This is a genomic window from Luteibacter sp. dw_328, from assembly GCF_018449605.1.
GTDB lineage: Bacteria > Pseudomonadota > Gammaproteobacteria > Xanthomonadales > Rhodanobacteraceae > Luteibacter.
Window position 1 is genome coordinate 171959 of sequence record NZ_JAAVUW010000008.1, and the last position, 110267, is coordinate 282225.

The 110267-nt window shown below is 65.0% G+C and carries 115 protein-coding genes, 1 tRNA gene and 1 riboswitch (2 of these 117 running past the window's edge); of the genes, 47 read left to right on the forward strand and 69 right to left on the reverse strand.

Annotated features, from left to right (window positions below):
* On the reverse strand, nucleotides 1-430 hold the 5' portion of the coding sequence (locus tag HB634_RS19115) for a MarR family transcriptional regulator (RefSeq protein WP_063571745.1). The gene continues 32 nt to the left of window position 1, outside the view; the window shows 430 of its 462 coding nt (coding positions 1-430); its start codon is at nucleotides 428-430; its stop codon lies off the left edge, out of view.
* Between the two features lie 75 nt (nucleotides 431-505).
* Here HB634_RS19115 and HB634_RS19120 point away from each other — a divergent pair, with 75 nt between their 5' ends.
* Nucleotides 506-1012, forward strand: a complete 507-nt coding sequence (locus HB634_RS19120; RefSeq protein ID WP_063571744.1) for an O-acetyl-ADP-ribose deacetylase — start codon at nucleotides 506-508, stop codon at nucleotides 1010-1012.
* A 6-nt stretch (nucleotides 1013-1018) separates the two neighbouring features.
* Here HB634_RS19120 and HB634_RS19125 read toward each other — a convergent pair whose 3' ends face one another.
* From HB634_RS19125 to HB634_RS19175, 11 genes are all read right to left on the reverse strand, one after another.
* Nucleotides 1019-2701, reverse strand: a complete 1683-nt coding sequence (locus HB634_RS19125) for a BatD family protein (protein WP_213949745.1) — start codon at nucleotides 2699-2701, stop codon at nucleotides 1019-1021.
* A gap of 2 nt (nucleotides 2702-2703) precedes the next feature.
* On the reverse strand, nucleotides 2704-4596 hold the full coding sequence (locus tag HB634_RS19130; protein ID WP_213949746.1) for a tetratricopeptide repeat protein: 1893 nt from the start codon (nucleotides 4594-4596) through the stop codon (nucleotides 2704-2706).
* Entirely contained in the window at nucleotides 4593-5579 is a 987-nt protein-coding gene (locus HB634_RS19135) for a VWA domain-containing protein (protein ID WP_063571741.1), read from the reverse strand. The genes HB634_RS19130 and HB634_RS19135 overlap by 4 nt, the downstream gene beginning before the upstream one ends.
* Entirely contained in the window at nucleotides 5566-6048 is a 483-nt protein-coding gene (locus tag HB634_RS19140; protein ID WP_213949747.1) for a DUF4381 domain-containing protein, read from the reverse strand. The genes HB634_RS19135 and HB634_RS19140 overlap by 14 nt, the downstream gene beginning before the upstream one ends.
* Complete coding sequence (locus tag HB634_RS19145; protein ID WP_213949748.1) at nucleotides 6048-6968, reverse strand: DUF58 domain-containing protein; 921 nt, start codon at nucleotides 6966-6968, stop codon at nucleotides 6048-6050. The genes HB634_RS19140 and HB634_RS19145 overlap by 1 nt, the downstream gene beginning before the upstream one ends.
* Nucleotides 6965-7957, reverse strand: a complete 993-nt coding sequence (locus HB634_RS19150) for a MoxR family ATPase (RefSeq protein ID WP_063571738.1) — start codon at nucleotides 7955-7957, stop codon at nucleotides 6965-6967. The genes HB634_RS19145 and HB634_RS19150 overlap by 4 nt, the downstream gene beginning before the upstream one ends.
* A gap of 113 nt (nucleotides 7958-8070) precedes the next feature.
* A complete protein-coding gene (locus tag HB634_RS19155; RefSeq protein ID WP_213949749.1) occupies nucleotides 8071-10299 on the reverse strand; it encodes a type IV pilus secretin PilQ in 2229 nt (742 codons plus the stop codon).
* 19 nt (nucleotides 10300-10318) lie between these two features.
* Nucleotides 10319-10846 carry a pilus assembly protein PilP gene (locus HB634_RS19160; RefSeq protein WP_063573072.1) on the reverse strand — a complete coding sequence of 176 codons (528 nt, stop codon included), beginning with the start codon at nucleotides 10844-10846 and terminating at the stop codon, nucleotides 10319-10321.
* A complete protein-coding gene (gene pilO / locus HB634_RS19165) occupies nucleotides 10846-11493 on the reverse strand; it encodes a type 4a pilus biogenesis protein PilO (RefSeq protein ID WP_213949750.1) in 648 nt (215 codons plus the stop codon). The genes HB634_RS19160 and pilO overlap by 1 nt, the downstream gene beginning before the upstream one ends.
* Nucleotides 11490-12254, reverse strand: a complete 765-nt coding sequence (locus tag HB634_RS19170) for a PilN domain-containing protein (protein ID WP_213949751.1) — start codon at nucleotides 12252-12254, stop codon at nucleotides 11490-11492. Before HB634_RS19170 ends, pilO begins: the two co-directional genes overlap by 4 nt.
* A complete protein-coding gene (locus HB634_RS19175) occupies nucleotides 12254-13312 on the reverse strand; it encodes a pilus assembly protein PilM (protein WP_063573069.1) in 1059 nt (352 codons plus the stop codon). Before HB634_RS19175 ends, HB634_RS19170 begins: the two co-directional genes overlap by 1 nt.
* 237 nt (nucleotides 13313-13549) lie before the next feature.
* Here HB634_RS19175 and HB634_RS19180 point away from each other — a divergent pair, with 237 nt between their 5' ends.
* Nucleotides 13550-16126: a penicillin-binding protein 1A gene (locus HB634_RS19180; protein WP_213949752.1), complete on the forward strand. Its 2577-nt coding sequence runs from the start codon at nucleotides 13550-13552 to the stop codon at nucleotides 16124-16126.
* A gap of 31 nt (nucleotides 16127-16157) precedes the next feature.
* Nucleotides 16158-16829: a hypothetical protein gene (locus HB634_RS19185; protein ID WP_063573800.1), complete on the forward strand. Its 672-nt coding sequence runs from the start codon at nucleotides 16158-16160 to the stop codon at nucleotides 16827-16829.
* 844 nt (nucleotides 16830-17673) lie between these two features.
* On the opposite strand, the gene HB634_RS19190 is transcribed toward HB634_RS19185, so the two are convergent.
* The 4 genes from HB634_RS19190 to glnE all read right to left on the reverse strand — a co-directional run bounded on the left by HB634_RS19190 (nucleotide 17674) and on the right by glnE (nucleotide 23483).
* The gene (locus tag HB634_RS19190; RefSeq protein ID WP_063570990.1) at nucleotides 17674-18969 is read right to left on the reverse strand and encodes a citrate synthase; all 1296 of its coding nucleotides are present in this window, start codon (nucleotides 18967-18969) and stop codon (nucleotides 17674-17676) included.
* Nucleotides 18970-19237: 268 nt separating this feature from the next.
* A complete protein-coding gene (locus HB634_RS19195; protein WP_046966218.1) occupies nucleotides 19238-19483 on the reverse strand; it encodes a type B 50S ribosomal protein L31 in 246 nt (81 codons plus the stop codon).
* A gap of 128 nt (nucleotides 19484-19611) precedes the next feature.
* Nucleotides 19612-20544: a nucleoside hydrolase gene (locus HB634_RS19200; RefSeq protein ID WP_063570989.1), complete on the reverse strand. Its 933-nt coding sequence runs from the start codon at nucleotides 20542-20544 to the stop codon at nucleotides 19612-19614.
* Nucleotides 20545-20594: 50 nt separating this feature from the next.
* Nucleotides 20595-23483, reverse strand: coding sequence for a bifunctional [glutamate--ammonia ligase]-adenylyl-L-tyrosine phosphorylase/[glutamate--ammonia-ligase] adenylyltransferase (gene glnE, locus HB634_RS19205; RefSeq protein ID WP_213949753.1), 2889 nt, complete (start codon nucleotides 23481-23483; stop codon nucleotides 20595-20597).
* Nucleotides 23484-23618: 135 nt separating this feature from the next.
* On the opposite strand from glnE, the gene HB634_RS19210 reads away from it, so the two are divergent.
* Nucleotides 23619-25511 (forward strand): LTA synthase family protein, encoded by a 1893-nt coding sequence (locus HB634_RS19210; RefSeq protein WP_213949754.1) that lies wholly within the window; start codon nucleotides 23619-23621, stop codon nucleotides 25509-25511.
* A 32-nt stretch (nucleotides 25512-25543) separates the two neighbouring features.
* Here the strand turns inward: HB634_RS19210 and HB634_RS19215 are convergent, their stop codons facing one another.
* The 3 genes from HB634_RS19215 to HB634_RS19225 all read right to left on the reverse strand — a co-directional run bounded on the left by HB634_RS19215 (nucleotide 25544) and on the right by HB634_RS19225 (nucleotide 28615).
* Complete coding sequence (locus HB634_RS19215; protein WP_213949755.1) at nucleotides 25544-26434, reverse strand: hypothetical protein; 891 nt, start codon at nucleotides 26432-26434, stop codon at nucleotides 25544-25546.
* Between the two features lie 180 nt (nucleotides 26435-26614).
* On the reverse strand, nucleotides 26615-28261 hold the full coding sequence (groL, locus tag HB634_RS19220; protein WP_063570985.1) for a chaperonin GroEL: 1647 nt from the start codon (nucleotides 28259-28261) through the stop codon (nucleotides 26615-26617).
* Nucleotides 28262-28321: 60 nt separating this feature from the next.
* Nucleotides 28322-28615 (reverse strand): co-chaperone GroES, encoded by a 294-nt coding sequence (locus HB634_RS19225; RefSeq protein WP_046968171.1) that lies wholly within the window; start codon nucleotides 28613-28615, stop codon nucleotides 28322-28324.
* Between the two features lie 194 nt (nucleotides 28616-28809).
* Here HB634_RS19225 and cutA point away from each other — a divergent pair, with 194 nt between their 5' ends.
* The 7 genes from cutA to accC all read left to right on the forward strand — a co-directional run bounded on the left by cutA (nucleotide 28810) and on the right by accC (nucleotide 35194).
* The gene (gene cutA, locus HB634_RS19230) at nucleotides 28810-29139 is read left to right on the forward strand and encodes a divalent-cation tolerance protein CutA (protein ID WP_213949756.1); all 330 of its coding nucleotides are present in this window, start codon (nucleotides 28810-28812) and stop codon (nucleotides 29137-29139) included.
* A 72-nt stretch (nucleotides 29140-29211) separates the two neighbouring features.
* On the forward strand, nucleotides 29212-31473 hold the full coding sequence (locus HB634_RS19235; RefSeq protein ID WP_213949757.1) for a protein-disulfide reductase DsbD: 2262 nt from the start codon (nucleotides 29212-29214) through the stop codon (nucleotides 31471-31473).
* On the forward strand, nucleotides 31470-32009 hold the full coding sequence (locus HB634_RS19240; protein ID WP_213949758.1) for a TlpA disulfide reductase family protein: 540 nt from the start codon (nucleotides 31470-31472) through the stop codon (nucleotides 32007-32009). Before HB634_RS19235 ends, HB634_RS19240 begins: the two co-directional genes overlap by 4 nt.
* Before the next feature lie 11 nt (nucleotides 32010-32020).
* Nucleotides 32021-32575, forward strand: a complete 555-nt coding sequence (locus tag HB634_RS19245) for a DUF1415 domain-containing protein (RefSeq protein ID WP_213949759.1) — start codon at nucleotides 32021-32023, stop codon at nucleotides 32573-32575.
* A 303-nt stretch (nucleotides 32576-32878) separates the two neighbouring features.
* Nucleotides 32879-33328, forward strand: coding sequence for a type II 3-dehydroquinate dehydratase (aroQ, locus tag HB634_RS19250; protein ID WP_213949760.1), 450 nt, complete (start codon nucleotides 32879-32881; stop codon nucleotides 33326-33328).
* Nucleotides 33329-33356: 28 nt separating this feature from the next.
* Nucleotides 33357-33818, forward strand: coding sequence for an acetyl-CoA carboxylase biotin carboxyl carrier protein (gene accB / locus HB634_RS19255; protein ID WP_063573857.1), 462 nt, complete (start codon nucleotides 33357-33359; stop codon nucleotides 33816-33818).
* An 11-nt stretch (nucleotides 33819-33829) separates the two neighbouring features.
* On the forward strand, nucleotides 33830-35194 hold the full coding sequence (gene accC, locus HB634_RS19260) for an acetyl-CoA carboxylase biotin carboxylase subunit (RefSeq protein WP_213949761.1): 1365 nt from the start codon (nucleotides 33830-33832) through the stop codon (nucleotides 35192-35194).
* Between the two features lie 639 nt (nucleotides 35195-35833).
* Here accC and prmA read toward each other — a convergent pair.
* The gene (prmA, locus tag HB634_RS19265) at nucleotides 35834-36733 is read right to left on the reverse strand and encodes a 50S ribosomal protein L11 methyltransferase (RefSeq protein WP_213949762.1); all 900 of its coding nucleotides are present in this window, start codon (nucleotides 36731-36733) and stop codon (nucleotides 35834-35836) included.
* Between the two features lie 62 nt (nucleotides 36734-36795).
* On the opposite strand from prmA, the gene HB634_RS19270 reads away from it, so the two are divergent.
* The 3 genes from HB634_RS19270 to purH all read left to right on the forward strand — a co-directional run bounded on the left by HB634_RS19270 (nucleotide 36796) and on the right by purH (nucleotide 39687).
* Complete coding sequence (locus HB634_RS19270) at nucleotides 36796-37599, forward strand: zinc-ribbon and DUF3426 domain-containing protein (protein WP_213949763.1); 804 nt, start codon at nucleotides 36796-36798, stop codon at nucleotides 37597-37599.
* A gap of 223 nt (nucleotides 37600-37822) precedes the next feature.
* Complete coding sequence (locus HB634_RS19275) at nucleotides 37823-38056, forward strand: helix-turn-helix domain-containing protein (protein ID WP_052767339.1); 234 nt, start codon at nucleotides 37823-37825, stop codon at nucleotides 38054-38056.
* Nucleotides 38057-38097: 41 nt separating this feature from the next.
* Nucleotides 38098-39687, forward strand: coding sequence for a bifunctional phosphoribosylaminoimidazolecarboxamide formyltransferase/IMP cyclohydrolase (gene purH / locus HB634_RS19280; RefSeq protein WP_213949764.1), 1590 nt, complete (start codon nucleotides 38098-38100; stop codon nucleotides 39685-39687).
* A 78-nt stretch (nucleotides 39688-39765) separates the two neighbouring features.
* Here purH and HB634_RS19285 read toward each other — a convergent pair whose 3' ends face one another.
* Nucleotides 39766-40767 (reverse strand): bile acid:sodium symporter, encoded by a 1002-nt coding sequence (locus HB634_RS19285; protein ID WP_213949852.1) that lies wholly within the window; start codon nucleotides 40765-40767, stop codon nucleotides 39766-39768.
* 101 nt (nucleotides 40768-40868) lie between these two features.
* On the opposite strand from HB634_RS19285, the gene HB634_RS19290 reads away from it, so the two are divergent.
* Together HB634_RS19290 and HB634_RS19295 are read left to right on the forward strand one after the other, a co-directional pair.
* A complete protein-coding gene (locus HB634_RS19290; protein WP_231874026.1) occupies nucleotides 40869-41747 on the forward strand; it encodes a LysR family transcriptional regulator in 879 nt (292 codons plus the stop codon).
* Nucleotides 41748-41791: 44 nt separating this feature from the next.
* Complete coding sequence (locus tag HB634_RS19295; protein ID WP_063573688.1) at nucleotides 41792-42490, forward strand: glutathione S-transferase; 699 nt, start codon at nucleotides 41792-41794, stop codon at nucleotides 42488-42490.
* Between the two features lie 7 nt (nucleotides 42491-42497).
* Here the strand turns inward: HB634_RS19295 and HB634_RS19300 are convergent, their stop codons facing one another.
* On the reverse strand, nucleotides 42498-43028 hold the full coding sequence (locus tag HB634_RS19300; RefSeq protein ID WP_063573687.1) for a DUF2782 domain-containing protein: 531 nt from the start codon (nucleotides 43026-43028) through the stop codon (nucleotides 42498-42500).
* A 95-nt stretch (nucleotides 43029-43123) separates the two neighbouring features.
* Between HB634_RS19300 and polA the strand changes: the two genes are divergently transcribed.
* The 5 genes from polA (at nucleotide 43124) to HB634_RS19325 (ending at nucleotide 51965) form a co-directional block, all read left to right on the forward strand.
* On the forward strand, nucleotides 43124-45868 hold the full coding sequence (gene polA, locus HB634_RS19305; protein WP_213949765.1) for a DNA polymerase I: 2745 nt from the start codon (nucleotides 43124-43126) through the stop codon (nucleotides 45866-45868).
* 362 nt (nucleotides 45869-46230) lie between these two features.
* Nucleotides 46231-46449, forward strand: coding sequence for a hypothetical protein (locus HB634_RS19310; protein WP_213949766.1), 219 nt, complete (start codon nucleotides 46231-46233; stop codon nucleotides 46447-46449).
* Nucleotides 46450-46472: 23 nt separating this feature from the next.
* Nucleotides 46473-48689, forward strand: a complete 2217-nt coding sequence (uvrD, locus tag HB634_RS19315) for a DNA helicase II (protein ID WP_213949767.1) — start codon at nucleotides 46473-46475, stop codon at nucleotides 48687-48689.
* Between the two features lie 91 nt (nucleotides 48690-48780).
* Nucleotides 48781-50496, forward strand: coding sequence for a molecular chaperone HscC (locus HB634_RS19320; RefSeq protein WP_063570997.1), 1716 nt, complete (start codon nucleotides 48781-48783; stop codon nucleotides 50494-50496).
* 11 nt (nucleotides 50497-50507) lie between these two features.
* Complete coding sequence (locus HB634_RS19325) at nucleotides 50508-51965, forward strand: hypothetical protein (RefSeq protein WP_213949768.1); 1458 nt, start codon at nucleotides 50508-50510, stop codon at nucleotides 51963-51965.
* 1 nt (nucleotide 51966) lies between these two features.
* Here the strand turns inward: HB634_RS19325 and HB634_RS19330 are convergent, their stop codons facing one another.
* Genes HB634_RS19330 through HB634_RS19340 form a run of 3 tightly spaced genes read right to left on the reverse strand, consistent with a single transcriptional unit; the run spans nucleotide 51967 to nucleotide 55188 of the window.
* On the reverse strand, nucleotides 51967-53220 hold the full coding sequence (locus tag HB634_RS19330) for a heme biosynthesis HemY N-terminal domain-containing protein (protein ID WP_063570995.1): 1254 nt from the start codon (nucleotides 53218-53220) through the stop codon (nucleotides 51967-51969).
* Nucleotides 53217-54371 carry a uroporphyrinogen-III C-methyltransferase gene (locus tag HB634_RS19335; protein WP_213949769.1) on the reverse strand — a complete coding sequence of 385 codons (1155 nt, stop codon included), beginning with the start codon at nucleotides 54369-54371 and terminating at the stop codon, nucleotides 53217-53219. The genes HB634_RS19330 and HB634_RS19335 overlap by 4 nt, the downstream gene beginning before the upstream one ends.
* 46 nt (nucleotides 54372-54417) lie before the next feature.
* On the reverse strand, nucleotides 54418-55188 hold the full coding sequence (locus HB634_RS19340; RefSeq protein WP_063570994.1) for a uroporphyrinogen-III synthase: 771 nt from the start codon (nucleotides 55186-55188) through the stop codon (nucleotides 54418-54420).
* 122 nt (nucleotides 55189-55310) lie between these two features.
* On the opposite strand from HB634_RS19340, the gene HB634_RS19345 reads away from it, so the two are divergent.
* From HB634_RS19345 to HB634_RS19355, 3 genes are read left to right on the forward strand one after another with little or no spacing between them, the layout of a single operon-like run.
* Complete coding sequence (locus HB634_RS19345) at nucleotides 55311-55775, forward strand: YiiD C-terminal domain-containing protein (protein WP_063570993.1); 465 nt, start codon at nucleotides 55311-55313, stop codon at nucleotides 55773-55775.
* Between the two features lie 29 nt (nucleotides 55776-55804).
* Nucleotides 55805-56218, forward strand: a complete 414-nt coding sequence (locus HB634_RS19350; RefSeq protein WP_063571001.1) for a hypothetical protein — start codon at nucleotides 55805-55807, stop codon at nucleotides 56216-56218.
* Nucleotides 56219-56266: 48 nt separating this feature from the next.
* Nucleotides 56267-56713, forward strand: coding sequence for a rhodanese-like domain-containing protein (locus tag HB634_RS19355; RefSeq protein WP_063570992.1), 447 nt, complete (start codon nucleotides 56267-56269; stop codon nucleotides 56711-56713).
* 264 nt (nucleotides 56714-56977) lie between these two features.
* Here the strand turns inward: HB634_RS19355 and HB634_RS19360 are convergent, their stop codons facing one another.
* Nucleotides 56978-58066 (reverse strand): 2Fe-2S iron-sulfur cluster-binding protein, encoded by a 1089-nt coding sequence (locus tag HB634_RS19360; RefSeq protein WP_213949770.1) that lies wholly within the window; start codon nucleotides 58064-58066, stop codon nucleotides 56978-56980.
* 16 nt (nucleotides 58067-58082) lie between these two features.
* Here HB634_RS19360 and HB634_RS19365 point away from each other — a divergent pair, with 16 nt between their 5' ends.
* The 6 genes from HB634_RS19365 to HB634_RS19390 all read left to right on the forward strand — a co-directional run bounded on the left by HB634_RS19365 (nucleotide 58083) and on the right by HB634_RS19390 (nucleotide 63240).
* The gene (locus tag HB634_RS19365) at nucleotides 58083-58535 is read left to right on the forward strand and encodes a hotdog fold thioesterase (RefSeq protein WP_213949771.1); all 453 of its coding nucleotides are present in this window, start codon (nucleotides 58083-58085) and stop codon (nucleotides 58533-58535) included.
* Complete coding sequence (locus tag HB634_RS19370) at nucleotides 58532-59476, forward strand: serine/threonine protein kinase (protein WP_063574082.1); 945 nt, start codon at nucleotides 58532-58534, stop codon at nucleotides 59474-59476. The genes HB634_RS19365 and HB634_RS19370 overlap by 4 nt, the downstream gene beginning before the upstream one ends.
* Before the next feature lie 14 nt (nucleotides 59477-59490).
* The gene (locus HB634_RS19375; protein ID WP_063574083.1) at nucleotides 59491-59934 is read left to right on the forward strand and encodes a hypothetical protein; all 444 of its coding nucleotides are present in this window, start codon (nucleotides 59491-59493) and stop codon (nucleotides 59932-59934) included.
* Between the two features lie 19 nt (nucleotides 59935-59953).
* Nucleotides 59954-61123 carry a class I SAM-dependent rRNA methyltransferase gene (locus HB634_RS19380; RefSeq protein WP_063574230.1) on the forward strand — a complete coding sequence of 390 codons (1170 nt, stop codon included), beginning with the start codon at nucleotides 59954-59956 and terminating at the stop codon, nucleotides 61121-61123.
* Nucleotides 61124-61171: 48 nt separating this feature from the next.
* The gene (locus HB634_RS19385; RefSeq protein WP_213949773.1) at nucleotides 61172-62254 is read left to right on the forward strand and encodes a DNA topoisomerase IB; all 1083 of its coding nucleotides are present in this window, start codon (nucleotides 61172-61174) and stop codon (nucleotides 62252-62254) included.
* Nucleotides 62255-62319: 65 nt separating this feature from the next.
* A complete protein-coding gene (locus HB634_RS19390) occupies nucleotides 62320-63240 on the forward strand; it encodes a hypothetical protein (protein ID WP_213949774.1) in 921 nt (306 codons plus the stop codon).
* Between the two features lie 113 nt (nucleotides 63241-63353).
* Here the strand turns inward: HB634_RS19390 and HB634_RS19395 are convergent, their stop codons facing one another.
* Nucleotides 63354-64409: an aldo/keto reductase gene (locus HB634_RS19395; RefSeq protein ID WP_213949775.1), complete on the reverse strand. Its 1056-nt coding sequence runs from the start codon at nucleotides 64407-64409 to the stop codon at nucleotides 63354-63356.
* Between the two features lie 105 nt (nucleotides 64410-64514).
* Here HB634_RS19395 and HB634_RS19400 point away from each other — a divergent pair, with 105 nt between their 5' ends.
* Nucleotides 64515-65429: a LysR family transcriptional regulator gene (locus HB634_RS19400; RefSeq protein WP_063571860.1), complete on the forward strand. Its 915-nt coding sequence runs from the start codon at nucleotides 64515-64517 to the stop codon at nucleotides 65427-65429.
* On the opposite strand, the gene HB634_RS19405 is transcribed toward HB634_RS19400, so the two are convergent.
* On the reverse strand, nucleotides 65426-65929 hold the full coding sequence (locus tag HB634_RS19405; protein WP_213949776.1) for a cupin domain-containing protein: 504 nt from the start codon (nucleotides 65927-65929) through the stop codon (nucleotides 65426-65428). The two genes, HB634_RS19400 and HB634_RS19405, sit on opposite strands and share 4 nt — an antisense overlap.
* A 111-nt stretch (nucleotides 65930-66040) precedes the next feature.
* On the opposite strand from HB634_RS19405, the gene pssA reads away from it, so the two are divergent.
* Nucleotides 66041-66661 (forward strand): CDP-diacylglycerol--serine O-phosphatidyltransferase, encoded by a 621-nt coding sequence (pssA, locus tag HB634_RS19410; RefSeq protein WP_063571861.1) that lies wholly within the window; start codon nucleotides 66041-66043, stop codon nucleotides 66659-66661.
* A gap of 14 nt (nucleotides 66662-66675) precedes the next feature.
* On the opposite strand, the gene pnuC is transcribed toward pssA, so the two are convergent.
* The 11 genes from pnuC to HB634_RS19465 form a co-directional block, all read right to left on the reverse strand.
* Entirely contained in the window at nucleotides 66676-67257 is a 582-nt protein-coding gene (gene pnuC / locus HB634_RS19415; RefSeq protein ID WP_063571862.1) for a nicotinamide riboside transporter PnuC, read from the reverse strand.
* A complete protein-coding gene (locus HB634_RS19420) occupies nucleotides 67247-69424 on the reverse strand; it encodes a TonB-dependent siderophore receptor (protein ID WP_213949777.1) in 2178 nt (725 codons plus the stop codon). The genes pnuC and HB634_RS19420 overlap by 11 nt, the downstream gene beginning before the upstream one ends.
* Nucleotides 69425-69478: 54 nt before the next feature.
* Nucleotides 69479-69574, reverse strand: a riboswitch (TPP riboswitch).
* An 18-nt stretch (nucleotides 69575-69592) separates the two neighbouring features.
* Nucleotides 69593-70729 carry a phosphotransferase gene (locus HB634_RS19425; protein WP_213949778.1) on the reverse strand — a complete coding sequence of 379 codons (1137 nt, stop codon included), beginning with the start codon at nucleotides 70727-70729 and terminating at the stop codon, nucleotides 69593-69595.
* Nucleotides 70730-70751: 22 nt separating this feature from the next.
* Complete coding sequence (locus tag HB634_RS19430) at nucleotides 70752-71426, reverse strand: hypothetical protein (protein WP_213949779.1); 675 nt, start codon at nucleotides 71424-71426, stop codon at nucleotides 70752-70754.
* Nucleotides 71427-71661: 235 nt separating this feature from the next.
* Nucleotides 71662-72399, reverse strand: a complete 738-nt coding sequence (locus HB634_RS19435) for a DNA-binding domain-containing protein (protein ID WP_213949780.1) — start codon at nucleotides 72397-72399, stop codon at nucleotides 71662-71664.
* Nucleotides 72396-73238 carry a DUF692 domain-containing protein gene (locus HB634_RS19440; protein WP_213949781.1) on the reverse strand — a complete coding sequence of 281 codons (843 nt, stop codon included), beginning with the start codon at nucleotides 73236-73238 and terminating at the stop codon, nucleotides 72396-72398. Before HB634_RS19440 ends, HB634_RS19435 begins: the two co-directional genes overlap by 4 nt.
* A 48-nt stretch (nucleotides 73239-73286) precedes the next feature.
* Nucleotides 73287-73556 carry a hypothetical protein gene (locus tag HB634_RS19445; protein ID WP_213949782.1) on the reverse strand — a complete coding sequence of 90 codons (270 nt, stop codon included), beginning with the start codon at nucleotides 73554-73556 and terminating at the stop codon, nucleotides 73287-73289.
* A 90-nt stretch (nucleotides 73557-73646) separates the two neighbouring features.
* Nucleotides 73647-74117 (reverse strand): DoxX family protein, encoded by a 471-nt coding sequence (locus HB634_RS19450; protein WP_063573333.1) that lies wholly within the window; start codon nucleotides 74115-74117, stop codon nucleotides 73647-73649.
* A 10-nt stretch (nucleotides 74118-74127) separates the two neighbouring features.
* Nucleotides 74128-74856, reverse strand: a complete 729-nt coding sequence (locus HB634_RS19455; protein WP_213949783.1) for a DNA-binding domain-containing protein — start codon at nucleotides 74854-74856, stop codon at nucleotides 74128-74130.
* Nucleotides 74853-75686 carry a DUF692 domain-containing protein gene (locus HB634_RS19460; RefSeq protein WP_213949784.1) on the reverse strand — a complete coding sequence of 278 codons (834 nt, stop codon included), beginning with the start codon at nucleotides 75684-75686 and terminating at the stop codon, nucleotides 74853-74855. The genes HB634_RS19455 and HB634_RS19460 overlap by 4 nt, the downstream gene beginning before the upstream one ends.
* 8 nt (nucleotides 75687-75694) lie before the next feature.
* A complete protein-coding gene (locus tag HB634_RS19465) occupies nucleotides 75695-75976 on the reverse strand; it encodes a DUF2282 domain-containing protein (RefSeq protein WP_213949785.1) in 282 nt (93 codons plus the stop codon).
* A 153-nt stretch (nucleotides 75977-76129) separates the two neighbouring features.
* Here HB634_RS19465 and HB634_RS19470 point away from each other — a divergent pair, with 153 nt between their 5' ends.
* The 4 genes from HB634_RS19470 (at nucleotide 76130) to HB634_RS19485 (ending at nucleotide 79176) form a co-directional block, all read left to right on the forward strand.
* The gene (locus HB634_RS19470) at nucleotides 76130-76798 is read left to right on the forward strand and encodes a sigma-70 family RNA polymerase sigma factor (RefSeq protein ID WP_213949786.1); all 669 of its coding nucleotides are present in this window, start codon (nucleotides 76130-76132) and stop codon (nucleotides 76796-76798) included.
* Complete coding sequence (locus HB634_RS19475) at nucleotides 76795-77436, forward strand: DUF1109 domain-containing protein (RefSeq protein ID WP_213949787.1); 642 nt, start codon at nucleotides 76795-76797, stop codon at nucleotides 77434-77436. The genes HB634_RS19470 and HB634_RS19475 overlap by 4 nt, the downstream gene beginning before the upstream one ends.
* A 33-nt stretch (nucleotides 77437-77469) precedes the next feature.
* On the forward strand, nucleotides 77470-78081 hold the full coding sequence (locus HB634_RS19480) for a hypothetical protein (RefSeq protein WP_213949788.1): 612 nt from the start codon (nucleotides 77470-77472) through the stop codon (nucleotides 78079-78081).
* A 153-nt stretch (nucleotides 78082-78234) separates the two neighbouring features.
* On the forward strand, nucleotides 78235-79176 hold the full coding sequence (locus HB634_RS19485; protein WP_213949789.1) for an MASE1 domain-containing protein: 942 nt from the start codon (nucleotides 78235-78237) through the stop codon (nucleotides 79174-79176).
* A gap of 42 nt (nucleotides 79177-79218) precedes the next feature.
* On the opposite strand, the gene HB634_RS19490 is transcribed toward HB634_RS19485, so the two are convergent.
* From HB634_RS19490 to HB634_RS19540, 11 genes are all read right to left on the reverse strand, one after another.
* Complete coding sequence (locus tag HB634_RS19490) at nucleotides 79219-79668, reverse strand: hypothetical protein (RefSeq protein WP_082879323.1); 450 nt, start codon at nucleotides 79666-79668, stop codon at nucleotides 79219-79221.
* A gap of 152 nt (nucleotides 79669-79820) precedes the next feature.
* A complete protein-coding gene (locus tag HB634_RS19495) occupies nucleotides 79821-80132 on the reverse strand; it encodes a hypothetical protein (RefSeq protein WP_213949790.1) in 312 nt (103 codons plus the stop codon).
* Nucleotides 80129-80452: a hypothetical protein gene (locus HB634_RS19500; protein WP_213949791.1), complete on the reverse strand. Its 324-nt coding sequence runs from the start codon at nucleotides 80450-80452 to the stop codon at nucleotides 80129-80131. The genes HB634_RS19495 and HB634_RS19500 overlap by 4 nt, the downstream gene beginning before the upstream one ends.
* Nucleotides 80453-80456: 4 nt before the next feature.
* Nucleotides 80457-80870 carry a hypothetical protein gene (locus HB634_RS19505; RefSeq protein WP_213949792.1) on the reverse strand — a complete coding sequence of 138 codons (414 nt, stop codon included), beginning with the start codon at nucleotides 80868-80870 and terminating at the stop codon, nucleotides 80457-80459.
* A 12-nt stretch (nucleotides 80871-80882) separates the two neighbouring features.
* The gene (locus HB634_RS19510; RefSeq protein ID WP_213949793.1) at nucleotides 80883-81071 is read right to left on the reverse strand and encodes a hypothetical protein; all 189 of its coding nucleotides are present in this window, start codon (nucleotides 81069-81071) and stop codon (nucleotides 80883-80885) included.
* Entirely contained in the window at nucleotides 81068-81382 is a 315-nt protein-coding gene (locus HB634_RS19515; RefSeq protein ID WP_213949794.1) for a hypothetical protein, read from the reverse strand. Before HB634_RS19515 ends, HB634_RS19510 begins: the two co-directional genes overlap by 4 nt.
* A gap of 9 nt (nucleotides 81383-81391) precedes the next feature.
* On the reverse strand, nucleotides 81392-81652 hold the full coding sequence (locus HB634_RS19520; protein ID WP_063572702.1) for a hypothetical protein: 261 nt from the start codon (nucleotides 81650-81652) through the stop codon (nucleotides 81392-81394).
* A gap of 62 nt (nucleotides 81653-81714) precedes the next feature.
* Nucleotides 81715-82329: a DUF2589 domain-containing protein gene (locus tag HB634_RS19525; protein WP_063572703.1), complete on the reverse strand. Its 615-nt coding sequence runs from the start codon at nucleotides 82327-82329 to the stop codon at nucleotides 81715-81717.
* A 69-nt stretch (nucleotides 82330-82398) separates the two neighbouring features.
* A complete protein-coding gene (locus HB634_RS19530; RefSeq protein WP_082879166.1) occupies nucleotides 82399-82929 on the reverse strand; it encodes a DUF2589 domain-containing protein in 531 nt (176 codons plus the stop codon).
* A gap of 15 nt (nucleotides 82930-82944) precedes the next feature.
* Nucleotides 82945-83487 (reverse strand): glycosyl hydrolase 108 family protein, encoded by a 543-nt coding sequence (locus HB634_RS19535; protein ID WP_213949795.1) that lies wholly within the window; start codon nucleotides 83485-83487, stop codon nucleotides 82945-82947.
* Between the two features lie 118 nt (nucleotides 83488-83605).
* A complete protein-coding gene (locus HB634_RS19540) occupies nucleotides 83606-84337 on the reverse strand; it encodes a response regulator transcription factor (RefSeq protein ID WP_082879167.1) in 732 nt (243 codons plus the stop codon).
* Nucleotides 84338-84483: 146 nt separating this feature from the next.
* On the opposite strand from HB634_RS19540, the gene HB634_RS19545 reads away from it, so the two are divergent.
* Nucleotides 84484-85884 (forward strand): winged helix-turn-helix domain-containing protein, encoded by a 1401-nt coding sequence (locus HB634_RS19545; protein ID WP_213949796.1) that lies wholly within the window; start codon nucleotides 84484-84486, stop codon nucleotides 85882-85884.
* A 787-nt stretch (nucleotides 85885-86671) separates the two neighbouring features.
* Here HB634_RS19545 and HB634_RS19550 read toward each other — a convergent pair.
* The 3 genes from HB634_RS19550 to rplM form a co-directional block, all read right to left on the reverse strand.
* Nucleotides 86672-86745, reverse strand: a tRNA-Gln gene (locus tag HB634_RS19550).
* 57 nt (nucleotides 86746-86802) lie between these two features.
* Nucleotides 86803-87195, reverse strand: coding sequence for a 30S ribosomal protein S9 (rpsI, locus tag HB634_RS19555; RefSeq protein ID WP_036138010.1), 393 nt, complete (start codon nucleotides 87193-87195; stop codon nucleotides 86803-86805).
* A 9-nt stretch (nucleotides 87196-87204) separates the two neighbouring features.
* A complete protein-coding gene (gene rplM, locus HB634_RS19560) occupies nucleotides 87205-87633 on the reverse strand; it encodes a 50S ribosomal protein L13 (protein WP_063571418.1) in 429 nt (142 codons plus the stop codon).
* A 264-nt stretch (nucleotides 87634-87897) separates the two neighbouring features.
* Here rplM and coq7 point away from each other — a divergent pair, with 264 nt between their 5' ends.
* Nucleotides 87898-88539, forward strand: coding sequence for a 2-polyprenyl-3-methyl-6-methoxy-1,4-benzoquinone monooxygenase (gene coq7 / locus HB634_RS19565; protein WP_213949797.1), 642 nt, complete (start codon nucleotides 87898-87900; stop codon nucleotides 88537-88539).
* Nucleotides 88540-88555: 16 nt separating this feature from the next.
* Here the strand turns inward: coq7 and HB634_RS19570 are convergent, their stop codons facing one another.
* Entirely contained in the window at nucleotides 88556-89434 is an 879-nt protein-coding gene (locus tag HB634_RS19570) for an aldo/keto reductase family oxidoreductase (protein WP_213949798.1), read from the reverse strand.
* A 136-nt stretch (nucleotides 89435-89570) separates the two neighbouring features.
* Between HB634_RS19570 and HB634_RS19575 the strand changes: the two genes are divergently transcribed.
* On the forward strand, nucleotides 89571-90455 hold the full coding sequence (locus tag HB634_RS19575) for a LysR family transcriptional regulator (RefSeq protein ID WP_197478238.1): 885 nt from the start codon (nucleotides 89571-89573) through the stop codon (nucleotides 90453-90455).
* Nucleotides 90456-90483: 28 nt separating this feature from the next.
* Here the strand turns inward: HB634_RS19575 and speD are convergent, their stop codons facing one another.
* Nucleotides 90484-91269: an adenosylmethionine decarboxylase gene (gene speD, locus HB634_RS19580; RefSeq protein WP_036109987.1), complete on the reverse strand. Its 786-nt coding sequence runs from the start codon at nucleotides 91267-91269 to the stop codon at nucleotides 90484-90486.
* 338 nt (nucleotides 91270-91607) lie between these two features.
* Here speD and crp point away from each other — a divergent pair, with 338 nt between their 5' ends.
* Nucleotides 91608-92303: a cAMP-activated global transcriptional regulator CRP gene (crp, locus tag HB634_RS19585; RefSeq protein WP_046966863.1), complete on the forward strand. Its 696-nt coding sequence runs from the start codon at nucleotides 91608-91610 to the stop codon at nucleotides 92301-92303.
* A gap of 4 nt (nucleotides 92304-92307) precedes the next feature.
* Here the strand turns inward: crp and HB634_RS19590 are convergent, their stop codons facing one another.
* From HB634_RS19590 to HB634_RS19620, 7 genes are all read right to left on the reverse strand, one after another.
* Entirely contained in the window at nucleotides 92308-93258 is a 951-nt protein-coding gene (locus HB634_RS19590; protein WP_213949799.1) for a helix-turn-helix domain-containing GNAT family N-acetyltransferase, read from the reverse strand.
* Between the two features lie 79 nt (nucleotides 93259-93337).
* Entirely contained in the window at nucleotides 93338-94045 is a 708-nt protein-coding gene (locus HB634_RS19595; RefSeq protein ID WP_213949800.1) for a haloacid dehalogenase-like hydrolase, read from the reverse strand.
* 7 nt (nucleotides 94046-94052) lie between these two features.
* A complete protein-coding gene (gene trpC / locus HB634_RS19600) occupies nucleotides 94053-94898 on the reverse strand; it encodes an indole-3-glycerol phosphate synthase TrpC (protein WP_213949801.1) in 846 nt (281 codons plus the stop codon).
* Nucleotides 94899-94944: 46 nt separating this feature from the next.
* Nucleotides 94945-95976, reverse strand: coding sequence for an anthranilate phosphoribosyltransferase (trpD, locus tag HB634_RS19605; protein ID WP_063571411.1), 1032 nt, complete (start codon nucleotides 95974-95976; stop codon nucleotides 94945-94947).
* A 17-nt stretch (nucleotides 95977-95993) separates the two neighbouring features.
* A complete protein-coding gene (locus HB634_RS19610) occupies nucleotides 95994-96590 on the reverse strand; it encodes an aminodeoxychorismate/anthranilate synthase component II (RefSeq protein ID WP_213949853.1) in 597 nt (198 codons plus the stop codon).
* Nucleotides 96591-96670: 80 nt separating this feature from the next.
* Complete coding sequence (locus HB634_RS19615; protein WP_213949802.1) at nucleotides 96671-97168, reverse strand: type II toxin-antitoxin system YhaV family toxin; 498 nt, start codon at nucleotides 97166-97168, stop codon at nucleotides 96671-96673.
* Complete coding sequence (locus HB634_RS19620) at nucleotides 97168-97485, reverse strand: type II toxin-antitoxin system PrlF family antitoxin (protein WP_063573029.1); 318 nt, start codon at nucleotides 97483-97485, stop codon at nucleotides 97168-97170. The genes HB634_RS19615 and HB634_RS19620 overlap by 1 nt, the downstream gene beginning before the upstream one ends.
* Before the next feature lie 107 nt (nucleotides 97486-97592).
* Between HB634_RS19620 and HB634_RS19625 the strand changes: the two genes are divergently transcribed.
* A complete protein-coding gene (locus tag HB634_RS19625; RefSeq protein ID WP_213949803.1) occupies nucleotides 97593-98321 on the forward strand; it encodes a hypothetical protein in 729 nt (242 codons plus the stop codon).
* A gap of 73 nt (nucleotides 98322-98394) precedes the next feature.
* Here HB634_RS19625 and HB634_RS19630 read toward each other — a convergent pair whose 3' ends face one another.
* From HB634_RS19630 to HB634_RS19640, 3 genes are read right to left on the reverse strand one after another with little or no spacing between them, the layout of a single operon-like run.
* Nucleotides 98395-98946, reverse strand: coding sequence for an isochorismatase family protein (locus tag HB634_RS19630; RefSeq protein ID WP_213949804.1), 552 nt, complete (start codon nucleotides 98944-98946; stop codon nucleotides 98395-98397).
* Nucleotides 98947-98956: 10 nt separating this feature from the next.
* The gene (locus tag HB634_RS19635; protein ID WP_213949805.1) at nucleotides 98957-100369 is read right to left on the reverse strand and encodes an MFS transporter; all 1413 of its coding nucleotides are present in this window, start codon (nucleotides 100367-100369) and stop codon (nucleotides 98957-98959) included.
* Nucleotides 100366-100827: a MarR family transcriptional regulator gene (locus tag HB634_RS19640; RefSeq protein ID WP_213949806.1), complete on the reverse strand. Its 462-nt coding sequence runs from the start codon at nucleotides 100825-100827 to the stop codon at nucleotides 100366-100368. Before HB634_RS19640 ends, HB634_RS19635 begins: the two co-directional genes overlap by 4 nt.
* A gap of 764 nt (nucleotides 100828-101591) precedes the next feature.
* Here HB634_RS19640 and HB634_RS19645 point away from each other — a divergent pair.
* The 4 genes from HB634_RS19645 to HB634_RS19660 all read left to right on the forward strand — a co-directional run bounded on the left by HB634_RS19645 (nucleotide 101592) and on the right by HB634_RS19660 (nucleotide 104464).
* Nucleotides 101592-101963: a response regulator transcription factor gene (locus HB634_RS19645; protein ID WP_063570595.1), complete on the forward strand. Its 372-nt coding sequence runs from the start codon at nucleotides 101592-101594 to the stop codon at nucleotides 101961-101963.
* Nucleotides 101964-102359: 396 nt separating this feature from the next.
* Entirely contained in the window at nucleotides 102360-103031 is a 672-nt protein-coding gene (locus HB634_RS19650) for a hypothetical protein (RefSeq protein WP_213949807.1), read from the forward strand.
* A gap of 78 nt (nucleotides 103032-103109) precedes the next feature.
* Nucleotides 103110-103496, forward strand: coding sequence for a VOC family protein (locus HB634_RS19655; protein WP_213949808.1), 387 nt, complete (start codon nucleotides 103110-103112; stop codon nucleotides 103494-103496).
* 14 nt (nucleotides 103497-103510) lie between these two features.
* A complete protein-coding gene (locus HB634_RS19660) occupies nucleotides 103511-104464 on the forward strand; it encodes a D-2-hydroxyacid dehydrogenase family protein (RefSeq protein WP_213949809.1) in 954 nt (317 codons plus the stop codon).
* Here the strand turns inward: HB634_RS19660 and HB634_RS19665 are convergent.
* The gene (locus HB634_RS19665) at nucleotides 104454-105296 is read right to left on the reverse strand and encodes a DUF2884 family protein (protein ID WP_213949810.1); all 843 of its coding nucleotides are present in this window, start codon (nucleotides 105294-105296) and stop codon (nucleotides 104454-104456) included. The genes HB634_RS19660 and HB634_RS19665 overlap by 11 nt on opposite strands.
* 121 nt (nucleotides 105297-105417) lie before the next feature.
* Nucleotides 105418-106056: a response regulator gene (locus tag HB634_RS19670; RefSeq protein WP_063573091.1), complete on the reverse strand. Its 639-nt coding sequence runs from the start codon at nucleotides 106054-106056 to the stop codon at nucleotides 105418-105420.
* A 183-nt stretch (nucleotides 106057-106239) separates the two neighbouring features.
* Here HB634_RS19670 and HB634_RS19675 point away from each other — a divergent pair, with 183 nt between their 5' ends.
* A complete protein-coding gene (locus HB634_RS19675; protein ID WP_213949811.1) occupies nucleotides 106240-109068 on the forward strand; it encodes an ATP-binding protein in 2829 nt (942 codons plus the stop codon).
* A gap of 115 nt (nucleotides 109069-109183) precedes the next feature.
* Nucleotides 109184-109405, forward strand: coding sequence for a hypothetical protein (locus HB634_RS19680; RefSeq protein ID WP_063574142.1), 222 nt, complete (start codon nucleotides 109184-109186; stop codon nucleotides 109403-109405).
* Nucleotides 109406-109425: 20 nt separating this feature from the next.
* Here the strand turns inward: HB634_RS19680 and HB634_RS19685 are convergent, their stop codons facing one another.
* Both HB634_RS19685 and HB634_RS19690 read right to left on the reverse strand, forming a co-directional pair.
* On the reverse strand, nucleotides 109426-109860 hold the full coding sequence (locus tag HB634_RS19685; protein ID WP_063574141.1) for a PA2169 family four-helix-bundle protein: 435 nt from the start codon (nucleotides 109858-109860) through the stop codon (nucleotides 109426-109428).
* 66 nt (nucleotides 109861-109926) lie between these two features.
* A protein-coding gene (locus tag HB634_RS19690) for a DUF2884 family protein (RefSeq protein ID WP_213949812.1) crosses the window boundary here: on the reverse strand, nucleotides 109927-110267 show its 3' portion. The gene runs 415 nt beyond the window's last position; only the last 341 of its 756 coding nucleotides appear in the window; its start codon lies beyond the right edge, outside the window; it ends in the stop codon at nucleotides 109927-109929.

Below are 110267 nucleotides of genomic sequence, written 5' to 3' on the forward strand. Positions count from 1 at the left end.
GGAGGTTCTCTTTCATGCGGTCCAGGACCGCAAGCATCATGGTCAGGTCATCGGGAGAGATGCCGGCCGTGGCGTCGCGGCGAAGGCCACGGGCGATATCTTCCATGCCATCGATGACACCACGCGCCTGCTCGGTGTCGTGAAGACGCCAGGCGCGCCGGTCCTTCGGGTCGGCGCGTCGTTCCACGAAGCCGGCGGCCTGCAGGCGGTCGATGACGCGTCCCACCGCGATCGGCTCCATGTCCAGCTGTTCAGCCAGTTCGTTCTGCCGCATGCCGGGGCGCCGGTGAAGGGCTTTGAGGGCACGCCACTGGGCGCGAGTCAGGCCGAAACGCACGGCTCTGCGGTCGAAGTGCTTGCGAAAGAGCAAGGTAACGTCATTCAGCAGGTAGCCGAACGAGATGTCTTCAACTTTGAGCTGATCGGCCATAACCTGGAGCATGCTGCGAAAGGGAGTACATCCATCGTAGCCAATTGCGGCGCCACCGTCACAGAAGGAGGCGAGATGGCTTTGGAGCTGATCGAGACGGATATCACGCGGCTGGCGGTCGACGCCATCGTCAACGCCGCCAACGAGTCCCTGCTGGGCGGCGGCGGGGTGGACGGGGCCATCCACCGGGCCGCAGGACCGGCCCTGCTGGCCGCTTGCCGGGCGCTCCCGGAAGTAGCCCCCGGTGTGCGCTGCCCAACCGGGGAGGCCCGTCTCACGGCAGGCTTCGCCCTCCCCGCCCACTTCATCATCCATACGGTGGGACCCGTGTGGCAGGGCGGTGGCCGGGACGAGGCCGACCGACTGGCCGCCTGCTATAGGAATGTTCTCAAAATGGCAGAGACGCATGGCATCGCGTCCATCGCGTTTCCCGCGATCAGCGCAGGGGTCTACGGCTACCCGGCCGATGCCGCCGCGCGCATCGCGGTCGATACGCTGCGCGCGGCGCCATGGCGTCCTGGACGCGTGGTGTTATGCACGTTCGGGCCGTCGATGACGCAGGCGTACGAGCGACTGCTCTGATCGAAACTACCGGGGATACAGGGGCGGAAGGCCCGACGGCTCCTTCCCATCCGGCAGGGTCGACCAGTCGAATCCCCGTGTGAACGCTGCCTTCAGCACGACGGGGTCGACCGCTCCACCGGCGAAGCGCGCGCGCTGGAGCATGACGATCGCGGCCCGCTGATCCTCTCCGGCCAGCGCCTCCGACAAAGCACCTGTGCTGCGAAGGGACGGCCGTACCGCCTGTGCCCAGGCCAGCAGCAGAGCGTCCAACGTCCCGGCATCAACGGACGTCGAGAAAAGAAACGCATCGCGTGCCGGTCGTTCGCGAACAGGACCGTGGGACACGGGCGCCGCGGCGTTTGCCGCTGCCGTCGCCGGCCCACGGCGCCGACCGAAAAACAGCCACGCCGCGACCGTAGCCAACCACAGCAGCACCGCCGCCAGGAACAGCCAGCGCCAAGGCGTGGAAGAAGCTGACGGCGCCAGTGAGGTAGCGGCAGAGGTCGAAGCGACCGCGGACGGCTGCGCGACGGATGCGCCCGAGACGGGTGGCGGTGTCGCGCCCGCGCCGGATGCCACCTCGATATCGTGGGCGGGCACCGTGGCGACTTCCGGCTTGTCGGTCACCACGTTCCACCAGTGCAACGTGGTTTCGGGAATGTGCAGCGTTCCGCTGCGCGTCGGCACGACGGCGAAACCCTGCTGGCGACGACCGGTTATCCATGCCCCGTTGCTGCCACCACCCGTGACGGCTTTGTCCGGATAGACGTCCGCGCCGTCGATCCTGGGCAGCGAGAGCGCGGGCAACGCTTCGAAAGGCATGCCGACGGCGTCGAGCCGCATCGTCAACGTGATCGGCTGGCCGACGCGCCCCTTGCCATCGGCCGGCAGGCCTTCGAGGGAGAGCCTGAGCTCGCGCGCCGGAATCCAGGCGGCGTCCGGTGCCGACGCCGGACGATCGCGAACCGTCACACGCAGCCGCTCGGCCACGGCGCTGACCGGCGCGCCGGCACCGAAGAACGAGCCCCCATCGGATGGATCGATCGCCGTTCCCTGGAAAGTCGGTGGCTGGATATCCAGGCTGCCTGCGCGCTGCGGGAAAATGGCGTAGTGACGTTCGAGGACATTGAATCGCCGACCGCCACGCATAGCCTGGTAGTTCGCGTCCTGTCCCACGCGACGGACCTCGGCACCTTCCGCCGCAGGATCGCCGAGTTGACCGTCAGCGAGGTTCACCGCGAGATAAAGACGCAGCGTGTAGTCGATCTGTTGCCCGACATAGGCCTGCGTCGGCTCGGCCTTGCCTTCGAGCACGACCGGACGATCGGCCGCGGGTGCACTCGTGTTCGATGACGTCGCGACATCGAGCGGTACCGGCTGGGTGCGTTGACCGCCGACGACGAGGGCCGGGATCGTGACATGCCCCTCGCGCCGCGGACTCAACGAAACGCCAAGAATGGTGTGGGCTTCGCGACGTCCGTTGACGATGCTGAGGGAGTGGTTGGTCGACGTGCCCAGGATCACGAAGTCGTTCTGTAGCGGCGACAGGTCCGGTTCGTCCACGGACTCATCGCCAATCTCGATATTCAACGTCACCGTCTCGCCGACGCCCACGCTGCTGCGATCGAGCGAAGCAACCGGCGGCGCGGATTGCGCCATGGCCATCGAGGGAATCGCTAGCGCAAGGACCAGCAACAGGTAACGCATCGTCACTCCTCCGGCTCGGCGCCGTGACGACGCTGGTATTCGAGCATGAATTTTCTTCGCAGCAGGCCACCGGGATCGTCGGGGACGCGCATCAGCGCGCGGCGCACGTCGGCCGGCAGCTTCGACGAGGCGTCTTCGGCGGAGAGCTCGCCGAGGTCGTGTCCCTTGTCATCGGCCGGCTTGCCTTTCTTGCCGGCAAGCGCCGCATCCATCTGCTGTTTCAACGCGGCCTGGGCCTGTGCAGCCTGCTGGCGCTCGGCAGCGGACTTGGCTTCCGCGTCGCCCTGGGGCGCCTGGGATTTGCCTGGCTCCTTGCCCTTGTCGCCACCTTCGCCTTCGCCGGTCTTGTCCTGCGAACCCTGCTGTTTCTGCTGTCCGTCCTTGCCATCGGCGCCGGGCTGCTGACTTTGCTGCCCCTGCTGACCCTGTTCGCCCTGCTGGTCCTTGCCCTGATCGCCCGATTGGCCCTGCTTCTTGTCTTGCGGGCTTTTTCCGCTCTGCCCTTCGTCTTTCTTGTCCTGCTTCTGCTTCTGCTTCTGCTTCTGCAGAAAATCCGCAACCGCCTTGCGATTCGCCGCAGCATCCGCGTTGCCTGGATTCACTTTCAGGGCACGGTCGTACGCGGCAAGCGCATCGTCGTAGCGCTCTTGTTTGGCCAACGCGTTACCGAGATTGTATTGAGAATCGCTATCGGCACGCTGGGCAAGGGCGGCTTCTGATCCCGCGTAATCACCGGCCCGATAGGCAGCTGCGCCGAGCAGGCCCTTGCTCGTCGCCAGCGACTGCGCGCGCTTCGCATCGCCATCGGCCAGCGCCTTCGCCGCCTGCTGGTCGCGCGTACGGAATGCGTTCGTGACGCCGTCGGCGCGCGCGGGCGCCAGGGGCATCAACATCAAGGCCAGCACGAGCAACCATCCACGCCGGAATGCCAGGGCGACGATCGGCAGAAGCGGAATGAGCAACCACGGCCCCCGATCCTGCCATAGGCCCGACGTGGCGCCTTCGACGGCCTTGCCCTCGCCATCGCCATGCAGCGCCGATGCGAGCGAGGCCACGTCGGACTGGTCGTCGGTGGTGACGACATAACGGCCACCGCCGGCGACAGCCACAGCGGACAGTGACGCGTCGTTACGGGCCGCCATGACGATCGCGCCTTGCTCGTCCTTGAGAAAGCCGCCGTCATCACCGGGAACCGGTCCGCCACGCGGGGTGCCAAGACCGAGAACGGACACGGTGTTCCCGGCGGCACGTGCGCGGCTGGCAGCCCCCGCGGCCGAGGCGTCGGCGTGATCGGTCACCAGGACGATCGAACCGCCGCGAATACCGGCGTGACGAATCAGCTCGGTAGCCATGTCGATCGCCTTGCCCGGATCGTCACCGGCCACGGGCATCGTGTCGGGTGCCAGCGCGGTGAGCAGGTCGTCCACGCTATGAGCGTCGGTCGTTAGAGGAGCCACCGTGAACGCTTCACCGGTATAGGCAACCAGCGCGTTCATCCCGTCACGATTCGCGGCATAGAGTTCACGCACCTTGTAGCGCGCACGACTGAGCCGGTCGGGCACGACATCGTGCGAGAGCATGTGTTGCGACATCGAGACGACCACGACCTGTGCGGCACGCTCGGCGAAAAGCGGCTGCGACTGGCGATCCCAGGCGGGGCCGGCCAGGGCGAGAACGGCGAGGATGGCGGCGGCGATAAAGGCGACCACGGGAGCGCGTGACGCACCGGGTTTACCGTCGAGCAGATGCGGCAACAAGAGCGGATCCGCGAGGCGCGTTAGCATGCGCACTGCCGCCGACCGCCTGCCGACAAGCCACGCGAGCACGGGCACCGAAAGCAGTAGCCAGAGCCAGCGTGGCTCGATGAAATGCAGATGGCCGAGCCACTCGGTCATGCGAAGGCCCTCCGCCCGAGATAGCGCGGCAACGCGCCGATGGCGAATAGCACGAGCGAGGCCAGCAACGGCCAGCGGAACAGTTCGTAGCGCGGCCTGAGGGCGGCGCCTTGCTGAGGTACGGGCTCCAGCGCATCGATCGCGCGATAAGCCTGGGCGAGTTCGGCGCTGTCCGTCGCGCGGAAGAATCGCCCGCCCGTCTGGTTGGCGATATCGGTAAGCATGGACACGTCGAGATCGGCCGAAGGGTTTACCTCGCGACTCCCAAAGAAATCCGGAACGCGCATGGACGTCGCGCCGATACCGATCGTATAGACGCGAACCCCGGCAGCCTTGGCGGCGCGCGCCGCCTCACGCGGCGAAATGGATCCCGCATTGTTTACGCCATCGGTGAGCAGTACGACCACGCGCGCCTGTTCGGGCATGTCGGCGAGGCGCTTCACGGCGACAGCCAGGGCATCGCCGATGGCCGTCTCCCGACCGGGCAAGCCGACCACCGCACCGTGCAACTGCGCGCGGACCGCATCCAGATCGTAAGTGAGCGGTGTGACAAGGTAGGCCTGCGAACCGAACAGGATGAGGCCCAGCTCATCACCCGCGCGCCGATCGATGAAGTCGCCGGCGATCGCCTCGACGGCGGCAAAGCGCGTGACGTTGCGGCCAGCCAGCTCCATGTCGTCGAGCGACATGCTGCCGGAGAGATCGACCGCGAGCATGGTCGCGCGTCCGCTGCGCCGCTGTGGCTCCGGCGGTCCGAGCCACTGCGGTCTGGCCGCGGCGGTGACGAGGCAAAGCCAGGCAAGCGCCAGCAACAAGGTTGCCGAGAACGGCGCCCGGGTCACGGATGCCGCCACGAGCGACAGGCCCGGCTGCGGCAGGTTCATGGCCTGCGCGGGTTTCAAGGGGCGCAACACATGACGCAACAGCCACGGTAACGGCAGGGCAGCGAACAGCCACGGCCATGCGAACTCAGGAAGCGACATGCGGCAACCTCCGTCGCAGGGCGACGCGCACCCAGGCTTCGACATCGAGCGCTGTCGACGGCACGTCGAGCGCTGCCTCGGGACGGTAGATGGCGTCTTCAATCCGCGCCAGGCGCGTGACGTCCTGTCGGGGTGCCATGGCGGCGAGGGCATCGCGCCACGCCACGCCTTTCAGCACCACGCTGCGGGGGTCGTTCGTGCGGGCGACGCGACGCAGAAGCTGGCTTGCAACGGTGGCGAACGCGGCGACATTACCGTCTTGCGCGCAACGCGCGGTGGCGTCGCGAAGGTCGGCCAGCGCGGCATCGACACGACGGTTCCACGCCGCACGACGACGAAGGAACACTATGACAGCGACCGTCGCCGCGACGAGCAGGGCGAACAGGACCCACCACCCGGGGGCCAGCGGCCACCACATGGATACCTGTGGCACGTGGATGTCGCGCAGTTCGGGGCCCGGGGTCGGCATCAACGTGCCCTTCCCGAACCGAGTAGCGCGACCACGGCATCGAGCGGATCGGCCGTGGTGTCGATCGTGCGCGCCCGCACGCTGAGTCCATCGGCAAGCACGGATAGTCGCCGCACGCCTTCACCGAGCGTGCGCGCGAAATCCGCGCGCTGGCGCTCACCCTCAAGGACGATGTCGTAGTGAATGCCGCCGTGCGCAAGCGGGTAGCGACCTGCCGGCGGCGGGGCGAGCTCCAGCGCATCGGCGACAGTGAGCACGGACACCTCCGCCTTGCCAACCAGCCCGAGCATCCGTCCGCGCGCGGCATCGTCCACGGCGAAACCGTCACTGACGATCAGCACACGCGATGCGCCGTGCATGAGACGGCCCGCACGTTGCAGGGCCGACGAAAGGGTTTCGTCCGCGCCGGGCGGCAACGCGTCCCATGCGGCGATCGCACCCACGACGGCAAGTGCCCCGCGAGCCCCGCCAAGGGGACGAAGCAGGCGGCGTTGACCACCGAACGCAAGCACACCGACGCGATCGCCGCCGCGCACGGCATACCACGCGGCCATCGCCGCGGCGCGTGCCGCCTGCACGGATTTGAATCGCGTACGGGTGCCGAAGCGCATGCTCGCATTGCTGTCGAGAAGGATCAGGAGACGACCTTCACGCTCTTCCTCGAAGAGCTTGGTATGCGCGACACCGCTACGTGCGGTCAGTCGCCAGTCCATGCGCCGTACGTCGTCACCGGCCTGGTAAACGCGAGACTCGGCGTAATCCATGCCCCGGCCGTGTAGCCGGCCGGGCCGCTGGCCGCTGCGCTGCACCCTCGACACGACAGGGGGCGTCGGCGCACGTGCCACGCGTGCACGTAGTGCGATCAGTTCGGGCAGCGACACGTGGACGCGCCCCTCCGGAATGGGGACGACGGCACTCACGGCAGCGGCACGAGATCCAGCAGGCGATCGATCACCGAATCGATGCGTACGCCTTCCGCCTCGGCCTCATAGCTGGGCAACACACGGTGACGGAGCACTTCGTGCGCAATGACATGGATGTCTTCCGGGATGACGTAATCGCGACCGGCAAGCCAGGCATGCGCGCGGGCGCAGCGATCTAGGGCGATGGTGGCGCGCGGGCTGGCACCCCAGGCGATCCAGCGCGCGAGCTCCGGGCCATATTTCGCAGCGTTGCGGGTGGCGACCACGAGCTGGGTGATATACAGCTCGAGCGGCGCGGCCATGTGTACGGCAAGCACGGCGTCGCGCCCGGCGAACACGTCAGCCGGACGCAGCATGTGAGCGGGAGGCGGCACCGGGTGCATGGCTTCGCGTGCCTGGTCGCGCGCCAGGCGAAGGATCGCCAGTTCGGCATCGGCGTCGGGATAGCCAATGGTGACGTGCATCAGGAAGCGATCGAGCTGGGCCTCCGGCAGGGCGAAGGTTCCTTCCTGCTCGATGGGGTTCTGGGTCGCCATGACCATGAACAGATCGGGCAGCGGCCAGGTGCGTCGGCCAATGGTGATCTGTCGCTCCGCCATGGCCTCGAGCAGGGCTGACTGCACCTTGGCCGGCGCGCGATTGATCTCGTCCGCCAGAACGATGTTGTGGAACAGCGGCCCCCGCTCGAACTCGAAGGTGCCGGTCTGCGGACGGAAGATATCGGTGCCGGTGAGGTCGGCGGGCAGCAGGTCGGGGGTGAACTGGATACGGTGGAAATCCGCCTCCACGCGGGTGGCAAGGGCCTTGATCGCCGTGGTTTTGGCCAGCCCGGGCGCACCTTCGACGAGCAGGTGCCCGTCCGCCAGCAGGGCGATCAGCAGGCATTCGACCAGGTGCGGCTGACCGATGATGCCGCGGGACAACTCCTCACGCAGGCGGACGAACGCTTCCTGGAGAGGCGTCGTGGCAATCGGCAGCTCGGACATCGGGGGCTCTCGTGCGGGTAGAGGGACGATGAGACCACAGCCGGCCGGAGAAGTTTAGGGGCGAAAAAAAAGGGGCGGCCCTGAGGCCGCCCCTTTTTTTCACTGCAGCCAGGTTATTGCAACGAATCGGAAAGGATTCGCGGTGTAACGAAGATCAGCAGTTCGGCCTTGTTGTTTTGACGGTTCGTGTTGCGGAAGAGGACGCCCAGACCCGGAATATCGCCCAGGCCCGGCACCTTGTTCGTCGTATTGGACTTGGTGATCTCGTAGATACCGCCAAGGACCACCGTCTGACCGTTGTCGACCAGCACCGAGGTGTTGATCTCGCGGGTATCGATCGAGGGCACGAAGCCACCGCCCGGCGACGGGGTCTGGCTGGCCAGCGCGTCCTTCTTGACGTTGATCTTCAGATACACGCGGCTGTCGGCCGTGATCGTCGGGGTGACGCGGAGTTCGAGCACGGCGTCCTTGAACTGGACCGTCGCGTTCTGCGCACCGCCGCCCGAGCTCGAGGCCTGGTAGGTCACGTAGCCGATCTGGGTACCCTGCTTGATCACCGCTTCCTGCTGGTTGGCGGTAATGACACGCGGGCTGGAGATCACTTCGCTACGGCCTTCGGTCTGCGCCGCCGAGAGTTCCAGGTCAACCGCATAGTTCGCCCCGAGGATGCCCAGGCCGATGCTGCCAGCCGGGTTCGAGACGGGCAGGTTGACGTTGTAACCACCCGGGAAGGTAAGCGTGTTGTCCGTCTGCGTACCGTTGTTCAGGTTGTGGACGTTGGTCAGCAGACCCGGCGTACCAAGCTGCGTGCCGGTACCGCTGCTCAGGTCCGGTGTCGTGCCGATGACCTGGCCGCCCGGGTTCGTCTTGAACGCCTGCACGCCCCAGCGAACACCGAGCTGACGGGTGAACTGGTCGGTGGCGACGACGATGCGCGACTCAATGAGCACCTGCTGCACGGGACGGTCGAGCGTCCCGATCAGTTCACGCAGGTCACGAATCTTGTCCGGCGTGTCGTTGATCAGCAGGGTGTTGGTACGGTCGTCGAACGAAACGCTGCCGCGGGTCGAGAGGAAGCCTCGCGAACCACCCGATGACGAACCGCCACCACCCGAGCTCTGCATGCTTCCCGAGGTCAGGAGCTTGGCGATGTCTTCCGCCTTGCCGTAGCTGATCGGGATGTAGTCGGAGATCAGCTCCGCCGATTCCTCGGCCTTCTGGCGCGCATCGGCGAGGCTCTGCTCGTAGTTGGCGAGTTCGGCCTGCGGGGCGATCCAGATGACGTTGCCGCTACGACGCTTGTCCAGGCCCTTGGCACGCAGGATCACGTCCAGTGCCTGGTCCCACGGCGTATTGACCAGGCGCAGGGTGACACTGCCACCGACGCTGTCGGACGCGACCAGGTTGAGCTTGGCTTCGTCGGCGATCAGCTGGAGGGCCGAGCGCACCGGAATATCCTGGAAGTTGAACGTCAGTCGCGAGCCCGAATAGGTCGGTTCCTGACCCTTGGCGGCCTTGCCCGTCAGCGCGGCAGTCTTCTTTGCAGCGACTTCGATCACATACTCGGTGCCGCTCTGGTAGGCGGACGTCTCGATTTCACCCTTGGTACGGATGTCGAGGCGGGCGCCGCCCGGGGAGGCCTTGGAGTCGATCGACTGGACCGGCGTGGCGAAGTCGAGCACGTCCAGACGCTGGGCGAGCTTTGCCGGCAGGCTGGAACCCGCCAGGCTGACGATCACGTGATCGCCTTCGCGGTGCATTTCCGGCGTCGTCGCGGTGCTGCCGAGGGTCACGATGACGCGACCTTCGCCATTCGGACCGCGCCGGAAGTCGATGTTCGACACCGGGATACCCGCACTCGAGGGGAGTGCCTTGGTCGGGTCGGACACGATGGCCGTGGTCGTCGTCGCGCCGGTCGGACCGTTGTTCACGGTGACGATGAGGTTCTTGCCCTCGGCGCGCGTGCGGTAGGCCGATTCGCGGAACAGCTCGATGGTGACGCGAGTGCGCCCACCGGCGGCGACCACCGAGACACCCGCCGTGGAGCCCTTGGCGATGTCGATGTGACGACTGCTGAACGCGTTGGTCGTGTCAGGCAGATCGATGGCGATGCGTGGCGGATTGTTGGTCGTGAAGACCTTCGGATCCGGCGCATTTTCAGAGAACGCGAGGGTCAGTTCGATGCGCCCCCCGGGCTGTGCATCGTAGCTGACATTCTGCAGGGCGTTGGCCGCCGATGCGGTGCCTGCGAACACGCCGGTGAAAGCAAGCGTGGCGCCGAGCACCCAGCGGCGCGCGCGCTGGCGCGCGCTACCCGGCAGATGATGGAAGTTGGTCGTCATGTGCGTCATCCCCGAGTTCTTATTTTTCGCCGACCGCGATGCTTGCCGGACGCTCCATCCAACCGCCCTGGCCGTTAGGCACCAGTTCGACCAGATCGATCCGATCCTCCCCGACGGCCGTCACGCGACCGTAGGCCTGCCCCATGTATTCATTGCGGTGGATGCGATGGATCACCCCACCCGGATCTTTTACGAGAGCTTCGAGACTGGAACCAGCACCCACCGTGCCAACCATCTTCAGGGTGTCGAGCGAGAACATCTCGAGCGGCTCCTTGGGACGGTTCTCATCCGGCCGCGGCCCCGAAGACACGTTCGTGTCCATTTCAGCCGTGCTCGGGCTGAACGGGTCGCGAGCGCCCTGGTCCTGGTAAGCGAACGTCTCGAACGTGCGAATCACCGGAAGAACCGGAATCGGCTCCCCCTTCTTGTGCTTTTCGGCGTCGACCCACTCGCGCAGGTCCGACGTTCCTTTCGTGCAGCCAGCCAGGGCGAGGGCCGCGAAAAGCATGGAAGCGGCAGGCCGCAGCTTGATGGACATAGCGTTCATCACTTGGCCCCCTTGATCGGAGTCGCCGGGGCCGTGGTCTCGTCGTCTTCCAGGTAGCGATAGGTTTTCACCGTACCCTGGAGAACCAGCTGACCGGAGTTGGCGCTGTTCTTATCGCCGGGCTTCGGCGACAAGGACACGTCGTGCAGCGTCAGGATGACGACGCGAGGCAACGACGCCACGCCACTGATGAACGTACCGAACTGGTGGTACGTGCCGACCATGCGCAGCGTGATCGGTTTCTCGGCGTAGAAGTCTTTCGGTGTCTCCGGACCCGGCTGGAACAGCTCCGTCTCGATGCCGGCGGCGAGCGCCGTCTGCGAGATGTCGATGAGCAGCTCGGGCATTTCCGTACGGCTGGGCAGCTGGCGCAGCAGGGTGCGCAGCATGTCCTGCATTTCGGTCAGCTGCTGCTCGAGGGCTTCCAGGTTGGCGGACTTGGCCTGTTTCTGGGAGAACTCGACCTTGAGCGACTCTTCCTTGGCCTCTGCCGAAGCGAGGTCATCCTGCTGCGTGCTGATCTCGAAGTACCAGCCGGCGAGCACGACGACCACGAACAGCAGGCCGGTGAAGAACAGCTTGATCGACTTCGGCCAGCCGCCGACGTTATGGCGATCGAGGTTACGCAGATCGTCAAAGAACTTCATGGCTTGGCTCCTGCCGTGGTGGCGGAAGCCGGACGCGGTGCAACGGCCGGAGTGGCGGCCGGGGCCGCGGCGGCGGTCGTCGAAGCGGGAGCGGTGGCGGGCTTGCCGACCACGGCATTCGCCCCGTTGACCAGTGCCGCCGGAACCGTCGCGACGGACGAAGCCGACGCCGGAGCCGCGCTGCTGGACGGGCCTGCCGGCGCGCCATCCGGCGTATCGCCCGGATGATTCAGGCGAACGTCGAGCCCGAACACGTAAGGCATCCGCGAGGCGTCGTGCGTGTTTTCGGTCTTGCGCAGGTCCGCATGGCCCATCCACGGCGACGCTTCGATGTTGCGCATGTACTCGGCCACGCTGGAGTTGGACTGCGAGACGCCGTCGAGGCTCATCGAGTCACCCGACTGCTTCATGCCTGCCAGGCGTGCGCTCGACGGGATGGTCTTCACCAGTTCGTCGAACAGGTGGACCATCTGCGACCGGTTCGCCTGCAGCTGCTCGATGATCTGCTTGCGCTGGAGCAGGCCCGCACGGACCTTTTCGAGGTCCTTGATCTTGGCGATGCGGTCGTCGAGCTGCTTGATCTCGCCCTGCAGGTACGTATTGCGCTCGGCCTGGTTGTCGATGCGGGCGTCCATCCAGAAGGACCACGCGATCAACACCACGAGAGCGGCGCCAAACGCCATGCCGAGCTGGATGTAGAACTCGCGTTCGCGGAGTTTGCGCCGCTCGGCGCGCCAGGGAAGCAGGTTGATATGTGCCATCAGTCGAAGCTCCTCATGGCGAGGCCGACGGCAATCATCAGCGCGGGCGCATCCTGGGCCAGGGTCTGGGCCTGGACACGGCTGGAAAGCGCCATCCGGGCCAGCGGGTTGGCGACGACGCAGGGCACGCTCAGCTGCTGCTCGAGAAGTTCCGTGATCCCTTCGATGGACGCGCAGCCACCGGCCAGGACAACCTGGTCGACGCGGCTGTACTCGCTACCGGCGAAGAAGAACTGGAGCAGACGGCTCACCTGCTGGACCAGCGATTCCTTGAACGGCTCCAGGGCTTCCATCTCGTAAGACTCGGGCAGGCCACCCTTGCGCTTGGCCCGACCCGCTTCCTCGTAGGAGAGACCGTAGCGACGCATGATCTCGTCGGTGAGCTGCTTGCCGCCGAAGACCTGCTCGCGGGAGTAGATCGTCCGCTGGTTCTTCAACACGGCCAGGGTGGTCATGGTGGCGCCGATGTCGACGACCGCCACCAGGGCATCCCGGGAGACCGCCAGCTGGTCGGCCACCATGGCGAAAGCGTTCTCCATGGCGAAGGCCTCGACGTCCACGACCCGGGCAGTGAGTCCGCCCAGGTCGAGCGCGGCGATGCGCATGTCCACGTTCTCGGTCCGCGAGGCGGCGAGAAGGATGTTGTTCATCTCGGGATTGTCGCGAACCGGCCCTACGATCTCGAAATCGAGGCTAACTTCCTCGATCGGGTAGGGAATGTACTGGTTCGCCTCGACCTGGATCTGACCTTCGAGGTCATCCTCCGAGAGGTCGGCCGACATGGGAATGATACGGGTGATCACGGCGGAGCCGGCCACGGCAGCAGCGCCGTGTTTGAGCTTGGATCCGGATCGGGCCAGTGCCCGCCGAATAGCCTCGCCCACCGCTTCGACCTCAACGATGTTCTTTTCGACGACGGCATTGGGCGGCAGCGGCTCAACGGCATAGTGTTCGACGCGATAGCGTCCACCTGCCTGACTGAGCTGCAGCAGCTTTACTGCGGTCGAACTGATGTCGACGCCTATCAAAGGCGCCGCCTTGGGTGTAAAGAGCCCCACGTTGTCCCCCTTCCCCGCGCCTTTGTCGGAATTGGTCTTCGGCGCGAAGGCATTAGATCTAAAACTTAACAGATTGGCAACGGGCGAAATCGACCCTTACCGGCACTAATTCACAAATCCTGTCACTGGGTTAGCGAAAACCCTTCACTGCTGGTCGAGCGTCCCCCAGCCCTTCGCGTCCCCGGCTTAGCTCTATACTCCGCCACGACCCACACGGCGGTGACCCCTTCCCCCTCCATGCGAATCCTCAAGCGTCTGCTGCGCATTGCGCTGTACCTCGCCCTGGCCGGCATCCTTTTCGTGGCAGGCGCCATTGGCGTCGCCTACTGGCTGCTGGCCCCGCGCCTCCCCTCGGTCGCGGTCCTGCGCGACTATCACATGCAAGTTCCGCTCCGGGTACTGAGCTCCGACGGACGGCTGATCGCCTCCTTCGGCGAGACCCGACGCATTCCGGTGCACATCGCCGACGTGCCGGCACGGCTCAAGAATGCTGTGTTATCGGCCGAAGATGCCGATTTCTATAGTCATCCGGGCATCGACTGGCACGGTATCGCCCGCGCCGGCATCCACGTCATCGTGTCCGGCGGCGACAAGGGCCCCGGTGGCTCGACCATAACGCAGCAGGTCGCACGCAACTTCTTCCTCAGCCCCGAAAAGCTTTATTCGCGGAAACTGACGGAAGTATTCATCGCCTTGCGCATGGAGAACGAGCTCACCAAGGACCAGATCCTGGAGCTCTACATCAACAAGATGTTCCTCGGCCATCGCTCGTACGGCCTCGCGGCGGCGGCCTCGTACTACTACGGCAAGACGCTCGACCAGCTGACCGTGGCCGAGAGTGCCACCCTGGCTTCGACCTTCCAGCTGCCCTCGGTGGTCAACCCGCTGAACAACCCCAAGCGGATGATCGCCCGTCGCGACTGGGTGCTCGGCCAGATGCTCTCCAACCGCTTCATTACCCAGGCGGAGTACGACGAGGCCGTCAAGGAACCCAACGACGCCTTCCCGCACGAGCAACAGATCGAGGTGGACGCGCCGTATCTTGCCGAAATGGTGCGCCAGCAGGTTCTGGAGAAACTGGGCAATGACGCCCTTACCGAGGGCTACGTGGTCCACACCACCGTGCCGAGCGACAGCCAGGCGGCCGCCAACGATGCGCTCCGCGGGCGGCTGTCCGCCTATGACCGGCGCCACGGCTACCGTGGCCCGGAAGGTCATGAAGAGCTCTCTGCCCAGGCTGGCCCCGAGGACTACGACCGCGTTCTCGCCGGCTACACGAGCGTGGCGGGCATGATGCCGGCCATCGTCACCGAAACCGGGGCGAAGGAGGCGACGGTGTACCTGTCCGCGAAGGAGTCGGCGACCTTGAGCCTGGACTCGATCGCCTGGGCCCGGCCCTACGTGAATGAGGGACGCGCGGGCGCGGCACCGACGCGTGTCGACGCCGTCCTCAAGCGCGGGGACGTGATTCGCCTCATCCGCAGCGAGAAGGACGACATCAACGAAGACGCGAAGGCATCGGACACCGCGAAGGCCACGACGGAAGCGAAGCCCGATCCAGGCAAGGGCGCCTGGCACCTGACCCAGATCCCCGCCGTGCAGGCCGCCCTCGTCTCGGTCGACCCCGAAGACGGTGCCGTCCGTGCGCTGGTGGGTGGTTTCAGCTTCCTTCGTTCGAAGTTCAACCGTGCCGTGATGGCAGCGCGCCAGCCGGGTTCGAGTTTCAAGCCATACCTGTATTCGGCCGCCTTCGAGCGAGGCTTCACGCCCGCCTCCATCGTCAACGATGCGCCGGTCGCTTTCCCCGATCCGTCGCGCCCCGATGGCATGTGGACGCCGGCGAACGACGACAACAAGTTTGCAGGGCCGATGCGCCTGCGCGAGGCGCTGGTGCAGTCGAAGAACCTCGTTTCGGTTCGCCTGCTCGATGCCATCGGCGTGCGCTATGCCCGCGAATACATGACGCGCTTCGGCTTCACGCCGGACGCCCTGCCACAGAACCTGTCACTCGCCCTCGGCACCGCATCGGTCTCGCCAATGAGCATGGCGCGTGGCTACGCCGTATTCGCCAACGGCGGCTACCTCGTCACCCCGTATTTCATCGCGCGCATCGACGACCGTGACGGTAATCCGGTGTACCTCGCCAACCCGGAACGCGCCTGCGCGGATTGCCAGGAACGCTTGCTCAATCCCGCTCCGGCCGGCCCACCGACCCAGCCTTCCACCGCCCTCATTCCGGCCAAACCGGCGGCTGCCAGCAGCACGGGGGGTAACGGCACGGGCGATGCCGTGCTTCCCGCCGATGCCCACGCCGACCAGGCGAAGGTGCCGAAGCTCGCTCCCCACGTGATCGACGTGCGCAACGACTACCTGGTGACGTCGCTCATGCAGGACGTGATCAAGCGCGGCACCGGTTCGGCAGCGCGAGCCCTTGGTCGCGACGACCTCGCCGGCAAAACGGGCTCGACCAACGACCACCGCGACGCCTGGTTCGTCGGCTTCAACGGCGACGTTTCCACGGCTGTCTGGGTCGGCTTCGACGACTTCAGCTCGCTCGGTCGGGGCGAGTTCGGCGCGAAGGCCGCTTTGCCCATCTGGATGGACTACATGGGCGCGGTACTCAAGGACAAGCCGTCGCACACGTTGGCCATGCCGCCAGGCATCGCCACGCTGCAGATCGATGCGGGTTCGGGCCTGCCCTCACCGGGTGGCATGAATGAAATCATGAAGGTCGAGGATGTCGACCGTCTTCGCGAGCAGGCAACGCAGAAACAGCAGGAGGAACAGCAGGACCACGCCTACGATATTTTCTGACGTACACATACACACCACACGGGGGTGAGTCATGGCACGAGGCGAGCACCACAAAATCCACGCACAGGACCGGACGCAGCGTCATCGCGCCCTTGTCGCCCAGGAAGCGGCGCGCCTGATGAGTGAGCACGGTATCCGCGACTTCCACCACGCTAAGGTGAAGGCCGCCGAGCGACTCGGCATCGCCGACACGCAAGCACTGCCCCGTAACAACGAGATCGAAGATGCGCTTCGCGAACATCAGCGGATCTTCAAGGCGGATTCGCAACCACAGGCCTTGCGCGCGCGACGCGAAGCCGCTGTGGAAGCGCTGCGGTTCCTCCGCGGATTCGACGCTCGACTGGTAGGCGCCGTCCTCGAAGGCACGGCCGATGAACACTCCGCCGTTTGCCTGCATGTCTTCAGCGACGATCCGGAAGCACCGGTGCTGTTTCTCCAGGAGCAAGGCATTCCCCTGGAGACGCAGACGCGGCGGCTGCGCTGGTCGGGCAACGAGCAAAGCGAGCATCCCGTGTTGCTCTTCGGCGCCGACGGCATCCCGTTCGACCTGACCGTGCTGCCGCTGGATGCCCTGCGTCAGGCACCGCTGGACCGCGTGGACGACCGACCGATGCGCCGGGCGACCGCGTCGATGGTGCAGGCATTGCTTGCCGAGGAAGACATCGAGGCGTTCAACGCGTCGACACCTGCATTTGATCGGTAGGAGCAAAAAAAGGTTCTTCGCGGAATGCCGGGGACGCCGAAGACGGTGAGGCGCAGAGCCTTCGGCGTGCAGGCGTGGCGGCGCAGAGCGTTCGGCGCGCAGGCGTGGCGGCGCAGAGCGTTCGGCGCGCAGGCGTGGCGGCGCAGAGCCTTCGGTGCCCACCCTCGATGCTCAGACACGTCCTCCGCGTTTCGTGCCGGAAAGGCCGCTGCGCGGCCGTGTACTTATTTGGCCTACGGCCGCTCCACTTGTGCGGAACTCGCCTCGAGGGTGGGCACCGAAGACTCTTCCCATCCCTGAGGTTCGTGTGGGTCGAGACGAAGCAACGCCGCTTCGGCTGCTGGCTCGTCGGCATCGCCCAACGGTCGACCCCAGCGCGCTGAGATCGTCCGCGCGAGGCAGCGCAGCGGCGAGGAAAACGCTCGCCGCGCCGGAAATGACGTATCTGCACGACCGCCGTAACGGCCGGCTTCGGCGGCAACGCCCACGCCCAAAGGCTCTCCGTCCAGCTGACCGTCGCGTCGTGAGAGACCTTGGTGTCCACCCTCGAGGCGAGTTCCGCACAAGTGGAGCGGCCGTAGGCCAGTAGGTACATGGGCCGCGTGAGCGGCCTTTCCTTGTCGAACGCGGAGGACGTGTCTGAGCAGCGAGGGTGGACACCAAGGTCTCCCCGCGAGACGCCCAAGTGTACGAAGCGACGGCGAAGCCGAGCCCGCGAGGCCGAAGGCGAGCCAGGTGCGAGGTGCGAGGTGCGAAAGAATGCCCCGACCGAAACCCGAGCGCCCGGGCCCGGTAATCCGCGATGAACCAAAAAAAACCCCGCTTTCCGCGGGGCTTTTTCTTCTTAGCGCTTGTCGTTCGGTGTGTAGTCGCGAACGTCGGCGCCGGTGTAGATCTGGCGGGGACGACCGATGCGGGCGCCCGGGGTTTCGTGCTGCTCGATCCAGTGCGAGATCCAGCCGGAGGTGCGCGCGATGGCGAACATCACGGTGAACATCTCGGCCGGGATGCCCAGTGCCTTGTAGATGATGCCCGAATAGAAGTCGACGTTCGGGTAGAGCTTGCGCTCGACGAAGTAGTCGTCCTTCAGCGCGGCCTCTTCCAGCTTCATCGCGACATCGAGCAGCGGATCGTTGACGCCGAGTTCCTCGAGCACCTTGTGGCACATCTCGCGGATGATCTTGGCGCGCGGATCGAAGTTCTTGTACACGCGGTGGCCGAAGCCCATCAGGCGGAAGGAATCGTTCTTGTCCTTCGCGCGCTTGACGGCGGTCTCGACCTTGTCGGCGGTGCCGATCTCGCCGAGCTGCTTGAGCACGGCTTCGTTCGCACCACCGTGTGCCGGACCCCACAGCGCGGTGATGCCTGCGGCGATCGAGGCGTACGGGTTCGCACCGGTCGAACCGACCAGGCGGACGGTGGAGGTGGAGGCGTTCTGCTCGTGATCGGCGTGCAGGATGAACAGCAGGTCGAGCGCCTTGGCGACGACCGGGTTCAGCTCCAGCGGCTCGCTCGGCACTTCGAACATCATGTGCAGGAAGCGGGTGACGTACTCGAGGTTGTTGCGCGGATAACGCGTCGGCCAGCCGATCGAGTGACGGTAGATGGCGGCGGAGATCGTCGGCATCTTCGCGATGAGGCGGATAGCAGCGAGCTTGCGGTCTTCCGGGTTATCGACATCGAGCTTGTCGTGATAGAACGCCGACAGCGAGGCGATCGAACCGGCCAGCATGGCCATCGGATGCGCGTCGTGGTTGAAGCCACGCAGGAAGAACTTGAGGTTCTCATGCATCATCGAGTGATGCGTGATGTCGTGCTCGAACTTCGCGAACTCGGTCTTGTTCGGCAGTTCGCCGTTGAGCAGCAGGTACGAGGTCTCGAGGAAGGTGGACTTCTCGGCGAGCTGTTCGATCGGGTAGCCGCGGTACAGCAGGACGCCCTTGTCACCATCGATATAGGTGATGGCGCTCTTGGTGCTGGCGGTGCTGCCGTAGCCCGGATCGTACGTGAAGTAACCGGTGTCCTTGTACAAGGTGCCGATGTCGACGCACTCGGCGCCAAGCGTGCCACCGATGACCGGCAGTTCGCTCACGGGCTTGTTGGATTCATCGACCAATTTGACGGTTTTGGCGTCGGACACGGCGAGCTCCTCTTTCTCTCTGTACCCGTTCCGCCAGCAACTGGCGAAACGTAGCGATGTTGGGAAAAACGACCCCGGGGGAGAGGTGTCGTACCGGCCGCCGCGTGCGGCCGAAGTTCCCCATTATCGCACAGAGGCTATTCAAACGTCCGTTGGCCAGCATCCGAATCGCACACGCAAAAAGACACGGGGCAAGCCGTGGGCTCGCCCCGTGTCTGTCTATCCTCGCGAAACGCCACCCCGCAGGCGGCGCGCGGATGGAACCGTTTTACTTCTGGCCGTAGCGCTGACGGAACTTGTCGACGCGGCCGCCGACGTCCAGCGTCTTCTGCTTGCCGGTGTAGAACGGGTGCGAGTGGCTCGAGATATCGAGCTTGATCACCGGGTATTCGTTACCGTCTTCCCACTTGACCGTTTCCTTGCTGGACATGGTCGAACGCGTAAGGAACGCGAAATCGGACGACAGGTCCTGGAAAACGACGGACTGGTACTTCGGGTGGATGTTCTCTTTCATGGCGTGACTCTAAGAATTAGCGGGGTGAAAAGAGCGGCATTGTAACCAGCGGTGGTCGGGACATCAAGTCCAGCTCCTGGCCCGCCGCCGGGGGATCGCCGATGAATCGACTCCTACAGGGGCAGCGATCAGGCGACGCCTAGCGCCTGGGCAATCAATTCGCCAAACCGGGCCTGGTCCACCTCGAGCACGATCCGGGCGTTCGGCTTGCCGCCGAGCCTGCGATGCCAGTCGACCACGGTCGCACCGCGGGTGAGCCGACCGTCCAGTTCGATGGCCACATGGCGCGTCTCGGCGCGGGTCACTATGTCCGGGTCCAGTGCCACGGCCATGGCGAGCGCGTCGGCGGCGATGAAGCCCGTCCGCTCGTGCTCGGCGTTGAAACGGCGGGCCGTACCGAAGATCTTTTCAAAGAAGGAAGCGCGGGCGTCGCCGGCGGCGACCCAGCCTTCGTAGGCCTCGTCGGAGAAGGCATGGCGCACCGTCGCCTCCCAGTCGACCAGGTCGAACGCCTCGAAGGCCTCGAAAACCACATGCGCGGCCTCCGGGTCGAAACCGATGTTGAACTCGGCCGGTATCTTCCCGGTATTCCCATGCCCGGTCACCGCGCCCCCCATGACAACGAGGCGCTTTACGCGCTGCGGCAGGGAAGGATCGAGCCGGACCGCCAGGGCGAGATTCGTCAGGGGACCCAGGGCCACGAGCGTCAGCTCACCCGGTCGTTCACGGGTCAGTCGGATCAGCGCGAGGGCCGCGTGCTCCGCCTGCACGGGATGCGCCGGCTCCGCGAAGCCCACATCGCCGAAGCCGTCGGCACCATGGACGAAGGCCGCATCCTCCTCCGGCGCGCGCACCAGCGGCGAGGGACAACCGCCGAACACCGGCGTCTTCGCCCCGACCAACTCGACCAGCGTGCGCGCATTGCGCAACGTGTGACCCAGCCCGACGTTACCGGCAGCGACGGTGAGCGCCGTTACATCGGCGTGCTCGTGCGCCATGAGGATGGCGAGGGCATCGTCCACGCCGGGGTCGGTGTCGATCAACAACGAGGGTCGGGTCATCGCAGGTCAGGTCCGTGAGCGGCCGGACAGCATACCGCCGGCCGCCCGGTTCAGACAGCCTGTGACGACGTGGCGTCGACGCCTTCCAGGTCGAAACCCAGCTCCCGCGCCACCTGGCTTACACCCGCGCATGCGGCGTCCAGCGCCGGCGTGCGCTGGGCGATGCGTGATCGCAGGTCAAGCGTGCACGCCAGACCCATCTGCAACAGGTCGGCGTGTGCGACGTGCAGCGTGTCGGCCTGCGGCTGGGTGAACAGCCCCACCGAACGCAGCGCGTCGATCAACGTGCTGCTGGACGTCGTGTCGAGGATCGCCGGATGCTCGGCCGCGTGAGCCAGCACCATGCCCTGCAGCACGAACTCGATATCGATGAGTGCCCCTACGCCCTGCTTGAGGTCCAGGCGCATGGCATCCGAACGATCGCGCTCGGCACGCCAGCGCCGCCGCATCGCACTGACCTCAGCGATCACGCGGCTGCTATCGCGCGGCGTGGAAAGAATGTCGCGGCGTATATCGGCGAGCACACCACCCAGCCGCACGTCGCCCGCTACCGCTCGTGCGCGCAAGAGGGCCTGGTGCTCCCAGGTCCATGCACGATCGCGCTGGTAGGCCTCGAAGGCATCGACACTGGCAACCAGTAACCCTTTCGAGCCATCTGGCCTCAGGCGCGTATCCACGTCATAGAGCTTGCCGGCGTGCGTTTGCGCACTCAGCCAGTGCATGACGCGTTGGGCAAGGCGCTGGAACCAGCGTGTCCCGTCAACCGGTCGGGCACCATCGCTCATCGCGTTGGCGAGCCTGCCGTCGTAGACGAACACAAGATCGAGATCCGAGGCGAAACCGAGCTCCTCGCCACCCAGGCTGCCGTAGCCCAACACGGTAAATCCACCCCCCTCGCCGGGCAGGCGTCCGTGCTGCGCCGTCAGCTCGCGCGTCGCCAGCGCCAGCACGGCGGCCACGATGGCCTCGGCAAGGCCCGCGAGCCGACGCGCCGTGGCCGGCGCGTCGGCTCGCCCGTCGTTGAAGGCCAGGCCGAGACGGAACGCGATGCTCGAACGGAACTCGTTGAGCCGTTCCAGCTCACGCTCCGCGTCGCGTTCATCCAGCGTGCCCAGGGTGCGCGCGATCTCCGCGGAAATATCCGCGCGCTTCAGCGGAAGCTGGTCGATGCGCGGATCGAGCACGTCGTCCAGTAGCAGGGGCTGCGCGATGACGCGCTCCGCCAGAAAGGCACTGTCGGAAAAGACGCCGGCAACGCGGCGCCGCGCATTCGGCTGCTCGTCGAGCAAGGCAAGGTAAGAGGACCGTCGCGCCACGGCCTGCACCAGCCGGACCATGCGCAGCAGGCTCGCGGACGGCGATGCGCTGGCACGCGCGGCGCCAATGAGCTGGGGCATCAGTCGTTCGAGACGCTCGCCGGAGCGGGCGGACATGGAACGTACCGCTGCAGCCTGGGGAAGTTTGGTCAGCTGCTCCGCGGCGTCGACGGCGCCCGTAAAACCCGAGGCCTCCAGCGTCGCCGCGCTTAGCGAGCCGTCGCGTGCCGCCGTCCACAGTTCGATGTCGGCGACCGGGGCCGTCGCGGTCTGCCCCGCTTCGGGCACGAGCACGGCGGCGAACTCAGCCGAGACGGCCGTGCGGTGTGCCGCCAGCTCGATGGCCAGGGCGTCCCACGACGGATAATCCAGGCCCAGGGCGAGGCGCTCGCGAGACAGCTCGTCGTCGGGAATGTCATGCGTCTGGGCGTCGCGCAGCATCTGCAGGCGGTTCTCCACGCGACGCAGGAACAGGTAGGCCGAGCGGAGCAGCTTGGCACGCGCGGCAGGAATGTAGCCGCGTGCCTCGCACGCACGCAGCGCGGGCAACAGGCCGCGCACACGCAGCGCGGGATCGCGGCCACCGCGGATCATCTGCGTCAGCTGGACCACGAACTCGATTTCGCGAATGCCACCGGGACCGAGCTTGAGGTTGCCAGCGAGATCCTTGCGCGCCACCTCGGCATCGATGAGCGACTTCATCTCGCGCAGGCCGGCGAAGGCGGTGTAGTCGAGGTAGCGCCGGTAGACAAACGGACGCAGCATGTCCTGAAGCTCGCGTCCTGCCGTGCGATCGCCTGCAACGGGACGCGCCTTGATCCATGCGTAGCGCTCCCAGTCGCGACCTTCTCGCTGGTAGTACTGCTCCATGGCGGCGAACGGCAGCGCGAGACGGCCGGCATTGCCGAACGGACGCAGGCGCAGGTCCACCCGTGCACAGATGCCGTCCACGGTCGGTTCCGCAAGCAGGCGCACCAGCTGGCGTGCCTCGCGGATGAAGTATTCGCCGTTGTCGAGCGAACGCGAACCGTCGGTGTCGCCCGCCGAGGCGTACGCCAGGATGAGATCGATGTCCGAGGAGAAATTCAGTTCATTGCCGCCGAGCTTCCCAAAGCCGACGACGACCATGCGCTGCTCGACGCCCGCACTGTCCCGGGGCACGCCGAACCGCGCGTGCAGCGAGTTCTCCGACCAACGCAAGGCGGCGGTGAGCAGGGTCTCGTAAAGGGCGCTTGTCGACGCGAGCGTCTCGTCGATGTCATCGAGACCGTTCACGTCACGAAACACAAGGCGAACGGCTTCCGCATGGCGAAACCGACGCAGTATGGACATACAGCGGTCTTCGTCCGCCGGGAGGTCCAGCAGACCACCGCGCGTCGCGGCGTCTGCGCTGGCGCGCAGCCGCTCCAGGCCGGCCGGCGCGAGCAGCTCCGGCTGGCGGCGGAAGACGTCGAAGGCGAAATCGGAGGCGACCAGCGTACGGCGGATACGCTCGGCGACGCCGGCGTCGTCGTGAACGGGAATCCGGGCAGCCCGGCATGCCGCCATCACGTCTGCGTAACGATGGTCGATGAGTGCGCGTAGTTCTGGGCTTTCGCGCGGAGCCGGCGTGGAGGCGTTCATGAGGTCACCATTGTGCCTGAAGCGTCAACTTACGAAGAATCGTAGAAAAGTCCGCGACTTCCCATGACAACCGATTCATGTCCGTTCCGTTACAGTCCCTACCCCCAGTGGGATTGGATGCGGACGTCGGCTTATATGTCTAGCGAATCGAAAACCTGGCGTGACCGTGCGGGGCGCATCGCGCTCCCGGTGGTTTCGGCGCTGATGTTCGTTCTCTTCACCGGATTCATCGACGGCAATCCGGGCGTCGGTACGGACCAGTGGATGGCCCGCCCCGGCCACCTGATCGCCAACGCCATGCCGGGCCTGATGCTGGCCACCCTTCTGCTCACCCTCACGCGCCGCACCTGGTTGTCCTTCGGCATCGCGTTCCTTGCCCAGGGCATCGTGTTCGCGGTGAGCGCGATCAAGGTCAAGAATCTTGGTACGCCGCTGTTGCCTGCGGATTTCGGGCTGGTCGGTCAGCTGAGTAACGGTGGTCTGTCGCTCCTTTCGGGTTATCTGCCCCGGGAGATCGCACCGTATCTGGCTATCGCGGCACTGATCGCCGTCGTCGTTCTGCTGGTGCGTTTCGAGCCACCGGTCTTCGCACGCCGCACCTACGGCCGGCGCATCGTCGCCACCTTCGCCCTCGGCACCCTCTTCGTCACACTCTTCGCGGGCACACCGGGCTGGGCCAAGATCTACAACGGCCAGCGCCTCGGCATGATGCCCTGGTCGCCATCGGAAAACGCGGGATACAACGGCGTCGTCTCCAACCTCATGCAGTTCCATCTTCAGGCCTCACGCAATAAGCCCAAGGACGATCCGAAGGCGGCACTGCAACTGATCGGCGATAACGACGGTGCGTTGCGTGAGCACATGGCCGCCGCGTCACAGCACACGAGACAGCCCCCGGACATCGTCATCATCCAGAGTGAATCGTTCTTCGATCCTTCGGGTGTCAATGGCTACGACGAGGATGTCGCGCCCAACCTGCATCGCCTCACGCAGGAAGGCAGCGGCGGCGGCCTGCATGTTCCCACGTTCGGAGGCGGGACCATCCGCACCGAGTTCGAAGTACTCACGGGTCTCTCGCTGCGGTACTTCGGCAATATGCGCTACCCGTACCTGGATCTGCACAACCAGGTCGTTCCCAGCATGGTTCGCGCCCTGCGTTCGCACGGCTATGAAACCGTGGCCCTGCATGGACACAACCCCAATTTCTGGAACCGCCCGGCGGCGTTCAAGGCGATCGGCTTCGATCGGTTCGTCTCGCGCGCCGGCTTCCCCGCGAACGCGAAGAACGACGGCACCTATATGGCTGACAGCGCCATGACCGACGAGATCATGGCGCAGCTGCCTGACGCCGGCCCACAGCGCCTCATCTTCGCGATCAGCATCGAGGCGCATGGCCCTTACGATGGCTCCGACAACACGAACGTCGCGGAGCGCGACGCCATTCCCGTCCCGGCCGGCGTCGAGGGCAAGGACAAGCTCGAGTGGCAGAACTACGTCTATCACATGCATCACGCGGACGCCGAACTCGGCCGTCTGGCCGACCTGCTCGCGAAACGCGAGCGTCCGACTATCCTGTTGTTCTACGGCGATCATCTTCCTGCGTTGACCAACACGTATAACCACGCCGGGTTTCGCGACGGCCAGCCGTTCGATACGCAGATGGTCCCGTGGGTGCTTGTAGACGCACACAACGACGGCCCGCCGGCAGTTCATGGCGATATGGCGTCGTGGATGTTGCCCGGCCTCGTACTGGAACGCGCCGGCATCCACGACGACGCGTATTTCGCTCTCACCCAGGTGCTCGGCAGCCAGCTCGCCTCGCTTACTCGGTCGCCGGACGCGAACGCCGCGCCCGAAGACGCCGGCACGAAGCAGACCGATACCGCCATGGGCAACATCGCCCTGCTTCGCCTGACGAACAAGCTTGATCCGCTGCTTGCGCGTTACGCCCTGCCCGACGCGGGCATCGATGTCGCCCGCCAGCCGGGCGAGGCGGAACATGATGCGGAGTCAGGCGCCGGGCAGTAGTTGCCGCGGCGCGCAGGGACGTGCATTGATCGTCAGCGAACGACGGCCTGGTCCTCCACCCGGTAACTGAAGGGCTCGATATTTTCGTCCACAGTGAAGCGGACGATGGGAATAACCCGGCCCGTAACCAGCTGGTAATCGCGCTGAATGAGTTGCGCTCCCTTCAGGCCCTTCTCCTCGTAGGGCCCAGCGGTGTAGAAGAACGCCTCGAAGGGCACCTCCTGCGGCTTATCCAGTGGCCAGGTCGCGACCATCAGCTCCATGTGCTGCATCACGTCGACCATGCCGGCGGGCACACGAGAGGCGATGCTCAGCGCAAACGAGGACTGGTCGACGCCGAAGCCGCATTGGTGATTGAACTGGTTGGGAAATGAGGTCACCGCCGCAAAGTGCTTACGCCACGCGTCGACGGTGTCGATGCCTTGCTCTTTGCACGGCACACTTTCGACGGGATACAGAGAACTGGCTCCGCACCCCTTCGGCCCTCTGCCACCCGTAATGGCATCGTGGGGAAAGGAGCAGAAAAGGGTGATGGGAAACGTATCGGGGCTACCGCTTACCTCGGCCTCTTTCAGGATCAGCCCATGGGGACGTGCGTGCTCGCCGTAGAGGATGCGACTGCCCACGTCTTTGCGCAGATAGCTAAAGGAAAGTGCCTCCGGCGTCCCGGTCCCCGGGGACGGCTCCCAGGCGTGGCGATCGGGTTCATCGTCAGTCGGAACCGCATCGGTCGCGCGAATCAGCACGCCGTTGCAGTAATAGGCGGCCCTGCCGCCGTCACAGGCCATATCCGTCTTGTCGTAACGGGCGTTGAGCCGCGACGCGGTGTCGTCACCGGCGGCCTGCGGCCGCGAAAGATGTGTCTGGCAGGCGGCGCATTCGAACGCCAGGCAAAGCGAAAGAAGACTCAGTTTCCATGTCATGGTCGTACTCCTTGGGTGTGTACACGATCATTTTCTACGCCGCCGCCGCGTGGTCCGCAAGACGTTACGTGTAGTTGCCGATTCGACGCACTGATCCATGAAAGGATGTTCGCGCTCGCATACAAAAAAGAAGCCCCGCTTTCGCGGGGCCTCTTCGTATAGCGAGCCGGAGGGCTGGACTTAGAAGTCCATACCGCCCATGCCGCCCATGCCACCACCGCCGCCACCATGGCCGTGGCCGTCGTCCTTCTTCGGCAATTCCGTCACGGCCGCTTCGGTCGTGATGATCGAACCGGCAACCGACGCGGCGAACTGCAGTGCCGAGCGGGTGACCTTGGTCGGGTCCAGGATGCCGAAGGCGATCATGTCGCCGAACTCACCCGTGGCGGCGTTGTAACCGTAGTTACCTTCACCGGCCTTGACCTGGTTGACGATGACCGAAGCCTCTTCACCGGCATTGGTGACGATGGCGCGGAGCGGAGCTTCCAGCGTGCGACGCGTGATCGCGATGCCGAGGTCCTGGTCCGTGTTCTTGCCCTTGAGGCCTTCGAGCGCCTTCAGTGCACGGATCAGGGCGACGCCGCCGCCCGGGACCACGCCTTCTTCGACGGCTGCGCGCGTAGCGTGCAGGGCGTCTTCGACGCGGGCCTTCTTTTCCTTCATTTCGACTTCCGTCGCGGCGCCGACCTTGATGACGGCAACGCCGCCGGCAAGCTTGGCAACACGCTCCTGCAGCTTCTCACGGTCGTAGTCCGAAGAGGTCTCTTCGATCTGCGCCTTGATCTGGCCGATGCGCGACTGGATAAGCGTGGCTTCGCCGGCACCATCGATGATCGTGGTGTTTTCCTTGGTGATCACGACGCGCTTGGCATGGCCGAGGTCGGTGATCGTGGCCTTGTCCAGCGCCAGGCCGACTTCCTCGGAAATGACCGTGCCACCGGTGAGGACGGCGATGTCTTCCAGGATCGCCTTGCGACGATCGCCGAAGCCCGGCGCCTTGACGGCGGCGACCTTGACGATGCCACGGATCGTGTTGACGACGAGGGTGGCCAGGGCTTCGCCTTCGACTTCCTCGGCAACGATCAGCAGCGGCTTACCGGCCTTGGCGACAGCCTCGAGCACCGGCAGGAGCTCGCGAACGTTCGAGATCTTCTTGTCGTGGATGAGGATGAACGGGTCGTCCAGCTCAACCTGCTGCGACTGCTGGTTGTTGATGAAGTACGGCGACAGGTAGCCGCGGTCGAACTGCATGCCTTCAACGACGTCGAGCTCGTTCTCGAGGCCCGAACCTTCTTCAACCGTGATCACGCCTTCCTTGCCGACCTTGCCCATCGCCGTGGCGATGATGTCACCGATGTTCGAATCGGAGTTGGCCGAGATCGTGCCGACCTGGGCGATCGCCTTGTCGTCAGCGGTCGGGTTCGACAGCTTCTTCAGCTCGGCGACGGCGGCGATGACAGCCTGGTCGATACCGCGCTTGAGGTCCATCGGGTTGATGCCGGCGGCAACCGCCTTGAGGCCTTCCTGGATGAACGCCTGGGCGAGGACGGTCGCGGTCGTGGTGCCGTCACCGGCCACGTCGGAGGTCTTCGAGGCGGCTTCCTTGACGATCTGCGCGCCGATGTTCTCGTACTTGTCGGCGAGTTCGATTTCCTTCGCGACCGAGACGCCGTCCTTGGTGACGGTCGGGACGCCGAAGCTCTTCTCGATCACGACGTTGCGGCCCTTCGGGCCCAGGGTGACCTTGACCGCGTTGGCGAGGGTGTTGACACCCTTCAGCATGCGAGCGCGGACGTCTTCACCGAAGCGGACTTCTTTTGATGCCATGGTCTTTGAATCCTTAGATATTTAGTGGATGAGATCGGGGAGAACGGGGCGAGCGAACGCTCAGCCTTCCAGAACCGCCACGATGTCGTCTTCCTTCAGGAAGACCAGGTCTTCGCCGTCGACCTTGATTTCCTGGCCGGCGTACTTGCCGAACAGGACCACGTCGCCTTCCTTCACGCCCATCGGGCGGAGCTGGCCGCTGGCCAGGAGGAGACCGGTACCGGCAGCGAGGACCTTGCCGCGGGTGGGCTTCTCGGTGGCGCTATCCGGGATAACGATGCCACCGGCGGAAACGCGCTCTTCTTCGAGGCGCTTGACGATGACGCGGTCGTGCAGCGGGCGCAGTTTGCTCATGACTTCTCCAAACATGTGTTTGACGGATAAGGAAAAAGGTCCACCCTGTTAGCACTTGCTCAGGGTGAGTGCCAGAATTTTAGCCCTAAGCTTTCCTGATTCGGAAGAGCTGCGGTTGCTCGACAGATGGCGGCGGCACGAAACCGTTCAAGGCCCCGGGTTCAAAAAAGGGCGGAAGAGACGACAATCGGCCCATGTCCGAACCCATCGCTGTCCTCATTGCCTGCCCATCAGGCGAACCCGCCGAATCGCTCGCCCGCGCCCTTGTGGAGGCGGGTCTGGCCGCCTGCGTGAACCGGCTACCGGGAGTGCGCTCCACCTACCGCTGGAAAGGCGAGATCGTCACCGACGAGGAAGACCTGCTGGTGGCGAAGACGACCCGAGAGGCGTTCGCCGCCCTGGAGCGCTTCGTCCTGGCGCGACATCCTTATGACGTACCGGAAATCGTCGCCCTCCCCGTCGTGGCCGGGCATGCGCCCTACCTGGCGTGGCTGGAGGCCAGCGTCGGCGTCGACGCAAGCTAACCCGGGTTCGCCCGGTCATAATGGTCGACGCCCCACGCGCCTCGTCACCGCTCTTGCTCCACGGAGATCACCATGTCGTCGCTTCGCCGCCTTGCGCGGAACCTGGTCGCCGCATTCGGCCTGTTGCTCGTTGCCCTGCCCGCGTTCGCACAAAGCGACGACGACCTGCTGCCCGTCACCGAGGCTTTCCACCTCACGACGGATGCCAGCCAGCCGGGCATGGTCAAGCTGCACTGGCGCATCGCGCCGGATTATTACCTCTACCGTGGCCGGATCAAGATCAAGGCGGCGGATCCTGCCGCGGTGTCGCTCGGCGACCCGACGCTGCCCGACGGCCTGAAGAAGCATGACGAGTACCTGGGCGATGTCGAGATCTACCACGGCGATATCGAAGCCAGCGTGCCGTACAAGCTGCTCGCCACCGCCACCACACCGCTTGCCCTCGACATTCAGTACCAGGGCTGCCACGAAGTCGAACCGAAGATCTGCTATCCGCCGAATACCGAGCACCTGAAGCTCACCATCGGTGGCGCATCGACCATTCCTACCGGCCCCGCACCCACTGCCGCGCCGGCAGCCGCCGCCCCCGTGGCTGGCGGCGCCTCGCTTCTTGGTGCGCCGGCCGCGGTGCCGGGCACGGACGCGACCGCCGTGCCGGCCGAGCAGGCGTTCCGCTTCGAAGCCATCGTGAAGTCACGCGACGCGCTGCTGCTGCGCTGGACGATGCCGAAGGACTACTACCTCTATCGCGACAAGACCGAGATCACAGTCGCGTCCCCGGCTGGCGTGACGGCGGGCGAGCCTGATTGGCCGAGTGGTGTCGCACACCACGACGAGCACTTCGGTGACACCATCGTTTACTTCGACCAGGTGGAGCTGCCCGTCCCGCTCAAGGGCACGGCGGACGCGAAGACCGCCGAGCTCGACGTCGCCTACCAGGGCTGCCTCGAGAACGGGATCTGCTATCCGGTCATGAAGCGCCATATCAGCGTGGACTTTGGCGCCGGTACGGCGACCGTCGGTACGCCCGTTGCGGCGCCGGTCGCTGCTACGGCCGCCATGGTGAAGGAAGTCGCACCGACACCCCCGCCCGCGGGCCTGGTTCCCAAGAGCGAGGCGCCGCTCGGCTTCATCGCCGCCATCGGCCTCGCCCTTCTGGGCGGTCTCGTGCTCAACCTGATGCCTTGCGTGCTGCCGGTGCTGTCGCTGAAGGCGATCACGGTCCTGGAAAGCGGGGAGAGCCCGGGCGCCGCGCGGAAGCACGCTCTCTGGTACACCGCCGGCGTACTGGTGGCCTTCGCCGCACTCGGCGTGATCATCGTCGGCATCCGGGCCGCCGGCCATGGCATCCAGTGGGGTGCCCAGTTCCAGCAGCCACTGGCTATCGGCATCCTGGTTTACGTGATGCTCGCCGTGGGTCTGTCGATGTCCGGCCTCTTCGAGATCGGCGGCTCGCTGGGCAACGTCGGCAGCGGCCTGGCCTCGCGCTCGGGCCCGTCGGGCGACTTTTTCACCGGCGTGCTTGCCGTCGTCGTGGCCAGCCCCTGCACGGCTCCCTTCATGGGGTCGGCCATCGCCTTCGCGTTCGCCGCACCGGTGGGCGTGGCCTTCCTGATCTTTCTCGCGCTCGGCCTGGGCCTTGCGCTGCCCTTCCTGTTGATAGGCTTCGTGCCCGCGATCGCCCGCCTGCTGCCGCGTCCCGGCCGCTGGATGGAGACGCTGAAGCAGGCCCTCGCCTTCCCGATGTATCTCACGGCGGTATGGCTGCTCTGGGTACTGACCAAGCAGCGCGGCGCCGATGCGACGGCACTGGTGCTGGCCGGCGGTGTGCTGCTCGCCATGGCGCTGTGGTGGTACGGCCGCACCCGTCATCGCAGCGGCGGCCTGTCCTGGATCTTCACCGCGGTCCTGGCCGTGGGCGCCGTGGCGGCGCTGTGGACCGTGCACGGCCTGCCGGCGCAGACCGCGACCACGGTCGCCAGCGACGGCATCGTGTCCTACTCGCCCGAGAAACTCGCCGAACTGCGTGCCGCTGGCACACCGGTGCTGGTCGACATGACGGCGGACTGGTGCATCACCTGCAAGGCCAATGAACACGCCGTGCTCGACACGGATGCGTTCAAGGCCCTGCTCAAGCGCACCGGCACCGTGTACATGCGCGGCGACTGGACCGACGTCAATGCGACGATCGCCGCCTTCCTCGAGAAGTACCATTCCGTGGGCGTGCCGCTTTACGTGGTCTACCCGAAGGGCGGCGGCGACGGACACAAGCTGTCCACCGTGCTCACCTACGACACAGTGCAGCAGGCACTCGAAGCCGCCGCGTCACCATGACGCGCGGCCCGACCTTCTGGATCGTCGTGCTGGCGATCCTTGGAGCGACGGGCGGCTTATGGGTCGAACACCGGCGCTTGCATCCGCCACCGCCACAGGGCGTCACCGTGGCTGATATCGGCGACCTGGCGCCGGTGGCCAGCTTCGTCACCGTCGATGGCAAGCCGCGCCAACTGTCGGACTGGCGTGGCAAGCGCGTGCTGATCAATTTCTGGGCCAGTTGGTGCGGACCGTGCCGACGCGAGATGCCGCTGCTCGACGCAGCGTATTCGCGACATCGCGACCGGAATGTCGCGGTCCTCGGACTCGCCGAGGACACGGCTGCCGGGGTTCGCGGTTTTCTCGCCAAGCAACCCGTGAGTTACCCCGTGATGCTGGTGGACGCCGATGCGCCCGGTGGTTCGCTTTCTTTCGGCAACACGCGCCGGGTGTTGCCCTATAGCGTCCTGATCGGGGAAGACGGGCGTATCCTGCGCCGCAAAGTGGGTACCTTCACCGGTCCCGAACTCGACGAATGGCTCGCACCCGCACGATGAAGGAAGTTCCCATGGATGGTCTGCCATCCCCCGACGAAGCGATCGACCGGAGCCGCCTCTGGCTCGAGAAGGCTGTGATCGGCCTCAATCTTTGCCCGTTCGCCAAAGCCGTGCACAAGAAAGGCCAGGTCCGTTACGTCCTCAGTGCCGCCACGCAGCCGCTCGAACTGCTCGACGATCTCAAACGTGAACTCGAATACCTGCGTGACGTGCCCGCCGAAACGGTGGACACCACGCTGCTGATCCACCCGGGCGTACTGGGTGACTTCGAGGATTTCAACGAATTCCTCGAGGTGGCGGACCTCGCCGTGGACGACCTGGGCCTCGATGGCGAGATCCAGGTGGCCAGCTTCCACCCCGACTTTCAGTTCGAGGGCACCGGCCCCGACGACATTACCAACTACACCAACCGCTCGCCCTATCCGACGCTGCACCTGCTCCGCGAGGAAAGCATCGACAAGGCCGTGGCCGCCTTTCCGGACGCCTCGAAAATCTTCGAAGCGAATATGGCGACGCTGGATGAGCTGGGCATCGAGGGCTGGAAGAAGCTGTTTCCGGAAGACTGAAACCTCCTGTAGGAGCCGATTCATCGGCGATGCTCTTCCTTCGGTGGGAACCGAGGCTAGCAACCTCAAGGGCGCGGCTGCCCCGCGGGTTTATTTACCATTCCCCGATGAATCGGCTCCCACCCCGCCTATGCTGCTGCAAGGCTGATTTAGTGAATGGGCTGACGCCCCTCCATACTCTGCAGCATGGAAAGTCGCGATCTCCAGCGATCTACGTCGAACTTCATCGAACTGGACAAGCCGAGACGACAGGCGCACACTGCGCGGCGTTCCGGAACCCCGGACCCACGGCACAGGTGAACAGTGGCCAGGATCCTCGTCCTGCACGGACCCAACCTCAATCTGCTCGGCGTCCGCGAACCGTCGGTCTACGGTCATGAGACCCTCGCTGACATCAACGTCTCGCTGCAGGCCCGCGCCCAGGCGGCCGGTCACGAGCTGAGCTGGTTCCAGTCAAACGCCGAACACGAGTTGATCGCCCGGATCCATCAGGCACGCGACGAAGGTGTCGCCTGGATCCTGATCAACCCGGCCGCGTTCACGCATACCTCCATTGCCATTCGCGATGCCCTCGCCGGCGTGTCGATCCCGTTCATCGAGATCCACCTGTCCAATCCGCATGCGCGCGAGGCGTTCCGCCACCACTCGTATATGTCCGACGTGGCCGCCGGCGTGATCTGCGGCTTCGGCGGCGACAGCTATCGCCTGGCGCTCGAAGCGGCGTTGCTCCGCCTCGCGGTGCCCGCGGCTTAAATCCCCATTCCACAAGAAGGTTTGTCCCATGGACCTGCGAAAGATCAAGAAACTCATCGACCTGCTCGAGGAATCCAACCTCGCCGAGCTGGAAATCAAGGAAGGCGAAGAAGTAGTCCGCCTGTCGCGCGTGCCCAAGGGCACCGTCCCCGCGCAGCAGATGTATGCCGCCCCGATGCAGGCCGCTCCGGTTGCTGCCGCCCCTGTGGCCGCCGCGCCGACCGCACCTGCTGTCGTCGAAAGCGGTCTTCCGGCCGGTCACGTGACCAAGGCACCGATGGTCGGCACCTTCTATGCGTCGTCCACGCCGGGCGCTCCGGCGTTCGCCACGGTCGGCAAGCAGGTCAAGGCCGGTGAAACGCTGGGCATCATCGAAGCGATGAAGATGTTCAACCAGATCGAGGCAGACGTCTCGGGTACCGTCGTCGCTGTTCTGGTCGAGAACGGCCAGCCGGTCGAATTCGACGAACCCATGTTCGTCATCGCCTGAGGTCTGTCGTTATGCTCGAGAAGGTCGTCATCGCCAACCGCGGCGAAATTGCGCTGCGGGTGTTGCGCGCGTGCCACGCGCTCGGCATCAAGACGGTCGCGGTGCATTCCACCGTGGACCGCAACCTCAAGCACGTCGGCCTTGCCGACGAATCGGTATGCATCGGCCCGGGTCCCTCGGCCGAAAGCTACCTCAACATTCCGCGCATCATCGCCGCCGCCGAAATCACCGATGCCCAGGCCATCCACCCGGGTTACGGCTTCCTTTCCGAGAACGCGAACTTCGCGGAACAGGTCGAGCAGTCCGGCTTTGTCTTCATCGGCCCCACCGCCGACGTGATCCGCCTGATGGGCGACAAGGTCGAGGCGATCCGCGCGATGAAGGCCGCCGGCGTGCCTTGCGTCCCGGGCTCGGGTGGTCCGTTGGGTGACGACACGGAAGAGAACATCCGTATCGCCCGCGAGATCGGCTACCCGGTCATCATCAAGGCGTCCGGCGGTGGCGGCGGTCGCGGCATGCGCGTCGTGCGCACCGAAGCCCACCTCGCCAATTCCATCGTCATGACCAAGCAGGAAGCCAAAGCGGCTTTCAGCAACGATCAGGTCTACATGGAGAAGTTCCTGGAAAATCCCCGCCACGTGGAGATCCAGGTGCTCGCCGACGGCCAGGGCAACGCCATTCACCTGGGTGAGCGCGACTGCTCCATGCAGCGTCGTCACCAGAAGGTCGTCGAGGAAGCGCCCGCACCTGGCATCACGCCGGAAATGCGTGCCGAAATCGGCAAGGTCTGCGTCGACGCCTGCCTGCGCATCGGCTATCGCGGCGCCGGAACCTTTGAATTCCTGTTCGAAGGCGGCCGCTTCTACTTCATCGAGATGAACACCCGTATCCAGGTGGAGCATCCGGTGACTGAACTGGTGACCGGCATCGATCTCGTTCGCGAGCAGTTGCTGATCGCCGGTGGCGAGAAGCTGTCGATTCGCCAGGAAGACATCGTGTTCACCGGTCATGCAATCGAGTGCCGCGTCAATGCCGAAGACCCCGACACCTTCATGCCGAGCCCCGGCACGGTGAAGCGTTTCGAGGCCCCGGGTGGCCCGGGCGTGCGTGTCGACACCCACCTGTACGACGGTTATCGCATTCCGCCGAACTACGATTCGATGATCGGCAAGATCATCGTGCACGGCCCCGATCGCGCCACCGCCATCGCGCGCATGCGCATGGCGCTGACCGAGACGGTCATCGAAGGCGTCAAGTGCAACATCCCGCTGCAGCAGCGCATCATGGCGGATGTCGGTTTCCAGCAGGGTGGACAGAACATCCACTATCTGGAGAAGCGCATGGCCGAGCAGAAAGAAACGCCGCCTTCGGTGTGACGTTTCGATAAGAGGCCGGAGTCGTGCAGTGACCTCACTGCATGGGTCCGGCTTTTTTTGTACCTGTGGGAGCCGATTCATCGGCGAAAAGCCAACGGAGCAACGATGCCGCAGCTTGCGATCCAGCGGCTCGCGCTTCGGGAGAGTCGCGGTCGGGTTACGTGCACCAAATGCGCAACGCCGCTTCGTGCTCAAGGTTTGGTGAACGACCACGCTGCTTTCTGTAGGAGCCGCTTCAGCGGCGAACCCTCAGGCTATCGCGTTTGCGAATGAGGCCTTGTGGTGATCGGGCGAGCGGTTGAACCGCCGACACAATGCGATGCAATGCCTCGTTCGCGACGATCATCGTTGAGGGTTCGCCGATGAATCGGCTCCTACAAGAGCGGCGCTGCGACTCGCTGGCGGTGTGCTCGACGACACGCAACCTCGACGTTTGGTGCCGCGAGGGGCAAGGCCCTTGGGGACGCCTAAGCTGAGGGCCGCTCAGTTCACATGGAATGCGACAGAGGCGCTACGGCCCGTCTCGAAGAGCCGCGCCGCGGCCCCAAGGGCCTTGCCCCTCGCGGCTCCCAACGCACCCGCAAGCGTGAGGCGGCGAACGCCGCTAAAAACATGAGCTCGCAAAGCGAGCTATCCGCCTCAGCTGCGACGACGCCCACTGATGCGCACCCAATCCTCGAGTGTGCGCACCTCGAGATCCTCGAACCATTCCGCGTAGCGCACGAGGAGCTCTTCGTGCTGGCCGTGGAGAATGCCCGACAGCGCGAACGGCGCACCGGGCTTGATCGCGGCAGCGAACGTCGGTGCGAGCTCACCCAGCGGACCAGCGAGAATATTGGCGACGAGAACGTCGGCAAGCTCGGACGGGGCCTCACCCGGCAGATAGACGGCCAGATCCGCATGGACGCCATTGCGTTCCGCATTGTCGTGCGAGGAAATCAACGCCTGCGGATCGTTGTCGATGCCGACCGCGCGGGCGGCACCCAGCTTCAACGCGGCGATGGCGAGGATGCCCGAGCCACAGCCGTAGTCGAGGACCAGCTTGTCGGCCATCTGCTGCCCGTCCAGCCACTCCAGGCACATCGCCGTGGTCGGATGCGTTCCGGTACCGAACGCCAGGCCGGGGTCGAGACGCACGACGACGATGTCACCCTCCACCGGCGGTTCGATGTTCCACGGATAGACCCACAGGCGCCGCCCGAACGGCATCGGCTTGAACTGATCCATCCAGGCGCGCGTCCAGTCCTGGTCGTCGACGACGCGCCAGGTGATCTGGGCGGGCTCGATGAAGGGAAGGTCATCCGCAATCGCCTCCGTGAGGCCACGCTTGTCGGCGTCGGCATCGAACAAGGCGTTCAACACGATCTGGTTCCACAACGGAAGCTCGCCCACGCCCGGCTCGAAGATGGCTTCTTCGTCCGGCGTTTCGGCATCGGCATCCTGCAGGGTGATGGACAGCGCGCCGAGGTCTTCAAGGGCGGTTTCGACCCGGGGCTGCTCGGCGGCGCGGATCGTCAGGGAGAGTTCGAGCCAGGGCATCGGGACGGCCATTCGGTGGACGGATCGACGATTCTACCGGTCGCCCACGTTATGATCTAACGATGTATACGCAGTGTCCCGAGTGCCTCACGGTTTACAAACTGGAAGCCGAGCTTCTGGTGCCCGCGTGCGGCTGCGTGCGCTGCGGGCACTGCGAGGCCGTCTTCAACGCCCTCGGCACGCTCGCCGACCAATTGCCGCCGGAGCCCTTCACGCGGTTGCCGGAACGGGCTCTGGACCAGGAGCCACCCCTCGCCGAGGTGGCCGTGTTCCGCCCACGGCCGATGCCCCAAGCGCCCGACGAGACAGGCAGCGACCCGGCTGATAGTGGAGCTGCCGCGGAAGATTTCTCGCAGCTGACGTTCACGCCCAAGTTCGCCAAGAGCCGTCGGCGATCCTGGCAAGGCGCCATATGGGTAACGGTCTGCCTGGCGCTGATGCTCGGCCTCGGTGCCCAGCTCGCCTGGGCCAAGCGGGACTCGCTCATCGCCGATCCGACCATCGGCCCTGCCTTGCAAACCGGTTGCTCGGTCGTCGGGTGTCGCCTGCCCCTGGTCGCGGCGCCCACGCGCCTGCGCCTGCTCGCCCGCGATGTCGAGCAGCATCCGGCCGTGCGTGACGGCCTGCTCATTACCGCAAGCGTGCGAAACGATGCGTCGTTCGCACAGCCCTATCCCGTCGTCACCATCGTGCTTTCCGATGCCAATGGCCAGCGCCTGGCCATGCGCCGGTTTGAACCGGCGGAGTACGTCGGCGATGCCGGGGCGCGTGCGCACGGACTGGATGGTGGCGCGACCACGGCGATGGTGTTCGAAGTGCAAGACCCGGGCCAGCGGGCGGTCGCCTTCGCATTCAGCTTCGACTGATCGTTCGAAAAAATTTCTTTTTACAAGCCTGCACATCCCCTCCCGGGACGAGTACACTCGATTCCCTTCGCGACGATCGACACCCCTTCAAGGTGTGGCCGTGTCGCAATCCAAGCGACCATACTGAAAAGAACCGACCGGGGATTCGTACCCCGGCCTGCGAGAGGGGAATGCCTTGAACGCTGTGAGACTGACTGCCGGCGAGGCCGCCAACGAGACCTCCATGCAGAGTGCCCTCAGCGAATGCGTCAGCCGTACCGTCCGTCGTTATCTGGCGGACATCGGCGATACGGAAGGCGGCGAAGGTCTGCACGCGCTGGTCATCCGTGAAGTGGAAGGTCCCCTGCTACGTGAAGTGCTCGCCTTCCACGAAGGCAACCAGAGCCGCGCTGCCGTTGCGCTTGGCATCAATCGTGCCACCCTGCGCAAGAAGCTGGCCGCCCACGGCATTTCCTAAAGGGCCGCTATAATGGAGCGCTTTCCTCCCCGGAAGTGCCCATGCCCACGCCCGATCTCGTTACCGTCCGCCGCGCGCTCGTCAGCGTTTCCGACAAGCAGGGCCTGACTGAACTCGCCCGACGCCTCGTCGCGGCCGATGTCGAAATCCTGTCCACGGGCGGCTCCGCGAAAGCACTGCGCGACGCCGGCGTCCCCGTGCGCGATGTCGGTGACCTCACCGGCTTCCCCGAGATCATGGATGGCCGCGTGAAGACGCTGCACCCGCGCGTGCATGGCGGCCTGCTCGGCCGCCGAGGCACCGACGACGCAGTGATGGCCGAACACGGGATCCTCCCCATCGACCTCCTCGTGCTGAATCTCTATCCGTTCGAACGCACCGTGGCCGACCCGGCATGCACCCTGGAGGACGCGATCGAGAACATCGATATCGGCGGCCCTGCGATGCTGCGTGCGGCAGCGAAGAACTGGAACGATGTCGGCGTCCTCACCGACCCCGCGCAGTACGAAGGCGCGCTGGCCGAGATCGAAGGCAAGGGCGGTCTTTCGCGCGCCACGCGCTTCAAGCTCTCGGTGGCGGCCTTCAATCGCGTGTCCAACTATGACGCGGCGATCAGCGATTACCTCTCCGGCGTCACGCTCGATGAAAGCCACACCGCCATCGCGGGCCATGCGCCATTCCCCGAACAGTCGAACGGGCGCTTCGTGAAGATGATGGATCTCCGCTACGGCGAGAATCCGCATCAGGCGGGTGCCTTCTATCGCGACCTGTATCCGGCACCAGGCACATTGGCGACGTTCCGCCAGCTGCAGGGTAAGGAACTCTCGTTCAACAACATCGCCGACGCCGATGCGGCCTGGGAATGCGTACGCCAGTTCGACGCGCCCGCCTGCGTCATCGTCAAGCACGCGAACCCATGCGGTGTCGCCGTGGCTGCCGACCCGCTCGCCGCCTACGAACTCGCCTACGCCACGGACCCCACGTCGGCGTTCGGCGGCATCATCGCGTTCAATCGCCCGCTGGACGCGGAAACGGCAAAGGTGATCCTCAAGCGCCAGTTCGTCGAGGTGCTGATTGCACCGGTGGTCGATGCCGGTGCCGTGGAGGAAGCCACCAGGAAAGCCAACGTTCGCGTGCTCGAGATCCCGCTGGGCGACGGCCGTAACACGCACGACATCAAGCGTGTCGGTTCCGGCCTGCTCGTGCAGACAGCCGACGATCGCCAGGTGCAGCGCGACGAGCTCAAGGTCGTCAGCAAACGCCAGCCGACACCGGCCGAACTGGACGACCTCCTGTTCGCGTGGCGCGTGGCCAAGATGGTCAAGTCCAACGCCATTGTCTACGCCCGTGACAACCGCACTGTCGGCATCGGTGCCGGGCAGATGAGTCGCGTGGTCAGTGCGAAGATCGCCGGCCTGAAAGCCGAGGAAGCCGGCCTCGTGGTGCCTGGCAGCGCCATGGCCTCCGATGCGTTCTTCCCGTTCCGCGACGGTATCGATGCGGCCGCTGCGGCAGGCATCCGCGCAGTGATCCAGCCGGGCGGATCGATGCGCGACAACGAAGTGATCGCGGCAGCGGATGAGCACGATATGGCGATGGTGTTTACCGGCGTTCGGCACTTCCGCCATTAAGAGCCCTTGCGGAATCGCCGATGAATCGGCTCCCACAACCGCCGCTTCGTAGGCAGGCAGCGCATTGTGGGAGCCGCTTCAGCGGCGAAGGGTACTCGCGACCAGGTTCAACGCTGCCTCACGCCGCACCGCATACCTGCGCGCCAGCACCGCGCAGGTCATCAGCTGGATCTGATGGAACAACATGATCGGCAACACGATCAGCCCCAGCGGATGCCCGGCGAATAACACCTTGGCCATCGGCACGCCCGACGCCAGGCTCTTCTTCGAGCCGCAGAACACGATGGTGATTTCGTCCTCTCGTGCAAAGCCCAGTGCACGGGCACCGTAGCGCGTGGCCAGCAACGCGCAGGCCAGCAAGACCACGTTGACGACCACCAGCCCGGCCAGCACCGGCAGCGGCAACTGCTTCCACAGGCCCTGCAGTACCGCCGCGCTGAAGGCCGTGTAGACCACCAGAAGAATCGAACCGCGATCGACGAAGGTGAGCAGTACGGCGTGCTTGCGTACCCAGCCACCGATCCAGCGCTGCGCGATCTGTCCGGCCACGAAGGGCACGAACAACTGCAGCACGATCGCGCCCACCGCGTGCCATGACAGCCCGCCCTGCCCCGTGCCGGCAATCATCACCCCGACCAGCAACGGCGTGATGAAGATGCCGAGCATGCTCGACGCGGACGCCGACACGATCGCGGCAGGCACGTTGCCCCGGGCGATCGAGGTAAAGGCGATCGACGACTGCACCGTCGAGGGCAGCGTGCAGAGAAACAGGATGCCCAGGTACAGGTCCGGCGACACCAACGGCGATAGCACGGGCTTCAGCAGCAACCCCAGCACGGGAAACAGGACAAAGGTGCTCGCCAGCACGGTGAGATGCAGCCGCCAGTGGGTCATGCCTGCCACGACGGCCTCGCGCGACAGCTTGGCCCCGTGCAGGAAGAACAGCAGGGCGATGGCGACGTCGGTCAGCCCGCCGAAGACCTGGGCAGCCACGCCGCGACACGGGAGGAAGCTCGCCAGCAGCACGGTGGCGATCAGCGACAGGGTGAAGCCATCGGGCAGGAAGCGGCGCATGGGAATAACCGGCGGGCAGACGGGAGGGTGCTATTGCACGCGCCCGAGACTCATAAGACAAATCGTTTTATCTGATCCGGTGATACATTAATCGCATGAATGTCTCGATGCGCCAGCTTCGCGCCTTCCTCGCCGTGGCCAGCCACCGGCATTTCCGTCGCGCGGCGGAGGCTCTGCACCTGACGCAGCCCGCAGTGAGCCGCCTGATTGCCGACCTTGAAGCCGCACTCGACGTGCGCCTTTTCGACCGGAGCACACGCGAAGTCGTGCCAACCGAAGCCGGACGGTATCTCGAGCAGGCCGCCGCGCGCGTCCTCGACGAGCTCGACGGCGTCCTGACCCATGTGCGGACTCAGTCCGACCCTTTGCGCGGCCGCGTGCGCCTGGCCGCCGTCCCGACGCTGTCGGCCGGGCTGGTCCCCCCGTGCATCGCGCGATGCGCGACCGACCACCCGGCGATCGAGATCATCCTGCGCGACCAGAGCCAGGCGCAGGTGCTGGATGCCGTCCGCGGTGGCGAAGTGGACTTCGGGCTCACCGTGGAACCGGCGACACCGGAAGAATTCGATGCCGAAACCCTCCTGCGCGATCCCTTTCGTGTGGTCTGCCGTGCCGACCACCCTTTCGCCGCGAAACGTCACGTCACCTGGAAAGCCCTCGAGCATGAGCCGCTCATTCTCCTGGACCATGCCTCGGGGTCCCGTCGGCTGATCGACGCAGCATTCGCCACGCGAGGCCTTCCGATGCACGTGGCGCTGGAGGTGGGTCATCCCCATACCGCCTTCCGCATGGTGGAGGCGAGGCTGGGCATCACGGTCACGCCTGCGCTCTCGCTCGATGCCTTGCGGCCCGGCCTCGTCGCCCTCGACGTGACCCCCAACGTTTTCCGCGAGGTCACCCTCCTTCGACGGCGCGCGCGATCGCTCTCTCCGCCTGCCCAGACCGTATGGAACGTCTTTCACGACGTGGCGCTCACGCTGGCGTGAGCGATATCCACGCATGATCGCCGCCTTCCGACAGGAGGCACGCGATGAGCTATCAGCTGTACTACTGGACAGGTTTGCAGGGCCGCGGAGAGTTCGTGCGGCTGTGTCTGGAGGACGTGGGGGCCGAATACACGGATGTTGCCCGCATTGAGGGCGACGATGTGATGACACCCTTTCTCGACGGCGAGCACGAGGGCGCCATCCCCTTCGCGCCGCCCTTCCTCACCTCCGGCCGGCTCGTCATCGCGCAGGTCGCGAATATCCTGCAGTACCTGGGGCCACGCCACGGCCTGGTGCCCGAGAGCGAGTCGAAGCGCCTGTATGCGCACCAGCTCGAACTGACCATCACCGACCTGGTGGCCGAGGTGCACGATACGCACCATCCGGTCGCCTCCGAGCTCTACTACGAAGACCAGCAGGCGGAAGCCAGGAAGCGCTCGAAGGACTTCCGCGAGCATCGCATTCCCAAGTTCCTCGGCTACTTCGAGAAAGCGGTGGAGCGTGGTGGCGGCAGGTTCCCGCTACGCCAGCATTCCTATGTCGACCTTTCTTTCTTCCAGATCATGGCGGGCCTGGACTATGCGTTCCCCAAGGCCATGGCGAAGCAGAAGGTTCCCCTGCTTCGCGATCTGCAGAAACGTGTGGCGGAGCGACCGAACATCGCAACCTACCTGGCCTCGGAACGGCGCATTCCGTTCAACACGACCGGCATTTTCCGCCACTACCCTGAACTGGACGGCTGAGCCGGCTTCAGTTCGTGTCGACGGGCTTGGGCGCCGCGCCCCACTCATAGACCTTGTAATAAACCGGATCGACCGGCCCGTTCTTGGGGTCGTGCAACTTCCCGTCGGGGTCGGCCATATAGGTCTGCGGCACGCCATGCTTCGGCGTCACCACGATCATGGTCAACTTGCCGCCGGAACGGTATTCCTGGACCTGGTCATCGCCCTGCTGGCGGATCGTCACCTGGGGAGGTTCCTGGCCACGCGCGTCCGTACCACCGTTGTCCTGCATCGAGGGCAGCGCGACCGGAGAACGGGGCGAGCCCTGGGCATCCGATGTGGCCGGCGTGGTGCGGCCGTCCTGAGCTTCGTCGTAGGTCACCGGCCGCTCGATGGGCTTCAGCCCGGAGCGATCCGGCTCGCCGGCCTTGACGCCCGGATCGTTGAGCCCCGGCGGCGGTGGCAATGGCGTCAGCTTCGGGTCCGTGGCGGTCTGGGCGGCCACGGGGAGCGCCAGGGCCAGGGCGAGCGCGGCAACGAGGGCGTGCGTGCGGTTCATGGGAAATCTCCGTGCGGGGTGACGAGGATAGCAAGCCGGACACCGCTTTCCCCGTGAACGGACGGCCGCTGTTCGGCCATGAGAGAATCGGGGGTATGCCTACGCTCACGCTCATTGACGGGTCGTCGTACCTGTATCGCGCGTTCCACGCGCTGCCTCCCCTGACCAACGCCTTCGGCGAGCCTACCGGCGCGCTGTTCGGCATCGTCAATATGTTGCGCACGACGATGAAGGCCGGCTCGGATTACGTCGCCTTCGTCTGCGACGCACCGGGCCGCACGTTCCGCGACGACCTCTACCCCGAGTACAAGGCCAACCGCCCGTCGATGCCGGACGACCTCCGCGCCCAAGTCGACCCGATGATGAAGATCGTCGGCGCACTGGGTTTCCCCATCCTCTGCATCCCCGGGGTGGAAGCCGATGACGTGATCGGCACGCTCGCCCGCCAGGCGGCCGAGGAAGGCATCCACACGATCATCTCGACCGGCGACAAAGACTTCGCACAGATGGTTGGCCCGCATACCTTGCTGGTCAACACGATGACCAACACCACGATGGACGCGGAAGGCGTGTTCGCCAAGTTCGGCGTGCGTCCCGACCAGATCGTCGACTACCTCACCCTGATGGGCGACAGCATCGACAACGTGCCCGGCGTGGATAAATGCGGCCCGAAAACGGCCGCCAAGTGGCTCGGCGAATACCACAACCTCGAGAACCTCTTCGCCAACGCCGACAAGGTCGGTGGCAAGATCGGCGAGAACCTGCGCGCTGCCATCCCACGCCTGCCGCTATCACGCGAACTGGTCACCATCCGTACCGATGTGCCGCTCGAGTTCCGGCCCACGCAGCTGGCCATGCGGGATCGCGACACCGACGCGTTGCGCGAGCTCTACGCGCGCTATGACTTCAAGGCCGCGCTGAAGGATCTGGACAGTGCCGCCGCGACGACCGTGCCGGCACCGACCGCCGGGGCGGCGGCCGCCAGCGCCAGGCCTGCCGCCGCGGACACACCCCTCGACGCCTCGCTCTCCGCTGAAGGCGAGTACGAGCTGATCTTCACCGAAGACCGCTTCGCCGCGTGGCTGGAAAAGCTCGAAACCGCGCCGCTGATCGCCTTCGATACCGAAACCACCAGCATCGACGCGATGCTCGCCGATATCGTCGGTGTATCGCTGTCCGTCGAAACGGGCAAGGCGGCTTACATTCCCCTGGGGCACGATTATCCGGGTGCCCCGGCCCAGCTATCGCGCGATCACGTGCTCGGCGCATTGAAGCCGATCTTCGAAGACGCGTCACGTCCGAAGGTCGGGCAGCACGGCAAGTACGACATCAACATCCTGTCGCATTACGGCATCGACGTGAAGGGCCTGTTGCACGACACCATGCTGGAGTCGTACATCTACAACGCGACGGCGACGCGCCACGACATGGATTCGCTCGCCACGCGTTATCTCGGTTACACCACCATCAAATACGAGCAGGTCGCCGGCAAGGGCGCCAAGCAGATCTCGTTTTCGCAGGTCGACTGCGATACCGCATGCCGTTACGCCGCCGAAGATGCCGACGTGACGCTTCGACTGCACCACGCTCTCTGGCCGAAGCTCGAAGCCGAGCCGTCGCTGCGCGCGGTGTACGCGGACATCGAGATTCCGCTGGTGCCGGTATTGGCGAAGATGGAACGCACGGGCGTACTCATCGACGCCAATGTGCTGCGCCTGCAGAGCCAGCAGCTCGGCAAGCGCATGGTCGAACTGCAGCAGCTTGCCCATGCCTCCGCCGGCCATGAGTTCAACATGGACTCACCCAAGCAGTTGCAGGCCGTCCTGTTCGACGAGCTTGGGCTTGCGGCGAAGATCAAGACACCCACGGGCCAGCCCTCGACCAACGAGGAAGCCCTCGAAGCCATCGCCGAAACCCATGAGCTACCGCGGCTGATCCTCGAGTATCGCGGCCTCGCCAAGCTGCGCTCGACGTATACCGACAAGCTCGCCGGCATCGTCAACCCGCGCACGGGCCGCGTGCATACCAGCTATCACCAGGGTGCCGTCGCCACGGGACGCATCAGCTCGTCCGATCCGAACCTGCAGAACATTCCTGTCCGCACCGAAGAAGGCCGGCGTATTCGCCAGGCCTTCATTGCACCGGAGGGTTGGCGCATCGTCGCCGCCGACTACTCGCAGATCGAACTGCGCATCATGGCCCACCTGTCCAACGACGAAGGCCTCGTCCAGGCGTTCAAGCAGGGCGGCGACGTGCATCGCGCCACGGCCGCGGAAGTCTTCGGCGTGCCTGCCGACGAGGTCACGACCAACCAGCGCCGCGCGGCCAAGGCGATCAACTTCGGCCTGATGTACGGCATGAGCGCCTTCGGGCTGGCCAAGCAACTCGGCGTGGACCGCGGCGAAGCCTCCGATTACATGGGCCGCTACTTTTCACGCTATCCGGGCGTGCGCGCTTTCATGGATGCCACGCGCGAACAGGCGCATCGCGATGGCTACGTCCAGACGCTGTTCGGTCGCCGCCTCTACCTCGAGAACCTCAACTCTCGTAACCAGGCCTTCCGTGCCGGCGCCGAGCGCGCAGCGATCAACGCGCCCATGCAGGGCACGGCGGCCGACATCATCAAGCGCGCCATGATCGCCGTCTCCGCATGGATCGAACCGCGCGATGACGTGCGCATGCTGATGCAGGTGCACGATGAACTGGTCTTCGAAGTCCGCGCCGATGCCGTCGACGACGTGCGCGCAGGTATCGAGCGACATATGACCGGGGCGGCCTCGCTGAGCGTCCCGCTGCAGGTGGATATCGGCGTCGGGGCGAACTGGGACGAGGCACACTAAGCTGCCGCTAAGCGTTTCCGGCCGCACTTGGCCGTCCAAACGTAAGTTTTCCGTTTAGTCGTACATTTCGTTTAGTGGCAAGTCGTTGAAAAATCAGCCCATGAACGCGGGCTGATTTTTTTTTGCATCGATGATGCAACTTTGCCTCGTTCCGCACGTCTATATATTCGGACGCACGCAACGGCGTCCCATCGGTGGGCCTCACCTCCCTAAGAGGCCCCCTCAAGGTGGACCGGTTCTTCCCCTGGTTCCGGTCTTCCACCCCGCCCCGAGAGCTCCCCTGGCTCTCGGGGTTTTTTTTGCCCACACCGCCTGCACATTCACACCCGCATCCTCGGCGCCACTTAACGGGAGGAATCACCATGCGCGCAGGTCTCATCGTCGTCGGCGTCATCCTTATCGGCCTCGGGCTGTGGGTCACCCTGGGCAACGGCAGCTACCAGAAGACCGATACGGTCGCCTCGATCGGCTCGGCCAAGCTCGAGGCCACGCACGACAAGTCGATTCCGCAGTGGGTAGGCATCGCCGGCATCGTCCTGGGCAGCATCGTTGCCGTCGCCGGATTCTCCCGGAAGAACTGAGCCCCACCCGGTACAATGGGGGGATGGATGTTTCCCATCTCCTCGATTCCCTCAACGACGCCCAGCGCGAGGCCGTCAGCGCCCCGCCCGGGCACTATCTGATCCTCGCCGGTGCCGGCTCCGGCAAGACCCGTGTCCTGATCAACCGTATCGGTTGGCTGACCCAGGTCGAGCGGGTGCCCCCGTGGGCGATCCTCGCCGTGACCTTTACCAACAAGGCGGCCGGCGAGATGCGTACGCGCCTCGACGGAATCATCCCGGGGGGCACGCAGGGCCTGACAGTCGGCACCTTCCACGGCATCGCCCATCGCCTTCTCCGGCGACACTGGCGCGAGGCGGGCCTGGTCGAAGGTTTCCAGATCCTCGATTCGGACGACCAGCAACGCCTGATCAAGCGGATCATCGCCGGACTTGGCCTTGACGAAGCACGCTTTCCGCCGCGTCAGGCCAGCTGGCAGATCAATAACTGGAAGGACGAAGGCAAGCGCCCGGACGCGATCGAGCATCGCGACCATCCGGTCACGCGCACCTTCGTCGAGATCTACAAGGCCTACGAACAACAATGCCAGCGCGCCGGCCTGGTCGACTTCGCCGAGCTGCTGCTGCGTGCGCACGAGCTATGGCTGAAAGACCCACAGGTACTCAAGCACTACCAGGATCGCTGGCGCTATCTGTTGATCGACGAGTTCCAGGACACCAACACGCTGCAGTACGCGTGGATTCGCGTACTCGCCGGCAGCACCGGCCAGGTCTTCGTGGTCGGTGACGACGACCAGGCCATCTACGGCTGGCGCGGCGCGAAAGTCGAGAACGTGCAGCAGTTCCTCAACGACTTCGCCGGTGCGAAGACGATCCGCCTGGAGCAGAACTACCGCTCCACCTCGACGATCCTCAACGCGGCCAACGCAGTCATCTCGCGCAACGGCGGCCGTCTGGGCAAGCAGCTGTGGACCGATGGCGGCGAAGGCGAGCGCATCGCGCTTTACGCCGCCTATAACGAACAGGACGAGGCGCGCTTCGTCATCGAGCGCATTCGCGAGCACATCGCTGAAACCGGGAACGCACGCGACTGCGCCATCCTCTACCGCTCCAACGCGCAGTCACGCAACTTCGAAGAACAGCTGATCCAGCGCGACCTGCCCTACCGCGTCTACGGTGGCCTGCGCTTCTTCGAACGCGCTGAAATCAAGGATGCCCTGGCCTACCTGCGCCTGGCGTCGAGCCGTCATGACGATGCCGCCTTCGAGCGTGCCGTGAATACGCCGCCGCGCGGCATCGGCGACCGCACGCTCGACGAGCTGCGCCGGCGCGCACGTACCGACAGCAGCTCCATGTGGGAGGCCATGCTGACGGAAGCATCCATCGGCGGCCTCGCAGGCCGCGCGAAGAATGCGCTCAAGGCTTTCATCGGCCTCGTCGACAACCTCGCGCGCACCTTCGGCGGCCACGACAGGCTCGATGGCGACGAATCGCCCACGGCACTGAGTCTCGCCGAGCAGATCGAGCACGCGATCCTCCACACCGGGCTGCGCGACTTCTACGAAAACGACAAGCGTGGCAATGGCGAGGCGCGCGTCGAAAACCTGGACGAGCTGGTCAACGTCGCGAGCCGTTTCGAGATGACCCCGGAAGACGTCGACGCCGGCCTCAACGAACTCTCGGCCTTCCTGTCGCATGCTTCACTGGAGGCCGGTGAGGGCCAGGGTGAAGCATGGGACGACTGCGTGCAGCTGATGACGCTGCATTCGGCCAAGGGCCTCGAGTTTCCCATCGTCTTCCTCGTCGGCATGGAAGAAGGCCTGTTCCCGAGCCAGCGTTCCACCGAGGAAGACAACCGGCTCGAGGAAGAGCGCCGTCTCGCGTACGTCGGCATCACCCGTGCGCGCGAACGCCTGTACGTGTCGCACGCGGAGTCGCGGCGCATGCACGGCACGGAGATGCTGGCCCGGCCCTCGCGTTTCCTGGGCGAGATCCCGCCGGAGCTGATCGACGAACTGCGCCCCCGCGTGCAGGTATCGCGACCGGCCTACGCCGACCGTTATTCAGGCGGTGGCGGCAGTAGTTCCCTGGTGGAGGCCTCACCCATCGCGCTCGGCCAGCGGGTCAGCCACCCCAAATTCGGCGAAGGCACGGTCGTCAGCGCCGAGGGCGCCGGGGCCCATATGCGCCTGCAGGTGAACTTCGAGGATGCCGGAAGCAAGTGGTTGGTTTACGCTTACGCGAATCTGACCGCGTTGTAAGGGGCTCCAACGCGCCACGCTCCCATCCACGGGAGCGTCGTGGCGTGCCCTGAGAGCGGCAGCGCGAACCGCACCAGGGAGCAACAGACACATGATCGTGGGGATCGACCTCGGCACGACCAACAGCCTCGTCGCGGCGTGGATCGACGGCGCTCCGCGCCTGATCCCGAATGCGCTGGGTGGGATGCTCACGCCCTCCTGTGTCGGGATCGACCAGGACGGCAGCGTGCTGGTGGGCGAAGCGGCACGCGAACGCCTGCAGACCCATCCGGAGCAGACCGCCTCGCTCTTCAAGCGCTACATGGGCAGTGCGCGGACCGTGCGTCTTGGTGATCGCGACTATCGGGCAGAGGAGCTTTCCGCCCTCGTCCTCCGTTCGCTGAAGGCCGACGCCGAGGCCGCGCTTGGCGTCCCGGTCACCGAAGCCATCATTACCGTTCCGGCCTACTTCTCCGATGCCCAACGCAAGGCCACTCGTGTCGCCGGCGAGCTCGCCGGCCTCAAGGTTGAACGCCTGCTCAACGAGCCCACCGCCGCCGCACTGGCCTACGGCCTCCACGACGCTCAGGGCGAGACGCAGTTCCTCGTCTTCGATCTCGGCGGCGGCACGTTCGATGTCTCGATCCTGGAAATGTTCGACGGCGTGATGGAAGTGCGCGCCAGCGCCGGTGACAACATGCTCGGTGGCGAAGACTTCGTCACCCTGATCGCGGGCCTCGCTTTCCAGAACGGCATTCCTGACGCGGCGAGTACGGACCCCGTATTCATGCAACGTCTGACGGCGCGTGCGGAAGCGGCCAAGCGCCAACTGGGTACCCAGGCAAGTGTGGTCTTCGACGTCACCTGGAAGGGCCACGAGGCCCGCGTCGAACTCGATAACGAAGCATTCGAGAAGCTCTCGCAGCCGCTACTCACGCGACTCTGGCGCCCGATCGAACGCTCGCTTCGCGACGCTCGCATCCGTGCCGCCGATCTCGATAACGTGGTCCTCGCGGGGGGCGCGACGCGAATGCCCATGATTCGCGCCCTGGCGACGCGCATGTTCGGACGGTTCCCCGCCATGGGACACAACCCGGACGAAGTGGTCGCACTCGGTGCCGCGGTCCAGGCCGGACTGAAGATGAAGGACAAGGCGCTCCAGGAGATGGTGATGACGGACGTGTGTCCGTACACCCTTGGCACCGCCGTCTCGCGTCATATCGAAGGTGGTGGACGGGCCGATGGCCTCTATTCGCCGATCATCCAACGCAACACCGTGGTGCCGGTCAGCCGCGTTCAGCGCTACGTGCCTGTCGACCCCAACCAGCCGTCCCTTCGCATCGATGTCTACCAGGGCGAGTCGCGACTGGTTCGCGACAACATCCTGCTCGGCGAAGTGACCGTGCCCCTCACGCCTGGTCCCGGCCATGCGGAGGGCGTGGATGTACGCTTCACTTACGACGTCAACGGCCTTCTCGAAGTCGAAGTCACCCTCGTTGCAACGTCGGAAACGCGCCACCTCGTCATCGAAGGTCATGAAGGAAGCCTGGGGCCCGACGAGATCGCACGACGGCTCGAAGCGCTGGCGGCACTCAAGGTGCATCCACGCGATACGCTCGAGAACCGCACGCTGCTCGCGCGTGCCGAACGCCTCTACGAACAATTGCTAGACCAGGCGCGCGACCATCTGGGCCAGATGATCCTGCGCTTCGAGCAGGTGCTGGCGACGCAGGATCCGCGCCTTGTCGCACGCGACGCCGCGTTGTTCCGCGATGCCTTGCAAGGCATCGAGGCAAACGATCACTTCGCACCCGACCTGGCGGACTAAGGAATAGCCTTATGTCGATGCCCTGGTTCCTGGCACTGCTGCAGCTTCCCCCGCACGCCGACGAGCGTTCGGTACGCCGCGCCTACGCCCTTCGCCTCAAGCTGATCGACCCGGCAACCGACCCGGCGGGGTTTGCCCAATTACGCGAGGCTTACGAAGCAGCGCGCGCCTGGGTGGCTGACGAGGACCACATCGTCGACGTCAACGTTGAAGCGCCTCCTCCTGCCGCGGAGCCAGAGCCGGAGCCGGCGCGGGTCGACGATGCGAGCCCGCTCCCGGCCGTCGTGGCGATCAATCCGCAGGAAGAGGCCATACGACTCATCGATTGGCTCGCCACGCGCATCGCGTACGGCGAGGCGTCGGACATCCGGCAGGATCTGGAAGCCTGTACCGCAAAACTTCGCCTGCAATACATCGATGCGCCGGGAATATTCGAGGACGTTCTGATCGATCGTCTCGCAAGAGGCCTGCTCCGCAAGCGTGCGTACGTGTTCGACTTCGCCGCGCAACATTTTCATTGGCAGGAGATCGGCCACCTCGCGGCGCTCGGCCCGAAGGGCATGTGGATCGATGCCGTGGAATCGCAACGCATGGCCTGGGCCGGCCTGCCCCCGCTCATTCGCGCGAACAGGCTTTCCCTGATCGAGCGAGCCGAAGCGTCAAAGGGCGCGTTACCCTCGCAGATCGTCAGGCGCTGGTTCGAAGTCCGCGACGACTTTCGACGATTTCCGGCTTACCTTGGCCTGTACCTGACGGTCCCGCGCCAGCAGGAATGGGCGTTGTGTTACGACGCGTTACCCGCAACCGAGCGGCAGGCGCTCGAAACGCCCGTAAAGAAACGTCGCCTACGCATACTGGCCCCCGTCTGGGTCGTCGTGGTCATCGTCGCACTCGGTGTCCTGACTCGTCCGTCTCTCTATCAGGGCACGTTGGACCATCGGCCGGCCCTTGCCGAGCCGTCTTCGGTTCCCGCGGCATCGGCACCCATGGGCCGGAGGGTCTCGAACGATCTGCAAGTCGCTCTCGCCGAGCCCGTCGCCCCTGCCAGGCAGGGCAAGGGATGGATCGTCATCACGCTCACCAATCGTGGGCGATCACCGTTGTTCCTCAGGAAGGCTCTGACTCCGCCGATGACGCGCGATGGTCATGTCGGCCGCCCCCTGTTCACCATCGTCGACCAGCATGGCATCCGGCCGAGGTTCAGGGGCCTGGAGAACCCTACCGACGCAAGGGATCCGGCGAGCTTCTATCTCCGCCTCGATCCGGGACAGACGCTGACCAATGCGCTGGACCTTTCCGTCGACTACGACCTCCTTCCGGAGAGGCGTTACACGATTCGATATACGCAGCCCGTCACCGGGAGCGGCAGTGTCGACGCAAACGGCGCGCCCCACGACGAGAGCGAGTACGTGGCGAGCAACACCGTTTACATGGACTTTCACGGCTGGGGCCGATCCACCAGCGACTGACCTACGGGGAAAGTCGCGGCACCCCGTGCTGGTCGCGTTCTTCGACCGCGGTGACTCGTGTGTCGATGCGATGGTTGCGCGCCTCAGGCAACGCCTCGGTGGCTTCACCACGAGCAAACGCCAGCGCGTTCCGGTAGCAACGCTGGGCAAGCTCCGGATGCGCTTCGCCGACATAGACATCACCGAGGGCTTCCCACGCGTCGGCGTTCGGCGCGATAGCAAGCGCACGTTCGAGGAAGGGCTTCGCCTTACCCCAAAGACGCGCACGCACGCACATACGACCGACGGCCGTCAGTAGCGCGGCATCGTTCGGGTGTGTATCCACCCAGCCTTCCGCCCGCCGCAACCGCTGTTCCAGATCCTCCGCGCCCATGCCGCCATAGGTGGCGATGAGGGTCGGTGACCACTCGCGACGCAGCGCGGTTTCGATCTCGTCCATGGCCGCCATGCTCTGGCCGAATCCCGACGCACGGCGCGCATACGCATCGACGGCAGCCGACAGCCGGCGCTGGCCCTTCGGTAACTGCGACCAAAGCGTGGAGAGCGAAGCACCATCGGGCGCGCTGGCGATGTTCGCCGCGACCGCCCGGCTTTCCAGTTCGGCGAACGCACGTGCACCGAGCTCGCCGCTTTTCTGTAACGGATCGAGGGCGCGCACGGCATTACGCGCGTCACCGGATTCCAGCGAAGCCTCGGCGTATTCGATCCAGCCGGACGGCGTGAGCGATCCACTGTTCGCTTCGGGCGCCAGCAGGGTCGCCGCCTCGGCGGCGCGACCCGCGCGACGAAGAAGGCGAGCGCGTAACACGCGCGCGGCGCGCGGCGTTTCCTGGGCCGCCTGATCGAGTGTTTCGAGAGCGCGCGTCGACTCGCCGTGGCGCTCGGCGGCTTCGGCGGCCGCGAGCAAGGCAGGGCCACGCACCGACGGGTAGCGCGCCGCGCGATTCAGATCGCGCTCGGCTTCGCCGTGACGGCCTTCGATCAGCGCGACGAGACCATCGGCGAGCCGACGACGACTGAGTCGCCGATGACGGCGGTTCAGCGCACCGAAGGGCCAGCGGATCAACGTGACCAGCGCAGCGATGACGGCCCAGGCGAGCAACAGGATCACCACGGCGCTGACGACGGTCATCTGCAACGTCGTGCCACGCAGCCGTATCAGAACCGAGCCCGGATCATCCGCTACCCAATGCCAGGCGAACGCCGCGAGCACCGCGACCAGGATAAAACCGACAATCCAGCGCCATAGCTTCATGGCGTGGCCTTCGGAGCAGCCGTCGAAGCCGATGCGGGATGGGCGACAGACTCTGCATGCGCCGGTGCGGCGGCCGGGCCGGGCTGCAGCGCATGCACCGAACGCAGGTTATGCAGTTCGTTCATCGCAGCGCCCAGTTTCGGCGCGGCACCCTTGGCCTGGCTGGCCAGTAGCGCGGCGATCCGTACGCGAGCGGCCCGCACCGTCGGCGAGTTCGGATTGAAACGCGCCGCGAGCGTCGCGTCGACGCGCTTCAGCGCGGCAGCTCGACCCACGTCGTCATAGGCCAACACGGCGGCCTCGGCGTGGGCGACATCCAGCGCCGCGAGCTCGCGCGCAAGGCGATCGTCGGCGAGACCCAACGGCGTGCCGTCGTCATGGCTTACCTTGACGATGCTGCCGAGCGCATCGCCGGCGCGCTGCCAGAAACCACGCGTTTCGGTCGCGGCTGTCGGCGCATCGAGATCTTTCAGCGGCAAGGTAGGAATCTGCGCTCGCAGGTCGGCGAGCGCGGCAAGATCGCTTGCCCGCGCCGATGGCGCCACGGCCGCAAGCGCGTCGCGCTCCGCCTTCAGGCTCTGCCGGACGGCCGCGAACGCGCTGTCGTTCACCGCCGCGAGCGTGCTATCGGCGAGGTCGTAGGCGGAAAGCGCCCCACTGGCGTCGCCGAACAGCGCGAAGCGCTCCTTGGCCATGCGCAGCAAGGACTCCGCTTCGTCGAGCAGCATCGCGTCGTGCCCGCTGAGGCTTCGCTCGGACAGATTGGCGACGGCGTCTTCAAGATTTTTCGTACGTTCGGAGACACCGAGCATCTCTTCGCGGGCCGAGCGATTGACGCCGTCTGCGTCACTGACACGGCGACGCAGGTTGGCATTGTCGTCACGCAGACCGTCGACCGTGCCCTGCAGCGTGTCGACCTGTCCGCGAAGTCCGTTGGCGGCGCCGACGTCCTGGCGCATGGTCCAGACGGTCCACGCGGTGTAGCCGGCGGCGCCCAGGGCGGCCAGCGAGATCAGGATCGCCAGGGCAAGTGCGCCACCGCCACGGCGAGGTGCCGGGTCGGCAGTCCGCCGTGGGCTGGCAGACACAGGCGCGGCGGCCGGGGCCGGCGTCGCCGGAATGGGTGCGGTCGGTGGGGTCTCGGTCGTCATGCGAGGCATGCTAGCAGGCCATACGCCAACGCATGGAATACATCCCTCAACGGCGCGTGAACGAGACCTCCGCAGCGGCCGCCAGCAGGTCGCCCGGAAGGGCCGAACGCGCCACGACGACGCGCTCGAAGCCGGTTTCCAACGCGATGTCCCGAAGCCGCTCGCTGCTGACCACGGCCACGGCCTGGACCAGCCGGCGCCAGGCCGGGGCGATCAGGGCGCGATGCAGGTGATCCAGCGCTTCGGCGCTGGACAACAGGACCGCCGAGCGGCGGCCGAGCTTCAGCAGGGGATCGATATGACGGCGGTCGATGCGTGGGGCCACGCGGTGGTAGACATGGACTTCGTCGAGCACCGCGCCGCGCGCGAGGAGTTGCTCGCGCAGCAGGCCTCGGCCGCCGGGGGCGCCGATCAGGGCGACCCGCTTACCCGCCACCGCCGCCAGTTCGGGCAGGCCGAGCACGCCCTCGCTGTCCTGCGAGGTTTCCGGAAAACGCACATCGGTGAGGTTGGCGGTTCTCAGGGCCCGGGCGGTGCCACGACCCACGGCGATCACCGTGGCCCGGGTCGCCAGGGGCAACACGTCCGCCGCGAAGCGGACGGCGGCCGGGCTGGTGAAAACCAGCACGTCACCCTCGAGCGCGGCGCGCAGCGCGGCGTCCACCGCCGAGGCGTCTTCGATGGCGCGGAGCGATAGCCCAGGCACGCTGACCGGAATGCCTCCCAGCTTGCGTACCCGACGGGAGAGCGGGCCTGCAGTGCCCGCAGGGCGGGTGATGACGACGGTAACGTTGCGAAGAGGGTAGTTACGGCTCACGAAAGCATCCTGCTACTGAGCGCTCAGGATAGGAAGCGGCCGCCTTGCGGGCCACTGCCGAAGGTCGTGGTTCGGCCATACGGGTGCGAACGGTTTGCCTTGCCTCGTAGACTTCGCTGCTTATGACTCCCAACGACATTTCCCTCGCCGATCTCGAGCGCTTCATCCTCGATGGCATTCCCCTCGCGCGGGCCATGGCGGTGAGCATCGACAGCTTCGATGGCATGCGTCTGGTCATGACGGCACCGCTGCTGCCCAACATCAACGACAAGGCCTGTGCCTTCGGCGGAAGCATCGTGGCGCTGATGACCCTGACCTGCTGGGCCCTGGTCGAGGCCGTGCTCCGCGAGCGCGGGGAGGACTGCGATGTCTTCGTCGCCGATTCCACGGTGCGCTACCTGGACCCCATCTGGGACGACCTCCGCGCCGAGGCCACCCTTGCCCCCGGGGCCAACTGGAAGGGCTTCTTTGGCATGCTGAAAGCCCGTGGACGGGCCCGTGGGGACTTCACCTGCGTGGTTCCGGGTGCGGACGGGAAACCGATGGCCAGCCTGGATGCGCGTTTCGTCGCCAAACGCCGGGCATAATGCCGGCCGACGCCACGATGGAACCTGCCATGCGCCGTATCGCCCTGCTTTTCCTCGTTCTTGCCGTATCCCTGCTGTCCGGCTGCGCCACCGACATACGTAATGAAGCGCTCACCCGCACCACCAACGCCTATGCGTCGGCGGTCCGATGGGGTGACTGGGAAGGTGCGCAGAGCTTCCTCGACAAGGACTACATCGCCGACCACCCGCTCAGCTCCGTCGACCAGGGCCGGCTCGGCCAGCTGCGCATCACCGGCTATGACGAGGGCGGCGGCCCGCGGCCCGATGGCGACAACGAAGTCGTCCAGGTCGTCCAGATCAACGTGGTCAACATCAACACCCAGTCCGAGCGCACCGTGGTCGACCGCCAGCGCTGGCGTTACGACCCGGAAAAGAAGAAGTGGTGGCTGATGACCGGCCTGCCCGACTTCTCGCCGAAGTAAAGCCTATATAATCGGCCGTTTATCCCCACTGGGACGCGCAATAACCCGATGAACGACGTACTGCACAAGTTGCCCGAATTCGCCAGCAACCATCTGCTGCTGGTCGCGCTGTTCGTGGCGATCCTGCTCGCCCTGCTCGGTGGCGAAGTGATGACCCTCTTCCGCAAGTGGAAGATGCTCACCCCGGCTGGCCTGACCCAGCTGATCAACCGCGATACACCGCTGATCATCGACCTCTCGGCCAGCGCCGACTTCGAAAAAGCCCATGTTCCGGGCGCCAAGAACGTGGCCATGAGCCAGTTCGACCCGGAAACGCAGAAGGACCTCAGCAAGGCCAAGGACCTTCCGGTCGTGCTCATCGACAAGGACGGCCGCGGCGTCGGCAAGGCAGCCAACCGCCTGATCAAGGCCGGCTTCCAGAAGGTCTTCGTGCTCGACGGCGGCACCTATGCCTGGCAGACCGCCCAGCTACCGCTCGCGAAAGGCAAGAAATAGGCGTTTCTGGGCGGCTCGGCTTCGCCGTCGCTTCGTACACTTGGGCGTCTCGCGGGGAGACCTTGGTGCCCACCCTCGCGGCTCAGACACGTCCTCCGCGTTCGAGAAGGAAAGGCCGCTCCGCGGCCCATGTACCTACTGGCCTACGGCCGCGCAGTGGCCTTTCCGGTACGAAACGCGGAGGACGTGTCTGAGCAGCGAGGGTGGGCACCGAGGGCTCTGCGCCGCTACGTCCGCGCCCGCCGCAGCGTGAGCTTTAACGCTTCAAAGACCGTGGATCCCCGCCCGACCCCGCAGGATCGCATCCAGCACGTCGGGCGCCACGTCGAATGAATCGAAGTACAGCCGGTCTTCCGGCAGGTTCGCATCGATGAAGAGCTGGCGTCCGGCGGCGACCATCGCGGGGGGACCGCTCATATAGAGGTCGAACGCGGCGAGGTCCGGAAAGTCTTCCAGCAGGGCCTCGTGAATGAGGCCTTCGCGAAGCCCGCTGGCGCGGGCCGCCTCGGGATCGGATAACACCGGCGTAAAGGTGATCGTCGGCGTGTCCGCCGCCCAGCCGCGCGCGAGGTCGGCGAGATAAAGGTCCTCGGCGATCCGCGCACCCCAGTAAATATGCATCGGTCGACGCGTCCCGAGTGCGATGAAGTGCTCGACGATCGCCTTCACCGGTGCAAAGCCGGTACCGCCGGCCATGAACAGCATGGGTCGCTCGGAATCCTCGCGCGGCACGAAGGTGCCCAGCGGCACCTCGATGGTCAGCCGATCGCCGACCTTCAACGATTCATACACCCAGGAAGTGAAGCCACCGCCGGGCACATGGCGTACGTGAAGCTCGATCGTTCCGTCGGCGCGCGGGCCGCTGGCGATCGAGAACGGCCGATGCTTGCCATCCTCGAGAATCACGTCGAGGTACTGACCCGGCAGCCAGTTCAGCCGATCGTCGCCAAGCGGCTTCAGCCAGATACCTACTACGTCCGGTGCAAGCATGCGTCGCTCGACGACGACGGTCTCGGCACGACGGTGCGGGATGTCTTCCACCGACGCGATCTCGCGCGCCTGGATGGCGATGTCACCGCAGGGAACGGCCTGGCAGAGCAGGATCGCGTGACGCATGCGTGCCGGACCGGAAAGGGCCGTTGGCGGATTGCGCGGGTACGAGCATTCACCCTCGACGAGGGTGGCCTTGCAGCTTCCGCACACGCCGCCTCGGCACGAATACGGGAGGGCGATTCCCGCGCGCTGGGCGGCTTCGAGCACGGTTTCGTCGGCAGCGGCGTCGAATCGCTTGCCGGACGATGTCAGGGTTACGGTGGGCACCCGCGCATTGTAGGACAATGGCGGCTTGTTCATTACACGATGCCTGCCCATGGCCATCTGGAAGCAACCCATCGACTTCGCGCGGATCAACGGCTGGAGCCGGGGCACGATGATGGAGACGCTCGACATACGCTTCGTCGACGCGGGTGACGACTGGATTCGCGGCACCATGCCTGTCGACCACCGCACGCAGCAGCCGTTCGGGCTACTTCATGGCGGCGCGTCCGTGGTGCTGGCCGAGACGCTGGGCAGCACCGCCGCCCTGCTCACGCTCGACGTGGAGAAGGAAATCGCCGTCGGCCTGGATATCAATGCGAACCACCTCCGTGGCGTACGCAGTGGCCTGGTCACCGGCACGGCAAAAGCCATTCACCTGGGGCGGACCACCCAGGTATGGGAAATCCGCATCGAAGAGGAAGCCGGCAAGCTGGTCTGCCTGTCGCGGCTGACCATGGCGGTGATTCCATCGCCGGGTGGCGCCCCGGGAAATCTTCGCTCGTGAGTGAAGGTGCGCCGTATGCGGCGCTCTCGCCAGACGTGGTGCTCGCCGCGGTGGATGCCGCCGGATCGTGGAGCGACGGCCGCCTGCTGACCCTTAACAGCTACGAGAATCGTGTTTTCCAGGTGGGACTCGAGGAAGGCGGTTTCGTCGTCGCCAAGTTCTACCGCCCTGGCCGATGGACGGACGCAGCGATCGCGGAAGAGCATGCCTTCGCCCTCGAACTGGCCGCCGCCGAGCTGCCGATGGTGGCGCCCCTCGCGTTCGAGGGCCAGACATTGCTGCGCCACGCCGGCTACCGTTATGCGATCTACCCGCGACGTGGCGGACGGGCGCCTTCGCTGGAATCGGCGGACCAGCTGGAATGGCTGGGCCGGCTGCTGGCACGCATGCACGCCGTGGGAGCGCGCGGCCACTTCCACGCTCGCGGCACCCTGGACCGGCCGACGATGATCGAAGCGCCCATGCGCGCGACACTCGGCTCCGCCTTGCTGCCGGCGCACCTGTTCGACGCCTACCGTTTCGCGGCAGGCCGTGTCGATACCGCCGTCGCGGACCGCATCGAGGCCGTCGGCCCGGTGCACCGCATTCGCCTTCACGGTGACTGCCATCCCGGCAACGTTCTGTGGACCGATGCGGGTCCGCATTTCGTCGACCTCGACGACGCCCGTACCGGCCCTGCCGTGCAGGACCTTTGGATGCTCGCCGGTGACGACGCCATGATGAAAGCCCTGCTCGAGGGCTACGGACAGTTCCGCGATTTCGATACCACCGAACTGGCCCTGATTCCCGTGCTGCGTGCGATGCGCCAGGTCCACTACGCCGGATGGATCGCCGAACGCTGGCACGATCCCGCCTTCCCCGCCGCCTTCCCCTTCGCCGCCGAAGCGCGTTGGTGGGAACAGCACATCGCCGATCTCCACGAGATCGCCGACGACCTCTAATCCACGGAGAACCCATGCATTCTTTTTTCACCCGCGTCATCGCCGTTTTTGAGATCGCCGGCGGCCTGTTCGGCCTCGTCCACCAGTTCGATCGCCTCCTTGGCGGACGCTTCAGCGGCCTGGACGCCATCGTCGCCGTGCTCGGCGTACTGCTGTTCGCCTTCATGCTCGTCGCCGGCATACTGCTGGCCAGCAACGATGGTCGCGGCACGCAAATGTCGATCTGGGCGCAATTCCTCCAGGCGCCCCTGATCGCGACGCCCGTCTTCAGTTACGCGCTGTCGAGCGGCGCCTTCGTCAACCTCTTCATCACCCTGCAGCGTGCCCCGCGGTTGGGTTTCGACTGGTCTATCGCGACACATGGCTGGCAGCTCGCCCTCGGTGGACCGTCGCCGGCGCACCTGGGCATCAACCTGCTGGCCCTGGTTTCCTGGCTGATCCTGCGCTTCGGTCGCTAAGCCCCGGTATCATGGCGGCATGAACAGTCCTGCCACGCCCACCATCCGCCTGAAAACCGACCGCGTCCCCGGCCACCCGTGGGTATGGTCGGCCCAGATCGTCAAGCCCGAAGAACGCCTGCCGCCCGGGAGCGTCGTCGACGTGCTCGATGCGAAGGGCCGTTTTGTCGGGCGCGGATTCTGGAATGGCCATGCGCGCGTGGCACTGCGCCTGCTCACCACCGACGCCGACCAGGCCATCGACGCCGGCTGGATCGCTTCGCGGATTGCCAAGGCCGTGGAACTCCGTCGCGACCTGCTCCGCCTGGACGAGGTGAGCGACGCCTGGCGCGTGGTCCACAGCGAAGGCGACGGCCTCTCCGGCCTGGTCGTGGATCGTTACGCGAACCATCTCGTGGTGGAGTACTTTGCCGCCGGCATGTGGCGCTTCCGTGAGGCCATTCACGCGGAATTGCAACGCCACTTCCCCGGCGCGTCGCTTTACTGGTTCGCCGAAGATCACGTGCAGCGGCAGGAGTCGTTCGATGTCCGCTCCAACGACGCGCCTGCCGCCGTCGACGTGCACGAGCACGGGCTAGCCTTCCATGCCGCACCCGGCCTCGGCCACAAGACCGGCTTCTTCGCCGACCAGCGCGACAACCGTCGCCGCTTTGCCCAGCTGGCGCGCGGGCGCCGCGTGCTCGACCTCTGCTGCAATGCCGGCGGCTTTGCGGTACACGCCATGAAGGCGGGCGCGCGGGAGGCCATCGGCGTCGACGCCGATGCGGCCATCCTCGACGTCGCCCGTGAAAATGCCCGACTGAACAGCGTCGAGGCGACGTTCGAACAGGGCGACGTTTTCGAGTGGTTGCGCGCTGCCATTGCCCGCGGCGACACCTGGGACGCTGTCGTGCTCGACCCGCCCAAGCTCACGCGCGACCGCAACCAGGTGGTCAACGCACTAAAGAAGTACTTCGCCATGAACCGCACGGCGCTCGACGTGATCGCCCCCGGCGGGATCCTCCTGACCTGCTCGTGCACGGGTCTTGTCGGCGAGGACGACTTCATCGAAATGATCCGCCGTGTCGCCCTCAATGCGGGCCGCAACATCCAGATCCTCCATGTGGACGGGGCCGGCGCAGACCACCCGGTGGCGAGTAACGTCCCCGAGAACCGCTACCTCAAGGCGGTTTACTGCCGCGTCGACTGACGCCGCGTTCACCGTGTCTTGATCGCTGGCCGGCACACACTGCCGGCCATGTCCAGGAAACCACCCGACGACGCCCTTGTGGTGCCGGATGTCGAACGGGCCCACGCGAAAGCGGCGGGCCTGGTCTATGTGTGCGACACCGACACCGGCATCACGCGACGCAAGCGCGGGCGGGCCTTCCAGTACATGGATGTCGAGGGCAAGCGGATAACCGATGAGGACGTGCTGACGCGTATACGCGCCCTGGCCATTCCGCCGGCCTATACGAAGGTATGGATCTGCCCCAACGAGCGAGGCCATCTCCAGGCGACAGGTCGTGACGCCCGGTTGCGCAAACAGTACCGGTACCACGCGAAGTGGCGGCATGTGCGCGATTGCGACAAGTTCGAGCGGATCCTGGAGTTCGGCGAAGCGCTCCCCCACCTGCGTCGTCGCCTGCGCAAGGACCTCAGCCTGCCCGGCCTGCCGCGCGACAAGGTGCTGGCACTCGTGGTGAGCCTGTTGGAAGAGACCATGATCCGCGTAGGTAACGACACCTACGCCAAACAGAACAACTCCTTCGGCCTGACCACCCTGCGCTCGCGCCATGTCGCCGCGCGCAAGGACCGGATCGAGTTCCACTTTCGTGGCAAGAGCGGCCAGTGGCGCGATGTCACGCTCGACGACCGCAAACTCGTGAAAGCCGTGCGCAAAGTCCAGGAGCTTCCCGGTCAACGACTGTTCCAGTATCTGGACGACGAAGGACAACGCCAGCCCATCGATTCCGGCATGGTGAACGATTACCTGCGAGAAGTGACCGGCGGAGAGTTCACGGCGAAGGACTTCCGCACCTGGGGCGGCACGGTAAACGCCGTCGCCGTGCTGGCGGCGACAGCCGTCCCCGACGAGGGTGGCGAACGGGCCGTCAAGGCGACCCTCGCCGCGGCCGTCAAATCGGTGGCGACCGTGCTCGGCAACACGCCGGCCGTGTGTCGCGCGTCGTACATCCATCCGGAGGTGTTCGCGGGCTGGTTCGATGGTGAATTGCACCGTCGGGTGCCGGAAACGGGTGTCGTTTTCCCCCGCAAATTGGAAACCCTGACTCTGGCTTTTCTACGTCGACGGCTCCATGTATCCCGACGCTCCCGTTGAGACGAACGGATGGCTATAGTGCTCACACGGGGTTCGCGTTCGATATTTCAGGGGTTGTGTTGACGATGTTGCGGTGGAAGGTGATTCCCGTCCTGCTCGGCCTGACGGCAGGCCTGGGTGTACATGCGCAAGAGGCGCCTGCGGCGCCCCCGTTTTCCCTGCCCGATGCAGGCAGCCATCGCGGCGTGGTGGACGACACGTGGATCATTGCGCCCAAGCGACTGCCCGATGCCACGCTGTCCGCCGTCAAGAACTACGCCGATGAAGGCGACATCGCGGCCGGGGTGTCGCTGCGCTATCGCATCGACCACGCCGACTGGATCATCGCCGACGTTTTCATCTATCCGGCGGGCGAAGGCGACAGCCCGAAGATGCTGCATCGGGCATCGGAGGATTTCCGCGAATCGGTCGCCTATGCCGAGCGGCAGCAGATCTACCGGAACGTCTGGTGGGGTGACGAAAGCGCCTATACGGCATCGCTGGCCGGCGGAAAGAAACTCGAGGGCCGCTTCCTGCCGATCGTCTTCGATGCCCAGCAGGACATGCTGACGTCGCGTACCTACCTGTTCTACCGGAAGCTGTACTACGTGAAAATCCGGCTGACGACCACCGTCGATGCCGTGGACTCGCTCGCGGAAAATGCCGACCCTTTCATCAGTGGTCTTCTGGACGGCGTTGACATCATCAGTGTCGGCACCTGTGGTCGCAGCATGGATGTCGTGGCGCTGCAGCCAGGCGAGGCAACGCCGGGCGACCTTCCCGACGGCGTCAGCGCCGATGGCTTTCGCATGGCCCTGAAGCTCACGCGGGCAGGCACGCCAGCGTATGGCGCACAGATGGCGAAATCGATGGCCCTGGCCTCGAAGCGCCAGCTAGCCAGCGGTTGCACCACGCTCGACTACCATCCGCCACTGGAAGACGGCAACCGTACGGTGTTGCACCTGTCGTTCACCCCCGAAGACTGGGGTTCAACGGCAAAGCCATAAAAAACGGCCGGGACGCGTCCCACGCCCCGACCGTTGCCACCCGTGACTTGCGGCGACCGGCACATGATGCGCGAGTCGCCTGCTCAAGCCCATGGAAGGATTCTGAAAAAAACTTATTTCAGATGCGGCGCCAGCAACGGCATGTCCGCCGGACCCAACCGGTCCGATGCGGTCATCAACTGGTGCCAGTACGGGTAGAGCACCGGCGGCGCGCTCACCTCATCCAGGCGCTGACGCTCCTCGACCGTGAGTTTCAGCTCGGCGGCAGCCAGGTTGTCCTTGAACTGGGCCTCCGTGCGGCCACCGATCACCAGCGACGTCACCGCAGGACGTTCGAGCAACCAGGCCAGGGCGACCTGTGCGCCCGACACACCGCGCGATTCGGCGATCCCGACAAGCACGTCGACGATCCGCCACAGACGTTCTTCGTCGCGGATCGGCGGCTCCGTCCAGCCTTCGAGGTGACGCGATCCTTCCGGCGCCTTCGTGTCACGGCGATGCTTACCCGACAGCAGGCCACCGGCGAGCGGACTCCATACCAGGACGCCCAGGCCCTGGTCGATCGAGATCGGCAGCAGTTCGTATTCGGCCTCGCGTGCTTCCAGCGTGTAATGGATCTGCTGGCTGATGAAGCGCTGGCGGTGCTCACGCTCGCTCACGCCGAGCGCTTTCATCAGGTGCCATGCGGAATAGTTCGAGCAGCCCAGGTAACGCACCTTGCCGTCGCGAACCAGCGTATCGAGCGCCTCCAGGGTCTCCTCCAGCGGCGTCAGACCGTCCCACTGGTGCACCTGGTAGAGATCGATCACGTCCGTGCGCAGACGCTTCAGGCTGGCTTCGCACTCGCGAATCAAGTGATAGCGTGAGAGGCCGCCATGGTTGGGCCCGTCGCCCATCGGGAAGCGGGCCTTGGTAGCGATCAGCACGTCCTTCGGACGCTTGCCGCCGAGCACTTCGCCAATGATCTCTTCCGAACGACCGTCCGAATAGACGTTGGCCGTATCGATGAGGTTCACGCCGGCATCGATGCACATATCGATCAGTCGGCGAGCTTCATCCACGCCGGAGTTGCCGACCGAGGCGAACTTGCCCTGGCCGCCGAAGGTCATCGTGCCCATCGTGAGGGTGGAGACTTTGAGGCCGGAACGGCCAAGCAGTCGATATTCCATGGGGATTCCTTGTGGGGAGTAAACCCGCTCACGTTAGCGTCGGCCTCATTCATCTGTAAAATGGAAAATTCTGATCGTATTAAGCACCAGGCACACTCAATACCCATGGATCTCAAGCAACTCGAGTACTTTGTCGCCGTCGCGGAGGAGCGTCACTTCACGCGGGCGGCCCAGCGCCTCAACGTGGTCCAGTCCGGCCTTTCGCAGACCATCCGCAGCCTGGAAGACGAACTCGGTGGCCCGCTGTTCGTCCGCACCACGCGGAGCGTGGCGCTCACGGTGGCGGGCACGGTCTTGCTGGAGGAAGCGCACCGGGTGCTCGATGCGGCACGCTCGGCGCGTATGGCGGTGACCCAGGTGCACGGTCTCGCCCGGGGAAGGCTGCGCATCGGCGCTATTCAGAGCCTGGCCCCCTTCATCGACCTTCCAACCACCCTCGGGCGATTCCGCGACGCCTTTGGCGGCATCGACATCGAGCTTCGTTTCGACGGCACCGCCCATCTTCTGGAAGAAGTGCGCGACGGCCACCTGGATATCGCTTTTACCCAGCCACCTGCGCTGCCTGTCGCCGACGTGGTCACGAAGCTGCTGGTCTGCGAAGGCCTCGTGGCCGTGTGCCCGCCCAAGCATCGGCTGGCCGGTGCCCACGATGTGACGCTGGGTGACCTTGCGCAGGAAAGCTATGTCGATCTGCGCTCCGACTGGGGCATGCGCCAGCTGATCGACAACGCTTTCGCCGAGGCAGGCCTGAGTCGCCGTACCCGGTTCGAGGTCAACGACATGGGCATGTTGCTTGAACTCGCCGCGCAGGGCCTCGGCATCGCGCTGGTGCCGGAGTCGATCGCGAAGATTCGCCGCGACGACCGCCACGCCAGGCCCATCGCGTTCGCCGACATCGCCGAGGCCGAAGAACCGTGCTGGGAAATCGTCGTCGGATACCGCGCCCGTCAAGGCGAAGCACCGGGCCGTCTCGCCCAGGCCTTCCTCGACGTGCTCGTGCAGCCGGCGGGCGCCCTCTAGGGTTCGCCATCCCAGTAGTCCAGGCCGTTCTCCATCCGCTGCACGAAACTGAAGCGCGAGCCGTCGGGCTTCCTGACGATGGACGACTGCTTTCCGGAGTCCGGATACTCGACGAACTCCGGCGATTCGCGCGTGCTGATGGACAGATACTTCAGCGGCGCATCCGACGTGTTGATGAACTGGTGCGGGTAATCGGGCCCTGGAGGAATAAAGACCACGTCGCCCGCACGCACGGACAGATGTTCACCGGAAACGCGTAGCGTCCCCTCGCCTTCCAGCACCACGAACATTTCTTCCTGGGCATAGTGGAAGTGATACGGGCACGACATCTTGCCCGGGGCGACGATATCGAAGGAGGCACCGAGTTTCTCGGCAGCCGTCCCGGTGCCGAGCCGGATGCCAATGGCATCGTAGAGTGGCTCGCGGACAAATCGTTCGGCGGGTGCGTCGTTGAAGTTGCGGATGAGCTTCGCGGCGAGTTCGTTGGCGCGTCGGGTCATGAGCCTGCCATCGTGCGAGGTGGGTCCGCCGAGGCTAGCGCGATCCGCCGTCCACGTCTTCCCGACCGCCGTCCCTTGTAGACTCGCATGACCACCTGCCCGAGCGAACCGATGACGACGAAACCGCGCCCGTTTTCCATGATTCGTGACTTCGCACTGGCCGACTGGTTCACGCTGGGCAATGCGGCCAGTGGTGTCGGCGCGCTTTTCTCGACCATGACCTACCTGCAGGAAGGCGGCGTCTGGCACCTTTACATGGCGTGCGCACTGGTCCTGTTGGCGCTGATCTTCGACGTCCTCGACGGCCGTATTGCGCGGTGGCGCCAGCGGGCATCGCTGCTCGGCCGGGAACTGGACTCCCTTGCCGATGTGATCTCGTTCGGTGTGGCGCCCGCCGTCATTGGCTATGGCTGCGGCATGCAGGGCGGCCTGGACCGCGCGATCCTGCTCATGTTCGTCTGCTGCGGCGTCTCACGCCTGGCGCGATACAACGTCACGGCCGAGGATCATTCGAACGCCGAGGGCAAGGTCACTTACTTCGAGGGCACGCCCATTCCGACGTCGATCGTCCTGGTCGCCGTGCTCTGCATCGCCGCCTCGATGGGCGCCCTGCACGAGAACCTCTGGCTCGGCAATGTCCGGATCGCTTCGCTCGGCCTGCATCCGCTGGCGCTGATGTTCGCCGCATCCGGCGCGCTGATGGTCAGCCGCATCCGCATCCCGAAGCTCTAGCTGTCCGAGAACTATCAGGCTGTCACTGGTTCGGCACGTTCTCGTCGCCACGCGCGCAGGCCTATGGCGGCGAGGACGACAAATCCCGCATACAGGACGGCCGTGATCGGCAGCGACTTGTAGACGTACTCGCCGACATAGATGACGTCGACCGCGATCCATAGCCACCAGGCAGCGGCGTGTCGACGTGCCTGCCACCACTGGGCGACGAGGCTGAAGGCGGTAAGCGCTGCATCGAGCCACGGCAACGAGGCGTCGGTGTACCTGTGCATCGCGTACCCGAGCGCCAGCGCCGCGGCCGTGCCGACGGCGAGGTGCCGCGCTGCGCTCCGCGTGTCCAGTTCCGCAACGCGGACATGACCGCTGCCGTCGAGGTGACGCGACCATCGATGCCATCCGTAAAGAATCAGGAAGGCAAAAATCACCTGCAGCATCGTATCCGAGTACAGCTTGGCATCGACGAAAATCCACGCGTAGGCAATCACCGATACCAGGCCCACCGGCCAGCACCAGGGACTGCGCCGCGCGGTCAGCCAGACGCCCGCCGCGCTGACCAGCGCGGCGGAGAGTTCGAACAGCGAAAGCTCAAAAGTCATAAGTCATCGAAAGGCGGGCAAGTCGCGGCATGCCGGGGAAGAGATAGCTATCACCACCCGACGTACCCGTATCGCGCCAGTAGAAGTGGTTGAACACGTTGTCCACGTTGAGCCGCCAGGTCATCGCATGACCGCCGACCGCCGTGACGAAACGAAGGCCCGCGTCGAACACATGGTACGCCGGGACGCGCGTGTCCCCGTTCGGCGTCGCCACGTTCGTACCCGCATAGCGCCAGCCGCCGAGCACCGCCAGTTGCGGGGCGAAAGGCAAGGTGTAGTCGGCGTACACGGCCGTCCGCCAGCGGGGTACGTTGACGACCTGATGATCTTCATAATCCGGCGTGCCCGTATTCTCGGCACGCGCACGAATCACGTTGGCGCTGGCGGTCAGCCGAAGATTGTCGGTCACGCGCCCGGCCAGGTTGAGCTCGATACCCGTGTGCACCTCCTGTCCCTGCTGGACGAAGGTGAAGCCTTCGGGCGTGTCGTCGGGACGGGCGAACTGGTAGGCCTGGCGAATCCGGTAGACCGCCGCCTGCAGGTCCAGGACATCGCTGACCGCATACTTCACGCCGGCCTCGACCTGGCGCGACTGCAACGGTGCCAGCGTGGTCCCGCCGTTCGATGTCCAGTAAGGTGCCTCGCGCCCCAGCGACAGGCCTTCGCCGTAGCTGATGTAGGTCGTCAGGGGCGCCGTCGGCTGCCACAGCACGGCCGCCTGCGGCAGCGTCTTGGTCATACGCGTATCGCGCTCGAGGGCGCCGCTGTCGTCATACGCACGCTCGTCGAGCTTGACCAGGCGAGCACCGGCAAGGACCTGCCATGTCTCGCCCAGATGCACGCGGTCGATCGCGAACAGCGTGCGTTGCCAGCTGGTCAGGCGGCGCGCCGAAGGGCCCGGCTCGTTGGGTGACGGGTCGAAATACGGCGGCGTACGATCGTCGATGTTCGCGGTGCCGACGTAGTCGTACACGTAGGGACGCTGATCCACGGTGCGGCGGAACGCGCTGGCACCGACGTTCACTTCGTGGTCGATCGCACCCGTCGAGAACGTTCCCGTGACGACCGCGCGCAGTTCGTCGTTCTGTCGCGTGTCGTCCGGACTACGGTAATCATAGACATCGTAGTCGCCATTGGGAGCGAAGAAGTAGCCCGGCGTCGCGCCCGACGCACAAGACGCGGCATAGAAGCAGCCGTACGCAAAGGCGACGTTATCGTCGATCACCGTATGGCTGTGACCCGCCGAGACCTGCGCGTTCCAGCTGTCGTCGAAGCGATAGTTGAAGCGCAGCGACGTGTTGCTCGAATGGATGCCGACAGGACGCTGCCAGGGCTCGTAACCGAGCAGGCGTGTACGACTGGGATGCTCGGGAATCTGCGTACCACCCAGCAACTGGTAACCGGATGCCGAGCGTTGACCGCTGGTCTGGTAGTCAGAGTCCAGCTGCAAGGTCGCCTGGTCGGTGATCTTCCAGTCGGCACCGAGGGACACGAAGCTGCGTCGTCCGTCGGTATGTTCGATGGCGGCGTGCGTCTGCTCGTTCGCCGCGTTCACGCGCAGGCCGAAGGAGGGTGTGAACCATGCCCCCAGATCGACGGCCTCGTAGCTGGACCCGTGCGAATCCGTACCGATCGTCACGCTGTGCACGTCGGCAGGACGCTTGCTCACGTAGTTGATCAGGCCACCCGGCTCGACCACGCCGGCCTCCAGGCCACCAAGACCCTTCAGCACTTCGACGCGCTCCTTGCCTTCGAGCCCGGGCAATTGCTCGGCCGACTCGATCATGCCGTTGAAGCGAAAGCCCGTGGCAAGGTCCAGCGGGAAGCCGCGGATCGAAACGTCCTGGTAGTAGCCCGCCGGCGCGTAGTTGTCGTTGATCGCCGAATCACCGCGTACCAGTTCGCTGAGCGTCCTCGGCTGACGGTCGTCGAGCTGCGCGCGAGTGATGACGGTGATCGCCGCCGGCGTATCGTGCAAGGGCGCGTTGCCGAAGCTGCCGAAGGTGTCCAGCTGGGAATCGGCGGCCTGGTAACCGGTGGTGGTCGTGGCGTTCACATCCACCGTCGGCAGCGTACGCGCCTTCTGGGGCGTCGTATCGTCGGCGGCGTGCGCAACACCGAGCAGGGAGAACAAGGCCACGGCCAGCGGGGTACGGCAAAAAGTCATCGTCGTCTTCAGGTTCACGGACGAAGCGACGGCGAGCCACGTCGTCCCGGGACGTCCGTGGCTCTGCAAGCTCCCTACGCCGGTACTAACCGGGTCAGGTTCCAAGGGACTCTCTCAGCCTGGCAACGCCAGGCACCCCCGCTTCTAGAACAGCTATTGAACCACGAATCAGCCGCCCGCGTGGCGGATCGCGTCGAGCAGCGCCTGCCCCTGCGCCCCGATGAACCAGGCGGCATGCCCGCGCAGGAAGGTGTGGTAGGCCACATCGGCGTGGTCGCGACGACCCGTCACGCCCTCGAAGTACTCGACCTCGGACAGGGCGAAATCGAGGTGGACGACCGGCAGGAGGTCGGCGAGCAGATCCAGGTCGTCGGCGGCCAAGGGGCATACCTCCCGGTAGCCCTCGATCAGGGAGAGCGCGAGGTCGGTCCGACCGATGTCTCCCTGCGCGATATCGAGCCATGCGATGGCGTTGCGTTCGATCGCCGTCGCCAGGTCGAACAAGCCGAACGTCACGGCGGAAAGACCCAGATCGAGTACGTCGGTGATCCGCGCCCCATCGCCGCCGTCGCTCCAGCACAGGTTCGATACGTGCCAGTCGCCGTGGGTCCATGATCGTGGTTGGCGGGAGATACCCTCAACGGCACGCGCATGCCAGGGTGCAATGGCCTCGCCGATCTCCGCACGCCAGTCGCGCTCGCGCAGGTACGCCTCCAGCGAAGGACGCGACGAAAGCGCGGCGTCGATAGCCAGCAACGGATCTGCCGACGAGAGAATGTCTGCCCGCGCCACCAGCAGTTGCGTGGTCCGCTGCGGCGCGCGGTAATCCCGAGCGGCCGCATGCAACCGCCCCAGCATCGCACCCGCGGCTCGCGCATGGGCGATGCCGCCGATCGGCGACCAGGAGAAGGCGTCGCGGTAGACATCGACACCGATTGCTGGCGCATGCACTTCGTAGACCCACTCGCCGATCGCGACCGCCGACGCACCGTCGATGTCCGTCATCACCTTCGGCACGGCAATACCGCGTTGCCGCAGGTGTGTGGCGAAGCCGTGCTCCTCGGCCAGCGTCGCCGTCGAGCGCACGCTCCGGTGGTGACGTTTTACGAAGACCTCGCCCGTCGACGTACGCACGAGCGCGGCGGCCGACAACGGACGGGGACTACGCCAGTGCAGCGCCTCGACGGCGCCACCTGGCGGAAAACGACGCAGGAGCACCTCGACCTCGGCCAGGGTCAGCGGCGGCCAGTCCGGTGTCAGTTCGTCGCCGGCAAGACCATGGGCGAGGTGGGTGTCGTCATTCATCGGCGCAGTCTAACCGCTGCCTTCAGAAAGCAAGGTTCAGACCGATCGTGGCCCAGCGCGAAACCGGCGACGCATGTTCGCGCTCACGCCCGACGACGAGGTCGACGCTGTCGCCATCGTCCTTGCCGAAGTAGTAACGCACACCTGCCTGCGTCGTCTGGGACAGGCGCGCCGCCCATAGCCGTTCGGCGAGCAAAGCGACCTCCTTCGTGACGGCAAACTCGAAGCCGACGCCGGCCAGGCCTCGCCAGGCACCCTGTTCCGCCCGGGTCATGCCGAGGTTCACGTTCGCCATCAGGCGGCGCTCGTCGTCGATGCCGAAGTTGCTCGCGGCGTAGACATTCGAGCCGATGCGATGACCGTTCTGCAGGGTTGTGTCAGTGGCAATGGCAAGACCGATACCGGCGTCGTCGCCATTTCGCAGCTGCCATTTGATCGAAGGGTTCTGCAGGTTGTATCCCGGATGGGACTGACCGCCGAGCCCGAGCCCGAACTCAACCGGCCCGACGCCGCAGGCAGGCACCGTCCATGCAGTGTGCGCGCCACCGCGAAACACCTGTAACCAGCTTTCCAGCTGACAACGACCGGGTGTTGCCGTGGAAGCGTCATCGACCAGATAGCTACCACCGGAGGCCATCGACGGCGACGCGGCAAGGGCGAGGATCGTTCCGAAAACGAAGAGGAGAATGTTGCGCATGTTGCATACCTCCCTGCCGAACGCTGCGGCCGGGGTAGAGGGAGGCGGGTCACGGGGTGACCTGCCGGTGGCCAAGGTGGCTACCGGCCGCGAAATACGAACGGAAAGACCACTAGCGACGTCGAAACGGAGGCCTGGGGTCGTCGTCCATGGATGTCTCGCGGGGCTGAAAGTGTGCGGATTGTCGGTGCCCGTGTCCGCGGGGTCAACCGTTGACTGCTTTCTTACAGCCAGCTTATCCCTGGCGCAGGCTCATCACGAGGCCATCGCCAAGCCACGCGTTAAGCAGCCCGCCCGCCTCGGCCGCTATCGCCGCGGAGGCGTGCCACTGGCGCAGCCGCTCACAGATCTCGCCGAACGTGGCACCTGCGAGGGCCAGGTCAAGGCATGCGCATTCCCTGGCGTCCATGCTGGCGAACCGCGGCGACAGCCCCCCGCGCCACACACGGACACCTTCGCCCGCGGAGGCCTGCACCGCTCCCGGTGGCATGATCTCGTCAGCGAGCGCCTTCCAGATCGCCACTGCATTGCTGCGCATGCGGCGAAACCGCAGGGTCGGTACGAAGACGAACTCCACGCGATCCCAATCGTCGGCGACGAGCGCGCCAGCGTCGATCGCTACACCATCGTGACCACTGAACGCGTGACGTAGGGTCCCATCCAGCCACGCCAGCTCACTGACATCCGGATCGTCGGGATAGTCATGTTCGAGCATGTCGGGAAAGTCGTGCCCATAAGCATCCAACGTCCATGACGAGGGAACGTGTTCATCGATGTAACGGTCCGCCGCGCGATCGAATGCTTCGTCGCCCAGCCACAACCGTGTCTTCGCGTAGGCATCCCGCATGGCCGTCATGAGCTGGCCACGATAGTTGTTCGCATACACGCGCATGCCACGCGCGTCGAAAGCCCCCCGCGCAGCGGTACCGGACACCGAGGCGATGAAACGCCGTTGCAGATCACCGAGGCTCATGCGGCCTGACGTGCCGCCGACGCGGCGATGAGGCGGGCCTGTTGTAGCTCGGCGAGCAGGTCCGTCAGGGGTGGAATATGGTCGTCCCGCTCGATCATGGTGGCCACGTGACCCAGTCGCGAAGCGAAGCGCGCATAGAGCCGCCAGACCGGATCGGGCACCGGCGCGTCGTGCGTATCGATCAGCATGTCACGCCCCTGGCTGTGTCCGGCAAGATGGACCTGCCTGACGCGCTCCAGTGGCAGCCCTTCCAGCCATTCATCGGGGTCAAGCCCGTGATTGGTCGCGCTCACGTAGATGTTGTTGACGTCGAGCAGAAGCAGGCATCCGGTGCGCTCACACAGCGCCGAAAGAAAGACGGCCTCGGTCATCATCGAGTCCGCGAAAGCGATGTAGGTCGAGGGATTCTCGAGCACCAGCGCGCGACCGAGCACATCCTGCGCCATCGACACATTCGCGACCAGGACGTCGAGCGCTTCTTCCGTGTAGGGAAGCGGCAAGAGGTCATGGGCGTTGAAGCCATCGACACCGGTCCAGCTGACGTGATCGGAGATCCAGAGCGGATCGACCCGACGCGCCAACGCGCTCAATCGGCGAAGGTAGGCGATGTCGACCTCGTCTACCGAACCGAGATTCATAGATACCCCGTGCAGGGCCACGCGGTAGCGCTCACGAACACGGTCGATGATGTCGAGCGGGCGCCCGCCGTCCACCATGAAATTCTCCGAGATCACTTCGACGAAGTCGACCGGCTGCTGCGTTGCGATGAAATCGGCATAGTGCGGAACACGCAAGCCCAGACCGAAGCCATGGAACGCGGGCGGCGATTGAACGGGCATGATGTGCTCCGGAGAGGCCCGGTCGCCAGTGCGACCGGGCAGGCAGGATTACTGGGCCGGCGGGGTGGTGCTACCGCCCTGGGCCGAGCATTCCTTCATCGAAACCGCTTTGAAGCCCTGGCCCTTGCAGTCGTTCTGGCCTTTGCAGGCATGGTTGCCCGATTTGCAGTCCGAGGTGCCTTTACAGCTGTTGATGCCGTAGCAATGCACGGTCTTGCCGGCAGCCTGATCGGCAGCCTGCGCCGGGGCGGAGATCGCCGCGGCAGAGACGGCGAAGATGGCGGCGGCAGCGGCGATGCTATGGGTGGCGGTATGCATGGTCGTTCTCCGGGAGGTCAGGGTTTGCCGAAGTGGCATGAATGAATTCGCGTCACCGGGGGCATTGGTTACACGAAGCGAAAATCTTTTTCAGTGCACGCCCATGGCATGATCGACAGACAGCCGGCCACCGCCGCGTGCGATGAGGTACAGCAGGATCGCAGCCCAGGACAAATGCGTCGGCCACGCATCCGGGTAGACGAAGATCTCGATGATCGTCGTCATACCGAGCAACACGAACGCCGATAGTCGCGTTGCCAGACCGAGCACGAGCAACATCGGCACGAACGTTTCGACATACGCCGACATATGCGCGGCGATCTCGGGCGGCACAAGCGGCAGCTTGTACTCGGTGGCGAATAACTCGTAGGTGCCGTCGGTAATCGTCAGGAAACCTTCGACCTTGGTACGCCCGGACTGGAAGAAGACCGCAGCGATGGAGACGCGGGCAACCAGCGCGAGGAACGAATGGCCCACGAGCTGGCCGACGCGGTCCGCGAGGGCGTTCCAGCGCGAGACGGGGGTCGGACGAGTGACGAGCGAACGGGTGAGCGAGTCCATGGCGGGTCCTTCAGGTGGCGAATGCGCCAGCGTTCAGCAGGCTGGCCAGGATGAGGTCGATGCGGGCATCGGGGTGGATGGCAACGGTCGAAAGGGCGGCATCGGCCAGCGAAACCCCTTCGGCGATGGCCTCGAGAAAGCGCAGGACCGGGGCCTCTACCGCCGCGACACCGACCTCGAGATGGCCCCGGGTAACGATGGCGTACTCGGGTTGCCATACAAGGTCGGCACCGACCGCGACGCCAGCCCTGCTTGCCTGCCAGATCGTGACGGCGGGTGATGCGGCAGCGAACGTTCGCGTCGCTGGATGCACCCGCAGCCTGAGCGCAGCGATGCCGTCGGGTCCGAGGGTGGTCATCGTCGCCGCGTCCAGGACGCTGGCGTCGGCGGCGACGAGGCTCTCTACCCAGAGGCGGTCGAGTCGTGCGACGTCACCCAGGTACGGCATGTCGGATGCTGGCGGAAAGGTCCCGATGAAATCGGGGAAATCGTCGCCATAGGTAAACAGCCGCCCATCGCGCGGCGGCGACTGCGAGGCGTGGAGGGCGGCGGCGGCGCGGAACCAGTCGCGTCCGACCAGGCAGACGACGGCGGGATAGTTCGCCTCCAGCGCGTCCAGGCAGGCACGCATGGCGGTATTGCGATAGATCGCGAAGGCGGCCTGGTCAACGGGGGCAAATGCCCTCTCGTCGTAGAGGGCATCCGCGAAGTCGTCCTGGAAACGTGCGAGGGCGCTCATGCGGCCATCCCTACCGTCTCCAGCAGGGTCTGGGCCCGCCCCCTCTCGGCGAGCAGGTTAGCAAACGCGGGGACGTCGCCATCGCGTTCGATCAGCGTCGGGAGGGAAGTGCCGCGTGACACGACGTGACGATAGAGCGACCACACCGCGTCCATAATCGGTGCGTCGTGCGAGTCGATGAGCAGTGTCGGGTCGGTGTCATCCGCGGCGTGGCCGGCAAGGTGGATTTCCGTAACGGCGCGAAGCGGAAACGCATCAAGATAAGCGACAGGATCGGCGCCCAGGTTATGCGAACTGACGTAGACGTTGTTGATGTCGAGTAGCAGACCGCAGCCACTGCGACGTACCAGTTCGGCGAGGAAATCGGTCTCGCTCCAATCGTGCCCATCCAGTACCAGGTAATGCGATGGGTTCTCCAACGATACCCGTCGCCCCAGGCGCTCCTGGGTATGCACGACATTGCGAACAAGGTGTGCCAGCGCCTCGTGGGTTCGCGGGAACGGCAGCAGGTCCGGCACGTAGCGGCCTGCCCACGTCGACCAGGCCATGTGTTCGGACACCAGCGCCGGTTGCACGCGGTCGATGAGGCGGCGCAGGCGCTGCAGGTGCACGGCGTCCGGCAGTGCAGCTGCAGCAAGCGAAAGCGATACGCCGTGCAAGGACAGCGGAAAGCGTTCCGCTAAGGCATCCAGCATCGCCAGTCGTGGTCCGCCATCGACCATGTAGTTCTCGGGATGCACTTCGAGCCACAAGCCATCGGCATGACAACGCATGACGTCGTCGAAATGCTGGGGCTTGAAGCCGATGCCGGCGGCGGGCGACAGGCTCATGAGGCTGCTCAACCGACCTTGGTCAGCGAGCCATTGCCCTTGGGCGTCTGAATCGCGGTGCAGGTGCCGGCAGGCACGTTCTTCCAGGCGTTCTTCTGGTAGTCCGCCTTGGCCGTTCCGGCGCAGGTCGTGCCCGGGCCTGCGGCGCAGTCGTTCTGGCCTGCCTTGGCGACACCCCAGCACTTCTCGACGGCCGGTTTCTTCGCATCTTTCTGGGTATCGGCTTGCGCGACACCGGCAACCAGGGCGGCGAGGGTGAAGGCGACGGAGGCAATGTGACGATGGTTCATGGGAACTCCTTGCGGGGAGGGCCGGACACGATGTCCGGCTTCACGAATGAGTTCGCGGGGCCGGATAGGTCGGTTACACGCGGCGGCGTCTTTTTTTTTCGGTCGTGCTGTAACCGGATGTCCGCGGCGAGCGAACTGAGGAACATGCCCACCATGTCGTCGTCGCCACGCTCGGCCCGCGACGCTTGCGATAGCGAGCCGGGCATGGCTATATCGCTGTCCATGGACAGCCCAGCCATCACAGCGACATCCCCGACGGAGCGGGTAGCTGACGTCTTTTCGGCGACGGAGAACGAGCTCCGCGCCTGCTTCGTCCTCGGCCTGGGTGGCGATGCCGCCCAGTACCGGCTCTTTCTCCACGGCCTCGGTTCGCACCTGCGCGCGTACCTGCGCAGGCGCCTGCCGCGTGCGCAGGCCGACGTCGAAGACATCCTCCAGGAGACCCTGCTCGCCGTGCACAATGCGCGACACACCTACCGCGACGACCAGCCGCTCACCGCCTGGGTGCATGCCATTGCGCGCTACAAGCTGATGGACTTCTTCCGTGCCCACGCGCGACGCGAGGCGCTTCACGAGCCCTTCGAGGACGACGGCAGCCTCTTCGTCCAGTCCGATGTGGAACCTGCCGACGCACGCCGCGATGTCGGCCGCTTGCTCGAAGCCCTCCCCGACCGCCATCGTCTACCCATCGTTTTCGTGAAGCTGCAGGGGTTGTCTGTTGCCGAGGCAGCGCAACGCTGCGGCATTTCCGAATCCGCGGTGAAGGTAGGCGTGCATCGTGGCCTGAAAGCACTCGCCGCCCGTATTCGAGGCAGCTCATGAAGACCGACGATTTCATCGCCATGCTTGCAAATGAGGCCCCGCCGGTCGATCGCCGCGCACCGGGCCGTCGTTTCGCCCTGGCCCTCCTGCTGGGCTTCGCCGCGGCAACCCTGCTGATGGCCGCCGGACTGGGGCTGCGTCCGGATCTCGCCGATGCGATACACCTGCCGATGTTCTGGCTGCGCATCGGCTTCGCCGCGTGCATCGGCATAGCCGCGTTGTGGCTCACGCTGCGACTGTCGCGCCCGGGTCTTCGCATCGGTGCCCGTTGGGCAAGCCTGGCGGCACCGGTTGCCGTCGCCTGGGTCGGCATGGCCGTCGTGCTGGCGCATGCGCCGACCGACGCGCGCGTGGCCCTGCTGCTCGGCCACACCTGGCGCGTCTGCCCGATCCTGATCGCCCTGCTCTCGACGCCGACCTTTCTGGCCATGCTCTGGGCCGTGCGCGGCATGGCACCGGTACGGCCGCGGGTCACGGGCGCGGCCGTGGGCGTGCTTGCCGGCGCGACGGCCACCGTGGCGTATTGCCTGCATTGCCCCGAGATGTCGCCGGCATTCTGGTCCACCTGGTATCCGCTTGGCATGGCTATCCCGGCCGCGATCGGTGCCTTGATCGGCCCTCGCGTGCTTCGCTGGTAGGCTGCGCGCTTCGCTCCCGTGGATGCTTCACGCATGCTCCGTCCGACATCGTTCCGGTTCCTGGCCCTGCTCGGCCTCGTCGTGACCTCCGCTGCCGCTGCCGATGGCGCGGGCCTCAAGGTGATTCCCGTGGACAACGGCGTCAATCAGCTCACGCTGCTCGGCGAGCCTGCCATGGCGGTGCGCGCGTGGCGTGAGAACTACAACGCCCACGGCTTCGATGTCGTGAGCTTTTACATTCGTGACAAGACCGCCGGCGAGAAGGCGTTCTGGAACCTCGTCCCCGTGTTCGGACAGGCGGGCAAGAGCGACGGGGGCGAACGTCTAGAGATAACCATCGGCGGCGGCGCCGACTGCGTCCTCCACGACTTCCGCCTGCTCCGCTCGGACGACGACAAGCGGGTCATGCTCGTGATCGCCCAGCGCGACATGGGCGACAGCTTTGCCGACCCTGCCGCCGTCCATTTCACCTGGTACGACCTGGCAAAGAATGAAGACGAAGCGCCAGGGGAACCCTGGCGGTATTTCCGACAGACGCACGTCACCCAGGCGGCAAAACCGTATTGCGACGTCGAGGAAGCCTTCGACAAGGAACTGCACCTGGGAACCACCGGTGGCAACGGCGGCCCGGGCGATACCGACTGAGCAGAAAGCGCCCTGAAAGCCCCATCGCAAGAACTTGTCACCCTCTCCCACGATCCGCGCGCGGAATCGGCAAATGTCGTCCTAGGCCGTGTATTCGATAGCGGCACGGCCGTTAACCCATCAAACTAGACGCATCGATGCAGCGGGGCGACCATGGGCTCAATCAGCAGGGATCCGGCAGTCTGGGGACGGTATATCGCCGTCGCCGGGGCTTATGCCGCCTGCTACGAGCTCACCCGCAACGTGTCCTTCTCGCATTGGATGCTGCCCGCCGGCCTGCGCATGGCCTGCCTTTTCCTGGTGCCACGGCGCTACTGGCTCGCACTGGCTGTCGGTGAAACATTGCCCATCGCTGAAATGGCCGCGCTGCATGCGTCGGCATTCGGCGTGCTCTGGGCGATCATCGTCTCGATCCCACCTATCGCGTTGATGATGCCGGCCGTCGCCTGGATGCGCCGTCACTTCGGCTTGTTCCGTGAAGATGGTCAGATCCACATGGGCATGATCATGGCCGCGACCATGGTCTGCGCGGTGATTAACGGTATTGCCAACGGGGCGGCACTCGCCAACGTGTCGATGGGCGACGGATCCGAAGCGCCAGCGGTGACCATTCCCCTCTTCCTCGCGTGGTTCCTGGGTGCCTACCTCGGCGCCCTGACCCTCACCCCGATGATCCTCGCCCTGCGCGAGCGCCTCGCCCTGCAGCCCGGCCGCATGGTGACACTCAAGGCCGTGTGGCACAGCGTCCTGACGCGCGACGCCCTGTTCATTGCCGTTCCGACGCTCGCCTTGCTGATGATCGCGGCTTCACAGCTGGATGGCATGGCGCTGCAGTGCGTACGGATGGCCATGCCCGTTCCTGTCATCGTCCTTACGCTGCGTCACGGCTGGCACGGCACCGCCATCGGCGGCATGCTGGCAAGCATTGCCCTGGCAGCGACGTCGTTCGAGCTTCGCGACCCGGCCATGATCCAGGCACAGGTCGTCCTGGCCTTCGTCATCTCCACCTCCCTGTTGTTCGGGGTCAGGGTGGCCCGGCGCCTCGCTGCGAGCCACTCCCTGGTCGCGCACACCGGCTCCCACCACCTCGGCTGAGGTGATGAGAGCGCCGGGCTGTAGCCCGGCGCCTGTCATCGGTCAGGGGCCGTGCGAGCTGCATTCCGCCGGATTCTTGCAATCGCCAATCAATAAATTGATCTGCATCGTGCCGTCGGGCTGAGGCGCCACGAACACATGCGTCGAGCTATCGGAGTAGACCGTCTCGCCGGTGGTCGAGGCTGGGGCGGGAAGGGGTTCGTCCGGCGTCGCCAGTCGGCTCGCGTCCGAACCGATCGGCAGACCGACCGCCTTGTATGCCGTGACGGCAAAGGCACCACGCACGGCGCCACCGGCGTCGTTCACCTGGATGTAGCGGGTGCCGCCGCGGGTGAAGACGTAGACGTGATAGTTCGCGCTGGAGCTGACGTCACCCACGGCACTGGTCGACGGTTGTCCCAGGCCGGAGAGTGCGGTCTGTGCGTGAACGGCGGTGACGCCCAGCGGAAGGGCGAGGAGGGAGCAGAGCAGGAAGCGTGTCGATGTACGCATGTCGAAAGTCCCATGGGAGGTTGGCGAGCCCGCGCGGGTATCGCGCCGGACCGGTAGCTCGACCATGGGCCGTTCAGGGCCGGACAGCCCATGATCGATACCCGCACTTTCCCTCATCGGTCGGGGTGCGGCGGACACCCTGCCGAATTCGCTCATTCCTGGGGCCGTCGACCTGTGGTCCCCCGGCATTTGCAGGCCGCATAGCTCCAGCGAATGAGCATGGCGGCCGCGCCGAGGTTCAGGGCGGCCTCGCTGGGCCAGGCAAAGGCCTGCGAGAGGAGGCCCGTACCCGTGCCTGCCACCGCTTCGGACACGCCAACCACGTTGACGACCGCTCCGCACGCCAGAAGTGTCATGCAGAGTCGCTCCAGGCGCGGCTGCGTCGCGTCGGTCACCTGCCACAGCGCGGCGGCGGCGATCAGGGACGAGCAGACGAGATTGAACCACGTCATTATCATGATCATTTATCGGTACCTCGAAGAAAGCGTCCTAAGACGCGCTTGGTTACCTTCTCGACATGCGCTTCGATCACACCCTGCACGATCGCCGTGAGGTTCAGACCGAAACAGCCGATAAGAATCGCGACGGCCGCCTGAACTTCAGGGTCGTAATCGCTCACGTACCGCTTTCCGATCGCAGGCGCCAGGAAGACGGCGAGCACCGTGCCGCATATGACCCTGACGACAGCGCGGCCTCGCGAGCTATCCGATAACGCGACGGGAATCACCGCTCCGCCGACAGCGGCCAGGAGCAGCCATAAGCGATCGATCAGGGTGGGGTCCATGACGCTACTCCTTCGCGCTGTTGGCTCGCCGGAGGACACCGGCCCAGCGCGACTCCGCACGCTGGAACGCCATGGCGATCGATCCCGGAGCAGGTGTATCGACCATCAGTTCGCCCGGATACAGGCGCGCGCAAAAACCGCCGCCGTTCGTCGATGGATGAAAGCGATAGAAGCTGCTGCCATCGACATCGCGAAGATGGTCCGCGACGATCTTGCAGTTGGCGGGCTCGCCAAATTGCAGGGACGCGCGCTGTGCATGGATGGTCGCGTCGAGACGGACGGTATTCTGGATCGACGCGGCGACGACGCCGCGCCAGCTGCCGTCGTGCGAAGGCGCGTCTTCCGCGGCGCTCGGTGAGGCCAACAGACCCAGCGTCAACGCAGGCAGGAGGGATGACAGCAGGACAGTACGTAACATGGACATCTCCGGTCAGGAAGCAACAAGAAGGAAAACGAACGTCGCGATGCGTGCTGACGTGAACACGATGGCACCGCGCGCGAGCACCAGCCATCGGCTCGGCCTGCGGGGCGGCAGCTCGAGGTAAGTCAGCAAAGTCGTCTCCCACTCGGCGGAGACGTGAAGTTCGCTGAGTGAACGGGGAAGACGGGCCGTGCTCATGCACCACCTCGAGGGACGATGAGATGGCCGTCGATCTCCACGCAGGGTTGCCAGTCCGAGGCGGCGAGGCAGACGAGCCTCAACTGATGCACAGGGCGACGATCCAGCCAGGCAAAGCGCGGTCGGCCGAGCTGCATGACCAGTTCGCGCCGGCGACGCGCGACACGGCGATACCGCAGGCGGAAGTCGAAGGCCATGGATAGTTCGGCGAGGCGAGGCCCGGGATGGGCACGTCGTTTGAGGGAATGATCGGCGTCACGCAGCGCACGGGTGACGGCGTCAAGAAGCTGGTCGAGCGAGGTATGAGCCATGATCTGCTCCTACGCTGCCGGCAGCCAGGCGGGTTTTCGCGGAAAGCCGACGTGATAGCAGATCCACTGCAGGACCACCTGATGCTCGCCGATCTGGAGAACCTTGAAGCTCTTCTCCATGCCGATGATGCAACCCTTCGGCGACTCGTTGAAGCATCGATTGAGCATGTCGTTGGCTTCGGCGACCTGCTGCTCCGAACGCATCTGGTTCGGGTCGTCGGTGCCGACGACGATGCGCTTGACGAACTTGACTTCCGTGAGATCGAACATGAATTCACTCCTTGAAAACCGCGGCACCCTGGGGAGGGGCATTGGGGTGCCGCGGCCATCCGTTACGCCGCTGCTGCGGTCGGCACGGCCGTGACCTTACGCGGGGCACACGCGGACTGCATGATGTCCATGACGCGGGCAAGGCCTTCGGGCATGCCCTTGTCTTCGGCATGAATGGCGACGTGATACCTCGCGGAGTTGTCGGACTGGCGGGTGTTCTCCTTGGCCGAAGCGACCGAGCCGGCCACCTTGACGTTTGCCCTGAACAAGCCGAACTTCATCGACATGTTCGCGTCGTAAGCGTGCGAGCTGTTGCTCGATTCCTTCTCGGTAATCGCCGACTTCACTTCCATGTCGAAGGTGATATCGACCGTACTGATCGCGAGGTTCGGGACCTTGACGATGGAGAGCAGCGGGACGTCGATCTCGACCTCTTCATCGGAGATGCTGCCGTCGGGATTCTCGACGGGACGCTTGAACTTGAACGATGCCGTGCGGGTGTCACCGATGCCGTCCGCGCTGTCGGCGTCGGGCAGGAAACCGACAACCTTGATGAAGTCGGCGGTGGCCTGGGCCAGTTTGATCTGGCCATCGCATGCAGCGCTGAGCGGTGCACCGATGAGATCGCCCATCGGAAGACCCTGGAACTGGCTGGACATACTCACGAGTTCTGCCATGTCGTAACTCCTTTACTGTTGGCAAGACACGACGCACGGAATGCGCGGCGTGGTTCGACCGGTATCGCCTCAGCTCTCCGGCCTGAACGTCTGGAAGACCCCTTGGGTCTGCGCTAAATGGGTCATGAGACGGGCCATCCCGTCACTGGGTTCGCTACCTTCCACGCGCATCACGACGTGAACCGAGCCGGCCTTGCGGCCGCCGCTGGCGGCGGTCGTGTCCAGCTGAAGCACCGGACGTGTCGCTTCGCGAGGCACTTCCCAACCGGGTCGTGCCTCCGCTGGTGCTGTTGCAGCGGGAGAAGCCGTCGGCTCGACGAGATGACCGAGGTCGGCGTCGAAACTGATCTCGACGTCCTTGATCCGCAGAAGGTTCGTCGAGACCAGGGGAAGCAGCGGCGCCCTGTACAGGTCTTCGTCCTCGACCGTCGCACCCGGCTGCATGGATGGCATCCGAATGACAACGCTTTTCGGGCGATTGTCCTCGTCGAAGTACTCACTGAGGTAGGCCATCTGGCGCCGCTCGATGCGATCCTGCGCATCGATCACGGCACCGGCCATCGCCTCGATGAGACCGGGAAGCGGTGTATCTGCAGCCACGTATCATGTCCTTCTTCAAGGCGAAATGTAGACAAAGGATTCAGTGCGTCGAAGCCATCCGGCAAGGAAGCACTGCAACGAAGGGCGTCGCTTCGCCAGGCCGCGGTAGTAGTCCATGCGTTGCGTCTTGAATGCGGCATGTACCTGGGCGGTATCGCAGGCATTGACCACACGCAGGCTGCGCGGTCCGATCATTCCGTCGATGACCAGCGCGGGTCGCGTGGCGCGTTCGTTGAGCACCCTCTGCAGCAAACGCGACGACGCGACACCCGCGTTGATCTGGAAGTCACACACCAGGCTGGCCAGGGATTGAGAGGCGATGTCGTCACCGCGAATGGCATCCCAGTAGAGCGCTTTGTAGATAATGCCGACCTGCTCATCGGTCAGCTCGCGCAGTAAGCCCATGCTGGGTGGGAGCCCGAGCAATGCGCGCGAACACTGTGAAAGCGTGCCGAGCGTGATGCCCTTGTTGGTAGCGCCACCCGGGTCGGCAGGGTGGTTGACGTATCCACCCTCGTGCTTGAGGAGGATAGGAAAGAACCGGGAGAAGTCGGCCATCCGTGTGTGCTCTGCGTTGGCGAACTCCGCGCCGTTGAGTGGAACTATCCGCTGATAGCAGCGTTTACGGTATCGGTCGCGCACTGATTTGTTCTGGGTGACGAACCCGTTCGCTGGCTTAGTGATCCACATCGATGAGCCCTTCGCGGACCGCGTAGCGTGTCAGCTGGGCAATGCCGCGGATGCCGAGCTTGGCCATCACGTGATCGCGATGGGTGCCTACCGTCTTCATGCTGAGGTGGAGGCGGTCGGCGATTTCCCGCGTCGCGAGTCCTTCGGCATACAGCCGCGCCACCTCCCTCTCGCGATGGCTCAGTTCACCTCCGCTGCCTCCCTCATGGGCGGCACGACCTCGAAAGCGGTTGACCAGGACATGCGCGACATCGGGGCTGACGTAAGAACCGGAACGCATCACGCCGTCGATGGCGCGTGCAAGTACGTCGAACGTATTCCGCTTGGCGACATAGCCGTGGGCACCGGCGTCGAACGCGGCCCTGACCCAGTGAGCCTGCTCCCGCGCGGACAGGCAGAGCATCCGCGTTCCCGGGGAGTCCCTGGCGATGCGTCGCACGACTTCGAGCCCCGACATGCCGGCGACGGCCGTGTCGAAGATCAGAAGATCGGGGCGCTCGTCCTGACCCAGGCGCACGCATTCCTGCCCGTCACCCGTGCTCCCGACGATGTCCACGCCCTCGTGTGCCTGCAGCACGGCAGCCACCGCATCGCGCAGGACGGCTTGCTGGTCCGCGAGAACCACGGTAGTGCGGGCGGTGGCGCCTCTGTCACTGGCTCTGAAGGCCTGTGACAAAATGCGCCCGGCCTCAGGGCCAGGGAAGGGATGTCCATTCATGTGTGCTGTCCAGGTGGAAGATGCCGTAGAGCCTCGTCGGAAAGGCGCTCGGGTGTCCTTCCGGAAACCTTACGGCGGACCTTCTTCCCACAAACTAAGGACTTAGCGCGGCACAGTCCGGCCTGACCGCGGCATGCATCATTGCCATGAGGCCCCCCTTCTTCACGTTCGGCGACTGGACGGTGCGCCCCGGACAGCGCGTCATCGAGCGCCAGGACGAGCGCGTGTCGCTCGAGCCGAAACTGATGGATGTCCTGGTCGCACTGGCGTTGGGGGCACCTGAGGTCCTCTCGACCGACCATCTGCTTACGACCTGCTGGGCCGGTCACTTCTACGGAGACAATCCGGTCCACAAGGCGATCGCCCAGTTGCGTCGCGCGCTGGGCGATGACGCACGCGCGCCACGCTACATTGCGACCATTCGCAAACGCGGTTACCGGGTGACCACGTCGGTCGCTTTTCCGGACGGTGGTTCCGCTGTTGAGCTGCCGCCCCTTGCAACGTCCGAGCCGCCCTATCCAGGCGGCCGGCCCTTCGATATCGCGGACGCGCCGCTATTCTTCGGACGCAGGCGATGCACGTCGGACCTGCTTCGGCGCCTCAAGGAAACACGTAACCAGGGCAACGCACTCCTCCTCGTATGCGGTCCGCCGGCGAGCGGCAAGACATCGCTCGTATGCGCCGGCGTGGCCCCAGTTCTGCTGGGCCCTGCGGGATATGACGGGCTGCGTGCCCTTGCTTTCGCCGTGCTCCGCGGTGATCGGGCCGACGGACGTCCCTGGGACGCGCTCGCCACGGCCCTGTGTGAATGGCATATCGACGGAGAGCCGATCTTCGTCGAAAGCGAACGCGCTTCTTTGACACGGTCGTTGCTCAAGGACCTCAACCTCGTTCTCGGGCGCATCGCTCACCGACTTCACGGGCGCGGTGCCGTCCTGATGCTGTTCGTTGACGACCTCGATATCCTGTTGAGCGAAAGTGCGGATGCCAACATGGCGCGTACCTTTCTCGGCGCCATGTCATCGATGGCAGCGACCGGAAGGATTGCGATCATCGCCACCTGCCAGGATGCCGCCCAGCACGGACACGTCGCCCGCTACACGCCCATTCCGCCAGTAACCTTCCAGCTGACCGATCCCACACCGGGAGAACTCGCCCTGATGATCCGCCTGCCAGCGCGAATGGCGCGCTTGCGGTTCGAGCAGGAAGCCGGCACCGAACAGCTGCTGGACGATGTCCTGCTCGAACATGCCCGAGGCATGCAGCATCCCTTGCGTGTGCTGCCCTCCCTACTACGACGGCTCTATGACGCGAGGCGCGACGACGGGATCCTGACCTTCGAGACCTACCGGCAGGCTTGCGCGGACCACGCGCTGGAGGAGCAAACCCAAGTCGAACAGAGGACGCGACACCGCGTGCTGCGCCGGACACTCGCCGTTCGGCTGCACCGCCGGTGGAGGGAGCGTGTACTGAGGACGTTAGCGATGCTGGTCATCAGCGCCTGCTGCCTCGGGGCAGTCTCGGTGGCCTGGGTTGCTGCGTGGTAGCAAAAAAGGTTCTTCGCGGAATGCCGGGGACGCCGAAGACGGTGAGGCGCAGAGCCTTCGGCGTGTAGACGTGGCGGCGCAGAGCCTTCGGTGCCCACCCTCGCTGCTCAGACACGTCCTCCGCGTTTCGTACCGGAAAGGCCGCTGCGCGGCCGTGTACCTATTTGGCCTACGGCCGCTCCACTTGTGCGGAACTCGCCTCGAGGGTGGGCACCGAAGACTCTTCCCACCGCTGAGGTTCGTTCGGGTCGAGCCGACAAAGCAGCGCCGCTTCGGCTGCTGGCTCGTAGCCATCGCCAACGGTCGACCCCAGCGCGCCGTGATTGTCGGCGCGCAGAAGCGCAGCGGCGAGGCAAACGCTCGCCGCGCCGGAAATGACGTATCAGCACGACCGCCGTAACGGCCAGCTTCGGCGGCAGCACCCACGCCCAACGCCTCTCCCTCCAGCTGACCGTATCGTCGTGAGAGACCTTGGTGTCCACCCTCGAGGCGAGTTCCGCACAAGTGGAGCGGCCGTAGGCCAGTTAAGTACATGGGCCGCGCGAGCGGTCGTCCTTTTCGAACGCGGAGGACGTGTCTGAGCAGCGAGGGTGGGCACCAAGGTCTCCCCGCGAAACGCCCAAGTGTAGAGAGCGATGGCAAAGCCGAGCCCGCGAGGCCGAAGGCGAGCCAGGTGCGAGGTGCGAGGTGCGAAAGAATGCCCCGCCTGAAAGCCGAGCGCCCGGGCCCCCGTCATCCGGGAAGAGCCAAAAAAAAAGCCCCTGATTTCTCAGGGGCTTTTTCCGTTTGGCTGGGAGACTAGGATTCGAACCTAGATAGACAGCGTCAGAGGCTGTCGTCCTACCGTTAGACGATCTCCCAATAAACCTTGGCTCGACACGCTCTGACCTTAGTGCGTCGAACTTTGAAGCGCGATGATTAGCGCTTCGAGAACTGCGTTGCGCGGCGGGCCTTGTGCAGACCGACCTTCTTACGCTCGACTTCGCGAGCGTCGCGGGTCATGAAACCAGCCTTGCGCAGCGGCGACTTCAGCGCTTCGTCGTATTCGACGAGGGCGCGGGAGATGCCGAGGCGAATGGCGCCGGCCTGACCCGTGATGCCGCCACCGGCGACGGTGACCATGATATCAAACTTGTCGACGTTTTCGGTCAGTTCGAGCGGCTGGCGCACGATCATGCGCGAGGTCTCGCGACCGAAGAACTGGTCGAGCGGCTTGCCGTTGACCACGATGCCACCGGTGCCCTTGCGGAGGAACACGCGGGCGGCGGAGGTCTTGCGGCGGCCGGTACCGTAATTCTGCTGGGTAGCCATGTGAATTCCTTAGATTTCCAACGCCTGAGGCATCTGCGCGGTGTGCGGGTGCTCGGCGCCGCCGTACACCTTGAGCTTGCGGTACATGGCGCGACCCAGCGGGTTCTTCGGCAGCATGCCCTTGACGGCGATTTCGATCACGCGCTCCGGGTGGGTAGCCAGCAGATCCTTGAGACTCATGGTCTTTAGGTTGCCGACGTAGCCGGTGAAGCGGTGGTACATCTTGTCGTCCAGCTTGGCACCGGTCACGGCCACCTTCTCGGCGTTGATCACGACGATATAGTCGCCGGTATCGACGTGGGGGGTGAACTCGGGCTTGTGCTTGCCGCGGAGGCGACGCGCGACCTCGGTCGAAAGACGACCCAGGGTCTTGTTCGTGGCATCAACCACGAACCAATCGCGCTTGACGCTTTCCGGCTTGGCGGTGAACGTTTTCATTTCAAATACCTGGTTTGCCGCCGTTGAGACGGAACACGGAATCGGTGAAAGCAAAGGCGCGAGAGAATAGCGGACTTTTCCCTCATCGCGCAAGCCCACCGTGCAGGTGAGCTTCGGGCCGACAATCATAATTGATCACGGGGCCCATTCACAAGCGGTCCCGGTTCCGGCGCGGCTACCGCGACAAGCGACCGCAGCGTCTTCATCTGGATTCGGGAAGCGCCCATTATAACCTGCGTCGTATCCGTTCGTAAGGAGTTTTTCATGACCGTTCGCACCCTGACCCCTTTCGACCGCCTTCTCAGCGGCCTGGAACGCGCCATGGAAGCCGTGTCGGGCTCGCCCGAGCCCGCGCGTCGTTCTCCCGGCGACGCCGTGCCCGACGCGCCGCTGGACGACACCGAGCGGCGCCACGCTGCCGGCCTGATGCGGATAAACCATGTCGGCGAGGTCTGCGCGCAGGCCCTCTATGTCGGCCAGGCGGCCCTGGCCCGTACCGCGGAAACCCGTGAACACCTGATGCATGCCGCCCAGGAGGAAACCGACCACCTGGCCTGGTGCGCAGAGCGCCTCAAGCAACTCGACAGCCGCCCCAGCCTGCTCAATCCCCTCTGGTACGCCGGCAGCTACGCCATCGGCGTGGCGGCCGCCGCCGTGGGCGACCCGATCAGCCTGGGCTTCGTCGTGGAAACCGAGCGTCAGGTAGAGGCCCATCTCGCCGAGCACCTCGAGCGCCTGCCCGCACAGGATGACCGCAGTCGCGCCATCCTGCGCCAGATGCAGGCCGACGAGATCCGCCACGCCGATGCGGCACAGGCGCGGGGCGGTATCGACCTGCCCTGGCCCCTGCCGCGGCTCATGCATGCGGCTTCGACAGTTATGAAGGCCGTTGCCTATCGCATCTGAGCGTCGGCCGGCTCAATCAGCCGCCCTTGCCGCTTGCAATGCCATCGAGCTCGGTGACCGCATCGTCCGGAAGCGCCAGCTGGGCCGCCGCGAGGTTCTCACGCAGATGGCCGACGGACGATGTGCCCGGAATGAGCAGGATGTTGGGAGAACGCTGCAGCAGCCACGCCAGCGCAACCTGCATGGGCGTGGCATCGAGACGCTTCGCGACATCGGACAGCGTCGACGACTGCAACGGCGTGAAGCCACCCAACGGGAAGAACGGCACGTAGGCCGTGCCCGCGCGAGCCAGCTCGTCGATGAGTGCATCGTCCTCGCGATGCGCCAGGTTGTACTGGTTCTGCACACCCACGATGTCGGTGAGCTTCCGGCCTTCGGCGATCTGCGTCGCCGTGACGTTGCTCAGCCCGAGATGACGGATAAGCCCCTTACGCTGTAGCTCGGCCAGCACCGAGAGCGGCTCTTCGATCGAGCCTTCCGCGGGCCCGTGCACGTCGAACATGGCGCGAAGATTCACGACGTCGAGCACGTCCTTGCCCAGGTTGCGCAGGTTGTCGTGCACGGCCCGGGTGAGCTCGTCGGCTGAAAACGCCGGATGCCATTCCCCCTTGGGACCGCGCACGGCGCCCACCTTTGTAACAATGACGAGATCGTCCCGATACGGGTGCAGTGCCTCGCGGATGAGCTGGTTGGTAATGTGCGGGCCATAGAAGTCGCTGGTGTCGATGTGGTCGACGCCGCTCTCCACCGCCTCGCGCAGGACGGCAAGGGCCCCGTTGCGATCCTGCGGCGGACCGAAGACGCCCTTGCCGGCGAGTTGCATGGCGCCATAGCCGAGCCGCTTAACGGGGCGGTTGCCGAGGGTGAACGTGCCGGATGCGTTGGTCTGGGACATGGTCGGTCTCCGTGGGTAGAGGTCCATCCTAGGCGCTGGGTGTCGACGCGATAAGCGTGCACAATCGGGACGGGTCGTGCGTGTTTTCGCACAATGCCGCACCGGGGACGTGACCATGAAGACCGATCTATCCGACCTGAGCGCCTTCGTCGCCGTGGCGCGAGCCCGGGGCTTTCGCGAGGCTGCGCGCCTGAGTGGCGGCAGCGCCTCCGCACTGAGCGAAGCGGTCCGACGGCTGGAGAGCCAGCTCGGCGTGAGGCTACTCAACCGGACAACCCGCAGCGTGGTGCCGACGGAAGCGGGTGAAGGCCTGCTCCTGCGACTCGGACCGGCACTGACCGAGGTCGACGCAGCGGTCGACGTGGTCAACGGCTTTCGCGACAGGCCGGCAGGCACACTGCGCCTCAACGTACCGATCAGCGCCTCGCGCCTCGTACTGCCAGCGATCGTGCCACCCTTCCTCGCGGCCTACCCGGATATCCGGCTCGATGTGACGACCGAGGAGAGCTTCGTCGATGTCCTCGCGGCAGGCTGTGACGCCGGCATTCGCTATGACGAGCGACTGGAACAGGACATGATCGCCGTGCCGATCGGGCCGCGCCTCCAGCGCTTCGCCGCAGCGGCCTCACCCGCTTACCTGGCGCGTCGCGGCCGCCCCGAACATCCGCGCGACCTGCTCGATCACGACTGCCTGCGTGGACGCTTTCCGAGCGGCCACATGCCTGCCTGGGAGTTCGAGCGGGAGGGCGAAGAGATCGCCGTCGATCCGTCGGGCCCGATGATCGTGCGCATTGGCGGCGGCACCGATCTCATCGTCGATGTGGCCCTGGGCGGCACGGGCATCGTCTATCTGTTCGAAGACTGGCTGCGCCCTTACCTCGACAGCGGCGCCCTCGAGCCCGTCCTCGAACCATGGTGGCCGAGCTTCTCCGGCCCCTTCCTCTACTACCCGGGGCGACGACTCGTCCCTGCGCCGCTGCGCGCCTTCATCGAATTCATCAAGGCCAACACGTCGGCATAAAAAAACCCCGCTTTCGCGGGGCTTTTCGTCACATCAGGTTACGGCCGTGGAAGAGTTCCTCGATCTCGCGACGCAGCAGCGATTCGATGCGCTGGCGCTCCTTGAAAGAGAGGTCGTCGGCCTGGGCCTCGAAGAGGTACGTATCGAGGTCGAAGTCCTTGATGTGCATCTTCGTGTGGAAGATGTTTTCCTGGTAGACGTTCACGTCGAACATCTCGTACTTCTGGCGGATGTGCTTGGCCAGATAGTCCTGCACCGAGTTGATCTTGTGATCGATGAAGTGCTTCTTGCCCTTCACGTCGCGCGTGAAGCCGCGCACACGGTAGTCGGCAATGACAATGTCCGACTCGAAACTGTCGATCAGGTAGTTCAGGGCCTTCAGCGGCGAGATGACGCCGCAGGTGGCGACGTCGATATCGGCGCGGAAGGTGGCGATGCCGTTATGCGGATGCGTTTCGGGATAGGTATGGACGGTGATGTGGCTCTTGTCCATGTGCGCTACGACGGCGCCCGAGATCGTATCGCGGCCAAGCTTCTCGACCACCGGCTCCTCGGAAATGAGGATGGTGACCGACGCGCCCTGCGGATCGTAGTCCTGGCGCGCAATGTTCAGGATGTTCGCACCGATGATCTCGGCCACGTCCGTCAGGATCTGGGTCAGGCGGTCGGCGTCGTACTGCTCATCGATGTATTCGATGTAGTTCTGGCGCTGCTGCTCAGAGACGGCGTAGCAGATGTCGTAGATGTTGAAGCTCAGCGCCTTGGTGAGGTTGTTGAAACCTTGCAGGCGAAGGCGGGGAAGCGGTTTGACCACAGCGACTCTCCGAGGCCGGGGGAATGGACGGCCAGCAGTAGACGCGGGTTAGCAGCTAGGGTCCCCGCAAAGAGGAAAGAGAACAGGCAAACCCGAAGTCTGCCTCCCCCTTATGAACGGCGTAAGACAAGGGGTCCGGCGCCGAGGGGGTGAAATTATGAGGCAAGATGGCGAAAATTTGAACACGTCGGTCACCTTTCACGTGGAAGTGTGGATTTTGACGACCGGATGTCTGCAATAATCCGCCGGGGACATGGCGAGTCAACGACACCTGACGGAATTCCGTCGGTCGGCCGCTGAAGGGGACGCCATGCCAGTGAGACTCAACGGAATCTGCTGTGGCTCAACTTAAATATCTGTTGCAACAGGCATTCGAACGGTCCCAGGCGCCGCTGGGCTTCGCGCCCGATCCGGCCTCGATGGGTCGTTTTCTGGACGCTTGCCACCGCCGCCGCTATCCGGGGAAGACGGCGATCATCCGACCAGGTGATCCCGCCAACACGCTCTATTACGTGGTCGAAGGCTCGCTCGCCGTCTGCACCGAGGACGAGGAAGGCCGCGAACTGATCCTGGCGTACATCAACCGGGGCCAGTTCATCGGCGAGATGGGACTGTTCGTCGAGCAGGCCCAACGCGAATCGCTCGTGCGCACCCGCACGCCCGTCGAAATGGCCGAGATCAGCTACGAACGCTTGTTCCAGCTGCTCGAGGGTCCCCTTTCGGCCGAATGCCCCAAACTGCTCTTCGCGATCGGTTCCCAGCTGACCCAGCGTCTGCTGCGCACCTCCCGACAGGTCAGCCGCATGGCTTTCATGGACGTGACCAACCGTGTTTCGCGCACCCTCCTGGACTTGTGCCAGGAGCCGGACGCGATGACCCACCCCGACGGTACGCAGATCCGCATATCGCGGCAGGAAGTCAGCCGGATCGTCGGCTGCTCCCGGGAAATGGTCGGCCGCGTGCTCAAGCAGCTCGAGGAAGAGCGGATGATCGACGTTGCCGGCAAGACCATCGTGGTGCGCGGTACCCGCTGAGCCCTCAGGGGCCCTGGTAGATCATGTAGACATCCGCCCGCTCGTAATGCGAGCCCGGGCGGATGGTTGGCTGGCGAACGAAGCCGGCCCGCTCATACATGCCCATCGCACGGGCGAGCTTGCTATTGGACTCCAGGAACAGCTGTGAACCGCCGCGCTGGCGGTACTCGCCGATCGCCGCGTCGAGCAGCTTGCGGCCGGCGCCCAGCCCCCGGTAGTTCTCGTCCACGCCCATCTTGGACAGCTCGAAGACTCCCTCGCCTTCGCAAAGCAGCGCGCAGGTGCCGACGACCTCGCCGGCATACAGTGCAAAGAAAATCGCACCGCCGTGCGCAAGGACCATGCCTTCGGGGTCGGCGAACAGGGCCCGGTCCACGTCCTCGACGCGAAAATAGCGCTCCAGCCACGCCTGGTTGAGTCGGCGGAAGTGCTCGCGCAGACCCGGCTCGAACGGCACGACCTCGACCTGCTCCCGTGAAAGGGCCGTCCGCTGCGCGAGGATCGCGTCGACCAGTGGCCGCTCACCGAGCGCCTGCTCACAACCATCGATAGCGTCGAGGAGGGCGAGGCCGCGAGGCCCCATGGACTCGGCCATGCCGCGGCGAATGGCGAGCCAGACGGGACCAAGCGCACCTAGCGCTCGCTCGCCGGCATCGGTCAGCGCGAGCACGCTGCGCCGGCCGTCCTGGGGATCGCGCTGTCGCACCACCATGCCGGCATCGACCAGCCGGTCGGCCAACTGACTCACGGCGGAGTGAGTCTGGCCGATGGCGGTCGCCATATCCGTCACGGTGGTCGGACCCACATCGCGCAGAAAGCGCAGCACCGGAAACCAGCGCGATTCGATGTCGGCGCCGCACGCCCGATAGACCTCGTCGACGGCCTGATAGAAGTGGTCACTCAGCGCCTTGAGGCGACTGCCGAGAGCAAGCTCGCGCAGGGAAGACAGGTACATCGCGGATCCGGGGACGGGGACGGGGACGGATAGCGAGGCTAGCGGCGGCGGGCTTGCGCGCGCAAGCATTTGCGCGCCACTAGTACCAGTAGAGGACTTCCAGCTTGTCACCGAGGGCGCGCCCGGCCTTTCGTTGGGCTTTCGGGCTGGGGTTGACCAGCTTCGCCGCCTCGGCCGCACGCAGCATGGGCAGGTCCGACAAGGAGTCGCTGTAGGCCACGGCCCAGGGCCTTTGTACGCCGGCCCGCTCGAGCGTCGTGACCTTCACGCCGTCGACGTTGTGCCGGGTGAAGTGCACACCGAACAGGCCGCCTCGCGTCTGTGACGCAATCAGTTCGTAGCCCGTGAGGTTCACCTCGTCGAGGATCGCCTCGACCATGGTGAGATCGTTACCGCTGATGATGATCACCCGGTCGCCGGCGTCGACATGACGACGCAGCGTGGCCACGGCATCGCGCAGGAACACGCCCGGACGTCGTGCATACGTACGCGCATAGGCGGCGACCTGGCGACGATAGGTCGCTTCGCGACGACCGAAGGTCACCACACGGAGGAAGACGCGCCCGAGCAGTCGGTTACCGGCGACCGTACCGATAAGCAAGGGGATGAACGGCAACAACGGCAATGCCAGCAACACGCGCCAGCGACCGATGCCGGAAAGCCGCTCGCGGAAGAACAATTCCAGCGTCTGGTGACGGACGATGACGCCGTCGAAGTCGAACAGTACGACGCGTCGTGCGTCAGCGGCGGTGTCATCGACGACCGCCGTTTCAATCCCCTGATTCATTCGTTGTCTAGTGTTTGTGCGGGTGACTGTGCGGAGGCGTGCCGAACAGCTTGCGCAGCTCGGCGCCGGGATCGGCGGCGCGCATGAACGCCTCACCGACCAGGAAGCAGTCGATGCCCTTGTCGCGCAGGACCTTTACGTCTTCGACGGTGTGGATGCCGGATTCGGCGACCAGCGTGCCATCGCCGACGCGGTCTTTCAGGCGCAGGGAGGTACCGAGCGAGGTCTCGAAGGTGCGCAGGTTGCGATTGTTCACGCCGATCAGGGGCACGGGAAGGTCGAGTGCCACTTCGAGTTCGGCTTCGTTGTGCACTTCGACGAGCACGTCCAGATCCAGTTCGGCCGCCAGCATGGAAAGCTCCAGCAGCGCAGCCTCGTCATAGATCACATCGTCGCCTTCCTTGCTCGCAAAAGCAGCCACGATCAGCAGGATGCAATCGGCGCCGATCACGCGGGCCTCGTACACCTGGTATTCGTCGACGATGAAGTCTTTGCGCAGGATCGGCAGCGAGCAGGCCTCGCGCGCTTCGCGCAGGTAATCTTCATGACCCTGGAAGAAGTCGGCATCGGTGAGCACGGACAGGCATGCCGCACCGCCGAGCTCGTAGCTGCGCGCGATCTCGGCCGGATTGAAATCGGCGCGGATCAGGCCCTTGCTCGGGCTGGCCTTCTTGATCTCGGCGATGACCGCCGGGTTACCGTCATGCAACTTGGCGTCGATCGCGGCGACGAAGCCCCGCGTGGCTTCCAGGTCCGCCACGCGAGCGGCAAGGTCGTCCAGCGACCGCTTGCGCTTACGCTCGGCGACTTCTTCCGCCTTGCGGTGGAGGATGCGATGGAGAATGTCGGGCATCGAAGCGCTTCCTTGGGTAAGGACGGGGTGGGGAGCCCCGACGATATCAGGCGCCGAGCCGCTGCGTCGCGGCCACGAACGTATTCATTTTTGCACGAGCGGCGCCACTTGCGATGGTCGACCGGGCCAGATCGATGCCTGCCTGGATGGAGGGCGCCACATCCGCCGTGTACAGGGCCGCGCCCGCGTTCAGGCAGACGATGTCGTGCGGCACGCCCGGAACGCCGGAAATCGCGTCCAGCAGCATGGCCCTGGATTCGGTGGCGTCGTCCACGCGGAGGTTTCGGCTGGAGGCCATGGACAGGCCGAAATCCTCCGGTTCCACCTCGTATTCGCGCACCACGCCGTCGCGCAGCTCGCCCACCAGAGTGGCTGCGCCGAGCGAAATCTCGTCCATGCCGTCGCGCCCCCAGACCACCAGGGCATGCTTCGCCCCCAGCGCCTGCAGGGCACGCACCTGGATGCCGACCAGATCGGGATGGAACACGCCCATGAGGATGTTGGGTGCGCCCGCCGGATTGGTCAGTGGCCCGAGGATATTGAAAAGGGTGCGCACACCCATTTCCTTGCGCACGGGCGCGACCACCTTCATCGCCGGGTGGTGGTTCGGCGCGAACATGAAGCCGATATCGGTTTCGTCCATGCACACGGCCACCTGGGCCGGGAGCAGATCGATGCGCGCACCGAGCGCCTCGAGGACGTCCGCGCTGCCCGACTTCGACGAGACACTGCGCCCGCCGTGCTTGGCCACGCGAGCGCCCGCCGCGGCTGCGACGAACATCGACGCCGTGGAGATGTTGAACGAGGACGCACCGTCACCGCCCGTGCCCACGATGTCGATGAAGTGGGGATGCGGACCCACCTCGACCTTCGCGGAGAGATCGCGCATGACCCGCGCGGCACCCGTGATCTCGCCGACGGTTTCCTTCTTCACCCGCAGGCCGGTGAGAATCGCCGCCGTCATCAGCGGGCTCACATCGCCACGCATGATCTGATGCATCAGCTCGATCATCTCGTCATGGAAGATCTCGCGGTGCTCGATCGTGCGCTGAAGCGCCTCGGAGGGAGTCATCGGCATGGAACGGGGATCCTTTCTTACGCGGCGAGCGGCAACGGCATGCCGAGGAAGTTACGCAGCAGGTCGTGGCCGTGCTGGGTGAGGATCGATTCCGGATGGAACTGCACGCCTTCGATGTCGAGGGTGCGGTGGCGCAGACCCATGATCTCGTCGAGCGAGCCGTCTTCGCGCTCGGTCCAGGCGGTGACTTCAAGGCAGTCCGGCACTGAGTCTTTCTCTACCACCAGCGAATGGTAGCGGGTGGCCTCGAACGGGTTCGGCAGGCCGGCAAACACGCCCTGCCCGCGGTGTTTCACCGGGGAGGTCTTGCCGTGCATGATCTCGCGCGCCCGGATCACCTTGCCACCGAACACCTGGCCAATGGCCTGGTGCCCGAGGCAGACGCCGAAAATCGGCAACTCGCCGGCGAGCTCGCGAAGGATGTCGATCGACACACCCGAATCGTCCGGCGTGCCCGGCCCAGGCGAAATCATGATGCGAGAGGGCGCCAGCGCGCGGATATCCGCGACGGTGAGGGCGTCGTTACGCACCACCTTGACCTCCTGACCCAACTCGCCCAGGTACTGGACGAGGTTGAAGGTGAAGCTGTCGTAGTTGTCGATCATCAGAAGCAAGGTGATACCCATGCTTTGGAATGGGGGGATCGCCATTATCCATCAAGCCGGGTAGGACGCACAGGAGAGCGCCCGCCCCTTTACTCTCGGCGTTCGATGGGGTCTGGACGGTCATTGACACGGTGCGGGCCCTTCCAGCCCGGCGTGCTACCGGAAACGAGCGAATCCCAGTCCGTGGGTGGGTGGCCTCGGCCCAGCATCCTCGTGAAGACCGCATACGGATCCGATCGTGATCCGGAGGCTCGTAGGGTTGCCTCATCGTTTACCCACGCGTAAACGATGACGCGCGAACGCGAGTCGAAACGAAAGAACACTCGAAACCGTCGACCGATTTTCGCCCGACGCCAATGGCGATGCGCCGCACCCAGTGTCGTGCCCTGGCGGTACTCCTCGCGAGCAGGGTCGCCAGGCACGACTTCCAGGAGCAGCCTGGTCAATGCGCGAAACAGCTTTACGTTCGCGTTGCTTTCAGAACCGGTCGAATTCTGACGTTGCGCCTTCATGGCAGCGGTACGAAGGCGCGAAAGCTGATCGATAATGCCCTCGTGGAAAAGCAGCGTCCATCCGTTGACCTGCATCAGAGTTCCACATCGCCTTCAATGTCATCGGAGATATCCTCGACATGTGCTGCGCTCGCAAGCATGTCGCGGATGAGATCGTCAGGAAGGTTACCGACGTTGCGTCCGTGCCGTATGTCATCCTCGAGCAAGTTAAGAAAGGCGCCAATCGCAGGATCATCGTGGGCCAACGCTGCGGAAGTGACGATGACTTCGCCGTCCCGAACCTCGAAGGCGACCTTCCCGCCCGCTTCCACGCCCAGAAGCTGCCGAACCGCTTTGGGTAGCGTGATCTGCCCTTTGGATGTGAGGGTGGCAATTTCCTGGATGCTCGGCATATTCGCTGCTTCTCTGTGCGCGTGCCCCACGGTAAGGAATATTCCTTACGATTGCAATGGCCGGCGGGTTCACGCCACTGTCTCTGCGGGTTTCCAAGGATGCTCTCATGCGCAACCTCGACTTCAGCTCCTGGCAGGGCCTCCTCTCCACCCTCTTCGGCCTGGCGGTCATCACGCTCATCGGCGTGGGCATCCGGCTGCTTGCGATGCAGACGATCCAGCAGCGGCGTGAGCGCGAGAACCGGCAGATCAACGAACGCTTGCGTACCCTGATTGCGGCTTACAAGACATTGGGCGGTTCGTTCACGGGAAACCTTGCGGTCGACCCCACGCATCTACGCGATCTCAAGCGTCTGGATGCTGAGCAGACCGCTATCGATGCCGCTGCGGCGCAGGGCAACGAACGGGCGCGTCGCGTGCGTGATGCCGTAGAGGCCGCGCTCTCGGACATCATCCTGCTCGGCACTGAAAAGCAGGTGGAGCTGGCTGCGCGCGCGGCGACCGAATTAGCCGAGGGACGTCCCACGCACACCGCAGAGCTCGTCGTCTCCCTGCGTGACTTCATCCGCAGCGTGCTCGATCTGGATGCGATTCCGTCGAGCGTCGTGATTCCGAAGCAAGGCCCGACGCGCCCGGCGAGTGGATCGGGCGGTAAGTCGCGCGCCGAAGGCGGCAAGGGCGACGGCCGTGAGGGCGGCGGCGGAAAAGCCGGCGGCGGGGGCGGGATGGGCGGCGGCATGGGTGGCGGAGGCATGGGCGCTGGCATGGCCGGCGGTGCAGCAGCAGGCGCTGGTGTGGGCCTCTCAGCCGACGATGAACACGATCACCACGCCTAGAAACAACACCCCCGCCGCCCTGCCCGACCGGCTCAACGCCAATCTCGACAGGGCGGCGGGGGAAGGCTGATCTTCAGCCGATCGCCTTGAGCAGGTCGGCCGTGGTCGTGGTTTCGGCCAGGCGCGGGAAAATCGTGTTGACGCTGTTGTCGTGGGCGCTGGCCACCATGTCGGTCATCGCGTCAGGCACGATCACGACGTTGTAGCCAAGCTCACTGGCGAAACGCGCGGTGGACTCGACACCGATGCTGGTAGCGATACCGACGATCACCACCTGCTCGACACCCTTGCTGCGCAGCCAGCTGTCGAGATCGGTGCCATGGAACGCACCCCAGCGCTTCTTTTCGACGATGTGATCGGACGGCGCGCGCTCGATCTCGGGAATGAATTCCACGAAGGACGGATCCGACGGGAAGGCGCGCGCGCCCGCATCGGTGCGGCCCGGCGCGGCACCTGTGACATGCACGAGCACGACCGGACGACCCGATGCACGGAACGCACGGGCGAGCGAAGCGGAACGCGCGACGATATCCGCGGTGTCGTGCGCGGTCGGCAGCGCGACGATCCCCTTCTGGAGGTCAACGACGATCAGGGCGGCGTTGGTGTCGAGTTGGCTAAGCGGCATGGTGAATTCCTCAGGGACGTGGGTGGGAAGACGGGATCGCGACTGGCAACGTGCGATCGAAAACAGTGGCAACGAGAAGGAAGGCGCAGGCGCAGCCCATGACGATCGCGAGCGTGTGCAGGCCGTGGTCGGTAGCGTGGTGGCCGTAGGCCATGCTGAGCAGGCTCGTCGCCGCGATCGCGCCGATGTAGCTCGCCGTGCGTTGAAGTCCCGAGGCCGCACCGAGTTGTTCCGTCGGCGCCTGCATGTACACGGCAGCCTGTGTGGCGGTCGACATCAAGCCTTGGGGAAGACCGAACAAGGTGACCGCGGCCGCCATGATCCACAGCGGCGAGTCCGAATGCAGGAAGAACAGCGCGACGCAGCCGGCGAGCGCCGCAGCGAAGCCGAGCAGGAAGGGACCGCGCAGTCCGCGCGTACGCGCACCGGCCAGCGACGCCACACCTGCGACTATCGACATCGGTAACGTGGCCAGACCCGCTTCCGCCGCGGAATAGCCGCCCGCACCTTCGACCCATTGCGCGAAGCCATAGAAAACACAGTAGATGACGGTGAAGATCGCCGCGGCACGCAGATAGGTCACGGTGAGCGGGATGTGTCGCGCCAGCATCCGCAGGTCGATGAACGGCTCGCGGCGGCGCAGCGAATGCCAGGTCAGCGCACCACCGAGCACAGCGGCCACCGGCAGTGCGAGCCATCGCGGATGCTCCATGTCCATCAGGAACACCATCGTCGCCAGCAGCATGCCGGCAAAGAGAACGATACCGACGACATCGAGCTCGGCGAACAGCGAACCTCGCGCACTTTCGCGCGGAGGGTCGGAAGGTACCCAGGCAAGCACGGTTACCAGCGTAAGCAACGCCAGCGGAATGTTCACCGTAAAGATCGCGTGCCAGCCGAAGGCACCCGTCAACAGGCCACCGAGCAGCGGTCCGATAGCGGTGGTAGCGATACCCGTCAGTGAAAGCACACCCATCGCGACGCGTGGCGGCGCGGCACCCGATAGGTCCGCGCGTTCACGAAACAGGCGCATCGCCGAGGGGTAAGCGCCTGAGGTGCCGACGCCGAGCAGCACGCGTACGGCGACCAGCCAGTTCAGCGAAGGCGCCCAGCGGCCAGCGAAGCCGGCGACCATGACCAACAGCAGCGAAACGAGATAAACACGCCGCGCGCCGAGCAGATCGGCGAGACGCCCCATCGTCGGCTGCGCCACCGCACTGGTGAGGTAGAGGCCGGCGATCAGCCAGCCCGTCTCGGCGACGGTGGCATGAAAGTCGTTGGCGATCGGCAGCAACGCCGTCGCGATCATGGTCGAGTTGACCGGGTTCAGGCACGAGCCCATCGCCAACGGCAAGACGAAGCGCCAGCCAAAGGGGCGGTCCAGGGACGCGGCCGACGCGACGCCGTCGGCAAGGGGTTTCACGCCGGATCTCGCGTACTCGAATCAGCGAGACGTCGGATCACCGCGGCGGCCGTCAGCAGGTCGCGCTGCTCGTCCGCAGTGAGGGTGCCGATGGCACTGGCCATCCACGTCCGCTTCGCGGCCCGGACGCGGCGACGTGCCTCGATGCCGGCAGCCGTGAGCGCAAACAGGACCTGGCGGCCATCGGTCGGATGTGGCCTGCGCTCGACGAGTCCCTCCTCCTCCAGGACGGACAACGTCGCACCCATGGACTGCGGTTTTACCAATTCGGCGCGGGCTATATCGGCTGTCGAGGTGGGACCGCCCTCTTCCAGCCGGATCAGCACGGCCATCTGCGACCAGCTCAGTTCCTGGTTGTTGGACTCGGCCCGCAAACGACGCACGAGCTGACCGCACGCGGCGAGGAGGTCGGAAGCCGCGGCATCGACGCCCGGGAACACAGAGGATTGTTTGGCCATTCCTTCACGCTATGGCCGCGCGGGGCAACTTGCAAGGCAAACTTGCAAGTTTGCCTTCGAAAGTTCCTGCGGCGCCCTGCCGATGCGACGTGGACCAACGTGCGCGGCTAGACGGCGCCTTTTCGCAAAAGCGCTCTCACGGTGGTGAGCTTGTACGACGCAAACGATGCGCCCGGAGAAGTGACGGCATCCGACGGTGAGGTTCCGATCTCGCAGCTTGGAACCGGCGAGCCTTGGATATGCCGCTCACTCATCAGCAGGAGTCTTTCAACAGCAGCGGCGACGTGCTGGAGCGGAGCGTCGAGGATGGCCAACAATTCCACCGCGCGGGCTTGCCTCGCAATCAGGGGCCATCCGCTCACACGTGCTATGCGTGTAAGGCGCCGTGCCAGCCTCCGCGATTCTTCAACGTCTTCGGCATGCACGGCGTCAATGAGCAAGACGAGGTCGATAATGGTCGATGAAGTGGCGCTCAATTGCATACGGGACCTTGGAGGACTCAGCAATCGAACAGCTTGGCGGCGCTTTCGTTAGCTGGGCCGCTGAGGCGCGTGAGTGCGCCTTCATCCATGTGATCGGACGCGGCGGGTAAATCACGTAGATTCGATAGGTCGGCATGATGTCTCCCAGCGCGACTGCCATGTCTGCGTAGAGCGCAAGGGCCGCCTGCCTCTCAAGCGCCCCCGCCCCGGACGAGGGCCTTCGGCGTCATCCGTCCTTGCCATACGGTCTGCTAGAACCGCTTTTTCATGTCGGGAGACACCATGACCAATCTCAAGCCGCTCGCTGCCGTCATCGAGCCCCGCTCACCCCTCGCGGGGACCCTCGCCGAGGTTCTTCACGCAAGGGGCTTTGAAGTCTTGGTGGCTTCGACCCATGCAGGCGCGGCAAGACTGGTGGCCGCCCAGGACAAGGTCGACTTCCTGATTGCCGCGGTACCCGCCCCCGGCGAAGATCACGCCGGGGCCTATCTGGAAGAGGCGCGGAACAAGAACCCGGGCCTTGCCGTGGTCATCATGCTCTCGGACCCGAACGAAGCGATCGATGGCGCTCCTGCGACAGCCATCCGCCTCATCAAGCCCTTCGATATGCGCCAACTCGCCCAAGCCATCGATGAAGCGACGGACAAAGCGTAAGCCTGCACAAATGTCGAGGCGGTTTTGACACATGCACCGGGGTCGTTGGGCATAGTCGACCCATCACGATTTCTGCGGACGTACATGTTTTTCGTCTTCGACATACCGTTTCGCGTGCCCGACAACGAATGGACTATCGCCCTTCCCTCGGGTGAGCAACAGACGTTTCCTACCCGCCATGATGCAGTGCGGTTCGCCGCCCGCCAGGCGTCCCGATTCACCGCTTTCGACGGCAGCAGGGTGTACCTGAGTATCGAGGGGGAGGACGGTGTATGGCGGCTGTTTGGGGCAGACCTGAAAGCGCCTAACCTCTAGCGGCACAAACCGGTCTGAGCGTCGCCGCGCCCGGGCGGTAGAATGGTGACCCTGACGCTGTCGCGCCGCAGAGAGTTCCTTATGCCAGCACTTCGCATGCTCGCTGCCCTGATGATCGCCACGGCGATTGCCCTGCCCGCCTCAGGCCAGCAGACCGCGCCGGCAGGCGACATCAATCTGCCGGGCGTGACTGTCACCGCCGATGCCTACACCGAGAGTCACGGCGGCTACCTGATTTCCGGCGACTTCAAGGTCGATCCGCGCATGCCTGGCGTGGTCTTCCCCGCCTCTGCACTTGTTGAAGGCGACGTGCTCAGCATCGAGCCGCAATATCTCAACGGCAACGACTACGTGGTGCTCCAGGAATGTGCTTCGGCCGACTGCAGCGATACCCGCATCGTCCGCGTCTGGTCTTCCATCGCGGGCCATCCTGTCGGCGGCGGCAATGATCGACGCATCATCATTCCCCACGAGAACAAGTACTGGATCTGGGCCAAGCGCCTCCCGGAGATCAGCCATCCGGATTGCGACACCTGTGCCACCCACTTCACCAGCTTCAAGCGGATCGGACCACCGATGACGATCACCCCGACGGGTGAGGAAGCGCGTTATCACCAAGGCGAACTCGAGGCAGCCGCCGGTGCCGACCCCCTTCCTGTCACGAAGCAGGAGCACGAAGGGTCGACCTTCGTGATCACGTTCGCGGGCGGCTCCACGGTGCGAATCAGGCGGATGCACGCCGCCGCGCCCTGAGGATGGTTTTGACAGAACGATGCCCTTGCCTCCGCGGCGCCCAACGCGGATGCTTGGAAATCGATTCCGGAGATTCCCATGCCTTCCCTCGGTGCCATCACCTTCCTGGTCCACGATTACGACGAGGCCATCGCCTTCTTCACCCGCGCATTGGCTTTCAGCCTGATCGAAGACACCGACATGGGCGGCGGCAAGCGCTGGGTAACGGTGGCTCCCCGCGGGTCGGACGGTACCCGCCTTTTGCTGGCACGCGCGGTCACCGATGAACAGCGTGAACACGTGGGCAAGCAGGGTGGCGGACGCGTCTTTCTGTTCCTGCACACCGACGATTTTGCCGGCGACCACGCACGCATGCGCGAGCACGGCGTCCGTTTTCGCGAAGAGCCGCGACACGAATCTTATGGAAGCGTAGTCGTCTTCGACGATCTTTACGGCAACGGCTGGGATCTCATCCAGCCCGCCTGACCCAGGAACCCAACATGACCGACAAGACGATCCGACTGGCCGTGCTCGACGACTACCAGCACGTGGCGATGCAGAGTGCCGACTGGTCGGTGCTGAATGACCGGGCCGAGGTGGTCGTGTTTCACGATCACCTGTTCGATCACGACGCCCTGGTGCAGCGACTGGCGGCGTTCGACGCCGTCTGCGTCATGCGCGAACGCACGCCCATGACGGCTGCGCTGATCGCGGCACTGCCGAGGCTCAAGCTGATCGCATCGACGGGACGGGGCAATGCGTCGATCGACCTCGACGCTGCCGCCAGGCATGGCGTCGAGGTCGTGCACACGGATTACTCCTCGACGCCGACGATCGAATTCACCTGGGCCGCCATCCTCGGATTGGCACGGAATATCGCTGTCGAGGCAGCATCGGTACGTGCCGGCCAATGGCAGGTGGGTCTGGGTACCGAACTGCGCGGGAAAACACTCGGCATTCTCGGCCTCGGCCGCATCGGCGCCGAGGTTGCCCGGATCGCACAGGCATTCGGCATGTTGGTGATCGCCTGGAGCGAGAACCTCACCACCGAAGCCGCTAGCGCCATCGGCGTCCGCCGGGTGACGAAGGACGAGCTCCTCGCGCAATCGGACTTCCTCAGCATCCATACGCGCCTGAGCGATCGCACGCTCGGCCTGATCGGCGCCGCCGAACTCGCCGCCATGAAACCGACGGCACGACTCATCAACAGCTCGCGAGGACCTATCGTCGACGAGAAAGCACTGATCGACGCGTTGTCGCACGGCCGGCTCGCGGGCGCCGCCGTCGACGTCTTCGAGGTCGAGCCCCTTGCCGCAGACCATCCATTCCGCACGCTGCCCCATGTGCTGGTGACGCCCCACATTGGCTACGTCACCGCGGAGATGTATCGAACGTTCTACGGTGACAGCGTGAACAACGTCGTCGCGTGGCTCGACAAGCACGTCAGAAGCTGACGACCTTCCTGCTGTGGTCGCTGTCGCTGTCGTGGTCATCGTCGTGATGCTCGCCCTTCGGCTTGATCGTCATGAGCTCCAGCGGCTTGCCGTTGGCCAGGCGAACACCCCAGCCCTGCTGGAGGCTGGCGAGATCATTCAGTTGCGGGCAGATGGCGTTGGACTTCGCTTCGAGCGCCTTCGAGCGCTTGTTCATTTCGCGGTCCATCGCCTTGTCCAGCGAGTCGGCGCGGGCCTGCAGCGCGGCGACTTTGCTCGCGTCGCCCGAGAGGGCGGCGGTCACCGCGCTCGAGGTGACCGAACCGACCAGCTCGCCCACGGAATCGGACACCGACCCGGCAACGGTCTCGGTCATGCGGTTGGCCGACCAGTGACCCGAGCCGACGCCCTCATCGATCTCACGCAGGGCTTCGATCTGCTTCCGCTTGAGCTTTTCCAGCATCCTGCCCCGCTGATCGCCGTCGGCAAAAGACAGGGTGACCGTGGTCATCGCCGAGAACCCGAGCTCGACACCCTCCCGGGCGATCGTTGCCACCTGTGGCATCAGGGCACGAACGCCAGCCTCGTACCGGCGCAGCGCGTCGGCATCCCCGCCTGAGACAGCAACGGCTTTGCCATCGACGCGAATCGCGCCGTCATGGAGGAAGACCTCGGCTGGCACGCCATCGGTACGGTGAAAAGAAAGGCCTGCCGCCGTGACATCGACGTCGTAAGGCGTCGAGTAATCGTGTTTGCAGGTATCCGTGCTGAAGTTGATCTCCGTTGCCCGCCCTGCCGTGGCGGCGAGCACAAAGGCGACGGCGGCGGTGCCGGCGATGATCGGATGGCGCATGGCCCTTCTCCCCAGGAAACGGATGTTCGCCGGGTAGGATGCGTCCGGCGAGCCTAAGGTTTAGTCCGTTAGGCGGCAGGAAGCATGAGTAGTTGGTCACGCCCTGACTTCCGGCAGGGGGTCATGAGGCGATTCCGCGCTCGCGGGCGTACTCGGAAAGCCGGCTGTCGTGATCGATACCGAGCTTGCGCATGGCATCGCGCTTCTGGCGGCTGACCGTCTTGACGCTGCGGCTCAGCTGCTCCGCGATCTGCGAGATCGACATGCCCCCTACATACAAGCGCACCACCTCGATCTCTCGCGCCGAGAGGCGGACGCCATCGGCCGTGCTCTGCACGCCGCCCGTGTCGAACTGCCGACGAATCGTATCGCTCATGTAGGCGCGACCCGTGGCGGCGTAGCGCACAGCGACGGCGACTTCCCTCAGCGGTGCGCGCTTGTCGCACAGACCCAGCGCACCGCGGCTGCGCATGGTCTGCAACACAGCGGGATTGTTCACCATGGTCAGCACGACGACAGGCAGCCGCGGATAGCGCCGGCGGATGAGGTCGATGAGCGACAGTCCATCACCATGACGGCCGCCGGGCATGGAGAAGTCGGTCACGACCACGTCGCAGGGAAGCGACGCCAGCAATTCGACGAGTTGGTCGCCGTTGGCCGCTTCGCCGACCACTTCGATATCACCGCCCGCCTCCAGGGCGGCACGGGCCCCCATCAGGACCACCGGGTGATCGTCGGCAATGATCGTTCGCAAAACCATGTCTTCCCTCGTAGGCGGATGTGCGCAGCCGCTCTCCATGAGATGTGCTACTCAGTCTTACCATCGTGGAGATTACAGTAATCGTCCGCACGTGGTCGAAGGAACACCATGAAGCAATTGAGAATATTGGCCATTTTTTGCGGCATTTTGTTCGCTTCGTACCGACAGGCGAGCGCGGCTGACATGTTGCGTGAGGGTACGGGACAGCACGAACGGGTCGCGATCTTTCACACCGACGTGGACTCGCCCCCATCGGGCGCGGCATCGCAAGGCAGACCCCAAGAAAGTTCCGCGATCACGCCTGACGACGTGCCGCTCAGCACGGCGGAGCGAGAGTGGCTCGCAACGCTGCCGGTGCTCCGCATCGGTATCGATCCGTCTGCAGCGCCCATCTCGCAAATCGGCCGGGACGGCGAAGCCCAAGGATTGGCCATCGACTACCTGCGCGAGGCCACCCACGTGCTCGGACTACGTACCGAGACCGTGACCAGCCTGGATTGGCACGACACGGTCGAACGCGCCATGCACGGCGACATCGACGTGCTGCCGGCGGCATCCGCGAGCAACGTCGCACTGGAACGCCGCTTCGGTTTCACCGCGCCCTATCTCGATCTGCCGGTCGTGATCGTCACTCGGGAGCACGGCTTCCTGGTCACGGGCCCAGATGATCTGGGTGGGCACCGGGTCGCGGCCAATCTTGCCCAGGGAGCGGTGGCGGCCGCGGTGGCGCCGATGTCGACGGCCGACGTCATGCCGGTTTCCACCACGGCCGAGGGCCTGTCCGCCGTGGCTTCCGGCAAGGCGGACGCCTACGTGGGAGACATCGCCACCGCCGAAGTACTCATTCGGCGCGACTACCCGGCACGACTCAGGATCGCCGCCCCGACCGGGGAGCATGCCGGTCTGTCGATGGCCGTGGACCAACGATTCGCTCCACTGATTCCTTTGCTCGACCGCGTGTTCGCACGCCTGCCCGAACGCCGTAGCCAGACGATTCGTAACACCTGGCTTCGCTCCGACTACCACTGGGGTACATCCTGGCGGGAGATCGCGCGCAAGGTCGGGCCAGCAGGAGCCCTCGTTCTGGCGTTGCTGCTCCTGGTAAGCCACGCGTACCTGCGCCTGCGACGTGAAACACGCCGCCGCCTGCATACGGAAGCGCAGCTTGCCGATGTGACCCGGCACATGCCCGCCGTGGTTTATCGATTTCGTTATCACCCGGACGGGCGCATCGGCTTCGTCTACGTAGGGGGCAATCCGGAACCCATCTTTGGCGTATCGGCCGAGACGTTCATCCATGACGAACGCAGCGCGTTCGCGCGTATCGACGGACGCGACCAGCCGGGGCTCATGGCCGAGGTGGCGCGCGCGGCGGCGTCCCTGACACCCATCCATGCGGAAATGCGCATTCGCGATACGTCACCGGAGCGCTGGGTGGCGTCCCACGCCGTGCCCCGGCGCGTCGCCGATACCGTCGAGTTCACCGGCTACTGGATCGATGTCTCCGAGCGACGGCTACATTCGACGCAGCTGGCCATGGCCAAGGAAGTCGCCGAATCGGCCACGCGGGCGAAGAGCCAGTTCCTGGCCACCATGAGCCATGAAATCCGCACGCCGATGCATGGCGTCATCGGCATGCTGGAAGTGCTTGGCACGACCTCGCTCAACGACGCGCAACGACGTCTTCTGGGCACCGCGGAAACCTCGGCGGGTGCCTTGCTGCAGATCCTCGACGACGTGCTCGACTTTTCGCGTATCGAGGCCGGACAGCTGGCCGTTGCATGCCGCCCCGTCGATCTGCGTGAGCTGGTCGGGGCGGTCGTCGACCTGTTTGCCTGGAAGGCCAACGAAAAGGGACTCTCCATTGCGCGCAGGATCGACGAACGTCTTGCCGAAAACGTCCTCACCGATGGCGCGCGCCTGCGCCAGATCCTGCTCAATCTGGTCAGCAACGCGATCAAGTTCACGACGCGCGGCAATATCGTCGTCATCGTCGAGGTGGTGGGCGAGACGTCTGGCCATCAGTCGTTGCGGTTGGTGGTGGCCGACACCGGGATCGGTATCGCCCCTGACGACATGGCCCGGTTGTTCACGCCCTTCACCCAGGCCGAAGCGTCCACGACCGCGCGCTCGGGCGGCAGCGGTCTCGGCCTTGCGATTAGTCGACGACTGGCCGCGTTGTTGCGCGGCCAGATCGCGATGACCAGCGAGCGCGGTGTCGGCACCCGGGTGACCATGGAGCTGACCCTGCCGGTCATCGCCCGCAACGAGGCGGACGAGCCGAGAGAAGCGCCCCCACGTGCACAGACCGACGTGCCACTGAACGTGCTCGTGGCGGAGGACCACGCCACCAACCGTGAACTGGTCGCCGCACAGCTCGATCGGCTCGGCCACCGGCACACCATCGTGGCCGACGGCGAACAGGCTTTGCTGGCGGCAAAGACGCAGACCTTCGACGTCCTCCTGACCGATCTGCAGATGCCGCGGATGGATGGCTACGCGCTGGTGCAGGCCCTGAGAGAGAACGACGCCATGCTGCATATCATCGCGATGACAGCCAATGCGATGCCCGAGGAGAAGCAGCGATGCCTGGCTGCCGGCATGGACGGGTTCGTTGCAAAGCCTGTCCGGCTCGACGGGCTGCGCGACGCCCTGGCGACCGTGACGGACACAGGAGCGGTGTGGGATCTCGACGCCTTGCGCGAGGATTTCGGGGGACTTGCGGCGCTCCCGCGCATGGTCAGCCGGTTCGCCGCAGCGACGTATGCCGATATCGACGATGTCGGGAACCTCGGCAGCCCTGAGGACGCGGCGGCATGGAGTCACCGTATCGGCGGAGGTCTCCGCGTCTTTGGGCCCTCCCGCGCTGCCACGATGCTCGAACGCTTCGAAAGGGAGCTGCGCGGGGAAGATGCTGGCGCCGCGCTACAACGACTCCCCAGCGTGGTCACGGCGCTGCGATCGCACGTGGAGTGTCTGATCGAATCGGCGCGGGAACTGTCTACGGATTGAGCTTATTCTCAAAAGAAAGTGGGATTTTTCAGATTCATCTGATTTTTCCGATGACCCCGACCCGCGATTCTTATCGACGTACGCCTTAAGGCGCGTCAAGACCAAGGGGTCGCCTGTGAATCAGCACGTCATCGATTACCACATCGCCGATATCGGCGAGGCCTGGGCCATCTTTCGCGAGGGCGTCCAGATCGCCGTGCGTAAGGATCCCGGCGATGCCATCGCGTTCGCAAACTTCTTTGCCGATCGGGAAACCCGGATCGCAACACGGCCGGTTCGCGTTTCGGCCGATCACCACATGCATCGCACGCTAAGCGAGATCAGGCGCGCCGCCTGAGCTTCTGCTCAGGGAAACACTCAGCGTCCGGTCGCGCCACCCATGTGAATCATGTCGAGGTGCAGCAGTCGCAGGCGCGCAATGTGGCGACCGACGATGGCGCGATCTCCCGAGGTGGACTCGAGACGCAGGAAAGCGTCGAGCAGTCGACGCTCCATGTGTTCGAGAGTGCGGATATAGGTGACATCCGGATCGTTCGAGAGCTTTGCCGACGCCTCCATCATGCTGCGTCGGACCCCACTCATGGGGCCGCCGGCTGTGGCCGGACGCCCGCCGGTGGCGGTGACTTCGCCTTGTAACTCCGCAGCGATAGCCGTCAGGGAGTCGGCGGATTCTTGCAGAACAGCCTTCAGGCCCGGCTCTCGCACGCCACGTGCCGCCTGACCATAGAGATCACGATCCGCGATGACTCGGCGAATCAGCCCATTGACGACACGGATCGAGTTTCGTTCCATGGGCGAAACGTTAGACCTGTCGGACTTAGCCGGTCATAAACGTCCCGGTATCTGGTCAGCCGGCGGTCAGCCGCCGGGCTCGATCAACAGCAAAGGCTGACCAGACGCGTCGCGCAGGCCGGATTGGAGGTCGACCAACTGTCGGACAGCCGGACAGAGGGCCTGAACCCGCGGCCTGAGGGTCGATTCCAGCCGGGCGATGACACGCGCCTGACCGCCCGTGGAGACATCCGCCACGCGATCGCGCAGGGCGGCGGCGCCTTCCAGATCACCATTCATCGCCAGCTGCATGGCCTCACCGCCGACCTCCTGGGTCAGCAGGGGCGTGATATCGGAGACGATTTCCTGCGCATAGGCGCGCATGGCATCGGCCTGCCAGTCGCGGGTGCTCTGGCTCGCCGCGATAC

Excerpts from the sequence above, each read along its gene's own strand:
- HB634_RS19120 (WP_063571744.1), top strand. The coding sequence starts at position 506 with ATGGCTTTGGAGCTGATCGAGACGGATATCACGCGGCTGGCGGTCGAC.
- HB634_RS19125 (WP_213949745.1), bottom strand. The coding sequence starts at position 2,701 with ATGCGTTACCTGTTGCTGGTCCTTGCGCTAGCGATTCCCTCGATGGCC.
- HB634_RS19130 (WP_213949746.1), bottom strand. The coding sequence starts at position 4,596 with ATGACCGAGTGGCTCGGCCATCTGCATTTCATCGAGCCACGCTGGCTC.
- HB634_RS19135 (WP_063571741.1), bottom strand. The coding sequence starts at position 5,579 with ATGTCGCTTCCTGAGTTCGCATGGCCGTGGCTGTTCGCTGCCCTGCCG.
- HB634_RS19140 (WP_213949747.1), bottom strand. The coding sequence starts at position 6,048 with ATGCCGACCCCGGGCCCCGAACTGCGCGACATCCACGTGCCACAGGTA.
- HB634_RS19150 (WP_063571738.1), bottom strand. The coding sequence starts at position 7,957 with ATGTCCGAGCTGCCGATTGCCACGACGCCTCTCCAGGAAGCGTTCGTC.
- HB634_RS19155 (WP_213949749.1), bottom strand. The coding sequence starts at position 10,299 with ATGACGACCAACTTCCATCATCTGCCGGGTAGCGCGCGCCAGCGCGCG.
- HB634_RS19160 (WP_063573072.1), bottom strand. The coding sequence starts at position 10,846 with ATGAACGCTATGTCCATCAAGCTGCGGCCTGCCGCTTCCATGCTTTTC.
- pilO (WP_213949750.1), bottom strand. The coding sequence starts at position 11,493 with ATGAAGTTCTTTGACGATCTGCGTAACCTCGATCGCCATAACGTCGGC.
- HB634_RS19170 (WP_213949751.1), bottom strand. The coding sequence starts at position 12,254 with ATGGCACATATCAACCTGCTTCCCTGGCGCGCCGAGCGGCGCAAACTC.
- HB634_RS19180 (WP_213949752.1), top strand. The coding sequence starts at position 13,550 with ATGCGAATCCTCAAGCGTCTGCTGCGCATTGCGCTGTACCTCGCCCTG.
- HB634_RS19185 (WP_063573800.1), top strand. The coding sequence starts at position 16,158 with ATGGCACGAGGCGAGCACCACAAAATCCACGCACAGGACCGGACGCAG.
- HB634_RS19195 (WP_046966218.1), bottom strand. The coding sequence starts at position 19,483 with ATGAAAGAGAACATCCACCCGAAGTACCAGTCCGTCGTTTTCCAGGAC.
- HB634_RS19200 (WP_063570989.1), bottom strand. The coding sequence starts at position 20,544 with ATGACCCGACCCTCGTTGTTGATCGACACCGACCCCGGCGTGGACGAT.
- glnE (WP_213949753.1), bottom strand. The coding sequence starts at position 23,483 with ATGAACGCCTCCACGCCGGCTCCGCGCGAAAGCCCAGAACTACGCGCA.
- HB634_RS19210 (WP_213949754.1), top strand. The coding sequence starts at position 23,619 with ATGTCTAGCGAATCGAAAACCTGGCGTGACCGTGCGGGGCGCATCGCG.
- HB634_RS19215 (WP_213949755.1), bottom strand. The coding sequence starts at position 26,434 with ATGACATGGAAACTGAGTCTTCTTTCGCTTTGCCTGGCGTTCGAATGC.
- groL (WP_063570985.1), bottom strand. The coding sequence starts at position 28,261 with ATGGCATCAAAAGAAGTCCGCTTCGGTGAAGACGTCCGCGCTCGCATG.
- HB634_RS19225 (WP_046968171.1), bottom strand. The coding sequence starts at position 28,615 with ATGAGCAAACTGCGCCCGCTGCACGACCGCGTCATCGTCAAGCGCCTC.
- cutA (WP_213949756.1), top strand. The coding sequence starts at position 28,810 with ATGTCCGAACCCATCGCTGTCCTCATTGCCTGCCCATCAGGCGAACCC.
- HB634_RS19235 (WP_213949757.1), top strand. The coding sequence starts at position 29,212 with ATGTCGTCGCTTCGCCGCCTTGCGCGGAACCTGGTCGCCGCATTCGGC.
- HB634_RS19240 (WP_213949758.1), top strand. The coding sequence starts at position 31,470 with ATGACGCGCGGCCCGACCTTCTGGATCGTCGTGCTGGCGATCCTTGGA.
- HB634_RS19245 (WP_213949759.1), top strand. The coding sequence starts at position 32,021 with ATGGATGGTCTGCCATCCCCCGACGAAGCGATCGACCGGAGCCGCCTC.
- accB (WP_063573857.1), top strand. The coding sequence starts at position 33,357 with ATGGACCTGCGAAAGATCAAGAAACTCATCGACCTGCTCGAGGAATCC.
- accC (WP_213949761.1), top strand. The coding sequence starts at position 33,830 with ATGCTCGAGAAGGTCGTCATCGCCAACCGCGGCGAAATTGCGCTGCGG.
- prmA (WP_213949762.1), bottom strand. The coding sequence starts at position 36,733 with ATGCCCTGGCTCGAACTCTCCCTGACGATCCGCGCCGCCGAGCAGCCC.
- HB634_RS19270 (WP_213949763.1), top strand. The coding sequence starts at position 36,796 with ATGTATACGCAGTGTCCCGAGTGCCTCACGGTTTACAAACTGGAAGCC.
- HB634_RS19275 (WP_052767339.1), top strand. The coding sequence starts at position 37,823 with ATGCAGAGTGCCCTCAGCGAATGCGTCAGCCGTACCGTCCGTCGTTAT.
- purH (WP_213949764.1), top strand. The coding sequence starts at position 38,098 with ATGCCCACGCCCGATCTCGTTACCGTCCGCCGCGCGCTCGTCAGCGTT.
- HB634_RS19290 (WP_231874026.1), top strand. The coding sequence starts at position 40,869 with ATGCGCCAGCTTCGCGCCTTCCTCGCCGTGGCCAGCCACCGGCATTTC.
- HB634_RS19295 (WP_063573688.1), top strand. The coding sequence starts at position 41,792 with ATGAGCTATCAGCTGTACTACTGGACAGGTTTGCAGGGCCGCGGAGAG.
- HB634_RS19300 (WP_063573687.1), bottom strand. The coding sequence starts at position 43,028 with ATGAACCGCACGCACGCCCTCGTTGCCGCGCTCGCCCTGGCCCTGGCG.
- polA (WP_213949765.1), top strand. The coding sequence starts at position 43,124 with ATGCCTACGCTCACGCTCATTGACGGGTCGTCGTACCTGTATCGCGCG.
- HB634_RS19310 (WP_213949766.1), top strand. The coding sequence starts at position 46,231 with ATGCGCGCAGGTCTCATCGTCGTCGGCGTCATCCTTATCGGCCTCGGG.
- uvrD (WP_213949767.1), top strand. The coding sequence starts at position 46,473 with ATGGATGTTTCCCATCTCCTCGATTCCCTCAACGACGCCCAGCGCGAG.
- HB634_RS19320 (WP_063570997.1), top strand. The coding sequence starts at position 48,781 with ATGATCGTGGGGATCGACCTCGGCACGACCAACAGCCTCGTCGCGGCG.
- HB634_RS19325 (WP_213949768.1), top strand. The coding sequence starts at position 50,508 with ATGTCGATGCCCTGGTTCCTGGCACTGCTGCAGCTTCCCCCGCACGCC.
- HB634_RS19330 (WP_063570995.1), bottom strand. The coding sequence starts at position 53,220 with ATGAAGCTATGGCGCTGGATTGTCGGTTTTATCCTGGTCGCGGTGCTC.
- HB634_RS19335 (WP_213949769.1), bottom strand. The coding sequence starts at position 54,371 with ATGACGACCGAGACCCCACCGACCGCACCCATTCCGGCGACGCCGGCC.
- HB634_RS19345 (WP_063570993.1), top strand. The coding sequence starts at position 55,311 with ATGACTCCCAACGACATTTCCCTCGCCGATCTCGAGCGCTTCATCCTC.
- HB634_RS19350 (WP_063571001.1), top strand. The coding sequence starts at position 55,805 with ATGCGCCGTATCGCCCTGCTTTTCCTCGTTCTTGCCGTATCCCTGCTG.
- HB634_RS19355 (WP_063570992.1), top strand. The coding sequence starts at position 56,267 with ATGAACGACGTACTGCACAAGTTGCCCGAATTCGCCAGCAACCATCTG.
- HB634_RS19360 (WP_213949770.1), bottom strand. The coding sequence starts at position 58,066 with ATGAACAAGCCGCCATTGTCCTACAATGCGCGGGTGCCCACCGTAACC.
- HB634_RS19365 (WP_213949771.1), top strand. The coding sequence starts at position 58,083 with ATGGCCATCTGGAAGCAACCCATCGACTTCGCGCGGATCAACGGCTGG.
- HB634_RS19375 (WP_063574083.1), top strand. The coding sequence starts at position 59,491 with ATGCATTCTTTTTTCACCCGCGTCATCGCCGTTTTTGAGATCGCCGGC.
- HB634_RS19380 (WP_063574230.1), top strand. The coding sequence starts at position 59,954 with ATGAACAGTCCTGCCACGCCCACCATCCGCCTGAAAACCGACCGCGTC.
- HB634_RS19385 (WP_213949773.1), top strand. The coding sequence starts at position 61,172 with ATGTCCAGGAAACCACCCGACGACGCCCTTGTGGTGCCGGATGTCGAA.
- HB634_RS19390 (WP_213949774.1), top strand. The coding sequence starts at position 62,320 with ATGTTGCGGTGGAAGGTGATTCCCGTCCTGCTCGGCCTGACGGCAGGC.
- HB634_RS19395 (WP_213949775.1), bottom strand. The coding sequence starts at position 64,409 with ATGGAATATCGACTGCTTGGCCGTTCCGGCCTCAAAGTCTCCACCCTC.
- HB634_RS19400 (WP_063571860.1), top strand. The coding sequence starts at position 64,515 with ATGGATCTCAAGCAACTCGAGTACTTTGTCGCCGTCGCGGAGGAGCGT.
- HB634_RS19405 (WP_213949776.1), bottom strand. The coding sequence starts at position 65,929 with ATGACCCGACGCGCCAACGAACTCGCCGCGAAGCTCATCCGCAACTTC.
- pssA (WP_063571861.1), top strand. The coding sequence starts at position 66,041 with ATGACGACGAAACCGCGCCCGTTTTCCATGATTCGTGACTTCGCACTG.
- pnuC (WP_063571862.1), bottom strand. The coding sequence starts at position 67,257 with ATGACTTTTGAGCTTTCGCTGTTCGAACTCTCCGCCGCGCTGGTCAGC.
- HB634_RS19420 (WP_213949777.1), bottom strand. The coding sequence starts at position 69,424 with ATGACTTTTTGCCGTACCCCGCTGGCCGTGGCCTTGTTCTCCCTGCTC.
- HB634_RS19425 (WP_213949778.1), bottom strand. The coding sequence starts at position 70,729 with ATGAATGACGACACCCACCTCGCCCATGGTCTTGCCGGCGACGAACTG.
- HB634_RS19430 (WP_213949779.1), bottom strand. The coding sequence starts at position 71,426 with ATGCGCAACATTCTCCTCTTCGTTTTCGGAACGATCCTCGCCCTTGCC.
- HB634_RS19435 (WP_213949780.1), bottom strand. The coding sequence starts at position 72,399 with ATGAGCCTCGGTGATCTGCAACGGCGTTTCATCGCCTCGGTGTCCGGT.
- HB634_RS19440 (WP_213949781.1), bottom strand. The coding sequence starts at position 73,238 with ATGCCCGTTCAATCGCCGCCCGCGTTCCATGGCTTCGGTCTGGGCTTG.
- HB634_RS19445 (WP_213949782.1), bottom strand. The coding sequence starts at position 73,556 with ATGCATACCGCCACCCATAGCATCGCCGCTGCCGCCGCCATCTTCGCC.
- HB634_RS19450 (WP_063573333.1), bottom strand. The coding sequence starts at position 74,117 with ATGGACTCGCTCACCCGTTCGCTCGTCACTCGTCCGACCCCCGTCTCG.
- HB634_RS19455 (WP_213949783.1), bottom strand. The coding sequence starts at position 74,856 with ATGAGCGCCCTCGCACGTTTCCAGGACGACTTCGCGGATGCCCTCTAC.
- HB634_RS19460 (WP_213949784.1), bottom strand. The coding sequence starts at position 75,686 with ATGAGCCTGTCGCCCGCCGCCGGCATCGGCTTCAAGCCCCAGCATTTC.
- HB634_RS19465 (WP_213949785.1), bottom strand. The coding sequence starts at position 75,976 with ATGAACCATCGTCACATTGCCTCCGTCGCCTTCACCCTCGCCGCCCTG.
- HB634_RS19470 (WP_213949786.1), top strand. The coding sequence starts at position 76,130 with ATGTCGTCGTCGCCACGCTCGGCCCGCGACGCTTGCGATAGCGAGCCG.
- HB634_RS19475 (WP_213949787.1), top strand. The coding sequence starts at position 76,795 with ATGAAGACCGACGATTTCATCGCCATGCTTGCAAATGAGGCCCCGCCG.
- HB634_RS19480 (WP_213949788.1), top strand. The coding sequence starts at position 77,470 with ATGCTCCGTCCGACATCGTTCCGGTTCCTGGCCCTGCTCGGCCTCGTC.
- HB634_RS19485 (WP_213949789.1), top strand. The coding sequence starts at position 78,235 with ATGGGCTCAATCAGCAGGGATCCGGCAGTCTGGGGACGGTATATCGCC.
- HB634_RS19490 (WP_082879323.1), bottom strand. The coding sequence starts at position 79,668 with ATGCGTACATCGACACGCTTCCTGCTCTGCTCCCTCCTCGCCCTTCCG.
- HB634_RS19495 (WP_213949790.1), bottom strand. The coding sequence starts at position 80,132 with ATGATCATGATAATGACGTGGTTCAATCTCGTCTGCTCGTCCCTGATC.
- HB634_RS19500 (WP_213949791.1), bottom strand. The coding sequence starts at position 80,452 with ATGGACCCCACCCTGATCGATCGCTTATGGCTGCTCCTGGCCGCTGTC.
- HB634_RS19505 (WP_213949792.1), bottom strand. The coding sequence starts at position 80,870 with ATGTTACGTACTGTCCTGCTGTCATCCCTCCTGCCTGCGTTGACGCTG.
- HB634_RS19510 (WP_213949793.1), bottom strand. The coding sequence starts at position 81,071 with ATGAGCACGGCCCGTCTTCCCCGTTCACTCAGCGAACTTCACGTCTCC.
- HB634_RS19515 (WP_213949794.1), bottom strand. The coding sequence starts at position 81,382 with ATGGCTCATACCTCGCTCGACCAGCTTCTTGACGCCGTCACCCGTGCG.
- HB634_RS19520 (WP_063572702.1), bottom strand. The coding sequence starts at position 81,652 with ATGTTCGATCTCACGGAAGTCAAGTTCGTCAAGCGCATCGTCGTCGGC.
- HB634_RS19525 (WP_063572703.1), bottom strand. The coding sequence starts at position 82,329 with ATGGCAGAACTCGTGAGTATGTCCAGCCAGTTCCAGGGTCTTCCGATG.
- HB634_RS19535 (WP_213949795.1), bottom strand. The coding sequence starts at position 83,487 with ATGGCCGACTTCTCCCGGTTCTTTCCTATCCTCCTCAAGCACGAGGGT.
- HB634_RS19540 (WP_082879167.1), bottom strand. The coding sequence starts at position 84,337 with ATGAATGGACATCCCTTCCCTGGCCCTGAGGCCGGGCGCATTTTGTCA.
- HB634_RS19545 (WP_213949796.1), top strand. The coding sequence starts at position 84,484 with ATGAGGCCCCCCTTCTTCACGTTCGGCGACTGGACGGTGCGCCCCGGA.
- rpsI (WP_036138010.1), bottom strand. The coding sequence starts at position 87,195 with ATGGCTACCCAGCAGAATTACGGTACCGGCCGCCGCAAGACCTCCGCC.
- rplM (WP_063571418.1), bottom strand. The coding sequence starts at position 87,633 with ATGAAAACGTTCACCGCCAAGCCGGAAAGCGTCAAGCGCGATTGGTTC.
- coq7 (WP_213949797.1), top strand. The coding sequence starts at position 87,898 with ATGACCGTTCGCACCCTGACCCCTTTCGACCGCCTTCTCAGCGGCCTG.
- HB634_RS19570 (WP_213949798.1), bottom strand. The coding sequence starts at position 89,434 with ATGTCCCAGACCAACGCATCCGGCACGTTCACCCTCGGCAACCGCCCC.
- HB634_RS19590 (WP_213949799.1), bottom strand. The coding sequence starts at position 93,258 with ATGTACCTGTCTTCCCTGCGCGAGCTTGCTCTCGGCAGTCGCCTCAAG.
- HB634_RS19595 (WP_213949800.1), bottom strand. The coding sequence starts at position 94,045 with ATGAATCAGGGGATTGAAACGGCGGTCGTCGATGACACCGCCGCTGAC.
- trpC (WP_213949801.1), bottom strand. The coding sequence starts at position 94,898 with ATGCCCGACATTCTCCATCGCATCCTCCACCGCAAGGCGGAAGAAGTC.
- trpD (WP_063571411.1), bottom strand. The coding sequence starts at position 95,976 with ATGCCGATGACTCCCTCCGAGGCGCTTCAGCGCACGATCGAGCACCGC.
- HB634_RS19615 (WP_213949802.1), bottom strand. The coding sequence starts at position 97,168 with ATGCAGGTCAACGGATGGACGCTGCTTTTCCACGAGGGCATTATCGAT.
- HB634_RS19620 (WP_063573029.1), bottom strand. The coding sequence starts at position 97,485 with ATGCCGAGCATCCAGGAAATTGCCACCCTCACATCCAAAGGGCAGATC.
- HB634_RS19625 (WP_213949803.1), top strand. The coding sequence starts at position 97,593 with ATGCGCAACCTCGACTTCAGCTCCTGGCAGGGCCTCCTCTCCACCCTC.
- HB634_RS19630 (WP_213949804.1), bottom strand. The coding sequence starts at position 98,946 with ATGCCGCTTAGCCAACTCGACACCAACGCCGCCCTGATCGTCGTTGAC.
- HB634_RS19640 (WP_213949806.1), bottom strand. The coding sequence starts at position 100,827 with ATGGCCAAACAATCCTCTGTGTTCCCGGGCGTCGATGCCGCGGCTTCC.
- HB634_RS19645 (WP_063570595.1), top strand. The coding sequence starts at position 101,592 with ATGACCAATCTCAAGCCGCTCGCTGCCGTCATCGAGCCCCGCTCACCC.
- HB634_RS19650 (WP_213949807.1), top strand. The coding sequence starts at position 102,360 with ATGCCAGCACTTCGCATGCTCGCTGCCCTGATGATCGCCACGGCGATT.
- HB634_RS19655 (WP_213949808.1), top strand. The coding sequence starts at position 103,110 with ATGCCTTCCCTCGGTGCCATCACCTTCCTGGTCCACGATTACGACGAG.
- HB634_RS19660 (WP_213949809.1), top strand. The coding sequence starts at position 103,511 with ATGACCGACAAGACGATCCGACTGGCCGTGCTCGACGACTACCAGCAC.
- HB634_RS19665 (WP_213949810.1), bottom strand. The coding sequence starts at position 105,296 with ATGCGCCATCCGATCATCGCCGGCACCGCCGCCGTCGCCTTTGTGCTC.
- HB634_RS19670 (WP_063573091.1), bottom strand. The coding sequence starts at position 106,056 with ATGGTTTTGCGAACGATCATTGCCGACGATCACCCGGTGGTCCTGATG.
- HB634_RS19675 (WP_213949811.1), top strand. The coding sequence starts at position 106,240 with ATGTTGCGTGAGGGTACGGGACAGCACGAACGGGTCGCGATCTTTCAC.
- HB634_RS19685 (WP_063574141.1), bottom strand. The coding sequence starts at position 109,860 with ATGGAACGAAACTCGATCCGTGTCGTCAATGGGCTGATTCGCCGAGTC.